Genomic DNA, 112,025 nt, shown 5'->3' with positions numbered 1-112,025 from the left:
TCACGCTCACCTGATAGCCATGCGCCTCGAGTTGCAGGCAGCGCAGCACGTTGGTGATCTGGCTGCCGAATTCGCGCGTATGTAGCGGATGGCGCCAGATCTCCGTGAGCGCCTGGCCGAGCGACTTGCCCTTGTTGCGACGCAGCACCCCCGCCACTTCGGCCTGGCAGCACGGCACGACCACGATGTAGCGCGCGTGCTTCTTGAGTGCGAAGCGCAGGGCGTCGTCGGTGGCGGTGTCGCAGGCATGCAGCGCGGTCACCATATCGACGGTCGGCGGCAGTTGCGGCGAGGCGATCGAATCGGCTACCGACAGGTTCAGGAACGACATCCCGCCGAAGCCCAGCCGTTTGGCCAGCTCCTGCGAGTGCTGCACAAGCTCGTCGCGCGTCTCAATGCCATAGATGTGTGACCTGTCGCGCTGATCCTTGAAGAACAGGTCGTAGAGAATAAAGCCCAGATAGGACTTGCCCGCACCGTGATCGACGAGGGTCACGTCGCGGCCATCCTGCTTGAGGTCCTTGAGCAGCGGCTCGATGAACTGGAACAGGTGATAAACCTGCTTCAGCTTGCGGCGGCTGTCCTGGTTCATCTTGCCGTCGCGCGTCAGGATGTGGAGCTCCTTGAGGAGTTCGACAGACTGGTTCGGACGGACTTCGTAAGTCTTGCTGGACATCGGCGTGATCGGATGAAAGGCGTGGTATGTCGCGAAACGTGCGACAGGCGACAGACGGGTTGCAGTAATTCTGTCATTTTACGAAAAAAGCGAGTCCAGGCTGCCGAACCCATAAGAGCGGCCAGTGTCGTAATAGCGTCCAGGCACGCTGACCCACGTGCGGACAGGAGGGAGGGGTTGAATAGAAGAGACACGAGGATTTTCGTCCCCGATGCCCAAAAAAGGACCAAAACGCAGCGCGACCGGCCGGCAACGAATCGACAGGCGCGCATTGGGAGGTCGCACCGGGAGTGCCGGTTGCGATGAATCAGGCTGGCGCAGTCCTCGCTGCGCGAAGAGCGCTCGACGCTGTACGGCCTTGCATGGGGCATGCAATGAATACGATACCTGACGGAAACGCAGAGCAAAAATTCCAGGAACTGCTTACGAAACTCGTCACGGTTCCCGACTGGACGGAAAAGCAGCAACTGGAGCTGGAAATGGCGCGCGAGATCTCGGTGGAGATGCTGCGGGTCGCGGAAAGCATGCGCGACGGCCCTTCGGATCTCGAGACCTGCCTGATTCTGCTGAAGTACGCGAAGGTGCTCGATTTCGTGATGTCGGCGCTGGCGTCGCGCCGCGATATCAAGCCACAAACGCTGCGCGTGATTTTCAAGCTGGCAGGCCTGAAGGTCGACGAGGCCTATCCGGGGTGAAGCCGATGTAAATCTGACGCACACCCGGCGTGGCAGCCAGGCCGCCGACGTCGATACTCGACACCCACACGGGCCGTTAGCGGCCCGGCTTCTTCTTTTTTGCCAACGCTTTTTCCCGCCGCCGGTTCACGCTGCGCGCACCTTGAGGCGCCACAGCGACGTCAGTTCGGCTGCGCGCGCACGATAGAGCGGATCGGTGGGATCCGACGCTTTCGGGTGCCGCGGCCGAATGTCCTCCCGACCCACGACTTCGAGTCCTGCCTGCACGATCATCTCGATGAGCGATTCGCGCGTGCGCAGCCCGAGATGCTCCGCGAAATCGGACAGAATCAGCCATCCCTCGCCGCCCGGTTCGAGATGGTCCTTGAGGCCGCCGAGAAAGCCGAGCAGCATGCGGTTCTCGGGATCGAACACGGCGTACTCGATGGGCGACGCGGGCCGCGCCGGCACCCACGGCGGATTGCAGACAATGAGCGGCGCGCGCCCCGGCGGGAACAGATCCGCCTCGACGACCTCGACCTGAGCGGCGTAGCCAAGGCGGTCAAGGTTCTCGTTCGCGCAGGCCAGCGCGCGGAAGTCCTGATCGGTCGCGACCACGCGCTTCACGCCGCGCGAGGCGAGCACGGCGGCGAGCACGCCCGTGCCCGTGCCGATGTCGAAGGCCTTTTCGAGCGACGGCAGAGGCGTGCGCGCGACGAGATCGACGTATTCGCCGCGCACCGGCGAGAACACGCCGTAGTACGGATGAATGCGCGCCCCGTTCAGCGCCGCGATCTCGACGCCCTTCTTGCGCCATTCGTGTGCGCCGACCACGCCGAGAATTTCACGCAGCGACACCACGGACGCTTCGCCATCGGCCGCGCCCCACGCCTCTTCGCACGCGAGCCGGACGTCGGGTGCGCGGCGCAGGTTGATGCCGTAGTCGCCTTCGAGTGGAATCAGCACCATGCCGAGCGTGCGGGCGCGCTGCGCCTGCGCCTGGCGATGCAGATGAAACGCTTCGAGCGGTGAGGCTGGCGCCTTGGGCGCACCCTTGCGCGGTTTGCGCTCGGCACGGCGCGCCATGGCCTGCAGCAGTTGACGCGCGTTCTGATAGTCGCCGTGCCACAGCAGCGCGGTGCCTTCGCAGGCAAGGCGGTACGCTGCGTCCGCGGTCGTGCGATCGTCGGCGATGACCACGCGTTTGGGCGCCGGCACGCCAGCCTCGGAGCGCCAGCGCACCGTGCGCGGGCCTTCGGTGTCGGGCCAGGTGAGAGTGGGATGTTCAGTCATAGTCGGATATTCGGTGCGGCGGGCCAGTTCGTCGATTCGTACCGGGCCCGCGGGTGGGCGCCGCGGGGCGCCATCATATAGCAGAGCGATGCGGCGCGTTCCGCCGTTTCGCCATCGCAACGATGATCGCTCAGACGGGCGGACGCGTCGACTCGGCCAGACGGTGTAGGACGAAACGCACGCGCCCGGCAGTAAAATGTGCGCCGACTGCGCCCCGCCAGGCCACGCCCACCCGCTCGAGACCATGCCACAAACCACCCAGCAGACCCGCCGCGCGCGCAAACCGCGCACGCGCCGCGCCGGCACCGGAGGTGGGCTCGACGAAGGCTTTTACGCCGAACTGCTGCATATCGTCGGGTTGCGGGAGAGCGTTTCCGGCGTGAGACGCACCGTCGCGCGACTCGCGCCGCACGATCGTTTGCCCGGCGCGCTGCTCGAACACGCGCTGTCGCGCCTGGCCGCCCGCGAGGGAGAGCGCCAGAGCGAGGCGCCGGAGGCCGACCACTTCGAACTCGCGCTTCGGCTTTGCATCGCATGGATCAGCCGCCTCGTTTTTCTCAAGGTGCTCGAAACGCGTCTGCTGATGCTCCATGGCGGCGATGCGGCCTACGCGTTCCTGAACGCCCAGCAGATCCGCTCGTTCAGCGATCTCGACGCGCTGTGCGACGCCGTACTCGGCGCCGGTGACGACACGCCGCCGGCTCGCTTCGCTCACCTTCCCCGCTTCGACGGTGCGCTTTTCGCGCCGCAAGACCTGGACGGTAGCCTCCTCGGCATGAGCGCGCTCGACGATCGCGCCACGCTGCCGCTTTTCACGGCGACCGTGCTCCCCGACGCGAACGGAGAGCGGCACACGCTTGCGTATCTGCTCGATTTTCTCGCGGCGTTCGACTTCTCCGCCGGTTTAATCGCGCGAGAACCCGGTGCGGCGAACAGGCCTTGCCTCGACGCCGCCTCGCTCGGGCTCGTCTTCGAAAAGCTCAACGGCTACCGCGACGGCGCCTGGTACACGCCGGGCAGCGTCGCGATGCAGCTCGCCCGTCCCGCCATCACCGAAGCGGCGCTCAATCGCCTGAATCGCGCCAGGGGCTGGCACTGCACGAACATCGATCAGCTATCCGAACTGATCGGCGACTCGATCGAAAACCGCGACGAAGCGCGCGCGATTCTGGACTCGCTGCGCATCTGCGATCCCGCCGTGGGCTCGGGGCATCTGCTCGTTTCGGCGCTCAACGAGTTGCTCGCGCTGAAAGTGCGCCTCGGCTTGCTGAACGCGCAGGACCGCGAAGCGCTCGGCGCTTGCCGCATCGACGTCACCGCGGACCGGCTGTGCGTCAGGCACGCAAATGGCGAGCCGCTCACCCGCGAGCGCAATGGCACGACCATCCGCAAGATCGAAGCCGCGCTCTTTCGCGTCAAGCGGGACATCGTCGAGCACTCGCTTTTCGGTGTGGATATCAAGCCGGATTCGGTCGGCATGGCGCGCTTGCGGCTGTGGATCGAACTGCTCGAACACGCGGATTTCACCGCTACGCTGCCGAACCTCGAGACCAACCTCAAAGCAGGCAATGCGACGCTCAGCCGTTTCGACTTCGATACGCCGCTACGCGGCTACGCTGAGCCAGTGGCGAACTATCGCGCCAGCGCGGCTAGACTGCGGGCGACAGCCACAGCAGCCGCGAGGCGCGCCGAAATCGCCCGAGGCGCGCAACTGCGCGACACGTTGCACAACGCCCTCGCGAACCACCAGGCCGACACGCCGGCCGAAGAAGCCGAGGCGTTCGAATGGCGCATCGAATTCGCCGAACTCCTCACCGACCAAGGCGACTTCGAGCGCTTCGACGCCGTCATCGCGAACCCGCCCTATATCGACTCCGAGCGAATGATCAACCAGGGCCAGCGCGCGCTGCGTGAGCGGCTGGCGCGGCGCTGGCCGAGCGCGCGAGGCAACTGGGATCTCTACATCGTGTTCATGGAACTGGGCCTCGCGCTCCTGAAGCCCGGCGGCGCGATGGCATATCTCACGCCCGACAAGTGGCTCTCGAAGCCCTTCGGCAATGCGTTGCGCGCACGGCATCTGGACAAGATCGAACGCATCGTCAGGCTCGGGCGCGACGTGTTCGAGCAGGCGCGCGTGGATTCGATCATCACGCTCTTTCGCGAGTCCGGCACGCCCGCCATCGCGACCGCGCGCATGGACGGCGAGACGCTCACCGAGCTGGCGCAAACCGACAAACGCACGCTCGCGACGCCATGGCCGCTCGACGCCTTGCTCTCGCCGCACGCCGCGTTCGTGCAGCGGTTCGCCCGTGCGCACGCGACACTCGGTTCGCTGCTGCCGTGCGAAAACGCCTGTGCGACATCGGACGCCTACCGGCTCGCGCCTCTCGTCGAGGCGGCCGATGGCCGCTTCCAGCCGGACCGTCACTACCGTGTGGTGAACACCGGCACGCTCGGGCGCTATGTCTCGCGCTGGCGCAGCAAACCGATGACCTATCTCGGACGGCGCTACGCGGCGCCCGTGGTCGAGCGCAAGCGTTTCGCGTCGACGTTCACGAACGGCTACGGCGCGAAAGCCAGGGCGAAAAAGGTGATCGTGAAAGGCCTCACACGGCTCGACGCGACGCTCGATCTCGCTGGCGACACGATCCCCGGCAAGACCACGCTGATCCTGCGCGCGGACGACGAGAATCTGCTGAAGTTCGCGGCGGCGTTGCTCAATTGCCCGCTCTCGCTGTTCCTGATCCGCGCGAAGTACGGCGCGTCGAGCTACAACGGCGGCGTGGCATTCACGACAGCGATGATCGACGCCTTGCCCGTGCCGGACGGCGCTTCGGTGCGCAGCGAAGTGGCCGACTGCGTGACCCGCTTGCTGCGCGCCGGGCAGTCCGGCAGCGACGCCGCCGAAGTGGACGGCATCGCGCGCGAGATCGATCGACGCCTCTACGCGGCATTCGGCCTGTCGCCACAGGAGATCGACCTCGTGGAAGGCCGCGCCGGCTCGCTGGCGCGCGAGGCAAGCTGAGCGCGCAGCGCAGCGACGGCGTCCCGGCGAGTCGGCTAGTCTTGCTCATCCTCGCGCAGGGCAGACATCATGGAACGGCTTCGCCTCTTCAGTGCTTCCGACGAGAGCAGCGTGCTGACGCTATCGATCGCTACGACGTTGCTGATCGCCCTCATCGGCATTCTGTTCGGCTTGATCTCTGGCTCGTTTTCGATTGTGTTCGACGGCGTTTATTCACTCGTCGACGCGAGCATGAGCGCGCTAGCGCTCGCCGTCGTGCGCCTGATCACCTCCTACGCGGTCAACGTCGACCTGCCGCGCAAATGGCGCGAGCGCTTCACCATGGGCTTCTGGCATCTCGAACCCATGGTGCTCGGGCTCAACAGCACGCTGCTCGTGGGCGTGGCCGTCTACGCGCTGATCAACGGCGTCACCAACCTGCTCTCCGGCGGCCACGAGCTGCACTTCGGTCCTGCCCTCGTCTACGCCGTGCTCACCGTCAGTGCCTGCGTGGCGATGGCGGTGTTCGAATCGCGCGCGAACCGCCGGATCCACTCGGATTTCCTCCGCCTCGACATCAAGTCGTGGATCATGTCCGCGGGCATCACGGCGGCGCTTCTCGTCGCCTTCAGCGTCGGCTATGCGATTCAGGGAACGGCGTGGCAACGCTTCACGCCCTATGTCGACCCGGCGGCGCTCGTGGTGGTGTGCGTCGTGATCATCCCGATTCCGCTCGCGGAAATCCGCCAGGCGTTGCTGGACGTCTTGCTCGTGGCGCCCGCGGATCTCAAGCAGCATGTCGATGCCGTCGCGAAACGCTTCGTCGAGCGCTACGCCTTCGAGTATTACCGCGCTTATGTCGCGAAAGTGGGCCGCTCCCGCGAGATCGAGCTGTATTTCGTCGTGCCGCCCGACATGCCGGCAAAGCGCATCGCCGAATGGGATGCGATCCGCGACGAAATCGGCCGGGCCATCGGCGGGGACGAGTCGCACCGCTGGCTCACGATCATGTTCACGAGCGATCCGGAATGGGCGGAGTGAGGAATCTGGGGGAAAGGGGCGCAGAAAGCACAAAGGGTTACGTGAGATTCACGTAACCCTTTGTCTTGACGCATTGCTTCGAATATGGTGCCGGCTGCAGGACTCGAACCCGCCACCTGATGATTACAAATCAACTGCTCTACCAGATGAGCTAAGCCGGCGTAGCCCGCTATTCTACTTCATTTAACGATCTTGAGGTGGCCCTTGCCGCCCTTGTTGCCGCCTTCGTCATCCTTGTCGGCGGCGCGCGTCGCAACCGGCGCAACCGGCGCGAGCGGCGCAGCGGGTTCCTCGGCGGGCTCGTCGCGCACTGCGTGCGCCTCATGCGCTTCGGCTTCCTCGTGGTCCTCGGAGGACAGCACGTCGTCGGCGTCGCCGGGCGGAGACTCGACGGGGAACGCCATGCCCTGGCCGTTCTCGCGCGCGTAGATCGCGAGCACGTTCGACACCGGTACCTCGATCTTGTGCGACTTGCCCGAGAAGCGCGCGTGGAACTCGATCATCTCGTTGCCCATCTGCAGCTGGCTCGTCGCCTCGAAGCTGATGTTCAGCACGATCTCGCCGTCACGCACGAACTGGCGTGGCACCCGCGTGCGGTTGTCGACCCGCACCGCGATATGCGGCGTGAAGCCGTTGTCGGTGCACCACTCGTACAGCGCGCGCAGCAAATACGGCTTGGTGGAAATCTCTTGCATCAACAATCCTTTCACGAGGCGGCATCCACACCCACGCTGTGCACGCCGCCTCTGTTACCTGCAACCGCCAGGATACTGCTTAACGACGCATGACCTTTTCAGACGGCGTCAGCGCTTCGATGTACGCCGGACGGCTGAAAATGCGCTCGGCGTACTTCATGAGCGGCGCGGCATTCTTCGACAGCTCGATGCCGTAGTGGTCGAGGCGCCACAGCAGCGGCGCGATGGCGACGTCGAGCATCGAAAACTCTTCGCCCAGCATGTACTTGTTCTTCAGGAAGATCGGCGCGAGCTGCGTGAGGCGGTCGCGGATCGCGAGGCGCGCCTTCTCGTGGTTCTTCTCGGCGGCCTTGCCCTTCTCGTTTTCGAGCGTGCTTACGTGCACGAACAGTTCCTTCTCGAAATTGAGCAGGAACAGACGCGCGCGGGCGCGCTGGACCGGGTCGGCCGGCATCAGCTGCGGATGCGGGAAGCGCTCGTCGATGTACTCGTTGATGATGTTCGACTCGTACAGAATCAGGTCGCGCTCGACCAGAATCGGCACCTGACCGTACGGATTCATCACGGCGATGTCTTCCGGTTTGTTGAACAGGTCGACGTCGCGGATTTCGAAGTCCATGCCCTTTTCGAACAACACCAGCCGGCAGCGCTGGGAGAACGGGCAGGTAGTGCCGGAGTACAGAACCATCATGATTTACATTTCCTCAATAAACCCAAAAGGCCAGCGGGCGAAAAAACCGTCTGACGGTCCCTGAACCGTCAGACGGCATCTCGTCGCACCGGCCCCACGTCGGTCAGGACGTGCCTATTTGATATCTTTCCAGTACGCAGCGTTCAATCGCCACGCGAAAAAGCTCAAGACGCCGAGGAACAGGAGCACCCACACGCCAAGCTGCCTGCGGGTTTTCTGCTCGGGTTCGGCCATCCAGCCGAGGTACGCCACCAGGTCGGCCACGTCGGCATCATAATCCACCGGCGAGAGCGTTCCGGGCGTGACCTGCTGGAACCCCGCAAAGCGACGGACCTTTTCCCCGGTTTCCTCGTCCGTCGTGTCCTCGAACTTCGCCGTGCGGATGCCCTGCAACTGCCACAGCACGTGCGGCATGCTCACGTTTTCGAACACCAGATTGTTCCAGCCGGTCGGCCGCGTGTCGTCGCGGTAGAAGCTGCGCAGGTACGTGTACAGCCAGTCGCGCCCTTTCGCCCGCGCTTCCACGGAGAGGTCCGGCGGCGCCACGCCGAACCACGCCTTCGCGTCGTCCGGGCGCATCGCGATGGACATCGTGTTGCCGACCTTGTCGGTCGTAAACAACAGATTATCTTCGATTTGCTTCTGCGGAATGCCGAGAACCTGCAACCGGCTGTAGCGCATCAAGTTCGCACTATGGCAATTCAGACAATAGTTTACAAACAATTTGGCGCCGTGTTGCAGCGAAGCAAGATTTTCGCCGTTATCGGGAGCGCGGTCGAGCGGAATGTTTTCCTGCGCTGCGACAGATCCGACCCCAAAGACGCATGAGAGCGCCAGCGCGGCCAAGCCGGCCCGGACGCCGGCAGCTCGTACGCTCACCTTCGCGAGCGTCGAAAAAAGAGTTCTTTTCGTCATATCTTCCTCGCTCGTCAATTAATGGGGCTTGAACCGCACGCGCTCGGGCGGCTGCTTGAAAGTGCCAAGCGGCGTCCAGAACGGCATGCCGAGGAAGAAAGCGAAATAGACGAGCGCGCAGATCTGGGCGATCAGCGTGGCCGCCGGCGATGGCGGCTTCGTGCCGAGGAACGCGAGCGTCAGGAACGCCACCACGAAGATGCCGAGAAACACCTTGTGGAAGAACGGCCGGTAGCGGATCGACTTCACCGGCGAGCGGTCGAGCCACGGCAGGAAGAAGAGCGAGATCACCGCCGTGCCCATCACCACCACGCCCCAGAACTTCGACTCGGTGAAGTACATCGCGAGAATCACGAGCACCGCCAGCAGCGGCAGCCCGGCGCGCCATTTGCCGCGGGCGCGCACGAGCGCGAGCAGCCCGAGCAGCGCGATCACGATCATCAACACGATCTTGAACGGGTCGGTGGTGGCGCGCAGCATCGCGTAGAACGCCGTGAAGTACCAGACCGGCGCGATTTCGGGCGGTGTCTGCAGCGGGTTGGCCGGCACGAAGTTGTTCGACTCGAGGAAGTAGCCGCCCATCTCCGGCGCGAAGAACACGATCGCCGCGAAGATCATCAGGAAGATGCACACGCCCATGAAGTCGTGCACCGAGTAGTACGGATGGAACGGGATGCCGTCGAGCGGCACGCCATTCGCGTCCTTCTTCGCCTTGATCTCGATGCCGTCCGGGTTGTTCGAGCCCACTTCGTGCAGCGCGATGATGTGACAGATCACGAGCCCGACCAGCACCAGCGGAATGGCGATCACGTGGAACGCAAAGAAACGGTTCAGCGTGACGTCCGACACCACGTAGTCGCCGCGAATCCACAGCGAGAGGTCCGGGCCGATGAAGGGAATCGCCGAGAACAGGTTCACGATCACCTGGGCGCCCCAGAACGACATCTGGCCCCAAGGCAGCAGGTAGCCGAAGAACGCCTCCGCCATCAGGCACAGGAAGATCGCGCAGCCGAAGATCCACACGAGTTCGCGCGGCTTGCGGTACGAGCCGTACAGCAGCCCGCGGAACATGTGCAGGTACACGACCACGAAGAACATCGAAGCGCCCGTGGAGTGCATGTAGCGGATGAGCCAGCCCCACGGCACCTCGCGCATGATGTACTCGACCGATGCGAACGCGAGCGTCGCATCGGGCTTGTAGTTCATGGTGAGGAAAATGCCGGTGATGATCTGGTTCACCAGCACGAGCAGCGCGAGCGAGCCGAAGAAGTACCAGAAGTTGAAGTTCTTCGGCGCGTAGTACTCGGAAGCGTGCGCGCGCCAGCTCGCGGTCATCGGGAAGCGCTTGTCGATCCAGCCTTGCAGCCCGGTCGTTTCCACCACGTCCTTTTCGGTTCCCGTCGCCATCACGCTTCTCCTTTTTCGTCCTTGCCGATCACGATCTGCGTCGGCGACGCGAACATGTAGCGGGGAATGTCGAGGTTCTGCGGCGCCGGCTTGTTCCTGAACACGCGGCCGGAGAGATCGTAGGTGGAGCCGTGGCACGGGCACAGGAAGCCGCCCGGCCAGCTGTCGGGCAGGTTCGGCTGCGGGCCTTCCTGGAAGCGCGGCGTCGGCGTGCAGCCCAGATGGGTGCAAACGGCAACCGCCACGAGAATGTTCTGATGCTCGGCGCGCGAACGGAATTCGTTCATGCAGTACTCCGGCATCGGCATCGAGAACGGGTGCTCGGAGTTCGGGTCGGCCAGATCGGGATCGGCCTTCTTCACGTCGGCCATCATGCGATCCGTGCGGTTCAGGATCCACACGGGCTTGCCGCGCCAGGCCACGGTCATCATCGAGCCGGGCTGCAGATTCGTGATATCGGCTTCGACGGGCGCGCCAGCGGCGCGGGCTTTTTCGGATGGTGCAAAGGACCCTACGAAAGGTACGACAGTGGCCACGCCTCCAATGCCACCTGCTACGGACGTCGCAATCAGCCAGGTTCGGCGGCTGCCATCGACGCGGTCATTCTCGTTGTCTCGCATCACATCGCCCCACTTCTGAGTTGGATTTTTCCGTCACGCCAGCTTACCCGCGGTGCTGCCGAACGCTAGTTTGCTCGAATGGAGTTGGCATTTACAAGGGGCGTTCTCGAAAAAGCCTCGGAAGTCCTTGATATCTCGGGGTTTTCCCGCAGAAAAGAGGGCCACTTTCTTTTCAGTTTGTAAATGCCTCATGAATAAATCGATGCTGCGCCACGACAATTTGCGCTGAATACGCAATCAGACGGGATTGTCGATATCGATGAAAAGATGCTCGATATTGAAGGCTTCCGAGAGGTGCGCGCCCACCGCCTGCACACCGAAGCGCTCGGTCGCGTGGTGGCCCGCGGCGAGGAACGCCACGCCGCTTTCCGCGGACGTGTGCGTGATCGGCTCGGAGATCTCGCCGGTGAGGAAGACGTCGGCGCCGGCTTCGATCGCGGCGTCGAAGAGACTTTGCGCCGCGCCCGTGCACCAGGCCACGCGGCGCAGCTGCCAGTCGGGGTCGCCGAGCACGAGCGGCGTGCGGCCGAGCGTCTGTTCGACCTCGGCCGTAAAGTGCGCGAGCGTGATCGGCATGGGCAGCGTCGCCATCCAGCCAAGATCCTGGTCGCCGAAGCGTTGTTCGCCGATCCAGCCGAAGCGGGCGCCCAACTGCGCGTTATTGCCCAGTTCAGGATGGCAGTCGAGCGGCAGATGGTAGGCGAACAGGTTGATATCGTTCGCGAGCAGCGTCTTCAGGCGCCGGTATTTGCGGCCCGTAATTTGCGGTGCTTCGTTCTTCCAGAAGTAACCGTGATGCACGAGCACCGCGTCGGCGCCCCATTCGAGCGCGGCTTCAAGGAAGGCGAGCGAGGCCGTCACGCCCGTGGCGATCTTCTCCACGCGCCGCCGCCCTTCGACCTGCAGGCCATTGGGGCAGTAGTCCTTGAACCGCGCGGATTCCAGAAGATTGTTCAGATACAATTCCAGTTCGATCCGATCCATATAATCCTCTAATCTTCAGATGCTTAGACGCTTTTGGCTGTTCTTCGCCCAGGCGGTGACGGTCCTGCTGGCGTTGATGTTCATCATCGCCACGCTCAAACCGCAGTGGCTGCAGCACCAGGGGCAGTTCGGCAAGCAGCTTGCCGAACCGATCGTCGCACTGCGGGAAGTGGCGCCAGGCATCGGTGGAGGCGCCGCCCAAGGCTCCTATGCGGACGCCGCCCAGAAGGCCATGCCCGCGGTCGTCAACGTGTTCTCGAGCAAGGATGGGTCGCTGCCGCCCGATCCTCGCCAGAACGATCCGCTATTTCGCTACTTCTTCGGCGACCGCAACAAAAACCAGAAGCAGCAGGAGCAGCCTGCGGCCAACCTCGGTTCGGGCGTCATTGTCAGTCCGGACGGTTACATTCTAACGAACCAGCACGTAATCGACGGCGCGGACCAGATCGAAATCGCGCTTTCCGACGGCCGCACCACCAACGCCAAGGTGATCGGCATCGATCCGGAAACCGATCTCGCGGTGCTCAAGATCAATCTGCCGAACCTGCCCACCATCACGCTCGGCCGCATGGACCAGACGCGCGTGGGCGACGTCGTGCTCGCCATCGGCAACCCGTTCGGCGTGGGCCAGACGGTCACGATGGGCATCATCAGCGCGCTGGGCCGCAATCACCTCGGCATCAACACGTTCGAGAATTTCATCCAGACCGATGCGCCGATCAATCCGGGCAACTCCGGCGGCGCGCTCGTCGACGTCAACGGCAACCTGCTCGGCATCAACACGGCCATCTACTCGCGCTCGGGCGGCTCGCTCGGCATCGGCTTCGCGATTCCCGTCTCCACGGCGCGCAGCGTGCTGGAGAGCATCATCACCTCGGGCTCGGTCACGCGCGGCTGGATCGGCGTGGAGCCACAGGACGTGACGCCGGAGATCGCCGACTCGTTCGGGCTGAAGGAGAAGTCGGGCGCAATCGTCGCGGGCGTGCTGCAGGGCGGCCCCGCCGACAAGGCCGGCATCAAGCCCGGCGATGTCCTGACCTCGGTGAACGGTGAGTCCATCACCGACACCACGCGCCTTTTGAACGTCATCGCGCAGATCAAGCCGGGCACCGACGCGAAGATCCACCTCGTGCGCAAGAACAAGGACATGGATCTCGACGTGCTGATCGGCAAGCGCCCGCCGCCGCCAAAGCAGCCGGCCCAGGAAGACGGCGAGGGCGACGACGGCGGTTGATATCTCACCGCAGGCGGGGTGTCGTGCCCTGCCCGCGTCCGGACTCACAACCGGAAAACGAAAAGGCCGCGAACGTGGGTTCGCGGCCTTTTGCTTTCCTGCGGCTGTTCTCCGCCAAGCCAGCGGGGCTAGCTCGCTGCCTGACTCTCGTCCGCGGCCTTCTTCTCGCCCGTGCCGATGAAGATGCGCGCCGCGATGATGCCCGCCTCGTAGAGGAGGATGAGCGGCAGCGCGAGAATGAGCTGCGAGAACACGTCCGGCGGCGTCACCACGGCCGCGACGATGAACGCGCCGACAATCACGTAGGGCCGGATCTGCTTGAGCTTCTTCACGGTGACCACGCCCATGCGCACGAGCAGCACGACGATGATCGGCACCTCGAAGGTCACGCCGAACGCGATGAACATGGTGAGCACGAAGCTCAGGTAATTGTCGATGTCGGTCGTCATCTCCGCGCCGAGCGGCGCGTTGTAGTGCGCCATCACGCGGAAGATGGTCGGGAATACCACGAAATACGCGAACGCCATGCCGCACAGGAAGAGCGTGTAGCTGCTCGCCACGAGCGGCACGACGAGCTTCTTTTCGTGCTGGTAGAGGCCTGGGGCGACGAACGCCCAGATCTGGTAGAGCACGACCGGCAGCGCGATCACGAAGGCCACGAGCATCGTGACCTTCATGGGCACGAAGAACGAGCCGGTCACGTCGGTGACGATCATCTTGCCGTCGCGCGGCAGGTTCTGCATGAGCGGACGCGCGAGCAGCCGGAATATGTCGGGCGCCCAGTAGACGAGCCCGACGAACACGACGATCACGGCGATGCCTGCGCGAATGATGCGGTCGCGCAGCTCGACGAGATGGGAAATGAAGGTCTCTTCGGAGCCTTCTTCCAGTTTTTGCTGGGGGTCGCTCACACCGGCCCTCTATTGGAAATGGTCGTGCGCAAAGGCGGATCCGCCTCAGAAGAACCGCGTGGGCCGGCGCAGGCTCGCCGGCGTGTGCTGCGCCACGCGCGCAGCGCCCGATTGCACCCGCGTGCGGCGCAGCGTGGCGCGTTTGTACCAGACCGGCGCGGCGCCCTGCTTCACGCGCCAGTTCTTGCGCTTCGCGCCGCTTGCGCCCGCGTTGCCGGAGCGCCATCCCGATTGCGTGGCGACGCCGTCCGCATTGGCGGCGGCGCCTTCCAGGCTGGCAGGATCCGCGCCGCCTGCGATGCTCGGCGACACCGAGGTGCCCGCGTTCCATGCATCGTTCAACTCGGTTTCATGCTTGCGCAGATTGTCCTGAACGTTCTTCTCGACGTTCTGCGCCGCCGCTTCGAACTCGGTCTTCATGCGGCGCAACTCGTCGAGTTCGATCTCGCGCGTGACTTCCGCCTTGACGTCGTTGATATAGCGCTGCGCGCGACCGAACAGCGCGCCGGCCGTGCGAGCGACCCGCGGTAGCCGCTCCGGCCCGAGAACGACCAGCGCGACGACGCCGATCAGCGCCATCTTGGTTAAACCGAGATCGAGCATGAATGGAGTTTTCCGTCAGCCTTGGCTGCCTTAATGGAAACGATCGGGAAACATGCGGAAAAACCTGTGGCGGCGGAAAAAACGGCCGCCACGCGTTTTAGCGGTAGTCGTTCGAGCGCTGCGTCTTGTCCTTGGCTTCGACGTCGACTGCACCGCCGTCGGCCGGGAGTTCGCGCTTTTGCGTGTCGGCGCCGGCGCCTTCGTTCTCGCGCATGCCTTCCTTGAAACCCTTCACCGCACCGCCCAGATCGCTACCGATATTGCGCAGCTTCTTGGTGCCGAAGACGAGCGCAACGATCAACAAGACGATCAGCCAGTGCCAGATGCTCAACGAACCCATGATTGACTCTCTCCTTAACCCCGCCGCCGCGCGAGGTGCGCGACGCGATAAATTGTGCCTGTTCGATGTTGCATGGTCGTGGCGTGCGACCCTTTAGCGCGACGCTTTAGTGTGACCCACGCCATGCGTCATTTATACCGACTTTCACCGCCGCCGGCACTCAGCCCATGCGGTGCCACGGACGCGGCCCGGCCAGCAAATGCGCGTGCAGATGGTAGACCTCCTGCCCGCCGCCCGGCCCCGTATTCACCACCGTGCGAAACCCGGTTTCGCCGCCCGTGTACGAGACGCCCAACTCTTTGGCGAGTCGTGCGACCAATACAAACATTCTACCAAGCAGCAGTGCGTCGTTTTCACTGCAATCGGCAAGGGTGGGAATATGCTGGCGCGGAATCACGAGGACGTGGGTTTCGGCTGCAGGCCGGATGTCGCGGAAGGCGACGAACTCGTCGTCCTCGTACACCCGCGTGCTGGGAATATGGCCATCGGCGATCTTGCAGAAGAGACAGGTGCTGCGGTCGTGACTCATGGTGCTCCTGGTGAGCAAAGCCGCACGCGCCCCCGGAAGCCCTCAGAACCAGGCGCGCGGGTTGTGCAGCGGCTTGTTGTCGTACAAGTACAGCCAGCCTTTGATGATACGGTACAACGTCCAGATTGCGACAGCCCACAGTATTGGAATGCCGACCAGCACGAAGATGAGCACGCCGCCGATCAGATGGCCGGCCAGCCCGAGCCAGAACGTGCGGATTTGCCACGTGAAGTGCTGCTCATAAGGCGTGCCGAGCGCTTCGTCGCGTTTGAGGTAGTTCAGGATGATGGCCACCAGCACCGAAATGCCGCCGGTCAGCCAATAGACCGCATAGAGCGCGTACAGCACGTGCGTGAACGTCCGCAGGCTGCGCAAACGGTCCGCGTCGACGCCGTTGCGGTACGAAGGGGGCGGGTAGTCGCCGGACGTGGACATCGTTCATCTCCCTCTGTGGAGCGCTGTGCGCAGCGTAGAGCCTTAGTCGCCGTTCTCTTCGCGCTCGCGGCTCTTGCGCAGCGCCTTTTCCTCGAGACCCGAAAGGCCTTCGCGGCGTTCCAGTTCCGCGAGCACGTCGGCGGGACTCAGATCGAAGTGCGAGAGCGTCACGAGGCAATGGAACCACAGGTCGGCCATTTCGCCGACCAGCGCCTTCGGCGCGCCGCCCTGGCGCACGTCCTTCGCGGCCAGCACGACTTCGGTCGCCTCTTCGCCGACCTTCTTGAGCACCGCGTCGTCGCCCTTGTGAAACAGGCGCGCGACGTAGGAGGCGTCCGGGTCCCCGCCCTTGCGGCTGTCGATCACCGCCGCGAGGCGCAGCAAGGTGTCGTTGGTGTTCAATTGCGTCATTTGTAGATGTGTTCGGGGTCTTTCAGCACCGGGTCGACGGCGACCCAGCGGCCTTCGTCGACGGTGCCTTCGAATTGCTGGAAAAAGCACGAGTGGCGGCCCGTGTGGCACGCGATGCCCGAGACCTGCTCGATCTTGAGCAGCACGACGTCTTCGTCGCAGTCGAGGCGGATGTCGCTCACGTGCTGCACGTGGCCCGACTCCTCGCCCTTGAACCACAGGCGCTGGCGCGAGCGCGAAAAGTACACGGCGCGGCGCAGCTCGACCGTCTTCGCGAGCGCTTCGCGGTTCATCCACGCGAACATCAGCACGTCGCCGGTGGTGGCTTCCTGCGCGATCACGGGCACGAGGCCGTTGGCGTCCCAGTTGACCTTGTCGAGCCAGTTGGCGTTGGCGAGGTCGTTGTCGGCTTTGCCGGTTTGAGTATTGCTCATCGCGTTACATCCTCACCGAAATGCCCTGGTCGGCCATGAAGCGCTTCGCCTCGCCCACGGTGTGTTCGCCATAGTGGAAGATGCTCGCCGCCAGCACGGCGTCGGCACGGCCCTTGACGATGCCGTCCGCGAGATCCTGCAGGCCGCCCACGCCGCCCGAGGCGATCACGGGAATCGGCACCGCGTCGGACACCGCGCACGTGAGGTCGAGGTCGAAGCCGCTCTTCGTGCCGTCGCGGTCCATGCTCGTGAGCAGAATTTCGCCCGCGCCCAGTTCGGCCATCTTGCGCGCCCATGCCACGGCGTCGATGCCGGTGGCCTTGCGCCCGCCGTGCGTGAACACTTCCCAGCGCGCGGGTTCGCCCGGCGCCGACGTCCGCTTCGCGTCGATGGCGACGACGATGCACTGCGAGCCGTATTTGTCGGCGGAATCGCGCACGAGCTGCGGATTGGCGACCGCCGACGAGTTCATGCTGACCTTGTCGGCGCCGGCGTTGAGCAGGCGCCGCACGTCCGCCACGGCGCGCACGCCGCCGCCCACGGTGAGCGGAATGAAGACCTGCGAAGCCACCGCCTCGATGATCGGCAGGATCAGGTCGCGCTGGTCGGAGGTCGCGGTGATGTCGAGGAACGTGAGTTCGTCGGCGCCCTGATCGTCGTAGCGGCGCGCGATTTCGACGGGGTCGCCCGCGTCGCGCAGCTCGACGAAATTGACGCCCTTGACGACGCGCCCGGCGGTCACGTCGAGGCAGGGGATGATGCGTTTGGGTAGAGCCATGATCTTGCCGAAGTTGCCAGTCGGTGTGTGTGCGGCGAGCACCTTTCGCGAGAAGGCTGCCGGCCCCGCTTCGGGCGCGGCGCGCAGCCCATTGTCGCGCGCTTTGCGCCGTGCCTTGCGCCCTGAGGCGAAATTATCCCGCGCGAGCGCCGGTCCCCATGGAGATGGCGGCGCAGCGCCAAAAACAAAAGGCCTCCAGTGACGGAGGCCGGCATGCGACGCTTTACGCGTCGTCCGATTCGCGCAGGCTGTCTGCGCGCGTTTGCGCGGCGGCGAAATCGAGGTCGCCCGAGTAGATCGCGCGGCCGCAGATCACGCCTTCCACGCCTTCGTCCTCGACCTCGCACAGTGCGTCGATATCGCCGAGGTTGGACAGCCCGCCGCTCGCGATGATCGGAATCTTCACCGCGCGCGCGAGGCGCACCGTCGCTTCGATGTTGATGCCCTGAAGCATGCCGTCGCGGCCGATGTCAGTGTAGATGATCGACTCGACGCCGTAGTCCTCGAACTTGCGCGCGAGGTCCACGACTTCGTGACCGGTGAGCTTGCTCCAGCCGTCGGTCGCGACCTTGCCGTCTTTCGCGTCGAGGCCCACGATGATATGGCCCCCGAATGCGGTGCACGCTTCCTGAAGGAAGCCCGGATTCTTGACGGCAGCGGTGCCGATGATCACGTAGGACAGGCCGTCGTCGAGATAACGCTCGATGGTGTCGAGGTCGCGGATGCCGCCGCCGAGCTGCACGGGGATCTCGTCGCCGACTTCGCGGATGATCTCGCGAATCGCGTCTTCGTTCTTCGGCTTGCCGGCGAACGCGCCGTTGAGGTCGACGAGGTGCAGGCGCCGCGCGCCGCGCTCGACCCAGTGTCGGGCCATGGCCGCCGGTTCCTCGGAGAAAATCGTCGCCTGGTCCATATCGCCTTGTTTGAGGCGCACGCAGTGACCGTCTTTGAGATCGATGGCCGGAATCAGCAGCATAGCTTCGGGTGTGTCTGGGAATGGGGTTGAAGTCTGCGGCGCCGGCGGAAAAAAGGCCCGATCCGACGCCGTTTCGCTAGTTTAGTACAACTCTTTCGGCGGCCTTGCTGACGCAAATCTAATGCCGCGGCGCTCGTGCGCGAAGGCGGCTGCGAGCGTCAGCGCCGCAGGAAATCAGGGGTTCCAGTGGACGAAGTTGCGATAGACGCGCAAGCCCGCAGCGGCGCTCTTTTCCGGGTGGAATTGGGTGGCGAAGATGTTATCCCGCGCCACTGCCGAGGTAAAGGCCGCGCCGTACGGCGTTTCGCCCACGGTGTGCGACGCATCCGCCGGAACCACATAGTAGCTGTGCACGAAGTAGAAGAAGCTTTCGTCGGGCACGCCGTCCCACAGGGCGTGCGCGCGCGCCTGGCGCACGCGGTTCCAGCCCATTTGCGGGACCTTGAAGCGCGAGCCGTCGTCCTGCAGCTGGCCTTCCAGGTCGAAGCGCACGACCTTGCCGGGCAGCAGGCCCAAGCCCTTCGTGTCGCCTTCCGCGCTCCAGTCGAACAGCATTTGCTCGCCCACGCACACGCCCATGAGCGGCTTCGTGCGCGAGGCTTCGAGCACGGCGTCCTGCAGGCCCGATTCGGCGAGGCTGCGCATGCAGTCGGGCATCGCGCCCTGCCCCGGCAGCACCACGCGGTCGGCAGCGCGGATCGCCTCGGGACGCTCGACGATGGCCACGTCGGCTTCCGGCGCGGCCTGCCTCAGCGCCTGGGCCACCGAACGCAGGTTGCCCATTCCATAATCCACAATCGCAATTGAAGTTGTCATCTCGAATCCGGCCTGCTCAAAAGGCCTTGCCCTTGGCTATGTGGCGCATGTGCGCCGCGATGTGCCCTGATCTGCTCGAAGCCGTCAATGTACGCCAGTCGGCGCGTGCGAGCCCATAAGCCAAACGGCTAATGTGGCGCGCACGCCGCATGGGGAGGCCGGCCCCGGCGCGGCGCGCTCGAAGTCCTGCTCCGGCACGCGCCGGCACGGTTGCGCGCAACGCGGCCCGCCTTCTGGTCGGTGAAAGGCGTCGCTTAGAGGCTGCCCTTCGTCGACGGAATCTTGCCCGCCTGACGTTCATCCAGTTCGGCGGCCTGGCGCAGCGCGCGGCCGAATGCCTTGAACACGGTTTCCATCTGATGGTGCGCGTTGAGGCCGCGCAGATTGTCGATGTGCAGCGTCACGCCGGCGTGGTTCACGAAGCCGCGGAAAAACTCGATCGACAGGTCGACGTCGAACGTGCCGATGCGCGCACGCGTGAACGGCACGTGGAATTCGAGGCCCGGACGGCCCGAGAAGTCGATCACGACGCGCGAGAGCGCCTCGTCGAGCGGCACATAGGCGTGGCCGTAGCGGCGAATGCCCTTCTTGTCGCCGATGGCCTGCGCCACCGCCTGGCCGAGCGTGATGCCGACGTCTTCCACCGTATGGTGGTCGTCGATATGCGTGTCGCCATGCGCCTCGATCTCGAGATCGATCAGACCGTGTCGTGCGATCTGGTCGAGCATGTGGTCGAGAAACGGCACACCGGTCGCGAGCTTTTGCTCGCCGGTGCCGTCCAGATTGAGTTTCACGCGGATTTGCGTTTCGCTGGTGTTGCGAACGACTTGCGCGACGCGCATGGCAATTTCCTTCAAACAGCCCGTAACAGGAGAGTGGGAGAACGAAGCATCGGCCTAACGGAGCACGAGCTTCAGGGCAGCGAGCAGTTGCGCGTTTTCGTCGGGGGTGCCAACGGTCAGGCGCACGCAGTTCGCAAGCAATGGGTGCATTTTACCCACGTTTTTGATCAGAATCCGGGCAGACAGCAGCGTGTCAAAAACCGCCGCCGCGTCGGGCACGCGCACGAGCAGGAAATTGCCCGCACTTTCGAACACCTCGGCGCCCGGCAGCTTCGCCACTTCGGCGGCCAGCGTCGCACGTTGCGCGCGCAATTCGGCGGCCTGCGCATCGAGCACGTCGACATGGTCGAGCAGCAGATCGGCCGCCGCTTGCGTGAGGACGTTCACGTTGTAGGGCGGGCGCACCTTGTCGAACTCGTTGAGCCACGACGGACGCCCGGCCAGATAGCCGAGGCGGATGCCCGCGAGCCCGAGCTTCGACATCGTGCGCATCACGACCACGTTGTCGAACTCGCCCGCGCGCGGCATCCAGCTTTGCATCGCGAACGGCTGGTAGGCCTCGTCGATCACCACGAGGCTCTTCGCCGCTTCCGCCGCCGCGATCACGCGCTCGATGTCGGCGTCGTCGAACAGCGTGCCCGTGGGATTGTTCGGGTAGGCCAGCCAGATCACGGCGGGCGTGTGCTCGGCGATCGCCGCGAGCGTCGCTTCGAGGTCGAGCGTAAAGTCGGTCTTGAGCGGCACGCCGACGAACTCCAGCTGCGCGAACTTCGCCGACATCGCGTACATGACGAAGCCCGGCACCGGCGCGAGCACCTTCGCGCCCGGCTTCGCGCACGCCATGGTGATCATGCTGATGATCTCGTCCGAGCCGTTGCCGAGCAGCACGTCGCAGTCGGCGGGCACGCGCATCGTGTGCTTGAGCTTCGCAATCAGCGCCTCGGGGCGCGGCGCGGGATAGCGGTTGAGCGCGACCGCCGCGAGGCGTTCGCCCAGTTGCGCTGCAAGGTCGGCGGGCAGGGCAAACGGGTTCTCCATGGCGTCGAGCTTCACGAAACCGGAAGCGTCGGGCACGGGGTAACTCGTCATCGCGAGCACGTCGCGACGGATGATGTCTTGTGGTGTCGTCATGTCGAAAGGCGGCTCGCGAAAAGCGGGGCCGCCGGCACGGGCAGCTCGGCGAGCCGGCTGCCCTGGTTATCGTCGTGGTCTCTGCTGCGTGCGGGTCAAACTGAAGGTCTAACTGCTGCGCCCCACGCACTCGCGGGGCTGGCCGTCGCGCAGCGTCTCCATGCCGCGCGGCGGCGCATTCAACCGGTTTCTGCCGGTTGCGAGGCGTGCCTTACACCTGCTTCATGCGGAATTCGGCGCTGCGCGCGTGGGCCTGCAGGCCTTCGCCGTAGGCCAGCTCGGCCGCGATCTCGCCGAGCGTTTGCGCGCCTTCCGCGCTCACCTCGATGAGGCTCGAGCGCTTGATGAAATCATAGACGCCAAGCGGCGACGAGAAACGTGCGGTACGAGACGTAGGCAGCACGTGATTCGGCCCCGCGCAGTAGTCGCCGAGGCTTTCGCTCGTGTAGCGGCCAAGGAAGATCGCGCCCGCGTGGCGGATTTCGGCACCCCACTTCTGCGGCTCCAGCGCCGAGATCTCGAGGTGCTCCGGGGCGATCTCGTTGGCGATGGCGCAGGCCTCGGCCATGTCGCGCACCTTCACGAGCGCGCCGCGGTTCGTGAGCGACGTGGCGATGACTTCGGCGCGCGGCATGGCGGGCAGCAGTTCGTCGATGGCGTCTTCCACGCGCTTGATGAAGCCCTCGTCCGGGCACAGCAGGATGGATTGCGCGAGCTCGTCGTGCTCGGCCTGCGAGAACAGGTCCATGGCCACCCAGCGCGGATCGGTCGTGCCGTCGCAAATCACGAGGATTTCCGAGGGGCCCGCGATCATGTCGATGCCGACCGTGCCGAACACGCGGCGCTTGGCTGAAGCGACATAGGCGTTGCCCGGACCGCAGATCTTGTCGACGGCCGGGATCGTATCCGTGCCGTACGCGAGCGCCGCCACGGCCTGCGCGCCGCCGATCGTGAACACGCGATCGACGCCGCCGAGCAGCGCCGCCGCCAGCACGAGCGGGTTCTTCACGCCGTCGGGCGTGGGCACGACCATGATGATTTCGCGCACGCCCGCGACCCGCGCGGGAATGGCGTTCATCAGCACCGACGACGGATACGCGGCCTTGCCGCCGGGCACATACAGGCCCACGCGGTCGAGCGGCGTGACCTTCTGGCCGAGCACCGTGCCGTCGGATTCGGTGTACTGCCAGCTATGCGAGCCGCACTCGATGCGCTGCTTCTCGTGGTAGCCGCGCACGCGCGCCGCCGCCGCTTCGAGCGCCGCGCGCTGCTTGGGCTCGAGGCTTTCCAGCGCCGCTTCGAGTTCGCTGAACGGCAGCTCGAGCGCCGCGACGCTCGGGGCGGCCAGGCGGTCGAAGCGGTTCGTGTAGTCGAGCACGGCGGCGTCGCCGCGCGCCTTCACGTCGGCGAGAATCTGCGCGACGGAGCGCTCGATGGCCTCGTCCTCGCTCGCCTCGAAGGCGAGCACCGCGTGCAGCGCCTTTTTGAAGCCTTCGGTGCCGGAATCGAGTTTGCGCATCGTGATAACCATGCTGGTATCCATCCGTTACGTTGTGCGCGCCGCGCCGTTTGGGGCGCACTGCGCGCGAGGCGGCGCGTGATTGCGCCTGCCCTTTGCTCCTGCTCTGTCAGCTCGCCTGCGTGCCGCGCGACGCGCGTTCGAACGCGTCGATGATCGGCCGCAGCGCGGCGCGCTTGAGCTTGAGCGCCGCCTGATTCACGACGAGGCGCGACGAGATCTCCATGATCTCCTCGACCTCGACCAGATTGTTCGCGCGCAGCGTGCCGCCCGTGCTGACGAGGTCGACGATCGCGTCGGCGAGGCCGACGAGCGGCGCGAGTTCCATCGAGCCGTACAGCTTGATGAGGTCGACGTGCACGCCCTTGGCCGCGAAGTGCTGGCGCGCGGCCTCCGTGTACTTGGTCGCCACGCGCAGACGCGCGCCCTGGCGCACCGCGTTCGCGTAGTCGAAGCCGCCCTTCACGGCCACCGAAAGACGGCAGCGCGCGATGTCGAGGTCGATCGGCTGATACAGGCCGCCGCCGCCGTGCTCGTTGAGCACGTCCTTGCCCGCCACGCCGAAGTCGGCCGCGCCGTACTCCACGTAGGTGGGCACGTCGGTCGCGCGCACGATGATCACGCGCAGGTTCGGGTCGGTGGTCGGCAGGATCAGCTTGCGCGAGGTTTCCGGGTCTTCGGTCACATGCACGCCGGCCGCGGCGAGCAGCGGCATCGTCTCTTCGAAGATGCGGCCCTTCGAGAGCGCAAGCGTGAGCGGCGCGCTGGCCGCGGCCGCCGGCGTGGGCCTGGACTCGACCGTGCTCATTGCGCGCTCCCCTTGATCCGCTTCACGTTCGCGCCGATCTTCGTGAGCTTCGCTTCCATGCGGTCGTAGCCGCGGTCGAGGTGATAGATGCGGTCGATCAGCGTTTCGCCGTCGGCGCACAGGCCCGCGATCACGAGGCTCGCCGAGGCGCGCAGGTCGGTTGCCATCACCTTCGCGCCCGAGAGCTTCTCGACACCGGCGACGAGCGCCGTCTTGCCGTCGATCGTGATGTGGGCGCCCAGGCGATTCAGTTCCTGCACGTGCATGAAGCGGTTTTCGAAGATGGTTTCGACCACTTGCGAGGTGCCGTCCGCGATCGTGTTGAGCGCCATGAACTGCGCCTGCATGTCGGTCGGGAACGCCGGGTATTCGGAGGTGCGCACGTTCACGGCGCGCGCGCGCTCGTGCATGCGCACGCGCATCCAGTCGTCGCCCTCTTCGATCGACACGCCCGCTTCGCGCAGCTTGTCGGTGACGGCGTCGAGGATGTGCGGGCGCACGTGGCGCAGCGTGACGTCGCCGCCCGCGGCCGCGACCGCGCACAGGAACGTGCCCGCTTCGATACGGTCCGGAATGACGGTGTGGTGCGCGCCGTGGAGCTTGTCCACGCCTTGAATGACGAGGCGGTCGGTGCCGATGCCTTCGATCTTCGCGCCCATCGCCACGAGCAGGTGCGCGAGGTCGCCCACTTCGGGCTCGCGCGCGGCGTTCTCGATCACCGTTTCGCCATCGGCGAGCACGGCGGCCATCAGCAGGTTTTCCGTGCCGGTGACCGTGATCATGTCGGTGACGATGCGCGCGCCCTTCAGGCGCTTCGCGCGCGCCTCGATGAAGCCGTGCTCGATGTTGATCTCGGCGCCCATCGCCTGCAGGCCCTTGATGTGCTGATCCACGGGGCGCGCGCCGATCGCGCAGCCGCCCGGCAGCGACACCTTCGCCTCGCCGAAGCGCGCGACGAGCGGCCCGAGCACGAGGATCGACGCGCGCATGGTCTTCACGAGCTCGTACGGCGCGACGAGATTGTTGACCTTCGAGGCGTCGAGCTGCACGCGCGCGCCGTGCTGCTCGGTGCGCACGCCCATCTGGCCGAGCAGCTTGAGCGTGGTGCGCACGTCCTGAAGGTCGGGCACGTTGTCCAGATGAACGGGTTCCGCGCTCAGAAGGCCTGCGCAGAGAATGGGCAGCGCCGCATTCTTTGCACCGGAAACAGCCACTTCCCCTGCGAGCTTCTGCCCGCCGACGATGACGAGTTTATCCATGCCTGAGGTTTCCTGATCGGTGCGGCCGGTTTGCAGGGTCGCTTGGTGTTGAGCTGCGCCGCTCGCGGCGGCGTCTTTGTCCTGGGTAATTCGCACTGAGATTCCAGATTATGCGTTCTGCCATTCGGCGGGCGTGAGCGTCTTCATGCTGAGCGCGTGGATTTCCTCGCGCATGCGGTCGCCGAGCGCCGCGTATACGAGTTGATGGCGCTGGATCAGGCGCTTGCCGTCGAATGCTGAGGAGACGATCGTCGCGAAGAAGTGCTGGCCATCGCCTTCGACTTCGAGGTGCTCGCACGCGAGCCCTGCCGAGATGTACTGCTTGATCTGTTCCGGAGTCGGCAACATGAGTATGGCTCCTGCTTAGTGACGCAGCTTGTACCCGCTCGCGAGCAAACGCATGGCGAGCGTGGCCAGCGCCACGAAAAACACGAAAACGATCGACAGGCTCACGAGCGGGTTGATGTCGGACAGGCCGAAGAACCCGAAGCGGAAGCCATCGATCATGTAAAAGAACGGATTGAGCCGCGACACTTCGCGCCACAGGGGCGGCAGCGTATGCGTCGAATAAAACACGCCCGAAAGAAACGTGAGCGGCATGATGAGAAAGTTCTGAAACGCCGCGAGCTGGTCGAACTTCTCCGCCCAGATCCCGGCGATCAGTCCGAGCGTGCCGAGAATCGCCGAGCCGAGCACCGCGAACGCGAGGATGTAGAACGGCGCGGCGAAGCTCATCGGAATGAACCAGATCGTCACGACGAACACGCCCGCGCCAACGGCGAGGCCGCGCACGATCGAGGCGAGCACGTAGGCGCCGAACATCTCCCATGCAGCGAGCGGCGGCAACAGCACGAAGACGAGATTGCCCGTGATCTTCGACTGGATCAACGACGACGAGCTGTTCGCGAAGGCGTTCTGCAGCACGCTCATCATCACGAGGCCCGGAATCAGGAAGCTCGTGTACTCGACGCCCGGATACACCTCGACGTGGCCGCGCAGCGCATGGCCGAAGATCGTGAGATAGAGCAGCGCGGTGATGACGGGCGCGAGCACGGTCTGGAAAGCGACCTTCCAGAAACGCAGCACTTCCTTGTAGAACAGCGTACGGAAACCGCTCATGCGAGACCCTCGACCACTTCAGGACCGTTCATCACCTGCACGAAGACATCCTCCAGATCGGCCTTGCGCACTTCCACTTCTTCGAGCTTGCAGCCGTTCGCACGGCACTTCGCCAGAATGCGTTCCACGTCGTCGTAGCTCGCGAGGCGCAGCAGATGCTGGTGCGCGCTGGCGTTGGAAGGATCGACTTCGAGCGCGCGCAGATCGCTCGGCAACACGCCTTCCGAGAAACGCAAAAAGAGTTGCGTGCCCGCAAAGCGCTGCAGCAGCGCACTCGTGCGCTCGAGCGCGACCATCTCGCCGCGCCGGAGCATGGCGATGCGGTCGCACAACTGCTCAGCTTCTTCGAGATAGTGCGTGGTAAGGACGATGGTGTGCCCTTCGCGGTTCAGGCGCGCGATGAACTTCCAGAGCGTCTGGCGCAGTTCCACGTCCACGCCGGCGGTGGGTTCGTCGAGCACGATCACGGGCGGCCGGTGCACGAGCGCCTGCGCCACGAGCACGCGGCGCTTCATGCCGCCGGACAGCGCGCGCATGTTCACGTCGGCTTTCTCGGTGAGATCGAGATTGGCCATGACTTCGTCGATCCACGCGTCGTTGTTGCGCAGGCCGAAGTAGCCGGACTGGATGCGCAGCGTCTCGCGCACGGTGAAGAACGGATCGAACACCAGTTCCTGCGGCACGACGCCCAGGTTGCGGCGCGCGTTGCGGTAGTCGGCGACGACATCGTGGCCGCGGACGGCGATCGAGCCCTCGTCCGCGCGCGCAAGGCCGGCAAGAATGCTGATGAGCGTCGTCTTGCCCGCGCCGTTCGGGCCGAGCAGCCCGAAGAACTCGCCGTCTTCGACCGTGAAGCTGACGCCCTTGAGCGCCTGAAGCGACTTGTAGCGCTTCTTGACGTTACGGATTTCTATGGCTGGCATGACTAATACGCCGCCCGTTTGCGAACGGCGCGGCTCAAGAGTGCATCAATGCTGCGGGGAAGACCGGAATTGGGGACGGCTTATGAGGCCGGCTTTGCTGTCTCAGTGCACGCTTATTACATACCAAGCGGTACTTTTTGCGCCGAGGCAGCGCCCAAAAAACGGTTGATTATAGGCCAAGTCGGAAAGCGCGGCCGGGCCTTGGAGGGGAACGGCGTCGGCCCGGCAGTGCGGTGTGATACCGCGCGAACGCGAGCGTCCGGCCAGGCGACGCGGGTCAATGTCGCTCGTTGAGAAGCGAATCGACGCCGTAGGCGCGCGCGAGAGAGGCGAGCGCGGGGGGCAAGTTGAGCACGGCGAGGGAAGCGCCGCGCTCACGCGCGGCACGCTGCCACGCGATCAGCACGGCGAGCGCCGAAGAATCGAACTGGGTGAGCGCTGCGCAGTCCACGGCGGTTGCGCCCGCCGAGATCTGCGCGAACCCGGCCGAGAGCGCGGCCTTCGCGCTTTCGTGGGTCAGGTTGGCGCCGGTGGCGAAACGCTCGCTCACGAGGTCGCCTTCCCCGACGCGAGTTGCTGGTTACGCTGCGTGAGGAACTGGATCAGGCCGTCCACGCCGCCTTGCTGGATCTTTTCCTGGAACTGCTGCTGGTACGCCTGGATGAGCCACGCGCCGAGCACGTTGATGTCATACACGCGCCAGCCTTGCGCCGTCTTGTAGAGGCGATAGTCGAGCTCGATCGGCTGGCCGCCGTTCATGACCGTCGAACGGACCACGACGTCGGTGTCGTCCGGGTTCGCGCGGAACGGCTTGTACTGGATCTGCTGGTCGCGCACCTGGGCGAGCGCGCCCGAGTACGTGCGGATGAGCAGCGTCTTGAACTGCTCGATGACCTGTTGCTGCTGCTCCGGCGTGGCTGTGCGCCAGTTGCGGCCCATCGCGAGCTGCGTGGTGCGGCGGAAGTCGGTGTACGGCAGGATCTTTTCGTTCACGAGCTGCGTGATCCTGCTGATGTCGCCGGACTGGATGGACTTGTCACCCTTGATCTGGCTCATGACCTGCTGCGTGACTGTCTGGACCATCGCGTCGGGATTGCTGGTGTCTACCGTCTGAGCGAACGCGCCGCCGGCAAACGAAAGAAACATGGCGAAAAACGGGTACAGAAAGAATTTTTTCATATCGAGCCCTGCTAGTTGGGGGACATCGCCCCGTTGGAACCAACGATATCACGCGAGATCTATCGCGCTGTGTCAAAACCGCCAGCAAAGTGCGACAAGCGTTTCTGCTTGTTACGTCAGACGTATAGGTCAGACGAACGCTCCGGCGAGGCCGTTCCAGCATGCCGGAGCGCAGCGCTCAGTGCAGCCGCAGCATGCTCGGGAAGCCGATGCGCGCAGGCGGAATCATCTGGTCGCCCGGCACCGTGGTTTCCGACGCGCCCACGGGCGCCGCGGCGCCGGCCGGGCCTTCCAGCGTGGCCGGGGCGGTCGTTGCGCCGTTCGGGTTGGCGGGCACCATGCTGGCCGCATTCGGCGTGGCCGCAGGCGCAGTGCCCGAAGCGGGCACTGCCGCACCGGCAGCCGCACCCGAAGCGGGGGCCGCCGCGCCCTCGTCGGTGTCGTCGTACTTCGGCAGCGGCGCGCCATCGCCGTAGTCCGGCAGGTTGCTGTTGTCCGACGACGCGCGGCCATCCGACAACAGGTAGCGGCGACGCTGCAGATAGGCGTTGCGGATGAACGAGTACTTGTCGATCGCCGCGCCTTCGAGCAAGTCGCTCGCGCCCAGCAGGTTGGCGCGCGTGCTCACCACGTTCAGGCCGTAGAGGCCCCACGACAGCGCGGCCGGATCCACATAGGTGAGCGGGTTGATGAAGTAGTTGGGCACGAGGCCGACGCCGTCACGCACCGTGCTCGGACCGAACAGCGGCAGCACGAGGTACGGACCGGGCGGCACGCCATAGTGGCCGAGCGTGAGACCGAAGTCCTGGTTGTGCTTGGGCAGCTTCGCGAGCGTCGCGACGTCGAACAGGCCACCGAGGCCGAAGACCGTGTTGATCACGATCCGCATGATGTCCTCGACACCGTCGGTGATCCTCAGCTGCAGGAAGTTGTTCGCGGCGTTGTACACGTCGCCGATGTTCGCGAAGAAGTTCGTCACGCTGTCGCGCACGGGCTGCGGCGTCACCTTCACGTAGCCCTGCGCCACCGGCTTGAGCGCGTACGTGTCAACCTTGTCGTTGAACGTGTACACCGTGCGGTTGAACCCTTCCCATGGATCTTCCTTCGACGGCGTCTGCACCGTCGAACAACCCCCGAGTGCGAGCGCTGCGACGCCAAGCGTAATGGCGCGCATGCGTATGGTCGTCATTCTTTTTCTCCTTCTTATTGGGCCGCCGAAGCCGCCGGTGCAGGCGCCGGTGCAGGCGCTGGGGCCGGCGCCGGTGCGGGCGCGGCAGCAGGCGCCGCATCCGTGCTCGCGCCGCTGGACGCCTTCGTGGCGCCCGAATCCGCCGCCTTGCTATAGAGGAACTGGCCGATCAGGTTTTCGAGCACGATGGCCGACTGCGTCATCGAAATGGTGTCGCCGGCCTTGAGCATTTCCGAATCGCCGCCCGGCTCGAGGCCGATGTACTGCTCGCCGAGCAGACCCGACGTCAGGATCTTCGCCGACGTGTCCTTCGGAAACTGGTACTGCTGGTCGAGGTCGATCGTCACCAGCGCCTGATAGGTGTTGGAGTCGAAGCCGATCGAGGCCACCCGGCCCACGGTCACGCCCGCGCTCTTCACCGGCGCGCGCGGCTTGAGGCCGCCGATATTGTCGAACTTGAGCTTCACCGGGTAGGTGGCCTGGAACGACAGCGAACTCATGTTGCCGGCCTTCAGCGCGAGAAACAGCAGCGCGATAAAGCCCAGCACCACAAACAGACCGACCCAGAAGTCGAGAGCATTCTTTTTCATCGTCATCCCAATGAGAATCCGTTGCGGCGTCGCTCACATGCGCGCCGCGCCGCCGGGTCGCTGCCCGGCGTCTTTAGCTGAACATCAGCGCGGTGAGCAGGAAGTCGAGGCCGAGCACCGCGAGCGACGCGTACACGACCGTCTTGGTGGTCGCGCGCGACACGCCCTCGGGCGTGGGCTTCGCCTCATAGCCCTGATAGAGCGCGGTGAAGGTCACGGCGAAGCCGAACACGATGCTCTTCACAACGCCGTTGCCCACGTCGGTCCAGACGTCCACGCCGCCCTGCATTTGCGACCAGAACGCGCCGGCGTCCACGCCGATCAGCACCACGCCCACCACGTAGCCGCCCAGAATGCCGACCGCGCTGAAGATGGCCGCGAGGATCGGCATGGCGATCACGCCCGCCCACATGCGCGGCGCGACCACCACGCGCACGGGGTCCACCGCCATCATCTCCATGGCCGTGAGTTGCTCGCCCGCCTTCATGAGGCCGATCTCGGCCGTGAGCGAGGTGCCCGCGCGGCCCGCGAACAAGAGCGCGGTGACGACGGGCCCGAGCTCACGCACGAGCGACAGCGCGACCAGCAGCCCGAGCGCCTGCTCGGAGCCGTAGCGGTTGAGCGTGTAATAGCCCTGCAGCCCGAGCACGAAGCCCACGAACAGGCCCGACACGGCAATGATCAAGAGCGAATAATTGCCGACGAAGTGGATCTGCTTCGTGACAAGACGCGGCCGGCGCAGCAGCGGGAAGAATTCGAGCACGAGGCGCACGAAAAAGCGCGTCGCATGCCCCGCGCGCGCGATCGTGTCGAGCACGGTGCGCCCGATCGAGCTGATGGCGCCGATCATGAGCGGCCTCCGCCAATGCCGAAGTCCGCTTCGAGCGGCAGGTTCGACGGGTAATGGAACCGGAACGGGCCGTCCGGCGCGCCGTCGATGAACTGGCGCACGATCGGGTCGGTCGAGGCACGCAGCTCGGCCGGCGTGCCCTGCGCCTGCACCCGGCCGTTCGCCATGAAGTACACGTAGTCGGCGATCGCGAACGACTCGGGCACGTCGTGCGTGACGAGGATCGAGGTTGCGCCGAGCGCGTCGTTGAGCGTGCGGATGAGGTTCGCGGTGATGCCGAGCGAAATCGGGTCGAGACCCGCGAACGGCTCGTCGTACATCATGAGCTCGGGGTCGAGCGCGATGGCGCGCGCCAGCGCCACGCGACGCGCCATGCCGCCGGAAATTTCCGAAGGCGCGAGGTCGCGCGCGCCACGCAAGCCGACGGCGTTGAGCTTCATGAGCACGAGGTCGCGGATCAGCGCTTCAGGCAGGTCGGTGTGCTCGCGCAGGGCGAAGGCGACGTTCTCGAACACCGACATGTCGGTGAAGAGCGCGCCGAACTGGAAGAGCATGCCCATCTTGCGGCGCAGGGCGTAGAGGCCGTCGCGCGATTGCGCGCCGACGTCCTGGCCGCCGAACAGCACCTGGCCGCGCTGGGCGCGAACGAGGCCGCCGATCAGACGCAGCACTGTCGTTTTTCCGCCACCGGAGCCGCCCATGACCGCCACTACCTGACCGCGCGGGAAGCGCATGTTCAGGCCGGACAGGACGAGCCGGTCGCCGTATCCGAAGTCGACGTCGCGCAGCTCCAGCAGGGTCTCAGAGGTTGAGGGCACGTGGCAGACAGTCCATTTACACGAAGGCGGGATTATAGGGCCATCGTGGAAAACCTGCCGTGGCGCCCCTGGACCCGTTGATGTAAGCCGCAAGCGCCCGCTGCTGCGGGTTGCGGCCCCCTCGGCACCTGGCCGCGCACGCGGCGCAGCCCGATGCCAGGGCGGACCATTATTGCGTAAACGCGTTGCGCAATGCAGCAACCGCGGCAGCCGGGTCGGCCGCCTCGGTCACGGCACGCACTACCGCTGCGCTGCCGGCGCCCGTGGCGAGCACTTCGGGCAGCACGTTGCCGTCGATGCCGCCGATCGCCACCATCGGCACGACGCCGTCCAGCAGCTTCACGTAGCGGGCCAGGCGCGCGAGGCCCTGGGGGGCCGTCGGCATGGCCTTGGTCGTGGTGGCGAAGACGGCGCCGCATGCGAGGTAGCTCGGACGGAAATGCAGCGCCGTGAGCATCTCGAAGTAGCCGTGCGTCGAGAGGCCAAGGCGCACGCCGGCTGCCGCGATCGCGCCGAGGTCGGCTTCGCGCAGGTCTTCCTGGCCGAGGTGCACGCCATAAGCGCCGGCCGCGACGGCCTCCTGCCAGTGATCGTTGATGAAAAGCTGCGCGTCGTGCTTGCGGCCGGCGGCGACGCAGCGCTCGATTTCGCTCGTGAGCGCCGGCGACTTCGGCTGCTTGCTGCGCAGCTGCACCATCGTCACGCCGTAGTCGAGCACGCGCTCGACCCACTCGGCCGTAGGCAGCACCGGATACAGGCCGAGCTTCGCGGGACACGGCGCGAACGGCTGCGCGGGCGCGGCAGGCAGGTCCAGCACGCGCGGAAAACGCTCGATGTCGACGGGCCAGGCGTCGGCCTGCTGCTCGTCGCCGTCGCGCCAGGCGAGCGCGAGCACGAGCGCGTCGTGCGGATCGAAGCCGCAGTCGAGGAAGGCCGCCAGCGCCGGGATCCAGTCTTCCGCCAGCTCGCCCTCGAGCGCGTACCGCTCGCCGCCCAGATGCAGCGTGGCGCGCGCCGCCTTCGGGTGTTCGCCCGCGGCTTCGATCACGCCCGCGCCGTCGGTCATCCAGCGCGCGATGTTGGCCAGATGCGGCGCCGCGTCGGTCACGATGATCAGATCGCCGCCGTTGGGCGCGTCGGGCGGCGTGAGACAGATGCGCCACGGCGCATGCGTGGGCTGCCAGTCGCCCAGGCGCGCGCGGATGCGCTCCGCCGTTTCGGTGAGTTCGTCGGCGGGCGGCCAGAACAGTTCGCGGTCCTGCAGGCGCAGCGTTTCAGTCATCGATTGTCTCCATCCTGGTGCCAGAAAGGCATGCCCACCACGGGCGTGCTCGCGACCGCCGCTTCGCGCTCGGCCATCGGTCCGGCGAGAAACGCGGCGCGCCCCGCCTCGACGCCCTGCGCGAACGCGCGCGCCATCGCCGCGGGATGCGTGGCCTGCGAAACGGCCGTGTTGAGCAGCACGCCGTCGAAACCCCACTCCATCACCTGGCACGCGTGCGAAGGCACGCCCAGGCCCGCATCGACGATCAGCGGCACATCGGGCAAGCGCTCGCGCAGCACGCGCAAGCCGTAGGGGTTGATCACGCCCTTGCCGGTGCCGATCGGCGCGCCCCACGGCATGAGCGCCTCGCAGCCCGCGTCGAGCAGACGCCGGCCAATCACGAGATCCTCGGTGCAATACGGCAGCACCTTGAAGCCATCCTTCACGAGGCGCGACGCGGCCTCGATCAGGCCGACCGGGTCGGGCTGCAGCGTGTAGTCGTCACCGATCAGTTCGAGCTTGATCCAGTCGGTTTCGAAGACTTCGCGCGCCATGTGCGCCGTCGTCACCGCCTCGTTGACGGTGAGGCAGCCGGCCGTGTTCGGCAGGAGCGGCACGCCGTGGCGCTTGAGCAGGTCGAAGAAGCCGGCCTCGGCGGTGCCCTCGTTCATCTGGCGGCGCAGCGCGACGGTGATCATGCCGGGGCGCGCGGCCGCCATCGAGTCGGCGAGCGACTGCAGCGACGGATAGCGCGACGTGCCGAGCAGCACGCGGCTCGCGAAGGTTTCGCCGTAGAGCGTGAGCGCGTCGGCAGTGGAGGTGGTGGTCATGGGTTGGAATCCTTTGCGGTGTCGTGAAAGCGCTCGCGATGCATACGATGCGCGCGACCGCGGGCTTGGGCGAGCGAGGCTCAGCCGCCGGCCACGGGGCTCACGACGTCGAGGCGGTCGCCCGCCTGGAGCGAGCGCGCGCCATGCTGGGTGCGCGCCACGAAATCGCCGTTCAGGGCGACGGCGAACGGCGGACGCGCGCCGAATGCGGCGAGCGCATCGGCGACAGTCGCGCCCTCGGGCAGCGTGATCGGCTTCTGGTTGATATGAATGTCCATGGCAAATACGTTCTCAAACTGCGGATTTTTTCTGGTGAGGCGTCAGGCCGGCTCGTGCGCGCCCTGCGCGTGCAGCATCTCGCCCCAGCGCGACGCGCGGCGCAGCGACTCGAAGGAATCGGCATCGCTCACGCGGGCGTCGAGCAGCGCCTGGGCGACGCGCGCGGCTTCATCGGCGACTTCCGGCGCGATCATGAAGCCGTGCCGATAGAGGCCGTTCACGCGCAGCGTGGTCTTGCCGTCCCAGATGAGCGCCGGGCGGTGGTCGGGCAGCGTCGGGCGGCACTGCGTATTCAACTCGAGGATGCGCGCCTCGCCGAACGCCGGATGCACCGCAAACGCCGCGCTCAGCAGTTCGAGCGCCGAGCGCACGCTCACGGGCGAACGGTCCTCGCCTTCGATCTCGGTCGCGCCGATCACGAAGACATCGTGTTCCTTGGGCGCGATATAGAGCGGATAGCGCGGATGCAGGAGCCGCACCGGGCGCGTGAGCGTGATGCCGGGCGCGTGCACGCGCGCGACTTCGCCGCGAATGCCGCGCAACCCCGGCAGCGAAGGTTTGGCGCCCAGCCCGCGGCAGTCGATCGTCACGCGCGCGGGCGGCGGATTGGCCTCGTCGACCGTGGTGTGCCAGTGGGTAGCCACGCCGCGCGCGGCGAGCCCCGCCGCCAGCGCAGCCAGGGCCTGGCGGTTGTCGAGCTGGCCCTCGCCTTCGAGCAGCCAGCCGCGCGCGAAGCGCCCGGCGAGCGCCGGTTCGGCAGCGTCGAGCTGCGCACCCGCGAGCGCGACGAAGTTGGCATCGGCGAGCGAGCGCGGCGCATTCGCGCGCACGCGGCGCTCGAAGAGCGGGGCTTCGGTGCGATCGGCGCTATGCCAGACCACGAGCGTGCCGTTGCGCTGGAAGAACACGGGCTCCGGCAGCTCGGCCAGGATGCGCGGCCAGGTTTCGAGCGACGCGACGCCAAGCTCGGTGATGAGCAGTTCGGCGACAGCGGCCTCCGCGAGCGGCGCAAGCATGGCCGCCGCGACCCAGGCGGCGGCCTCGCCGCCTTCGGGGCCGCCGCGCTCATAAAGCGCGACGCGATGGCCCTCGCCGGCCAGACGCCACGCGACGAGCCGGCCGCTCAGGCCGCCGCCGAGCACGGCGAAGTCGGGCACGCCGCCCACGTTATGGTTGCGGCCGCGGCTCATGACGATGCTCCGTCACGCAAGGCGAGCGCGATAAGAATCGGGGAACAAAGAGAATAGGCGGTCATCGTATCCTTTCCGTACGGCAGCAGCAGACGTACCCAAGGACGAAACCGGCTGGCAAGGCCGACCGTGGAGGCTATGCGGCGCAGACGGCCCGTACGGAATGCGTACGAACCCATGCGCCCAAAGCGCAGCCCGGCGGGAAACCTAGCGCCCCCACCTTTTCAAAACCCAGGCTGGGCGCCGGCCAAGACTTTCTGGAAACTTCCCGCGCCGGTATTACCCGGATCGGGTGCAAAGGGTTTCTCTCAGCCTCACTGGCGGCATGCCCGGCATACCGGTGAAGCACCCCTGTTTCGTCAACGACGATTAGACCACAAAAGGCGCGCGGCCCGCAAACCTCGACGGAACCGGGGGACGTGGTCTGGCACAATGCCCTGAACCTGCCTCTTTCGCCTCGCAAGCCCGCGCGGTGAGACAATGGGCGCCACGCTACGGCGGCGCCGGCGTGCGCTTTTGTCCACGCCTGGCGCCGGTTTTGGCTCCGCCTGTGACCCGTTAAGACTCACTTAAGCGCCCGACGACAGAATCGCTGCAAAAATCGCTGCAACGCTGCCGCCGTGCGGCGCGCGGCGCATGCCCCCAGCGGGCCGCCACACCTTCAGGACGCACATGACCAACCAACCTGCCCGCGCCACGCCCGATCAGAACGAGCATCAGAAGATCACCGCGTGGAGCCTGATCAAGCCCTACTGGGTCTCCGAGGAACGCTGGATCGCCTGGGGCCTGCTCGTCGCGATCATCGTGATGAACCTGCTCGTCGTGTGGATCAACGTGCGCCTGAACGGCTGGAGCGCGGAGTTCTACAACGCGTTGCAGGCCAAGGACGTCAAGCGCTTCCCGCCGCTGTTGATGACCTTCACCGAACTGGCGTTCGGCTTCATCATCCTCGCGGTGTATGGCCGGTATCTGCGCCAGATGCTCGGCTTTCGCTGGCGTCAGTGGCTCACCACGCGGTTCCTGAACGAGTGGCTCGGCAAGGGCGCGTTCTACCGCATCGAGCGCGACCGCCTCGCCGACAACCCCGACCAGCGGATCAGCGACGACCTCCAGTCGTTCGCCACGACCACCCTGTCGCTCACGCTCGACCTGCTCTCGACGGTCGTCACGCTCATCTCGTTCATCACGATCCTGTGGACGCTCGCGGGCGCGCTCACCGTCACGCTGGGCGGGCAGCCGCTCGCCATTCCGGGCTACATGGTGTGGGCCGCCGCACTCTATGCCGTGTTCGGCTCGCTCGTGATCCAGAAAGTCGGTCACCCGCTCGTGTCGATCAACTATCAACAACAAAAGGTGGAAGCGGACTTCCGCTTCGGCCTGATCCGCCTGCGCGAAAACGCCGAGCAGATCGCCCTCTACGACGGCATGGACACCGAGCGCGGCAACGCGCAAGGCCTCTTCGCACACATCAAGGACAACTGGTGGCGCGTGATGAAGTACACGAAGCGCCTCACCTTCGTGCTGAGCTTCTACGGCCAGATCGCCATCATCTTCCCGCTCGTGGTGGCCGCGCCGCGCTACTTCGCGGGCGCCTTCACGTTCGGCGTGCTGATGCAGATCTCGCAGGCGTTCGGCACCGTGAGCGACTCGTTCTCGTGGTTCATCAACAGTTACTCCACGCTGGTCGAATGGCGCGCTACCGTGAATCGTCTGCGCGAATTCGTGCGTGTGGTGCACTCGCCGCGCCTGAAGGAATCGGTCTCGCCCGCCACCGAGCACGGCGGCATCAACCTGCACTTCATCGACAACAACGAGCTCGCCACCGAGCACCTCAAGCTCTCGCTGCCCAACGGCACGCCGCTCTCGGAAGTGCGCGACATCGCCATCAAGCCGGGCTCGCGCTGGCTCGTGCGCGGCCCCTCGGGCGCCGGCAAGAGCACGCTGATGCGCGCGCTCGCGGGCCTCTGGCCGTTCGGCGAAGGCTCGATCGACGCGCCTGTCGATGCGCGCATGATGTTCATCCCGCAGCAGAGCTATCTGCCCATCGGCACGCTCAAGGCGGCGCTCACCTACCCCTCGCCCGCCGACGACTACAGCGACGAAGACTGCCGCGAAGCGCTGCGCGCCTGCCGCCTAGAAGAGTACGTGGATCGTCTCGGCGAATCGGCGCACTGGACGCGCGTGCTCTCGCCGGGCGAGCAGCAACGCCTTGCGGGCGCGCGCGTGCTGCTGCACAAGCCCGACTATCTGTTCCTCGACGAAGCGACGAGCGCGCTCGACCCCGACAACGAAAGCCGGCTCTACAAGCTGTTCATGGAGCGCCTGCCCAAGGCGGCGATCGTGAGCGTCGCGCACCGCGAGTCGCTCGCGGCGTACCACCACGACACGCTCGAGATCGAGCGCATGCCCGAAGAGCGGGTTGCCGCGTGAGCGCAAGCGCTGCGCGCGTCGTGCTGATCACGGGCGCGGGCTCGGGTATCGGCGCGGCGCTCGTGCAACGCGCGCAGCCGGCGCTGGAACGCTCGGCGCACGCCCGCGTGGTCGCGCTGAGTTCGTTCGTCGCGCACCGCTACCGCGCCGGCGCGCCGTTCGCGGCCACCGCCGCCGCGAAGGCCGCGCTCGAATCCCTGGCGAAAACCGCGGCGGCCGAACTCGCGCCGCACGGCGTGACCGTGAACTGCGTCGCGCCCGGCTATACGCGCAAGGACAAGGGCCCCACGCCGGAAAACGCGCCGGTGTGGGAGCGCGCGGCGCAGGAAACGCCGCTCGGACACGTGGCCGATCCCGCCGATGTCGCCGAACTCATCGCCTTCCTGCTCTCGGACGCCGCACGCCACATCACCGGCCAGGTGATCCACGTCGACGGCGGGCTCACGCTCTAGCGCCGAGCGGTTCCGGCGCGCCATCGTTCGCTCGCTATCGAACTAAACCCGAACTAAATATCGGAATACAACGATAGCGGGCGCCCCCAAATTGCCCCTCGCCTCCGCGCGGTTTCGCACCGTAAAATACCCCTCCAGCACACCGGAGACGGGCGGCGTCGCACCGCGCAGCCCTCCAGCGTCAAGCGCACACGCCACCCAATGCGTGCTGCGTCGGCCGGGTCGCAAGCGCCGCACGGGCCGCTCGCCCGGTTCGTTGCGCGCACAACAAATATGGGGGAAGACACGCGATGGGCTACTTTCACTGGTTCACCGAGTTGAACGCGCGCGAGCGGCGCACGCTCTACGCGGGATTCGGCGGCTACGCCGTCGACGCGTTCGACTTCATGATCTACTCGTTCCTGATCCCGACGCTCATCGCGACCTGGGGCATGAGCAAGAGCGAGGCCGGCATGATCGCGACCAGCTCGCTGATCTCGTCGGCGATCGGCGGCTGGCTCGCCGGCATCCTCGCCGACCGCTACGGCCGCGTGCGCGTGCTGCAGTGGACCATCGCCACCTTCGCGCTCTTCACCTGCCTCTCCGGCTTCACGCATTCGTTCTGGCAACTGCTCGCCACGCGCACGCTGCAGGGCATCGGCTTTGGCGGCGAATGGACGGTCGTCACGATGATGATGGCCGAAACGATCCGCTCGCCGCAGCATCGCGCCAAGGCCGTGGGCACGGTGCAGAGCAGCTGGTCGTTCGGCTGGGGCGCGGCCGCCATCCTGTACGGGGCCTTCTTCGCCCTGCTGCCTGAGGAATACGCGTGGCGCGCGTGCTTCTGGATCGGCATCGTGCCTGCGCTCTGGATTCTCTATGTGCGCCGCAACGTGAGCGACCCCGACGTGTTCGTCGCCACGCGCCGGGCGCGCGAAAGCGGCGCGGTGCAAAGCCACTTCATGCAGATCTTCGCGCCCGCGCATCTGGCCACTACCCTGCTAGGCAGCGCGCTGTGCACCGGCATGCTCGGCGGCTACTACGCGATCACCACCTGGCTGCCCACCTACCTCAAGACGGTGCGCCACCTCTCGGTGTTCAACACGAGCGGCTACCTGATCGTGCTGATCGTCGGCTCGTTCACGGGCTACATCGTCGGCGCGATCCTGTGCGACAAGATCGGCCGGCGCGCCTCGCTCATCCTGTTCGCCATCGGCTCGTTTGCGCTCGGCATGGCCTACACCATGCTGCCCATCACCGACACCGCCATGCTCCTGCTCGGCTTTCCGCTCGGCATCGTCGTGCAGGGCATTTTCGCGGGCGTGGGCGCGTATCTCTCGGAGCTTTACCCGAACGCGATCCGCGGCTCGGGCCAGGGCTTCTGCTACAACCTCGGACGCGGGCTCGGCTCGTTTTTCCCCATTCTCGTAGGCACGTTCGCGCAAACCACCTCGCTGGTGAAGTCGATCGGCGTGGTGGCCGGCGCGGGCTATCTGCTCGTGATCGTCGCGGCGCTGTGCCTGCCGGAGACGAAGGGCAAGGCGCTGACCGAGGAAGTGCCTGCTGCAGGTAGCGAGCGAGCGTCTGCGGAGTCCACTGCACGATGAGCGCGAACATGCTGCAATACCGACCGTCCCTCCCTGTTGTGCGACCGGCATGAAAACGATCGTCCTCGGCGCCGGTGTGATCGGCGTCGCTACTGCGTACTATCTGAGCGAACGAGGCTGCGACGTCACGGTCGTCGAACGGGAACCGGGCGTGGCGCTCGGCACGAGCTTCGGCAACGCCGGCGTCATCGCGCCGGGCTATGTCACGCCGTGGGCCGCGCCCGGCATGCCCGCGAAGCTCATCAAATATCTGCTCAAGCCCACCTCGCCGCTCATCTTCCGGCCCACGCTCGACGCCGCGCAGTGGCGCTGGATCGCGCGCTGGCTGCGTGAATGCGATCTTGCGCGCTTTCGCGTGAACAAGCAGCGCATGCAGCGCATTGCCTATTACAGCCGCGAATGCCTGCACGCGTTTCGCGCCACGCACGCGTTCGAGTACGGGCGCAGCCAGGGCTATCTGCAGCTCTTTCGCAGTGACTACGACCTCGAACTCGCGCAACCGGCGCTCGGCGTGCTGCGCGATGCGGGCATCGTCTATCGCGAGCTCGACGCCGCCGCCTGCGCGCAGGTCGAGCCGGGGCTCGCCTGGTCGCGCGTGAAACCGGTGGCGGGGGTCTATCTGCCCGAAGACGAGGCCGGCGACTGCGCACGCTTCACGCGCGAGCTGCGCTCCGTCTGCGAAGCACGCGGCGTCACGTTTTTGTTCGATACCGAAGTGCTCGCGCTCGAAGCCGCGGGCGGCAAGGTAAGCGGTGTGCGCGTGCGCGCGGTGCCCGGACGGCGCAAGGCGAACAACCGCCGGGACCGGCGCGAGCAGCGCCGCGCGCCGGCCGAGGTGCTTCGCCCGGCCGAGCGCAGCGAGCCCGCCGACGACACGCCCCACACGCTCGCCGCCGACGCCGTGGTGGTCGCACTGGGCGTGGAGAGCGCGGCGCTCGTCGCGCCGCTTGGCGTGCGCGTGCCGTTGTATCCGGTGAAAGGCTATTCGGCCACGCTGCCCGTGGTCGACGAGCAGAAGGCCCCGCGCGCCGCGCTCATGGACGAGTCGCTCAAGACGGCGATCACGCGCTTCGGCCCGTATCTGCGTGTGGCGGGGACGGCCGAGTTGGGCGACCACCGCGCGACGCTGCGCGAGCAGGCGCTGCAAACGCTCATGAAGGTGCTCGACGACTGGTTCCCGCATGCCGCGACGCCTTCGTCGGCGCAATTCTGGGTGGGGCGCCGGCCGATGGTGCCGGACGGCGCGCCGCTGCTCGGCACGTCGGGCGTGGATGGCCTGTGGCTGAACGTCGGACACGGCTCGACGGGCTGGGCGATGTCGATGGGTTCGGGCCGCGTGCTCGCGGATCTCGTCACACAGCGCTCGCCGGAAATCGATCTCGATGGATTGACGCTGGCGCGGTATCGCTACTGAGCGTCGGTCGAAACTCCACTGTGTGGCGCCGACGCCTCAATCGAGCGCGACACTCGCCAGTGCCTCGTAGCGCGCGCCCTGCCTCGCCAGCGTGCTCGAATACAGCACCAGCGACTCGAAGCGCAACGGCGGCAGCGCTTCCCCGCCGCTCGCCGCCGGCGCGCCAACGGCGTCGCGCGCGAAGCGTGCGAGCGTCACATGCGGGCGAAACGCTCGCGCGTCGAGCGGCAATCCCACGTCTCCCATGAGTGAGCGCACGTGCCAGTCGAGCGCCGTGAACGCATCCGACATCGCTAGCACGGCCACCATGAGGCGCGGATGCACGCGGCCCGGCCAGCATTCGATATGCGTGACCTGCGCGGGCGGGAGGAGCGGCGCGTGCTCGGCGAGCCGCCGCGAGAGCACGTGTCCCTGGTCGAACGACATCGCGCCGATGAACGTCACTGTCAGATGGAGTTGCGCATAGGGCACGCGCCGCGCATTGGGCGGCACGTCGAGCGCGGCGAGCGCATCGCGCGACGCCGCAGTGGGCGAAAGCGCGATGAAGCAGCGCCGCCATTGCTGCGTGTCACGATCGGTCTCGCGGGCTTCGGACATGATCGGCGGGCCTCGTTCGGTCGGGCAATCGCGTCATGGTAATCCTCTCGCGCGAGGCGCGCGCCCATGCAAACCCGCAGCACGAACGTAAAAAAGCCGGGTCACCCTCGCGGGTGCCCGGCTTCTGTCGTTGCGTCTCCTGCCGTCTCCCCCGTGCGTCCCGGCGAATTGCGGGACACACCGGATTTATCGCGGCAACTCCGAGCTGCCCATCAAATACGCATCGACGGAGCGTGCGCATTGCCGACCTTCGCGGATCGCCCACACCACGAGCGACTGGCCGCGGCGCATGTCGCCAGCGGTGAAGACCTTGTCGACCGACGTGTAGTACGCCTTCTCGCCTTCGGTCGCGGCACGCACGTTGCCGCGCGCGTCCTTCTCGACGCCGAATGCCTCGAGCACCGGCGACACCGGCTGCGTGAAGCCCATGGCGAGCAGCACGAGATCGGCCTTCATTTCGAATTCCGAGCCCGGCACTTCGACCATCTTGCCGTCCTTCCACTCCACGCGCGCGGCGACCAGCTTCTCGATCTTGCCGTTCTTGCCTTCGAGGCGCTTGGTGGCGACCGACCAGTCGCGCGAGCAGCCTTCGTCGTGCGACGACGACGTGCGCAGCTTGATCGGCCAGTACGGCCACACGAGCGGCTTGTTCTCTTCCTCGGGCGGCTGCGGCAGCAGTTCGAACTGCGTGACGCTCTTCGCGCCGTGACGGTTCGAGGTGCCCACGCAGTCGGAACCCGTATCGCCGCCGCCGATCACGACCACGTGCTTGCCCTTGGCGAGCAGCTGGTTCGGCAGCTTGTCGCCGGCGTTGACCTTGTTCTGCTGCGGCAGGAACTCCATGGCGTAGTAGATGCCTTCGAGTTCGCGGCCCGGCACCGGCAGGTCACGCGGCGTTTCCGAACCGCCTGCGATCACCACGGCGTCGAACTGGTCCTTCAGCTCGTCTGGCGAGATGGTTTCCTTCGCCGTGTTGCCGATGTACGCAGGCAACTCGCCACGGCCGATGAACACGTTGGTGCGGAACGTCACGCCTTCGGCTTCCATCTGGCGCATGCGGCGGTCGATCAGCCACTTCTCCAGCTTGAAGTCGGGAATGCCGTAGCGCAGCAGGCCGCCGATGCGGTCATTCTTCTCGAACACCGTCACGTCGTGACCGGCGCGCGCAAGCTGCTGGGCGGCGGCGAGGCCCGCGGGGCCCGAACCGACCACGGCGACCTTCTTGCCCGTCTTGTGCTTCGCGACTTGCGGCGCGACCCAGCCTTCGGTCCACGCCTTGTCGATGATCGCGTGCTCGATCGACTTGATGCCGACCGGGTCGTCGTTGATGCCGAGCGTGCACGCCGCTTCGCAGGGCGCCGGGCAGATGCGGCCCGTGAACTCGGGGAAATTGTTCGTGGAATGCAGGACGTCGATCGCGCTCTTCCAGTCCTGGCGGAACACGAGGTCGTTGAAGTCCGGAATGATGTTGTTGACCGGGCAGCCGTTATTGCAGAACGGGATGCCGCAGTCCATGCAGCGTGCGCCCTGGATCTTCGCGTCGGCGTCGGAGAGCGCCGCCACGAATTCCTTGTAGTGCTTCACGCGCGTGAGCGGTGCTTCGTACGCCTCATGCTGGCGCTCGAACTCGAGAAAACCGGTTGCCTTACCCATAGGGTTCTCGTCTATCTCTATCTATTCGGTGAGGGGACCGCGCCCGCCGCCGCTTCAGTGAGCGCGGCGGGCGCTTCGTCTTCGTTCAGTCGTCGTCTTGCGGATCAGGCGGCCAGTTCTTCCTGGCTCGCCTTCTTCGCGCCGAGTTCGCTCAGTGCGCGCTTGTATTCCGTCGGGAACACCTTCACGAACTGGCGGCGCGCCGCATCCCAGTTTTCGAGCAGCGCCTTGGCGCGCGGCGAGCCCGTGAACTGGAAGTGACGCTCGACGAGTCCCTTGAGCAACGTTTCGTCGGTCTGGCCTGCGTGCCACAGTGCGCGATCCACGGTGCGCTCCTGTTCGGCCTGTTGCAGGACCGGGTCGAGCGCGACCATCGACTTGTTGCACTTGCCGGCGAAGGTGCCGTCCGGGTCGTACACGTAGGCGATGCCGCCCGACATGCCCGCCGCGAAGTTACGGCCCGTTTCGCCGAGCACCACCACCGTGCCGCCCGTCATGTATTCGCAGCCGTGGTCGCCCGTGCCTTCGACGATCGCCGTCGCGCCCGAGTTACGCACCGCAAAACGCTCGCCCGCCACGCCGCGCAGGAAGGCTTCGCCTTCGAGTGCGCCGTACATCACCGTGTTGCCGCAGATGATGTTTTCTTCGGACTTGCCGCGGAAGTCGTTGGTCGGACGGATGATGATGCGGCCGCCCGAGAGGCCCTTGCCGACATAGTCGTTGCCGTCGCCCACGAGGTCCAGCGTGATGCCGCGTGCGAGGAACGCGCCGAAGCTCTGACCCGCCGTGCCCTTCAACTGGATGTGGATCGTGTCTTCCGGCAGACCGTCGTGGCCGTACTTCTTCGCGACGACGCCCGAGAGCATCGCGCCGACCGTGCGGTTCACGTTGCGCACCGGCTGGATGAACGAGACGTGCTCGCCCGTTTCGATCGCAGCCTTCGCCTTCTCGATCAGCGTGTGATCGAGCGCGCGGTCCAGACCGTGGTCTTGCGTGTCGACGTGCTTCTTCGCGACTTCCGCGCCGACCGACGGCTGGTAGAACACGCGCGAGAAGTCGAGACCCTTCGCCTTCCAGTGCTCCACGCCACGGCGCGTGTCGAGCAGATCCGCGCGGCCGACCAGATCGTCGAACTTGCGGATACCCAGTTGCGCCATGATTTCGCGCACTTCTTCAGCGATGAAGAAGAAGAAGTTCACGACGTGCTCGGGCTGGCCCGAGAACTTCGCGCGCAGCACCGGATCCTGCGTCGCAACGCCGACCGGGCAGGTGTTCAGGTGGCACTTGCGCATCATGATGCAGCCCTGCACGACGAGCGGCGCCGTCGCAAAGCCGAATTCATCCGCGCCGAGCAGCGCGCCGATCACCACGTCGCGGCCCGTCTTCATCTGACCGTCGGCCTGCACGCGGATACGGCCGCGCAGCTGGTTCAGCACCAGGGTCTGCTGCGTTTCCGCCAGACCGAGCTCCCACGGCGTGCCTGCGTGCTTGAGCGACGAGAGCGGCGAGGCGCCCGTGCCGCCGTCGTGACCGGCGATCACGACGTGGTCGGCCTTGGCCTTCGCCACGCCCGCTGCCACCGTGCCCACGCCCACTTCCGACACCAGCTTCACCGAGATCGACGAAACCGGGTTCACGTTCTTCAAGTCGTGAATGAGCTGCGCCAGGTCTTCGATCGAGTAGATGTCGTGGTGCGGCGGCGGCGAAATGAGGCCCACGCCCGGCACCGAATAACGCAGCTTGCCGATGTATTCCGAAACCTTGTGGCCCGGCAGCTGACCGCCTTCGCCCGGCTTCGCGCCCTGCGCCATCTTGATCTGGATCTGGTCCGCCGACGACAGGTACTCCGCCGACACGCCGAAGCGGCCCGACGCGACCTGCTTGATCTTCGAGCGCAGCGAGTCGCCATCCTTGAGCGGGATGTCCTTGACGACTTCCGGCCCGATGATCGACTGCATCGTGTCGCCGTTCTTGATCGGAATGCCGCGCAGTTCGTTGCGGTAGCGCTTCTCGTCTTCGCCGCCTTCACCCGTGTTCGACTTGCCGCCGATGCGGTTCATCGCGACGGCGAGCGTAGCGTGCGCTTCGGTCGAGATCGAGCCGAGCGACATCGCGCCAGTCGCAAAGCGCTTGACGATTTCCTTGGCCGGCTCGACGTCGTCGATCGAGATCGCGCGCGCCGGGTCGAGGCGGAATTCGAACAGACCGCGGAAGGTCATGTGGCGCTTCGTCTGATCGTTGATCAGGTGCGCGTATTCCTTGTACGTCTGGTACGAGTTGCTGCGCGCCGAGTGCTGGAGCTTGGCGATCGCGTCCGGCGTCCACATGTGGTCTTCGCCGCGCACACGGTAGGCGTACTCGCCGCCCGCGTCGAGCATGTTGGCGAGAACCGGGTTGTCGCCGAATGCGTCGCGGTGCAGACGAATCGCTTCTTCGGCCACTTCGAACAGGCCGATGCCGCCCACCTTCGAGGCCGTACCCTTGAAGTACTTGGCGATGAGATCGTCAGCCAGACCGACGGCTTCGAAAATCTGCGCGCCCGTGTACGACATGTACGTGGAGATGCCCATCTTCGACATCACCTTGAGCAGGCCCTTGCCCACTGCCTTGGTGAAGTTGTAGACGGCCTTCTCGCCCGACAGGTCGCCCTTGAGGCCCTGCGCCATTTGCGCGAGCGTTTCCATCGCGAGGTACGGGTGCACGGCTTCCGCGCCGAAACCGGCGAGCAGCGCGAAGTGGTGCGTTTCACGCGCCGAACCCGTTTCCACGACGAGACCCGTGCTCGTGCGCAGACCGTGCTGCACGAGGTGCGAGTGGATCGCCGAGGTGGCGAGCAGCGCCGGGATCGCGACGTTGTCGCGGTCCGCGCGGCGGTCCGACACGATCAGGATGTTGTAGCCCGACTTGACCGCATCGACGGCTTCCGCGCATAGCGACGCGAGGCGCGCTTCGATGCCTTCCTTGCCCCAGGCCACCGGATAGCAGATGTTCAGCTCGTAGCTGCTGAACTTGCCGCCCGTGTACTGCTCGATCGCGCGGATCTTCGCGATGTCCTTGAAGTCGAGCACCGGCTGCGACACTTCGAGACGCATCGGCGGGTTGATGTTGTTGGTGTCGAGCAGGTTCGGCTTCGGGCCGATGAACGACACGAGCGACATCACCATGTTTTCACGGATCGGGTCGATCGGCGGGTTCGTGACCTGCGCGAACAGCTGCTTGAAGTAGTTGTAGAGCGTCTTGTTCTTGTTGGACATGACCGCCAGCGGCGAGTCGTTGCCCATCGAACCGACCGCCTCTTCACCCGACATCGCCATCGGCGCCATCAGGAACTTGAGGTCTTCCTGCGTGTAGCCGAACGCCTGCTGACGGTCGAGCAGCGCGGCGGCTTCGGCACGCGCAGTCGCGACGTCTTCCGCCTTCGGCTCGATCTCGTCGAGCTTGATGCGCACGGCGTCGATCCAGCTCTTGTACGGCTTGGCGTTGGCGAGGTTGTCCTTGAGTTCCTTGTCGTCGATGATGCGGCCGTGTTCCATGTCGATCAGGAACATCTTGCCCGGCTGCAGACGCCACTTCTTGACGATCTTCGACTCGGGGATCGGCAGCGTGCCGGCTTCCGACGCCATGATGACCAGGTCGTCGTCCGTGACGATGTAGCGCGCCGGACGCAGACCGTTACGGTCGAGCGTCGCGCCGATCTGGCGGCCGTCGGTGAACGCGATCGCGGCGGGGCCGTCCCACGGCTCCATCATCGCAGCGTGGTATTCGTAGAACGCCTTGCGGTTCTCGTCCATCAGCGTGTGCTGTTCCCAGGCTTCCGGGATCATCATCATCATCGCGTGGACGAGCGGATAGCCTGCCATCACCAGCAGTTCGAGACAGTTGTCGAACGATGCGGTATCCGACTGGCCCGGATAGATCAGCGGCCAGAGCTTGGGCAGGTCGTCGCCGAGCACGTGCGAGGCGATCGCGCCGGTACGGGCGTTCAGCCAGTTCACGTTGCCCTTCACGGTGTTGATTTCACCGTTGTGGGCGATCATGCGGTACGGGTGAGCCAGTTCCCACGCCGGGAACGTGTTGGTCGAGAAGCGCTGGTGCACGAGCGCCAGTGCCGACACCACGCGCTCGTCCTGCAGGTCGCGGTAGTACACACCGACCTGGCCGGCCAGCAGCAGGCCCTTGTAGACGACCGTGCGCGCCGAGCACGACGGCACGAAGTACTCCTTGCCGTGCTTGAGCTTGAGCGCCTGAATGCGGTGGCTCGCGGTCTTGCGGATGATGTACAGCTTGCGCTCGAGCGCGTCCGTGACCATCACGTCCTTGCCGCGGCCGATGAAGATCTGGCGGATCAGCGGCTCGCTCGCCTTCACCGTGGGCGAAATCGGCATCGCGTGATCGACCGGCACGTCGCGCCAGCCCAGCACGACCTGGCCTTCGGCGCGCACCGTGCGCTCGAGTTCCTGCTCGCAGGCGAGACGCGAGGCGTGCTCCTTCGGCAGGAAGATCATGCCGACGCCGTACTCGCCGAACGGCGGCAGCGTCACGCCCTGCTTGGCCATCTCTTCGCGGTAGAACGCGTCCGGAATCTGGATCAGGATGCCCGCGCCGTCGCCCATCAGCGGATCGGCGCCCACGGCGCCCCGGTGGTCGAGGTTCTCGAGAATCTTCAGGCCTTGCTGAATGATTTCGTGGCTCTTCTTGCCCTTGATATGGGCGACGAAGCCGACGCCACAGGCGTCGTGTTCGTTTTGCGGGTCATAGAGACCTTGCGCGGCGGGCACCGCGGCGCGCTGCTGGTGATCGTTCATGGGGACACCGTCAGAGTGGGGGCCGTTGCCAGCCGTTGAATCCGTTTTCTTGATTTACGCCGCTTACGTGACCGCTGTACGGCGTTGCGCGGGTACTACGTGCTTCCCGCGTTATGCGCCCAGGAGAGCCGAAAGGCGAATATACGCGACGAATCAAGGGGATGCAAATAAAACGTGATGTTAGAACCCCAATTATCGAGTTGGTGCATTCGCACATTTTTTTATTGGGGTCATATTAAATTCGAGCAAAAGAAAACGGCATCCGGAGATGCCGTTTTATCTCGTAAACAGTTGATCCAAAAAGCAATCAGTGAGTGCCAGTGCCCGGCTTGCGCTGGTCGCGTTCCGAACTCGAACCGGAGGAGCCGCCGTCACCGGAACCCTGCGAACCACCGGAATGGCCGTTCGAGCCACCCGGATTTACACCCGATGTTGTAGCCGAACCACTACCCGCGTGGCCGCCTCCATGCGTCGAAGTCGAGCCGGCCGGATTGGCGCCGGGATGCGAAGTCGAATGGGGGCCAGATTGAGCGGCGCCATGGCCCGCCGACTGACCGCCCGCCCCGCCCGATCCGGCCGCAGGCGTCGAAGCCGGGCTCGCGGTGGCCGCGGCGCCAATGGCGCCCGGCGTTGCCGCTGGCGTGCCCGGCGCTTCGCGCACCTTGCGCGGGCGCCCGCGCGGCAGCGGCGAGACGCGCCGGTTCGCCGTGCGCGACGCCCAATCGCGGTACGTGTCGCTGCCGAGCACCCAGCCCTTGAGCGTGGCCTGCATGAGCTGCGTCGTTTCGCGTTCGTCGAGCACCTGCTCGCAGAGTTCGCGATACGCGCGCTGACGCTCGAACGGCGTGTTGCCGAGCGCCCAGTACAGCGGATGGTCGGTGATGAGACTGTCGACGGTCAGGCCGATGTGATGCCGGTAGCTCGACCATCGATAGTCTTCGGGCGCCGTCACGAGGTGGCTGCGCACCGGTGCGAGCTCGACGACGCGGCTCGCCAGCAGGAAGAAGCGCTCGCCCTCGATGACCGTCGCGCGGTAGCGCCCCTCCCAGAGCGTGCCGCGACGCGCATAGCGCCGGTTGAAATGCGCCACGTAGCGCCGGCCGACCGCCTGCATTGCCTTGGGCAGGCTGGATTCGTCGGAAGGCGTGACGAGCAGTTGCACCGCGCCGGGCATCAAAACCCACGCATGCACCGCCAGATGATGATCGCGCGCCGCGGCCTTCAGGCAGTCGATGAACAGTTCGTAGTCCTGGTCATCGACGAACGCGGGCTGCTGATCGAGTCCGCGCAGGATCACATGCTGTGGCTGATCGGGAACATAAAGACGTGCAAGCCGTGCCATGCTCGATTTTCCTGGTTCCGTTGGTGAATACCCGCAGACCCGCCAGGCCCCACCAGCGCTAGTTCTCGCTGGCATGCGGCTTCGGCGGAAAGCTCGCGGCGCTTAGTAAAAAAGCTCTAACGGTCGCGTCTGGTTTGTTGCAAACGTTGTGTTCATAATGAGCGGGCCTTTCATGGAGGAGCAATTAATATGAAATTAAAACAGGCGCTGGCAGGGGTCGCCGCGCTCGCCAGTTTCACGGCAGCACACGCACAATCCGCAAACACGTTCTACGTCACCACCGGCTGGTTCCGCTTCATGCCGCAGGACACCAGCGATCCGCTCAAGATCGACAGCGTCGGCGGCACGCCCGTCAACATGGCCATTCCGAATACGGGCGCCAGCGTCGGCTCGGCCGACACCGTGGGTTTCTCCCTCGGCTACTACATCACCGACCACTTCGCGACCGAAGCCGAACTGGGCATTCCGCCGAAGTTCGATATTTCCGGCGGCGGCAGCTTCAGCAGCTTCGGCAAGGTCGGCTCGGCGAAACTGTGGAGCCCCGCGCTGTTGTTCAAGTACTACTTCAACAGCCCGGAAGCAAAATTCCGTCCTTACCTCGGCATCGGCGTGACCTACGCCTGGTTCACCGACGCGAAGATCACCAACGGCTCCTTCGAAAACGGCGTGCTTGGGGGTCCGACCAGTGTTTCGACGGATCGTTCCTGGGCCCCCGTGTTTAACCTGGGCTTCAACTACAACTTCACGAAGCACTGGTTCGCCGGTTTCTCGCTCTCGTACATTCCGATCAACGTGACGGCTACGTACAACACGACGCTGAACAACCAGTTCGGCACCCAGCGAGTCGCGGAATCGAAGATTCACCTGAACCCGCTCGTGACGTACCTGAAGGTCGGCTACAACTTCTAACGCGCTGCGGCGCCACGCACCACCTCGCGCCGGCCCTTCGCCTCGCCCTTGCGGCGTCTGGCGGAGGGCGGCGTTTCCCGCCTGGCCGTGCCCTTCCCGTCTTCGCGTCTCCATCGATTTTTCCCCGCCTTCGCATGGGCTTATCCTGATTCTATGCCTCTGCGAAAAAGCGTGCTGTCCCCGTAATCACCTGTTTTGTCACCAGAGATCGGAGCCCCGCCTGGCGGGCATTTGCGCCCGGCTCGCTGCGCTCGTTCAAGGCTTGGGCACTGGAATTGCGCAATACTGGCACTCCGGTCCTCGCCCTCCCGCGCCCTTTTTCGTGCGCCCCGCGGCGAGCCTTTTACCTGTGACTTTTCAACGACGGAGCCATACATGAGCGCCTTTCCGAACACGCGAGAAGCCCTCGGAGATTCCTGGACGCGCACGAGCCGACATGCCCGGCGCATCGCGCGCCGCGGCCGCAGCGCCGCCGCCGATATCACCGACGAGTTGCGTGATCTGCTCGCCGAGCTGGAAAACACGCTGGGCGAAGGAACCCAGGCCGATGCGGCTGCGCTGCGCGCCGACATCCGCAAGCGTCTCGACGCCGCCCGCGAGCGGCTCGAAGTCGCGCGTGCCGCCGCGCGCGACCATACTGACGCGGCTATCGCCGGCGCTGACGACTACGTGCACCGCAATCCCTGGCAGGCCGTCGCGATTGCCGGCGGCGTGGCGCTGGTAGTGGGCGCGCTGCTCTCGCGCCGCTGAAGGAGGAGCCGGGCACCGGCCGCCCGGCCTGGGGCCTCAGGCGTCGAGCGCGTGCGGCCCGATCAGGTCGATACGGTCGGTGCAGACCGTATCGACGCCCCAGCTCACGAGCTGGCGAGCGCGGTCGAGGTCGTTCACCGTATAGGCGAGGATGAAAAGCCCCGCCGACTTGATGCGCCCGACGAGCGCCTCGTCCAGATGGCGATGGCTCGCATGGAGCGACACACACTCGAGCGCCGCGGTCTGCTCGCGCCAGTCGGCGGGCACCCGCTCGAACAGCAGGCCGCGCGGCAATTGCGGCGCGCTCTCGCGCGCCGCCTCGAGCGCCGCGTAGGAAAACGACGAGAGCAAAGGCGGCACGCCCGCCTGCGCTTCTTGCTCCCACAGGCGCGCCGTTTCGGCGCCGACCATCCGGCCTGTCTCCACGTCGCGGCCCGCGCAGGGCTTGATCTCGAGGTTCGCCGCAAGCCCCAGTTCACGACAGCACTTTGCGACCTGAGCGAGCGTGGGCATCGGCTCACCCGCAAAACGCGCGTCCCGCCAGCTGCCCGCGTCCAGCGTGGCAAGTTCCGCGTAGCGCATGCATGCCGCGGCGCCGTGCCCGTTCGATGTGCGGTTCACCGTGTCGTCGTGGAGCAGGAACGCGACGTTGTCGACGGACAGCTTGGCGTCGAACTCCACCAGCGTATGGCCGAGGCTCGCGCCCGTGCGCAGACCCGCCAGCGTGTTCTCGGGCGCGAGCGTGCCGCCCCCTCGGTGCGCGGCAACGCGCGGATACGGCCAGGTCTTGATCAAATGGGCTCCCGGAATCAGCAGGGGCGGTGAGAGGGGGCGAGCCGCGCCCTCAAACGTCGTCGGCGACGACGAAGAGACGGCGGTACTCCTTCAGGGCATAGCGGTCGGTCATGCCTGCGATGTAATGCGCGATCAGCCGCGGCTGCACGGCGGCGTCCTGCGTCTGGTACGGCGGCGGCAGCAGGCGCGAGTCTTCGCTGAACGCCTCGAACAGCCCCTTCACCACGCGCCGCGCCTTGTTGGCCATGCGCATCACGCGATAGTGGCGGTACAGGTTGCGGTAGAGAAAGCGCTTGAGCGCAGCCGCCTGCGCGGCCACGCGCTCGCTGTGCGCGACGAGCGCGGGCGCCGCGCGCACGTCGTCGAGCGACCGCGGCGCGCACTCGGCGAGATTGCGCCGCGTCTGCCCGATCAGGTCGACGATCAGCGTGTTGATGATGCGCCGCACCGTCTCGTGAACCAGCCGGCGGCCCTCGATCTGCGGATATTCGGCGCGCGCGGCGTCGTAGTGCGTTTGCCAGAGTTCGACCTCGGCAAGCTGCTCGATGGTGAGCAGCCCCGAGCGCAAGCCGTCGTCGACGTCGTGGTTGTTGTAGGCGATTTCGTCGGCGATGTTGGCGATCTGCGCTTCGATCGACGGCTGCCGGCCGAGCAGAAAACGCTCGCCCAGATCGCCCAGATGCCGCGCATGCTCGCGCGAGCAGTGCTTGAGAATGCCTTCGCGCGTTTCGAAGCACAGGTTCAGGCCGTCGAACGCGCCGTAGTGCTCTTCGAGCTCGTCCACGACCGCGAGGCTCTGGAGATTGTGCTCGAAGCCGCCGTGCTCGCGCATGCACTCGTTGAGCGCGTCCTGGCCCGCATGGCCGAACGGCGTATGGCCGAGGTCGTGGGCGAGCGAGATCGCCTCAACCAGATCCTCGTTCACGCGCAGATTGCGGGCGACCGAGCGGGCGATCTGCGCGACTTCGAGGCTGTGCGTGAGCCGTGTGCGAAAGAGATCGCCCTCGTGATTCACGAACACCTGGGTCTTGTACTCGAGGCGGCGAAACGCCGTGGAATGGACAATGCGGTCGCGGTCGCGCTGGAACTCGCTGCGCGCGGCGGGCGGCGGCTCGGGATAGCGCCGCCCGCGCGAGCGCGAGGCGTGCGCCGCGTAAGGCGCGAGACCCGCCTCGAATGACGCGACCAGCGCGGCGCTGGCGTCGCCGCCATGCGCGTCGCTACGTTCCTGAACGCTATGGGGATCACTACGGGGATCACTACGGTTATCGCTGCGGGTGTCGCTCACCGTTCCTCCGCAAGGGGTTGTCGCCGGCGCCGCCTCAGTTCTGCGTCGCGGCGGCGAGCGTGGCCTGCACGGCTTCGTCGGGCGCGCGGCCGATGTGCGTCTCGCCAAAGCGCTTGAGCAGGATGAACTTGATCGCTCCGCCCTCGGCCTTCTTGTCGACCTGCATAAGCTCGACGTAGCGGTCGGCGCCGAGCGCGGGCGCACGCACCGGCAGCTTCGCGGCCTCGACCACACGCACGAGGCGCGTGCGCGAGGCTTCGTCCAGCATGCCCACGCGTACCGAGAGGTCCGCAGCCATCACCATGCCGCAGCCCACCGCCTCGCCGTGCAGCCACTCGCCGTAGCCGAGCCCGGCCTCGATCGCGTGGCCGAACGTATGGCCGAAGTTGAGGATGGCGCGCAGGCCGCCCTCGCGCTCGTCGGCGGCGACGACCGATGCCTTGATCTCGCACGAGCGCTTGACCGCGTGCGCGAGCGCTTCGGGCTCGCAACGGTTGAGCGACTCGACGTTGGCTTCGATCCAGTCGAAGAATTCGGCGTCGGCAATCGCGCCGGTCTTGATGACCTCGGCAATGCCGGCCGCCAGTTCGCGCTCCGGCAGCGTGGCCAGCGCGCCGATGTCGGCGATCACGGCCTGCGGCTGGTAGAACGCGCCGATCATGTTCTTGCCGAGCGGATGATTGATGCCCGTCTTGCCGCCCACCGACGAATCGACCTGCGAAAGCAGCGTGGTCGGCACCTGGATGAACGGCACGCCGCGCATGTAGCAGGCGGCCGCGAAGCCCGTCATGTCACCCGTCACGCCGCCGCCCAGCGCGATGAGCGTGGTCTTGCGGTCGGCGCGCGAGGTGAGCAGCGCGTCGAAGATCTCGTTGAGCGTTTCCCAGTTCTTGTGCGCCTCGCCGTCGGGCAGCACCACCGTGTTGACGTCCTTGCCGAGCGGCGCAAGCGCGGCGCGCAGCGTCTCGCCGTAGAGCGGATCGACGACGGTGTTCGTCACGATCGTGACCGACTTGCCGGCGATATGGGGCGCGAAGAGCGCCGTCTGACCGATCAGGCCGGAGCCGATATGGATGGGGTAGGCGCGGTCGCCCAATTCGACGTTGACGGTAATCATGCTCTGAATCTTTTGGGTTTCCGATGCACTGCCTGCTGCACGACTCACTGCGCGACTCACCGGGCGACCTGCGCCCTACTCGCGCGCCGTGGCCCGCACGACGCCGGCCATGTCGAGCTGCATCAGCACCATGTTGACGAGTCCGTTGACGGAAGGCCGGCCGGTTTCGATCACGAAGTCCGCGACTTCGCGATACAGCGGGTCGCGCACTTCGTACAGCGCTTCGAGCCGCGCCTTCGGGTCTTCGGTTTGCAGCAGCGGGCGATTCTTGTCGCGCCGCGTGCGCAGCCACAGGTCGTGCGGATGCGCGCGCAGATACACGACGAAGCCGCGCGCCTTGAGCGCTGCGCGATTTTCGGGCCGCAGCACTGCGCCGCCGCCGGTCGCGAGGACGATGCCTTCGCGCCCCGTGAGCTCTTCGATCATCTGGGCCTCGCGGTCGCGGAAGCCCGCTTCGCCTTCGAGTTCGAAAATCACCGGGATGCGCGCGCCCGTGCGCGCCTCGATCTCGTGATCGGAGTCGAAGAACGGACGCTCCAGCCGGCGCGCGACCGCCCGGCCCACGGTCGTCTTGCCGGCGCCCATGAGCCCTACGAAAAATACATTGGCGTTTGCGTCCCGCACTTGCAGCGTTTCCTACGAAAGGTTGGTGCCGCAGCTTACTGGCAAAGCGGCGGCATTGTCGAGCCTGCGGCCCCGTTGATCAGACCCCGTAAACATGGGGCTGCCCGCTGGCAGCCAGTTTGCCCGATCAATGAGGGTCAATTCGGCTCCACGACGCGCGGCGTGATGAACACCACGAGCTCGCTGCGCTTATCCCGGTGCGCGCGATGCGAAAAAAGCGCGCCCAGAACCGGTATTTTGCCCAGGAGTGGCACGCGCGTCACATCATCGCGGTCATCGGTCGCGTCGATGCCGCCAATCGAGACCGTCCCGCCGTCCTCGATTTCCACGCGCGTCTGCACGTGCTTGGTGTTGATCGCAGGCCCGGCGGCCGTTTGCTCGCCGACACTGTCCTTCGCCACGTCGAGGTCGAGTATCACGCGGCCATCGGGTGTGATCTGCGGCTCGACTTCGAGTTTCAGGCTGGCGCGCCGGAATTGCACGCCCGAAACGCCCTGCCCGACCTTGGCCTGATAAGGCAGCTCGGTACCCTGCTCGACGACGGCCTTCGTGCGGTCGGCGGTGACCACGCGCGGGCTCGACACCACCCGTCCGCGCCCTTCGGCCTCGAGCGCGCTCAACTGGATGTCGAGCAGACGCGTGGCGCGCGCGGCCAGCAGCGTGAGCCCAAGGCCCGCGGGCTCGAAGCCGGCAATCGGGCCCGCCGCGAGGTCGTACACCGTGCCGTCGGCTTTGGTGGTCAGGCCGCGGGGGGCCGTTGCGTCCACGCTCACCGGCGTCACGCCAAGACGCACGCCCAGCTCGCGCGACAGCCCCTCTTCCCCCTCGACGATACGCGCCTCGATCAGCACCTGACGCGCGGGCGCATCAAGCCGCCACACGAGTTCGCCGATCTGGTCGAGTCGCGCCGGCAGGTCGGTGACGAAGAGGACATTCGTGCGCGCGTCCGCCACCGCCGTGCCGCGCTTCGAGAGTGCGCGCTGTGCGCCCGTGCCGGTCAGGAAGCGGCGCAGATCCTCGGCGCGCGCGTAATGCAACTCGAACGAGCGGCTCGCGAGCGGCTCCAGCTCCGCGGCCCGGGCGTGCGCCTCGTAACGCTGCCGCTCGCGCGCTGCCACCTCCGCGGCGGGCGCGACCCAGATCACGTCGCCGATGCGCGACATCGCAAGGCCGTTTGCTTCCAGCAGCAGGTCGAACGCGGTACGCCACGGCACGCGCTCGAGGCGCAACGTCACCTGGCCGCGCGCCCGTTCGCTTGCGACGATATTGAGCTTCGTGAACTGGGCGAACGCATGCAGAACGGCCGTGAGTTCAGCGCGCTGGAAGTTGAGCGTGATCGGTCGGTCCGCCGGCAAGCCATCGTTGGCTGCCGCGGCGTCGCCGAGGCGCGTCGGCGCGCGCATGGGCACCGGCGGCCCTTCGAGCGGCCCGGCCGCAGGTGTGGCGCTGACCGGTTCGCGCGAAGGCTGGGCGGCGCGTTGGGACACGCCAGCGTCGCCGTCCGCGTCTGCCCGCGAAACGTCTTCGGGCGCGACTTCGGTCGTAGAAGCATCGCTGCCTCCCATGAACGGATTGGCGATCCACTGATTCGCTGCGGGCTCCCCCGCCCCGTCGGGCAACGGCGGCACTTCGTAGCGCGCGAGCGCCGCCGGCGGACGTGCCCACCCAGGTCGAGGCGGCGGCACCGCGGCCCATGCCGCGCACGCGGCAACGCTCACCATCAACGCGGCGAGGACAACAACGCTCCGCTCGAGCGCGCTCATTTCGCCGCCTCCGCCCAGCCGAGCGCGCGCGTCGTCCCACCCGCCGCGACGACGACCCGCGCCGGCCCGATTGCCAGCACGCGCGCATTGCCGACCGCCTCGCCCGCCTGCGCGGACACGACGCCCTCGGGCGTTTCCAGGAGCGCGAGGATACGCAGCCGATCCTGCAGGATGCCGGCAAGGCGCCACCCGTCTTCCGCCCTCCCGGCCGCAGCCGCGTGCGCAAAGGGATCGCGCTCCACCGCTGCGGTAGCCACCGCCAGCGGCACGGCGGGAAGCGCATCGTATACGCGCAACGTTGCCGAGACCGACAGACCGGTTCCCGTGCGCCGGATGGCAAGCTCGAATGGCACCGTGAGCGCCGCCTCGCGCGCCAACTCTACGAGCAGTCGGCGCAGTTGCGCGAAGCTGCCTTGCGCGACCAGCCTGATCGACCGGAACGCCTCGGCTTGCACGCCGCCCGCGACGCCTGGCTCCAGCATATGCAGCACGAGGCCCGATTGCGCGGCGAGTTGCGAGATGCGGCGAATGTCGTCGGCGGAATTGCCCGCACGCGGCGCACGCGAAGGCATTCGCGCCGCAGCTTCGCGCAGCGCGGGCAGACGCGCCAGGACTTGCTGGGCATCGCCGTAGCGCTTTTGAGCGGCTTCCAGCGCGGCGCGCGCTGCATGGACGCCAAGCGGATCCCCGACGATGCAGGCGCCGCTTGCAGTGGCGAGAGCCAGCACGGCAATCGTCAACGCGACAGCCAGGCGGCGGTGCAGGCTCCACGCGTGCAGCGGCGGCCATCCGCGCACGACGTTGCCCGCGCCTGACCGAGCCGGGACGAGCGCCCGCTCCTGCCCAGCGTGCGCAGCCATCGTGCTCATGTCGCCTCCTTCGCTGCGGCGTCGCTCGACGCTCGCGGTGCGCCGGCTCGCGGCACGGTGCTCGCGCCTTGCCAGACGAGATGAGCCGCGACGCGAATCGGTTCGCCGTCGGACGCACGCTCGCGTGCAGCGCCGGCCGGCGCGCCGCGCTTGAGTTCGCGCACGCTCACGGCCTCGACATCGGGCAGCGAGCGCAGCCGTCCGAGCCACGCCGCAGCCGCCGATTCGTCCGCTGCGCTCGCCTGCAGATCGGTTTCATCGGCGAACTGCGCGAGCTGCTGCAAGCCGACGCCCGGCAGAGCGTCGCTTGCCAACGCGTCCGCGAGGGCGAAAAAGCGCGCCGTAGCCCGCGCGTGCTGCCGGGCGAGTCGCTCGCCGACACGCCGCGCTTCGCTCTCCCGCGTGAGGCGCTGCGCCTCGGCGAGCGGTGCACGCCACTGCGCCAGCGGCCGCTCCAGCGCCGCGCGACGAGCCTCGAGCGCGCTGCATTCGACGCGCTGCCAGAGCACGACACCCAGCGCACACGCGCACCCGCCAAGCGCCGCGGCGCCCCATTCGAGCAGGCGCCAGCAACGCCGCCTGCGAATGGCGCGCTGCCGCCACGGCAGCAGATTGAATCCGCCGACGGCCCGACGCGGTAACTCGCGCACGGCGCGCGCGAGCGTCATTCCGCCACCCCGCGCAACGCGAGTCCGAACGCCACCGCGCACGCCGGATCATGCAACAGCGTCGCCGCGAGCGGCCACTCGATGTCGGCCAGCGGTGCGCATTCGAAGGGCAGCACTGGCGCGCCCAGCGCGTCGCCGATGTCGGCCATCGTGAAGTTCGCGCCGCGCAGCATGGCAAGCTCGCCCGAGACCTGCACGCAGCCGGCCTGCTCGCCGTCGACGAGGTCGCGCAGCGCCTCCACGAGATCGGCATGTTCGAGCGCGGGAAAGCGCATGTGCCGGATGACCGAGTCGTCGACGAGCAACCAGCCATGCACGCCTTCCGGGCCGACCCAGATCGCCACCCAGGGCTCGTGCGGCGGCAACTCGTACACCGCCGCGTGCCGCATGGCGCGCAACGCGGCGTGCGCTTCGCCGTCCACGGCGCACAACGTGATGCCCGCCATGGCCGCACACTCGATGCGCGCTTCGAGATGCTGCCGCGCCGTCGCCGCGATCGTCACCTGCGCTTCGTGGCTGCGCGGCGTGGCCGGCAGCACGCTCCAGTCGACCGCCAGCTCGCCGCGCTCCACGCCCGCCACGCGTTCCGCCTCCGCCAGCACGAGCGGCTCGAGCGCCGCGTGAATACCCGACTCGTCCATCGCACCCGCCGGCGCAAGACGCGCGAGCGGCACGGTCGCGACGAGCGTCGCGCTCGTGGGCAGCGCCATGGCGCAACGCAGCGACGCCGCGGCGCTGGCGCGCGGCAACTCGCCAAACACGCCGCGAAGCGCCGCGACGATGGCCGCCCGGTCGACGATCTCCGCGCCGGCGAGCGCCTCGCGCGCGAGCGGCGCGCCCGCCAGCCATTCGAGGCGGACCGGCCCCGCCCCGACAATACGCTGGCTCAACACCACCAGCGTGACCCCGCGCGCGCTTAAATCCACACCCGCGGCAAAGCGGCGAGCGCCCAACAACAGCGGATTCCCGAAACCCATCGCATCCCTCCCGTTTGTCCGTGCGCCGCAAACCGTTCGCAGCGCGTCGATGGAGAAATTGTGCGAAGCGGGGCGGCGCACGAATACTCGGCCGAACGGCCAACGATCGCCGCCAGCGCTATTCACGCGCGAGGGGCGCGTCTACAGTGCGAATATCAGCAATAAGCGTCAGCAGACGCGTCGACAGAAACAGCGGCTTGCGTGCTCGCATGCGCCGTCCATGTAAGCATCTCGAAAGCCCGTGAGCGAGCGGCGGCTATAATCGCGGGACCGTTTTTCTGGTGTTCGTATGCAAGATCAGCTTCCTTCGTCCGTACCGCCTTCCACGCCGCCCGAGCCGCCCCGGCGGCGCAAGCGCCCGTGGTGGGCCACGCTGCTGATCGCCTTTTTCGGCCTCATCTTCGCCGGCGTGGTGTGCGTCGCGCTGGTGCTCGGCTACGCGCTCGTTGTGGCGACGCCCAACCTGCCGTCGCTCGAGGCGCTCACCGACTATCGCCCGAAGGTGCCGCTGCGCATCTACACGCGCGACCACGTGCTGATCGGCGAATTCGGCGAGGAGCGGCGCGACATCGTCCATTTCAGGGACGTGCCCGACAACCTCAAGAAGGCCATTCTGGCCATCGAAGACGCGCGCTTCTACGATCACGGCGGCGTCGATCTCGCCGGCATCGCGCGCGCGGGCTTCGTCGCGCTCACCAATGGCCACGCCACCCAGGGCGCCAGCACGATCACCATGCAGGTGGCGCGCAACTTCTTCCTTTCGAGCGAAAAGACCTACACGCGCAAGATTTACGAGATGCTGCTCGCCTACAAGATCGAGTCGAAGCTCTCGAAGGATCAGATTCTCGAGGTGTACATGAATCAGATCTATCTGGGCCAGCGCGCGTATGGCTTCGCGAGCGCCGCGCGCGTGTACTTCGGCAAGGATCTGAAGGACCTCACGCTCGCCGAGTGCGCGATGCTGGCCGGCCTGCCCAAGGCGCCGTCGGCCTACAACCCGGTCGTCAACCCGAAGCGGGCGAAGGTGCGCCAGGAGTACATTCTCCAGCGCATGCTCGAGCTGCACTACATCACCCAGCAGCAGTACGACGAGGCCGCGGCGCAGCCGCTCGTCGTCAAGGGCGCGGGCAAGGAATTCAGCGTCCACGCCGAGTACGTCGCGGAAATGGTGCGCCAGATGATGTACGCGCAGTACCACGAGGAGGCGTACACGCGCGGACTGAACGTCGTCACCACCATCGACTCCGCCGACCAGGACGTCGCCTATCGCGCGCTGCGCAAGGGGCTGATGGACTACGAGCGGCGCCACGGCTATCGCGGGCCCGATGCATTCATCGACCTGCCCACGGACAGCGACGAGCGCGAGCAGGCCATCGACGACGCGCTCGTGGAGCACCCCGACAACGGTGAACTCGTGGCGGCGGTCGTGACGGCGGCGAGCCCGAAGGAAGTGCGGGTCACGTTCATGGACGGCAACACCACGAGCATCACCGGCGACGGGCTGCGCTTCGCGCAGTTCGCGCTCTCCGCACGCGCGCAGCCGTCGCAGAAGATCCGGCCCGGCGCCATCATCCGCCTCGCGCGCAACAACGCGGGCGAGTGGTCGATCACGCAGCTGCCGCAAATCGAAGGCGCGTTCATCTCGATCGTGCCGCAGGACGGCGCGATCCGCGCGCTCGTCGGCGGCTTCGACTTCAACAAGAACAAGTTCAACCACGTCACCCAGGCGTGGCGCCAGCCGGGTTCGAGCTTCAAGCCGTTCATCTACTCGGCGTCGCTCGACAAGGGGCTCGGGCCGGCGACTGTCATCAACGACGCGCCGCTCTTCTTCAGCGCCGCCGAAACGGGCGGCCAGCCGTGGGAGCCGAAGAACTATGGCGGCGGCTTCGACGGCCCGATGAGCATGCGCACGGCGCTCATGAAGTCGAAGAACCTCGTGTCGATCCGCATCCTCAACCACATCGGCACGAAGTACGCGCAGCAGTACATCACGCACTTCGGCTTCGACGCCGACCGGCATCCCGCCTACCTGCCGATGGCGCTCGGCGCCGGTCTCGTCACGCCCCTGCAGATGGCCGCCGGCTACTCGGTATTCGCCAACGGCGGGTATCGCGTGAATCCGTATCTGATCGCCGAAGTCACCGACCAGCGCGGCATGGTGGTCGCCCAGGCGCAGCCGCTCGTGGCCGAGCAGAACGCGCCGCGCGCGATCGACCCGCGCAACGCGTACATCATGAACAGCCTCTTGCAGAGCGTCGCGCAGCGCGGCACGGGCGCGAAGTCGAACGCCCTCAAGCGCACCGACCTGGGCGGCAAGACCGGCACGACCAACGACTCGCGCGACGCGTGGTTCGCGGGCTATCAGCACACGCTGGCCGCGATCGCGTGGATCGGCTACGACAATCCGCGCAGCCTCGGCGACAAGGAAACGGGCGGCGGTCTCGCGCTGCCGGTCTGGATCGACTACATGCAGAAGGCGCTAAGCGGCGTGCCCGAGTACAGAATGGCGATGCCGGACGGCATCGTCACGCTCGGCGACGAGCTCTACTACGCCGACGCCACGCCGGGCCACGGCTTCGTCTCGACCGTGGGCATCAGTCAGGCGGCACTCGAGGCGTCGGCGAGCGGCGCATCGGGCGCGGACGATGCGGGCGCCGCGCCCGCCCCGGAGCACGTGAATGCGAAGGAGAAGGAAGACATCATGAATCTGTTCCGCGGCCACTGAGGCTCGCGGCAACGGTGGCAATGAAAAACGGGCGCCAGTCTTTCGCGCCCGTTTCTTTTACGAACTCACGCTTGCGCGCTTATGGCTCGAACCGTACCGGCTCGCCCGCCTGCTCCGTTGCATACGCCGTGAGCGCCGAGAAGAATTCGGTGCCCGTGCGCGTGTCGCGCCATTCGCCATCGATGAAGCGATAGTGGAAACCGCCTGCCTTCGCCGCGATCCAGATTTCGCGCATCGGCGGCTGCAAATTCACGATGATCTTCGTGCGATTCTCGAATTCGAGCGTCAGAACGTTGCCGCTGCGCTCCAGTTCGATGTCGGCTTCCGCCTCGTCCACAGCGCGCTCCACGGCCGCCAGCACGGCCTCCGCGCGGCTCAGGTAGTCATTGTCTGGCATGCTAAACTCCACCGGTTATTCATTCAGGGACAATTATGCGTGTCATTTCCCGGACGCGCGCAGCGGCCCCCAGCGCATGGACGCCCCGCGCGATTCTAGCGGCTTTTGCGATCGGCGCCGTCGCGCTCGCAGGCTGCGGCCAGCGCGGTGCGCTCTACATGCCCACCGTGCCGCCGCTTCCGCCCAAGCCCAATTTCGAAACCACGCAGCCGGAAACCGGCGCGACGCCTGCAGGCGCGCCCGCAAGTGCGCCCGAATCGGCATCGGCACCGGTTGGCACGATTCCGGACACCTCCGGCACGCCGCTGTCGTTGTCCCCGGACACCGAACTCGGCACCCCGCCCGCGACCACCGGCAGCCCACAACCGGCTTCCGACGCCACGCCAACCCAGTAAAACACTCGCATGACCCAGTCCGCTTTTCACCGCGATAACGGCACGCTCTTCGTAGAGGGCGTCCCGGCCGCAGATCTCGCCGCACAGTACGGCACGCCGCTGTATGTGTATTCGCGCGCGGCACTCACCGCCGCATGGCACGCCTACGCCGACGCCTGCGCCGGCCGCCGCGCCAAGGTGCACGTCGCGGTCAAGGCGAACAGCAACCTCGCCGTGCTCAACGTGTTCGCGCGCGAAGGCGCGGGCTTCGACATCGTTTCGGCGGGCGAGCTCGCCCGCGTGCTCGCGGCAGGCGGTAAGGCAGAGGACGTGGTGTTCTCGGGCGTCGGCAAGACCGCTGGCGAAATGCGCGAGGCGCTCGAAGCGGGCGTGAAGTGCTTCAACGTCGAGTCGATTCCCGAACTCGACCGCCTCAACGACGTGGCGGGCCAGCTCGGCAAGAAGGCGCCGGTTTCGCTGCGCGTGAACCCGGACGTCGATCCGAAAACTCACCCGTACATTTCCACCGGCCTGAAGGCGAACAAGTTCGGCGTGGCGTTCGAGGAAGCGCGCGCGACCTATCGCACCGCCACGGCCATGGCACACCTGGACGTGGTCGGCATCGACTGCCACATCGGCTCGCAGATCACGGAAATCGCGCCGTATCTCGACGCCATCGACAAGCTGCTCGAGCTCGTCGACCAGATCGAAGCCGACGGCGTGAGCATCCGCCACATCGACGTGGGCGGCGGCCTCGGCATCACCTACGACGACGAAACGCCGCCCGATATCGGCGAGTTCGTGCGCACGGTGCTCGATCGCATCGAGGCGTATGGCGCGAAAACGGGCAAGACGCGCGAGGTGTACTTCGAGCCGGGCCGCTCGCTCGTGGGCAATGCGGGCATCCTGCTCACTACGGTCGAGTTCCTCAAGCCGGGCTCGGAAAAGAACTTCGCGATCGTCGACGCCGCGATGAACGACCTCGCCCGTCCCGCCATGTACGACGCGTATCACGCGATGGAACCGGTCGTTGCGCGCCAGTCGGCGCCGCAGACCTACGACGTGGTCGGCCCCGTGTGCGAGAGCGGCGACTGGCTGGGCCGCGCCCGCTCGCTCGCGATCGAACCGGGCGACGTGCTCGCGATCCGCTCCGCGGGCGCCTACGGCTTCGTGATGAGCTCGAACTACAACACGCGGGCGCGCGCGGCCGAGGTGATGGTCGACGGCAAACGCGTGCATCTCGCGCGCGAGCGCGAAAGCGTGGCGCAGTTGTTCGCGAGCGAGCGCGTGCTGCCGGACTGAGTCTTTCGTTCGCACGCCCATGAAAAAAGCGACGCTACGGCGTCGCTTTTTGTTTGCCTGCCTGCGCGCGATGCACCTACGCGGCGCCCGCCCCCGCGCGCGCGGCACGCCAGCGCGCCAGCAGCCACACGGCCACGCGCCAGCCGAGCAGCGCCAGCATGATCGCGCCGTAGAGCTTGGGCAGCACGAGGTCGTGCTTGCCCGCCTTCATCCACCAGAAGTGCAGGATCGCCAGCACGCCGATCGCGTAGATGAGCCGATGCAGCGTCTGCCAGCGGCGTCCGAGCCGGCGCGCCATCGCGCGCGTGGACGTCACGGCGAGCGGAATCAGCAGCACGAACGCCGCGAAACCCACCGTGATGAACGGCCGCTTGCCCACGTCCTTGAGCATCGCGGCAACGTCGAACCACTTGTCGAACCAGATGTAGGTCGTGAAGTGCAGCGTCGCATAGAAAAACGCGAAGAGGCCCAGCATGCGCCGAAAGCGGACCAGCGTATTCCAGCCCGTAAGTCGTCGCAGCGGCGTGACCGCGAGCGTGATGCAGAGGAACACCAGCGTCCACAGGCCCGTGGAGCGCGTGATGAACTCGATCGGATTCGCACCGAGTCCGTCCGTGAAGCCGAACAGCAAAAGGCGCGCGAGCGGATACAGCGCCGCGACGAACACCGCCGCCTTCGCCCACGGCAGCCAGCGGGGGCCCGTCACGCTCCCCGCCTTTCGCGCAGGACGCGGCTGGGCCGCCCCCACGCGCGCGGCGGCCTGTGGTGTCGTCGTCGATTCCATCTCTCGCTCCATCTAGCTCGTTGCTCAGAAGTTCTTGCGCAGATCCATGCCCTGATACATCGACGCGACGAGGTCGCCGTAGCCGTTGTACATGAGCGTCTTGCGCTTGGGCTGGAAGAAGCCGTCCTCGCCGATGCGCCGCTCCGTGGCCTGGCTCCAGCGCGGGTGATCGACGTTCGGATTCACGTTCGAATAAAAGCCGTATTCGTTCGGCGCGTACTTGTTCCAGCTCGTGGGCGGCTGGTTCTCGACGAAGCGGATCTTCACCAGCGACTTCGCGCTCTTGAAGCCGTACTTCCACGGCACCATCACCCGCACGGGCGCGCCGTTCTGGTTCGGCAGCACCTGGCCGTAGAGGCCGACCGTGAGCAACGTGAGCGGATTCATCGCTTCATCCATGCGCAGGCCTTCGGAATACGGCCAGTCGAGAATCGGCTCGGCGAGGCCCGGCATTTGCGAGTGGTCGGCGAGCGTGATGAACTGCACGTAGCGTGCGTTGCCCGTGGGCTGCGCGCGGCGGATCAGTTCGGAAAGCGAAACACCGATCCACGGCACGACGATCGACCAGCCCTCCACGCAACGATGCCGGTACACGCGCTCTTCGAGCGGCGCGAGCTTGAGGATCTCGTCGATGTCGTAGACCTTCGGGTTCTTCACCTCGCCCTCGACGCTCAGCTTCCACGGGCGCGGCCGCAGCGTGTGCGCGTTTTGAGCCGGATCGCCCTTGTCCATGCCGAACTCGTAGAAGTTGTTATAGGTCGTGATGTCCTTGTAGGGCGTGACCTTGTCGAGCGCGACGAACTTCGTGTTCGTTTGCGCGGCGAGCTTCTGCGCCTTCGGGTCGCCGGGGGCGTATTCCGCAAGCGCCTGCGTTGCACCGAACGGCCCCGCAATGCCGCCGAGCGCGAGCGCGCCCGCGGCCCGCAGAATGCGCCGGCGCTGTTCGTACACCCTTTGCGGCGTGATTTCGCTCGCGGGGATGTCGTCGCCGTTGAGCAAGATCCTGCTGCTCCGCTTGATCCACATATCGCTGCTCCTGCTTCTTGCGTGGCGTGCGCCGCCAGCACATTGATCGTATCTCGACCCGTCCTGGCGTGCTGTGCACGACGTGGATCGACTGGATGACCTCAAGCGGGCAAACGCGCAATTCGCAGAAAACTTCCCGGCGGGCGAAAAAAAAACCGTCGGAGCGCGAGGCATCCGACGGTTAATTCGTCTCGTGGGCCGATTCGGTTACAGCTTGCCGTAGCTGTGCAGGCCCGAAAGGAACATGTTCACGCCGAGGAACGCGAAGGTCGTGACGAGCAGCCCGGTGAGCGCCCACCAGGCCGCCACGCCGCCTCGCAGGCCCTTCATGAGGCGCATGTGCAGCCAGGCGGCGTAGTTGAGCCACACGATCAGCGCCCAGGTTTCCTTCGGGTCCCAGCTCCAGTAGCCGCCCCAGGCCTGCGCGGCCCACAGCGCGCCGAGAATGGTCGCGATGGTGAAGAACGCAAAACCCACGGCGATCGACTTGTACATGACGTCGTCGAGCACCTCGAGCGCGGGCAGGCGGTCCGCCAGCACGCCGCGCTCCTTCATGATGTACGCCACGCCCACCATGGCCGAAAGCGCGAAGCTGCCGTAGCCGATGAAGTTCGCGGGCACGTGGATCTTCATCCACCAGCTCTGCAATGCGGGCACGAGCGGCTGGATCTGCTGCGCGTCGCGCGAAATCGAGTACCACATCAGGAAGCCCACGGCCGCGCTGATCACGAGCAGCACGAACGCGCCGAGCGCACGCGTGTCGTAGTGTCTTTCGTAATACAGATAGAAGAGCGCGGTGATGAGGCTGAACAGCACGAACACTTCGTAGAGGTTCGAGATGGGAATGTGGCCGACGTCCGCGCCGATGAGATAGGACTCGTACCAGCGCACCATCAGGCCGACGAAGCCCATGAGCACCGCCGCCCATGTGAGCTTCGAGCCGATCGAGCCGCCCGAGGGCGAGCGCGAGAGCAGGCCGATCCAGTAGAACAGCGTGGCGAGCACGAACAGCGCGCTCATCCACAGAATGGCCGACTGGCTGGAGAGGAAATACTTGAGGAAGAACGCCTGATCCGCGCGCGCGAGGTCGCCCTGGTAGATCTGGATCGCGAACAGCGCGAGCACCGCGATACCGGCCATGAGCAGCCGCGCCGGCTTCCAGCGCCAGCCCAGCACGACGAGCGCCGGCGTCGTGCCGCAGAGCACCAGCTTGTCGTAGTAGTTCATGTGCGCGTGGTAGCGCGAGAGCGCGAAGCCCGCGCCCGCCACGAGCGCCAGCGCGAACAGCCAGTCCACCGCCGTCAGGCGGCGCAGGAAAGGGCGTTCGTCGAACAGGACGTCGGCGAGCGGATCACGGGCAGTCGTGGCGCCGTGCGCCACAGCGGCATTGGCCACCTGCGCACGTTCGGCGCGGCGAGCCTTCGCGGAGGAGGAAACCTGAGACAAGTCCATGGGCTTACCGGTGTTGATCGTGAGTGGCTGTAATCGCGTGCGTGAATCAGGGCGCACGGTCCGTGCCGCTGCCGTTCGTGTCGCCCGCCTCGTTCGCGGTGCCGGTTTGCGGCGCCGCGCCTAGCGCACGGCCGACCGCGTCGCGGGTACGGGCGAACTCCTTCTCGAAGTCGAGGGTACGGCGGGCGGTCGACATCGCCATGATGACGTCGACGCCGTGGTCCTGACCGTCCTTCCGGTCCTTCAGCCAGAACCACAGACGCCGCTCACGCACGTAGAACATCGAGAAGATGCCGAGCACGAGCAACAGGCTGCCAAGATACACGACTTTCTTGCCCGGCGCGCGCGTCAACTGAAATACCGAAGCTTGCACCTGCTTGAATGAATCGAGCTGTAGATAGACAGGCGATCCATACAGGAAACTGTCGGAAATCGCGTTGATCGAGTCCTGCACGAAGCGCGCGGCGTCGGCATCGGGCTTCAGGTCGGACTCGCCGGCCTGCTCGCGCGCGAGCTGCCAGAGGTCCCATGTCGCACCCTCGAGCATGCGCAGCAGGAGGCTCGCCGCCTTTTCCTGCTGCTCCTTCGGCACCGACTTGTCGATGAACGCCGCCACGGCCTGGAAACCGCCAGCGGCGCCTGCAGCGCCCGCAGCACCGGCCTGCGGGGCATCCAAGCCTGCGAACAGGGTCAAGACGCGCTCGGCGCTGTCCTCGAGATGTTGTTGCAGCTCCCGGTTCGAATCGGGGACCGAGCGCGCGGCGAAACGCTTCGCGGCCTGCACGCGCAATGCGGGGTCCTCGAAGGCCGCGCGCAGCATCATCCACTCCTTCGGCGTGCCGCCGCTGTCGGCGGGAATACGCAGGTAGCGGAACGGATCGTCGGGATTCTCGCGCATGCCCGCGAGGAACATGCGATCGCCGCCGCCCACGTCCACGGGCAGCATGTAGTTGTTGTACTCGCGCGCCTGGCCGTTCTTGTCGCGCACCTTGTACTGCACCGAGGGGCCGACGTTATGCAGGTCGAGCGGCTTCGAGCTCTTCGCACCGGAGCCGAGGCGCTCGTCGAACGCCTCCTTGAGCGACTGGTGCGCCACGCCGCGCGCGTCGTTCGCGCCGCTGCCATTCGAGATGTTCTCGACGTTGATCGCGCGGAAGTCCGCGAATTCGATGGTCTGACCGTCCACGCCCGGCACCGTCTGGCCGGCGGGCACCGCGAGCGGCGCCGAATTGCCGATCGTGCCGCCGAACGGGAAACTCTTCGCGCCTGCGCCCGACATGGGCCACGCCGTCATCGACATCTGCGAGCCGCCGTCCTGGAAGCTCGACTGATAGATCGACACGCCGTCGTACTCGAACGGCTCGTTCACCTCGATGCGCGCCGGAACGCGCTGGCCGGTCTTGTGGTCGATCACGACGATGTCGCTCGCGAACAGCTTGGGCATGCCCGTCGAGTAGTAATCGACGATGAACTTGTTGAGTTGTATCGAGAACGGCAGGTCCTGGATCAGCGAGCCATCGGGCTGGTTGAGGATGGCCGTGGAGACGAACTGGCCCTCGGGCACCCAGGCGTAGCCGCGGAAGGTCGGGTTCGATTGCGAGAGCCGGTGCTCGGGCGCAATGTCGTTGATGACTGCGTTGCTGCGGATCGGCGTCTTGTCGAACAGCCACATCTGGAATTTGATCGGCAGATTGCTGTCGAGCAGGCCGCCGAGGCAAATGATCACGATCGCGAGGTGCGCGAAGATGTAGCCGATCTTGGTGAGCGCACCGCGCTTGGCCGCAATGAGCGTGGCGCCATCGCTCTCGCGCGTGACGAACCGGTAGCCCATGCGCCCCGCCAGCTTGCCGAGCGTGGCGGCCGTTTGCTCGCGCGAGCCGCCCTCCACCGCGAACTCGCCCTTGTGATGGAACGCGCGCAGGCTGCCTTCGCGGACCTTGTCCTTCCAGCTCTTCATGTCCGCGAGCATCTTCGGCGCGTTGCGGATCACGCACAGCGAAACCGACACCACGAGAAAGCCGAGGATCGTCATGAACCACCACGCGCTGTAGACCGTGTAGAGGCTCAGCGAGCGGAAGATGTCGGCCCAGAAGGGGCCGAACTGGTTGACGTAGTTCGGGTACGGGTCGTCCTGCGTGAGCACCGTGCCGATGATGCTCGCAATGGCGAGCACGACGAGCAGCGCAATTGCGAAGCGCATCGAGCTGATCAGCTCGACGGCGCTCCTCACCGCCTTCTGGCGAACATTCAACTGCAAACCCTGCGTGGTGACGCTCATTCAAACTCCGCTTTTTCGCTCTTGCTGCTTTCTTGCCGAACAGGCGCTACAGCAAAAAAGGGTGCAGGCGCGCCGCCAGCGTGACGACGCCCTCACCCTTTTCTTGTTTTCCGGCCGGCCGCGCCGTGGAACTGCTGATCAAACGCGCGGCAAACCTGCTGCGCTCAATGCAGGCCGGCCGCGTAATCGGCAACGGCCTTGATCTCGTCGTCTGAGAGGCGGTGCGCGATGGTGCGCATCGGATCGTTATTGTTACGCGTGCCCTGCTGGAAAGCATTGAGCTGTGCAACGATATATTCCGACCACTGGCCCGAGAGGCGCGGATACTGGATCGGAATCCCCTGACCCGTGGGTCCGTGGCACGCCGCACAGGCCGGCACGCCCTTGTCGGCGATGCCGCCGCGCCAGATCGACCGGCCGAACGGCACGGTCTTCGCGTCGCGCGCGTAGCCGGGTTTGGATGTCTGGGAGGAGAACCAGGCTGCGACGTTGATCATATCCTGGTCTGACAGCGCGGCAGCGAAGCCGGCCATGATGGGGTTTGCGCGCGCCGCGGGCTTGCCGCCGGGCTGCGCTTTGAAGTCCTTGAGTTGCTTGACGAGATAGTCGGCGTGCTGGCCGGCGAGCTTGGGATACGCGCCACCGGTGCTGTTGCCGTCGGCCGCGTGACAGGCCGCGCACACCTGCGCGGCAATGGCTTGCCCCCGGGCGACGTCGGGCTTGGCCGGCGTTCCCTGATCCGCCGCGCTTGCCTGCCCCGCCATCATGAATAAACCTGCTGTAAGACCTGACGCTATCGCACTCTCGAACACCTTCAAGCACTTGCCCAGTCGATTCATTCGCGCACCTTGTTTCGTCTTGTGGGAATCAGGTTCTGCAATGTACGACAGCGACCGATCTACCTCGAAAGGCCCGCGCCGGCCTCGCTGGTATTCAGTAAACCATCGCATTGTACAATAGCGCGCAAGGCGCCACGGCGCCAGTCGGGCCTGCCCCCGATATCCCAGAATCCATCCCGGGCGCGTCCGGGCCCGGCGGGCCACCCGCCGCGTTGTCTCACATTGTGGTCCTTTTCCGATGGCCTTCCTGCTGCACCAAGCCCGCTTCTTCACGACGGTGAACCATCTGCGCGACCTGCCCGCTACGGCGCGGCCCGAGGTAGCGTTCGCCGGCCGTTCGAACGCCGGCAAGTCCACCGCCATCAATCTGCTGTGCAACCAGAAGCGGCTCGCCTTCGCCTCGAAGACGCCAGGCCGCACCCAGCACATCAACTACTTCTCGGTCGGCCCCGCCGACGAACCGGCGGGTTATCTCGTCGACCTGCCCGGCTACGGTTACGCCGAAGTGCCGGCCGCCGCGAAGGCGCACTGGGAGCAGTTGCTTTCGCTCTATCTGCAAACGCGCGCGCAACTCTCCGGCCTCATCCTGATGATGGACGCGCGCCGCCCGCTCACCGACCTCGACCGCCGCATGATCGAGTGGTTCGCGCCGACGGGCAAACCGATTCACGCACTCCTTACGAAGTGCGACAAATTGACGCGTCAGGAAAGCGTGCTCGCGCTGCGCACGACCAACAAGGCGTTCGACGAGTACAGCAAGCAAGGCTACGAAGGGAAGCTGAGCGCCCAGCTCTTTTCGGCGCTCAAGCGCGTGGGGCTCGACGAGGCGCACGCCGTGATCGAGAGCTGGATCGTGCCGCAGGCATCGGTCGGCGAAACCGACGCGCAAGCGGAGTAACGCACCTCGGGCCAGTCGCTTCAGGCCGGCCCTCGATCATGCAAAAGCCCACACTGTCGGGCTTTTCACGCGCATTCATCAGATCTTTTCGCAAGGCCGGCGCGGCATCTGCCGCGTTATGTGCGCTAGCGCACGCAGACCACGCCAACGCCGGGCATAAGCGCCCTTTCCGGTCTGCGCCGCGGGTCTTGCTACGCCCCTTCCGGCGCACATAAAAAAACCCGCCGTGGTTTCCGGCGGGTTAAACAGCCTTATCGAAAAACGACAGGCACCCGCTCAGGGAGGAGAAGCGGGGAGCTCGGCGCCAGGCGCCTCGCTCGATCGGTATGATATACCATTGTCCCGAAAAGTTTCCTGCGCCCCGGGACCCATCCCGTTTCAAGATATCCGCCGACATGAGCTTCTATCCGCATCATCGTCCGCGCCGCATGCGACGTGACGATTTCTCGCGCCGTCTGATGCGCGAAAACCTCCTCACCACGAACGACCTGATCTACCCCGTATTCGTCATTGCGGGCAACAACGTGCGCGAAGCCGTGCCGTCGATGCCTGGCGTCGAACGCGTGTCGATCGATCTGCTGATGGGCGTCGCCGAACAGTGCGTCGAACTCGGCATTCCGGTGCTGTCGCTCTTCCCCGTCGTCGATCCGGCGCTCAAGACGCCCGATGGCATCGAGGCGACGAACCCCGACGGCGTGATTCCGCGCGCCGTGCGCGAACTGAAGAAGCGCTTCCCCGACCTCGGCGTGCTGTGCGACGTCGCGCTCGACCCGTACACGAGCCACGGCCAGGACGGCGTGCTCGACGAGAACGGCTACGTCATCAACGACGAGACCATCGAGATCCTCGTCGCGCAGGCCCGTGCACAGGCGGAAGCCGGCGTCGATATCGTCGCGCCTTCGGACATGATGGACGGGCGCATCGGTGCGATCCGCGAGATGCTCGAAAGCGAGAACCACATCCACACGCGCATCATGGCGTACTCGGCCAAATACGCTTCGGCGTTCTATGGTCCGTTCCGCGACGCCGTGGGCTCGGCGTCGAATCTGGGCAAGGGCAACAAGATGACTTACCAGATGGACCCGTCGAACTCCGACGAGGCGCTGCGCGAAGTGCGCCTCGACATCGAGGAAGGCGCCGACATGGTGATGGTGAAGCCCGGCATGCCGTACCTCGACATCGTGCGCCGCGTGAAGGATGAATTCCGCTTCCCGACCTACGTGTACCAGGTGAGCGGCGAGTACGCCATGCTCAAGGCCGCCGCGCAGAACGGCTGGCTCGATCACGACAAGGTGATGATGGAATCGCTGCTCGCGTTCAAGCGCGCGGGAGCCGACGGCATCCTCACGTATTTCGCGCTCGACGCCGCGCGTTTGCTGCGCGCGCAGAAGTAAGCGCTGAGCGCATCGCATGAAAAAAGGCACGTCCACGGACGTGCCTTTTTGCTTTTGGGCCGATGCGCGTTCTCACACACGCGCAATGCCGCCGATCCGGCCAATCAGGTCGATGGCGCTGCCGGCGTCTGCGGCGCCGGCGCCGTCACGCGATCGAGGCGCGCGAGGAAGCGGTCGGCATTCTCGTAGCCGACCACGCGCAGCACTTCGCGCCCTTGCGTATCGAAGAAGATGATGCCCGGCGGTCCGAAGAGGCCGAAGCGCTTGAGCAGTGCCTGGTCGTCCGAATTGTTGGCGGTCACATCGGCGCGCAGCAGCCCCAGCTCCGCGAGGCGCGCCTGCACGCGCGGGTCGCTGAACGTGAACTTCTCCATTTCCTTGCAGCTCACGCACCAGTCGGCGTAGAAGTCGAGCATCGACGGCTTGCCCGCAGTCTTGAGCGCCGCGTCGAGCTGCGCGGGCGAGCGCACGGGTGCGAAGACCAATGCGTTCGCTTCGCCGGCGCCGGCGGTCTGCGCCGCGCCGGCGCCGGCAACATCGCTCGCGCCGCCCACGCGCGCGGCCAGCACCGCAAGCGGGCGCAGCGGATCGGTCGAACCCGCCGCCAGACCGACGATCAGCGTCGCGGCCCAGATCGCGAACGCGGCGCCGAGACCACGCCCGAGGCGCCGCCAGACGTTGGCCGCACCCGCGTTCGGCGTGAACAGCCCGAGCGCGGCGGCCGCGAGCAGCAGCCAGAGGGCGGCAAGCAGCATCTGCGCGGTGGCGCCGAGGACCGGCCAGACGATCCACAGCGCGGCCGCGAGCAGCACGACGCCGAAGAACACCTTCACGCCATCCATCCACGTACCCGCACGCGGCAGCAGCGAGCCCGCGCCGAGGCCGAGGATCATCAGCGGAACGCCAAGGCCCAGGCCCATGGCAAAGAGCGCCGCGCCGCCGAGCACGGCGTTGCCCGTGTGCGCGATGAACGCCAGCACCGCGAAGAGCGGCGCGGTCATGCAGGCGCCCACCACGAGCGCGGAAAGCGCGCCCATCACGGCGACGGCGGCGAATTTGCCGCCGGAACGGCCCTCGGTGGCGCGCGAGGCGCCGTCCTGCCAGCGCTGCGGCAGGGCGATGTCGTAGCCGGCGATCAGCATGACGGCGAACGCGGTGAGGAGCACCGCGAACACGCCCAGCACCCACGGGTTCTGCAGCCATGCGCCAAGGCTCTGGCCGACCAGCGCAGCGGCAATGCCCAGCACCGTGTAGACGAGCGCCATGCCGAGCACGTAGACGAACGACAGCGCGAAGCCGCGCGAGCGCGTGACGCGGGCGCCCTCGCCGACGATGATCGCCGAGAGGATCGGGATCATCGGGTACGAGCAGGGCAAGAGGCTCAGCACCATGCCGGCCACGAAGTACAGGCCGACCACGGCGAAAAAGCCGCCGCCTTGCAGCAGCGATTGGGCGTAGTCGGCGCTCGTCGCGCGCTCGTACCAGGGCTCCCCGGTGTCGCCTGCTGCGGGCGCTGCGCTCGTCTGTGGCTGGGGCGCGGGCGTCGGGCTTGCTGCTCCCGGCACGGGGCTCTGGGCGGGCGTAGCGGCCTGCAAAGCCGCGCCGCTCACGTGGAACACGTGTTCCGCGGGCGGATAACAGATACCCGCGTCGGCGCAGCCCTGCGATGTCACCGCGAGATCGAACGGACCGCTCGCCTTTTGCACCGGCACGCGGATCGTCAGCTCGCCCCGATAGGTTTCGACATTCTTCTGGAAGGTCGGATCGAACTTCACATGGCCGGGCGGGATCTGCGCCTCGCCGAGCTGCGCCGTGCCGTTGCGCGCGGCGAACGCGAAGCGCTCGCGGTACATGTAGTAGCCGTCGGCGATCTTGAAGTGCACGTCGACCATGCCCGGCGCTTCGCTCGCGCTGAACGTGAAGGCCTGGTCGGGCGGCAGGAAGTCGTCGTCGGCCGCACGCGCGAGCGACGCACCGAACAGCATCGGCAGCAGAGCGCAGACGAGCAGGAGAAAGCCGGGCAGCGAAGCGTACGGCGCGGCGCGCGAGCGCCGATCGAAGCGGTTAGACATGAAGGGTGCGCTGAGTCTCGGCATTGACCCATTGCCCGTAGGCATTCGACGCCGTGGCTTGCCACGAGAGAATCTCGGGCGTCTCGTAGGGATGCTGGGTCTGGATGAACTGTTCGAGCTCGGCCGCGCGGGCGAGGCTCGTCTTGAAGAGCAGCTGGATCTCGTTGCCCGACTCGATGTTGCCCTGCCAGTGATACTGCGAGTGGACGGCGCCCAGGCGCGTCACGCATGCGGCGAGGCGCTGCGCGAGCGCCCCGGCGGCGAGCGTTTCGGCGGTGCCCTCGTCGGGCACCGTAGTCAGCATCAGGGTCACATTGAGGGTCACGACGAACTCCGGCGTGGTGCCCGCGTGCGACGGCAAGCGGGCTTCGGGGCAGAACGTAATCGTACCATCGGCGCCGATCGGCTTCTCTCGTGCACCGTGAGGCAAAAGGGGACTGCAACCGGTAAACACGGTTCGACGCGATTTCATCCGCGCCCGAAAACAAAAAAGCCAGGCTAGGCCTGGCTTTTTCGCATGCCGCTCAATCCGGGGATCGAGCGACGGAAAGCTTATTCCGCTTCCTGGACGTTCTCTTCCGCGACTTCCGGACGGTCGAGCAGTTCGACCAGTGCCATCGGTGCGTTGTCGCCAACACGGAAACCGAACTTCAGGATACGCAGGTAGCCGCCCGGACGGTTCGCGAAACGCGGACCGAGCACGTCGAACAGCTTCGTGACCGAGTCACGATCGCGCAGGCGGTTGAACGCCAGACGACGGTTTGCGAGCGACGGCTTCTTGCCCAGCGTGATGAGGGGCTCGACAACCTTACGGAGTTCCTTCGCCTTCGGCAGCGTCGTCTTGATGACTTCGTGCTCGATGAGCGAGTTGGACATGTTACGGAGCATTGCCAGACGGTGGCTGCTCGTGCGGTTCAGTTTCCGCAAACCATGACGGTGACGCATTTCAATTTCCTTGAAACAAAGTTTTGGTCCAGCTCTTCTATCGCCTCGCAACTATCGAGGCACGGGCCGGTACGTGAAAAAGGCAAGACGCGGATTTTAAAGGAAAATCCGCGTCCGTGCCAGACTTCTTACTTATCGAGACCAGCCGGCGGCCAGTTTTCGAGCTTCATGCCGAGCGTGAGACCGCGCGAAGCGAGCACTTCCTTGATCTCGTTGAGCGACTTGCGACCCAGGTTCGGGGTCTTGAGCAGCTCGTTCTCGGTGCGCTGGATCAGATCGCCGATGTAGTAGATGTTCTCGGCCTTCAGGCAGTTCGCCGAGCGAACCGTGAGTTCGAGATCGTCCACCGGACGCAGCAGGATCGGGTCGATCTGCGGTGCGCGCGAAGGCGCTTCCGCGGCCGTTTCCGTGCCTTCCAGAGCCGCGAACACCGACAGCTGATCCACGAGGATGCGGGCCGACTGGCGGATCGCTTCCTCAGGCGAGATCACGCCATTGGTTTCGATGTTCATCACGAGCTTGTCGAGGTCGGTACGCTGTTCGACACGCGCGCTTTCCACGGCGTAGCTCACGCGGCGAACCGGCGAGAACGACGCGTCCAGCACGATGCGGCCGATGATCTTGGCCGACTCGTCGCCGTAACGGCGCACGTTGCCCGGCACGTAGCCACGGCCCTTTTCGATCTTGATCTGCACGTCGAGCTTGCCGCCCTTCGTCAGATGCGCAACCACGTGATCCGGGTTGATCACTTCGCAGTCGTGCGAGAGTTCGATGTCGCCAGCGGTGACAACGCCTTCGCCTTCCTTGCGCAGCGTAACCGTCACTTCGTCACGGTTATGCAGCTTGAAAACGACACCCTTCAGGTTCAGCAGCAGGTTGACCACATCCTCTTGCACACCATCGAGCGTCGAGTATTCGTGCACGACGCCTGCGATCGTCACTTCGGTCGGCGCGTAGCCCACCATCGACGACAGCAGCACGCGCCGGAGCGCGTTACCCAAGGTGTGGCCATAACCGCGTTCGAACGGCTCCATGACCACTTTCGCGTGGTTGTCGCCGAGCGATTCCACAGCGATGATCTTGGGTTTCAACAAACTGGTTTGCATAGGTTTTCCTTTTCAATACCCTCGGCTCGTTACACCGATAAGGCTGAGATGGCAACAACCTGAAAAAAACGGCCGAGGCCGCCTCCTGCGCGAAGCACAGAGGTTACCCCGGCCGTCAATCCGATTACCGCGAATACAATTCGACGATCAGGCTTTCGTTGATGTCGCCAGCGATGTCGCTGCGCTCAGGCATGCCCTTGAACGTGCCTTCGAACTTCTTCGCGTCGACCGACACCCAGCTTGCCATGCCGCCTTGCTCTGCGAGCGAGAGGGCTTCGACGATACGCGCCTGCTTCTTCGCCTTTTCGCGAATCGCGACGACGTCGCCAGCCTTCACTTGCATCGACGGGATGTTCGAAACGACGCCGTTCACCGTGAGAGCCTTGTGGCCCACGAGCTGACGCGCTTCAGCGCGGGTCGAAGCGAAGCCCATGCGGTACACGACGTTGTCGAGACGCGATTCGAGCAGTTGCAGCAGGTTTTCGCCGGTGTTGCCCTTGATGCGGTCAGCTTCCGCGAAGTAGCGGCGGAACTGGCGCTCGAGCACGCCGTAGATACGCTTCACTTTTTGCTTCTCGCGAAGCTGCGTGCCGTAGTCGGACGTACGGGCGCCCGAGGTGCGGCCGTGCTGACCCGGCTTGCTGTCGAGCTTGCACTTGTCGGCGAGCGAGCGGCGCGCGCTCTTCAGGAAGAGGTCGGTGCCTTCACGGCGGGACAGCTTGGCCTTCGGGCCGATATAACGTGCCACGTTGCTTTCCTTCGATAATTGATCACGCGAGGGCTAAACGGGAAAACCCGGCCTTCGCGCTAGTCCGGCTCTTTGAACCGAACGGTGGGCTTAGTCAATTCAATAACGCCGAGAGCCTGGGTCGCCGTTTCCGGCGGCTCAGGCGTTCGGCTAAAACGACGCCTTAGATACGGCGGCGCTTCGGCGGACGGCAGCCGTTGTGCGGGACCGGCGTAACGTCGGAGATCGCGGTGATCTTGATGCCAAGACCATGCAGCGCGCGCACCGCCGATTCGCGACCCGGGCCGGGGCCCTTGATACGCACTTCGAGGTTCTTGACGCCGTATTCCATTGCAACACGGCCAGCCGATTCAGCTGCGACCTGAGCTGCGAAGGGCGTCGACTTACGCGAACCCTTGAAGCCCTGACCGCCCGACGTTGCCCAAGCAAGCGCGTTGCCTTGACGGTCGGTGATCGTGATGATCGTGTTGTTGAACGACGCGTGAACGTGAACCACGCCCTCGGCGACGTTCTTCTTAACCTTCTTGCGAACGCGTTGCGCCGCGGAGTTGTTCGAAGCCTTAGCCATTACGTTTTCCTGTAACTTTCAGTTCCGCTTACTTCTTCAGCGACTGTGCTGCGCGGCGCGGACCCTTACGCGTACGTGCGTTGGTACGCGTACGCTGGCCACGCAGGGGCAGGCCCTTGCGATGGCGCACGCCGCGGTAGCAGCCGAGGTCCATCAGGCGCTTGATGTTCATCGTCACTTCACGGCGGAGATCGCCTTCGACGACAAACTTGCCCACTTCCTCACGCAGCTTTTCCAGATCCGCGTCGTTCAGGTCCTTGACCTTCTTGTTGAACGGCACACCGGCGGCCACGCAGATGTTGCGCGAACGCGTGCGGCCAACACCAAAAATTGCCGTCAGGCCGATTTCGGTGTGCTGGTGGTTCGGGATGTTAACCCCTGCAATACGAGCCATTGTTTTTCCTCAAACAAAAAGCGCAAGCGCGCTAATCAGCCTTGGCGCTGCTTGTGGCGCGGGTCCGAGCTGCAGATCACGCGAACGACGCCGTTGCGCTTGATGATTTTGCAGTTGCGGCAAATGCGCTTTACCGATGCCATCACTTTCATGATATTACCCTTTTTCCTAAATCACTTCGCCCGGAACACGATCCGCGCACGCGACAGATCGTAAGGCGTCAACTCAACCGTCACCTTGTCGCCCGGGAGAATGCGGATGTAGTGCATCCGCATTTTTCCGGAAATATGTCCCAGAACGACATGGCCGTTTTCCAGCTTCACCCGGAAGGTCGCGTTGGGGAGGTTTTCGATAACCTCGCCTTGCATCTGGATTACATCGTCTTTGGCCATAGGTCCTTTTAACGCATCGGGACGCCGCCGCCCTTGAAGTTGGCCTTCTTGAGCAGCGATTCATATTGTTGCGACATCACGTACGACTGCACCTGCGCCATGAAGTCCATTGTGACGACGACAATGATCAGCAGCGACGTTCCACCAAAATAAAACGGCACATTCCAGCGCAGCACCAGAAACTCCGGCAGCAGGCAAACGAACACGATATAGATCGCACCGGCCAGCGTCAGACGCGTGAGGATGCGGTCGATATAGCGTGCCGTCTGATCGCCCGGACGGATGCCAGGTACGAACGCGCCACTCTTTTTCAGGTTGTCGGCCGTTTCCCTGCTGTTGAACACCAGTGCGGTGTAGAAGAAGCAGAAGAACACGATCGCCAACGCGTACAGCAACACGTACACGGGCTGGCCAGGCTTGAGGGCTTCGGCCACGTTGTGCAGCGTGTCCGCAAACCAGCCGGTTCGCGAACCCGAACTGAACCAGTTCAGGATGGTTGCCGGGAACAGGATGATCGACGACGCGAAGATCGGCGGAATCACACCCGACATGTTCAGCTTGAGCGGCAGGTGGGACGACTGCCCGCCGTAAATCTTGTTACCGACCTGGCGCTTCGCATAGTTCACGAGGATCTTGCGCTGGCCGCGTTCGATGAACACCACCAGGTACGTCACGGCTGCGATCAGAACGACCACGATGATCGCCGAGATGATGCTCATCGAGCCGGTGCGAACCAGTTCGAAAAGCCCACCGAGCGCATTCGGGAAGCCTGCCGCGATCCCGCCGAAGATGATGATCGAGATACCGTTGCCAAGCCCGCGTTCCGTGATCTGCTCACCAAGCCACATCAGGAACATCGTGCCCGTTACGAGCGTCACGACCGTCGTCAAGCGGAACACCATGCCCGGATCGATCACGAGGCCAGGCTGGTTTTCCAGCGCGACCGCGATGCCGAACGCCTGAAACGTCGCCAGCACCACCGTGAAGATCCGCGTGTACTGCGTGATCTTGCGTTGTCCAGCCTGCCCTTCCTTCTTCAGCGCTTCCAGCTGCGGCGAGACGATCGCCATCAGCTGCAGGATGATCGACGCCGAAATATACGGCATCACACCCAGCGCGAAGATCGTGAACCGAGACAGTGCGCCACCCGAGAACATGTTGAACATGCCAAGGATGCCGCCCGACTGGCTCTGAAAGAGCTTCGCCAGTTGGTCCGGATCGATACCCGGAACCGGAATATGCGCGCCGATACGATAAACGACCAGCGCCAGCAGCAGGAACACTGCACGCCGACGCAGGTCGCCGAACTTCGGAGCGCTGCGACCGGTTTTTGCGAGACTCGGGCTGTTAGCCAAGTAGCTTCTCCGATGCAGATGCTAGTGACGGCGGGCAAGCCCGCACGCACCACTCACAATCACTCGGCAAAAGAACCGCCTGCCGCTTCAATCGCAGCACGCGCATTCTTCGTCGCACCCAGACCCTTCACGACGACCTTGCGCTTGATCTCGCCGGTGGCGATGATCTTCGCGCTGCGGGTCAGTTCGCCCACGAGGCCTGCCTGCTTGAGAGCCAGCAGATCGATTTCGTCGACCGGCAGCTTCTCGATGTCGGCGAGGCGCACTTCACCGACGAATTCCTTCGTCAGCGAGGTGAAGCCACGCTTCGGCAGACGACGCTGCAGAGGCATCTGACCGCCTTCGAAGCCGACCTTGTGGAAGCCGCCCGAACGCGATTTCTGACCCTTGTGACCACGGCCAGCGGTCTTGCCGAGGCCGGAGCCGATGCCGCGGCCGACGCGACGCTTTGCGTGCTTCGCGCCTTCTGCCGGCTTCAGGTTATTCAATTCCATTTTCAACTCCTGGAGTCTTTGGTCGACCGCTTAGCCGATGACCTTAACGAGGTACGAGACCTTGTTGATCATGCCGCGCACAGCCGGCGTGTCCTGCAGCTCGGAGACCGAGTTCAGGCGGCGCAGGCCGAGACCGCGCACAGTGGCACGGTGCGTTTCGCGGGTCCCAATCAGGCTCTTGACGAGCTGAACCTTGACAGTTTTTTCAGACATGGTGCCCACCCTTAGCCCAGAATGTCTTCGACGGACTTGCCGCGCTTCGCCGCGATGTCAGCCGGGGTCGACTGCTTGCGCAGACCGTCCAGCGTGGCACGAACGAGGTTGTACGGGTTCGTCGAACCGTGGCTCTTGGCCACGACGTTCTGCACGCCCATCACGTCGAACACTGCGCGCATCGGGCCGCCGGCGATCACGCCCGTACCTGCCTTCGCCGGAGCGAGGAGGACGACCGATGCGCCGTGCTTGCCGTGCACTTCGTGTTGCAGGGTGCCGTTCTTCAGGGGCACCTTGAACATGTTGCGGCGAGCTTGTTCCATCGCCTTCTGGACAGCAACGGGCACTTCCTTCGACTTGCCCTTGCCCATACCGACGCGGCCATCACCGTCGCCAACCACGGTCAGTGCGGCGAAGCCGAGAATACGGCCACCCTTCACGACCTTGGTCACGCGATTGACCGAAATCATTTTTTCGCGGAGGCCGTCGTCGCGTTCGTCAGCCTGAACTTTCGCTTGCATCTTTGCCATGACGAATTCCTTCCTTAGAACTTGAGCCCGGCTTCGCGCGCAGCATCAGCCAGCGCCTTGACGCGGCCGTGATAGCGGAAACCCGAGCGGTCAAAGGCGACGGATTCGATGCCGGCGGCCTTAGCCTTTTCTGCGATACGCTTGCCGATCAGCGAGGCCGCGGCGACATTGCCGCCCTTGCCCGACTGGTCAGCCAGTTGCGCACGCACTTCAGCTTCGAGCGTCGACGCGCTGGCCAGCACCTTGGTGCCGCAGGGCGAGAACACTTGTGCATAGATGTGCGTGTTCGTGCGATGCACGGCCAGACGCGCGACCTGCAGCTCAGCGATCTTGAGACGCGTCTGACGAGCGCGGCGCAGGCGAGATTGAGTCTTATCCATGATTGCGCACCCTTACTTCTTCTTCGTTTCTTTGAGGATCACAACCTCGTTGGCGTAGCGCACACCCTTGCCCTTATAGGGCTCCGGCGGGCGGTAGCCGCGGACTTCCGCAGCGACCTGGCCAACTTGTTGCTTGTCGATCCCCTTGATCACGATTTCCGTTTGCGACGGGGTTTCGGCCTTCACGCCTTCCGGCATCTGGTGCACCACGGGGTGCGAGAAACCCAGCGACAGGTTCAGCTTGTCGCCTTGCGCTTGAGCACGATAACCAACGCCAACCAGCGTCAGCTTGCGCTCGAAACCCTTCGTCACGCCTTGCACCATGTTCGCGACAATCGCGCGCATCGTGCCCGACATCGCATTGGCTTCGCGGCTTTCGTCGGTCGGCTCGAACTTCAGCGTGCCGTTGTCGTTCACCACCTTCACGAGGCGGTTCGCAGCTTGCGAAATCGTACCCAGCGGGCCCTTGACGGTAATCTTCTCGTCGCTGAGCGTCGCTTCTGCGCCTTGCAGCGCGATCGGGCTCTTACCTACTCGAGACATGTTTCTTCTCCTTAGGCCTTAAGCGACGTAGCAGATAACTTCGCCGCCGACGCCAGTAGCGCGCGCCTTGCGGTCCGTCATCACACCCTTCGGCGTCGACACGATCGCAACGCCCAGGCCGTTCATGACCTGCGGAATGTCGTTGCGGCCGCGGTACACGCGCAGACCCGGCTTCGAGACGCGTTCGATGCGCTCGATAACGGGACGGCCAGCGTAGTACTTCAACGCGATGTTCAATTCCGACTTCGCACCTTCGGTTTTCACCGCGAAGTCGTCGATATAGCCTTCGTCCTTCAGAACCTGCGCAATCGCAATCTTCACTTTCGACGAGGGCATAGCAACCGAAACCTTCTCGACCATCTGCGCATTGCGGATGCGAGTCAGCATATCGGCGATAGGATCACTCATGCTCATTTATGTTTCTCCTATTACCAGCTCGCCTTGGTGATGCCAGGGATCTCACCACGGAACGCGATTTCACGAATCTTGTTACGTGCGAGACCGAATTTGCGGAACGTGCCACGCGGACGACCCGTGAGCGCGCAGCGGTTACGCTTGCGAGTCGGGTTCGAGTTGCGGGGCAGTTGTTGCAGTTCCAGGCGAGCCGAATAGCGCTCTTCTTCCGACTTGCTTTGGTCGTCGATGATCGCCTTCAGCGCTGCGCGCTTCGGCGCGAATTTCGCTGCCAGACGAGCGCGCTTCTTTTCACGTTCGATCAGTGCCAGTTTAGCCACGGTAACCTCAGTTTCTGAACGGGAACTTGAAGCCGGCGAGCAGTGCCTTTGCTTCTTCGTCGGTCTTCGCGGTCGTCGTGATGCTGATGTTCAGCCCACGCAGCGCGTCGATCTTGTCGTAGTCGATTTCGGGGAAAATGATCTGCTCTTTCACACCGATGTTGTAGTTACCACGGCCGTCGAATGCCTTGCCCGACACGCCACGGAAGTCGCGCACGCGGGGCAGCGCAACCGTCACGAAACGGTCCAGGAATTCGTACATGGCATTGCCACGCAGCGTAACCATCGTGCCGATCGGGTAGCCTTCGCGAATCTTGAAGCCGGCGATTGCCTTGCGCGACTTCGTGATGACGGGCTTCTGGCCGGCGATCTTCGTGAGGTCGCCAACGGCGTGCTCGAGGACCTTCTTGTCAGCGACGGCTTCACCAACACCCATGTTCAGGGTGATCTTGGTGAGGCGCGGCACTTCCATGACCGACTTGTAACCGAACTTCTCGATCAGGCCAGGAACGACCTTCTCTTTATAAAATTCTTGCAAACGTGCCATTTTTTACTCCGCAGCGTCAGGCGCTCAGAACAGCACCGGTCGTCTTCAGGAAACGAACCTTCTTGTCCCCTTCGACCTTGATGCCCACGCGCGACGGCTTACCGTTCGCGTCGACCAGTGCGACGTTCGAGATAGCCAGCGGCATTGCCTTGGCTTCCACGCCACCCGTCGTACCCTTCATGGGGTTCGGCTTCACATGCTTCTTCGCGATGTTGATGCCTTCGACAGTGACGCGCTCTTCGCCGATGGCCAGCACGACGCCGCGCTTGCCCTTATCTTTGCCGGTAACGACGATAACTTCGTCACCCTTGCGAATCTTGTTCATCGCGGCTCCTTACAGCACTTCCGGCGCCAGCGAAACGATCTTCATGAATCGTTCGCTACGCAGCTCACGCGTAACCGGCCCGAAGATACGGGTGCCGATCGGCTCAAGCTTGGTATTCAAAAGCACGGCGGCGTTGCCATCGAACTTGATCAGCGAGCCGTCTTGACGGCGCACGCCCTTCGCAGTGCGAACCACAACAGCGTTGTAGATTTCGCCCTTCTTTACGCGCCCGCGCGGCGTTGCTTCCTTGACGCTCACCTTGATGATGTCGCCAATGCTGGCATAACGACGCTTCGAGCCGCCGAGCACCTTGATGCACAGGACTTCACGTGCACCCGTGTTGTCGGCTACTTCAAGCCGAGTTTCGGTCTGGATCATGGTTTATCTTTCCCAACTTAATCCGGTCGCGCCACCATGGCACATCCGGTCAGTCTTGGTCCCGTCAGCCGCGCCGCCACTAGAACGACCGCTCAGCTGCTTGGGTAAGAACAGCAGCGACGGCAAACGAAACCGGCCATCGCATTCCGGTGAATCTTGCTAACCCGGACTGGCGTCCGAATCTGCTTCCCCACCTATTTCCGCCTGCCGCTTTGCCAACAGCAAACCCATAAAGAGGGAAGACCAAGACTATAACTCGATAATCTTGGTCTAGCAAGCGAAATCTTCAGCGATTTCAATTACTTCTACACCCCGGGAAGTTGCTCCCCGGGGTGTTGCGCCACTTTTAGATGACGCGTGCTGCTTCGATCAGCTTCGACACGGTCCAGGCCTTCGTCTTCGAGAGAGGACGGGTTTCCTGGATTTCAACGAGGTCACCCTCGTTGTACGTGTTCGCTTCGTCGTGAGCGTGGTACTTCTTCGACTGCACAACGTACTTGCCGTAGATCGGGTGCTTGACGCGGCGCTCGACCAGGACGGTGACCGTCTTGTCCATCTTGTTGCTGACGACCTTGCCGACCAGCGTCCGCTTAAGCGAGGTTTTCACGCTTTCGTTCATTTCTGGTTCGCCTTCTGAGTCAGGACGGTCCGCACACGTGCGATGTCGCGACGAACCTTCTTCAGCTGGCTCGTGTTCGTGAGCTGCTGGGTCGCGAGTTGCATGCGCAGGCCGAATTGCGCCTTCAAGAGGTCCGACAGCTCTTTGTCGAGCGCGGCCTTGTCTTTCTGAAGAAGTTCAGATGCCTTCATCAATCACTCCTTAGGCGCCGAGCTGGCGAACCATGAAGACCGTCTTCAGCGGCAGCTTGGCTGCAGCCAGACGGAAGGCTTCACGGGCCAGTTCTTCGGACACACCATCCATTTCATACAGCATCTTGCCCGGCTGAATCTCGGCGACGTAGTACTCAGGGTTACCCTTACCGTTACCCATACGCACTTCCGCCGGCTTTTGCGAGATCGGCTTGTCCGGGAAGATACGGATCCAGATGCGGCCGCCACGCTTGATGTGACGCGTCATTGCACGACGCGCAGCTTCAATCTGACGCGCGGTCAGGCGACCACGACCGATAGCCTTCAGACCGTATTCACCGAACGAAACGGCGTTGCCGCGCGTTGCGATACCGGTGTTACGACCCTTCTGCTCTTTGCGATACTTCCTGCGTTTCGGTTGCAGCATCGTTATTCTCCACTCTTGCCGTCACCGCCGGCGCCACGGCGCGGTGCGCCACGACGGGCACCCGGTGCGCCTTCGCCATCACGGCGCGGACGACGATCGCCCGGACGCGCATTGCGGCGCGGACGCTTTTCTTCGGCGACTTCTTCCACCACCGGTGCGTCGTTGCGGCCGAGCGTGTCGCCCTTGTAGACCCAAACCTTCACGCCGATGATGCCGTACGTCGTCTTCGCTTCCGAGGTTGCGTAGTCGATGTCGGCACGCAGCGTGTGAAGCGGCACTCGACCTTCGCGGTACCACTCGGTACGTGCGATTTCGATACCGTTCAGACGGCCGGCGCTCATGATCTTGATGCCCTGGGCACCCAGACGCATTGCGTTCTGCATCGCGCGCTTCATTGCGCGACGGAACATGATGCGGCGCTCGAGCTGCTGCGTGATCGAATCGGCGATCAGTTGAGCATCGGTTTCCGGCTTGCGGATTTCCTCGATGTTCACGTGAACCGGAACGCCCATGCGCTTCTGGAGTTCGGCCTTGAGGAGTTCGATGTCCTCGCCCTTCTTGCCGATCACCACACCCGGGCGCGAGCTGTAAATCGTGATGCGAGCGTTCTTAGCCGGACGCTCGATCACAACACGGCCCACCGAAGCGTTCTTCAGCTTCTTCTTCAGGTATTCACGAACACCGATGTCTTCCTTCAACATCGCCGCGAAATTGTTGTTGTTCGCGTACCAACGCGAAGCCCAATTGCGGCTGACGGCCAAACGGAAGCCAGTCGGATGAATTTTCTGTCCCATCGTATGGCTCCTTAATTCCCGACCGTCACAGTGATGTGACAGGATTGCTTCTCGATGCGGTTGCCGCGGCCCTTGGCGCGCGCGGTGAAACGCTTCAGCGAAGCTGCCTTGTCGACGTAGATGCTCTTGATCTTGAGCTCGTCGATATCAGCACCTTCGTTGTGTTCCGCGTTTGCGATCGCCGAGAGCACAACCTTTTTCACGATGCCAGCCGCTTTCTTCGGCGAGAACGTCAGAACGTTCAGTGCCTTGTCGACCGGCAGACCGCGGATCTGGTCAGCCACAAGGCGCGTCTTCTGCGCCGAGATGCGGGCACCGCGATGAATTGCCTTCACTTCCATCTTGATTGCCCCTTATTTCTTGGCCTTCTTGTCGGCCGCGTGACCCTTGAACGTACGGGTCAGTGCGAACTCGCCAAGCTTGTGGCCGACCATGTTTTCCGTGACATACACGGGAACGTGTTGACGGCCGTTGTGCACGGCGATCGTCAGGCCGATGAAATCCGGCAGGATCGTCGAGCGACGCGACCAGGTCTTGATCGGTTTCTTGTCACGCGATGCTGCAGCCGCCTCAACCTTCTTCAGCAAATGGGCGTCGCAGAACGGACCTTTCTTAATAGAACGTGCCATTGCCTACTCCTTAACGCTTGTGACGGCGCTGGACGATCATGCTCGTCGTGCGCTTGTTGCTGCGGGTGCGATAGCCCTTCGTCGGCGTGCCCCACGGGCTCACCGGGTCGCGACCAGCCGCAGTCTTGCCTTCGCCACCACCGTGCGGGTGGTCGACCGGGTTCATTGCAACGCCACGGACCGTCGGGCGGATACCGCGCCAGCGGTTCGCGCCAGCCTTACCGATTTGACGGAGGCTGTGCTCTTCGTTGCCGACTTCACCGATCGTTGCGCGGCATTCGACGTGCACGCGGCGGATTTCGCCCGAACGCAGACGAACCTGCGCGTAGACGCCTTCACGTGCCAGCAGCATTGCCGACGTGCCAGCCGAACGCGCCATTTGCGCGCCCTTGCCCGGCAGCATTTCGATGCAGTGGATCGTCGTACCGACCGGAATGTTGCGGATCGGCAGCGTGTTGCCTGCACGGATCGGCGCTTCCGAACCCGACATCAGCTGCGTGCCAACCGTCACGCCCTTCGGCGCGATGATGTAGCGGCGCTCGCCGTCTGCGTAAAGAACCAGCGCAATGTTCGCGCTACGGTTCGGGTCATACTCGAGACGCTCCACCTTCGCGGGGATGCCATCCTTCGTACGACGGAAATCGATCACACGGTAGTGCTGCTTGTGACCGCCACCCTGGTGACGCGTCGTGATGCGACCGTTGTTGTTACGGCCAGCCGTCGAGGACTTCTTTTCGAGCAGCGCCGCGAACGGTGCGCCCTTATGGAGGTCCTTGTTGACGATCTTGACCATCGCGCGGCGACCCGGCGAGGTCGGCTTAACTTTCACGATTGCCATGATTACTTGGCCTCCGCTTCAAAGTTGATTTCCTGGCCGGGCTTCAGGCAGACATACGCCTTCTTCACGTCCTTGCGCTTGCCGTTGAAGCGGCCAAAGCGCTTGGCTTTGCCCTTCTGGACCAGCACGTTGACGGACTCGACTTCCACCTTGAACAGCAGCTCGACAGCAGCTTTGACTTCCTGCTTGTTCGCGTCCGGCGCGACTTCGAAGACGACTTGTTCGTTCTTCTCCGCAACCAGCGTCGCCTTTTCGGAGATCACCGGTGCGAGCAGGACCTGCATCAAACGATGATCGTTCTTGCGAATCTCGCTCATGACAGCAACTCCTCGATCTGGGCGACCGCTGCCTTCGTGATCAGGATCTTCTTGAAGTAGATCAGCGAGAGCGGGTCGGCAAAACGCGGCTCAACGACTGCCACGTGGGGCAGGTTGCGCGACGCGAGATACAGGTTCTCGTCGACCGTGTCGGTGATGACCAGCACGGATTCGAGACCCATGGCCTTGAACTTTTCGGCCAGCAGCTTCGTCTTCGGCGCTTCGAGCGAGAGCTCTTCGACGACCGAGATGCGGCCTTCGCGGGCCAGCTGCGAGAAGATCGAGCAGAGGCCTGCGCGATGCATCTTCTTGTTGACCTTGTGCGAGAAGTTTTCTTCCGGCGAATTCGGGAAGATGCGACCACCGCCGCGCCACAGCGGGCTCGACGACATACCGGCACGAGCGCGGCCCGTACCCTTCTGACGCCACGGCTTCTTGGTGGTGTGCTTGACCTGTTCGCGGTCCTTCTGCGCGCGGTTACCGCTGCGCGCGTTCGCCTGGTAGGCGACAACGATCTGGTGGATCAGCGCTTCGTTGTAGTCACGGCCGAACACGACGTCCGACGCGTTAACCGCTGCGCCTTCCTGACCATTAGCGTTCAGGAGCTTCAGTTCCATTATTGCGCTCCTTTCTTGGCGCGCGCCTTGACGGCGGGCGTCACGAAAACCTTGCCGCCCTTTGCACCCGGCACGGCACCCTTGACCAGCAGCAGCTTGCGCTCTGCGTCGATACGGGCGATTTCGAGGTTTTGCACCGTCACGGTTTCGTCACCCATGTGACCGGTCATGCGCTTGCCCGGGAACACGCGACCCGGATCCTGCGCCATACCGATCGAGCCCGGCACATTGTGCGAGCGCGAGTTACCGTGCGAAGCACGACCCGAAGCGAAGTTGTAACGCTTGATGGTACCGGCGTAGCCCTTACCGATCGAGGTGCCTTGCACGTCGATCTTCTGGCCTTCTTCGAAGAGTTCCACACCGATCACGGCGCCAGCGGACAGTTCGGCGGCCTTAGCGGCGTCGATCTGGAATTCCTTGAGGATTTCACCGGCTTGAACGCCAGCTTTGGCGAGATGACCTGCGAGCGGCTTCGTCACGCGCGATGCACGGCGCGTACCGAAAGTAACCTGCACGGCCGTGTAGCCGTCGGTTTCTACAGTCTTGATCTGCGTCACGCGGTTGTCGGACACGTCCAGCACGGTCACGGGAATCGAATCCCCTTCGGCCGTGAAGATACGGGTCATGCCAACCTTGCGACCTACGAGTCCAAGGCTCATCGTTTTCTCCATTCCCGACTGCGATTGGTCGGGGCTAATTTACAAAGTACCGGCATGTTTTCGAGGTAAAGGCTCGAAAGGGACACACCGATTTTTTGCGCAAACGCGCGAAAAGACGTCAAGTATAACGACCTTTCTCGTTTTCCGCAAGCAATCAAAGACTTAGCGCCACCCGAAGTTTCTGGCGGCGCTGGAGGCTCTTACTGCAGCTTGATTTCGACGTCCACGCCAGCCGGGAGGTCCAGCTTCATCAGCGCGTCAACGGTCTTGTCCGTCGGGTCGACGATGTCCATCAGGCGCAGGTGCGTGCGGATTTCGAGCTGATCGCGCGACGTCTTGTTGACGTGCGGCGAACGCAGGATGTCGAAACGCTGGATACGCGTCGGCAGCGGCACCGGACCGCGCACGATGGCGCCCGTGCGCTTCGCCGTATCGACGATTTCAGCAGCCGACTGGTCGATCAGACGGTAGTCGAAAGCCTTCAGACGGATACGGATTTTTTGGTTCTGCATGATGATTCCTTGAAAAGAGCGAGGCGGACTTGCGCCGCCAGACGAGATAAAGAGCGCAGGACCACCCTGCGGCAAGGCGCCGCGAGGTGGTCCCTGGGTACATCAACTTCTACAGCGAGCCGAGTATTCTACTCGATTTACTCGATGATCTTTGCAACCACGCCGGCGCCGACGGTACGGCCACCTTCGCGGATTGCGAAGCGCAGACCTTCTTCCATCGCGATCGGAGCGATCAGCTTCACCGTGATCGACACGTTGTCGCCCGGCATGACCATTTCCTTGTCCTTCGGCAGCTCGATCGAGCCCGTCACGTCCGTCGTACGGAAGTAGAACTGCGGACGGTAGTTGTTGAAGAACGGCGTGTGACGGCCGCCTTCGTCCTTGCTCAGCACGTACACTTCAGCCGTGAAGTGCGTGTGCGGCGTGATCGAACCCGGCTTGGCCAGCACCTGGCCACGCTCCACGTCTTCACGCTTCGTGCCGCGCAGCAGGATACCCACGTTGTCGCCTGCCTGACCCTGGTCGAGCAGCTTGCGGAACATTTCCACGCCCGTGCAGGTCGTCTTCACCGTCGGCTTGATACCGACGATTTCGATTTCCTCGCCGACCTTGACGATGCCGCGCTCGACGCGACCCGTCACCACCGTGCCGCGACCCGAGATCGAGAACACGTCTTCCACCGGCATCAGGAAGGCGCCGTCAACTGCGCGCTCCGGCGTCGGGATGTACGTGTCCAGTGCGTCGGCCAGGTTCATGATCGCCACTTCACCCAGTTCGCCCTTGTCGCCTTCCAGCGCCAGCTTGGCCGAACCCTTGATGATCGGCGTGTCGTCGCCCGGGAAGTCGTACTTCGACAGGAGCTCGCGCACTTCCATTTCGACCAGCTCGAGCAGCTCGGCGTCGTCGACCATGTCGCACTTGTTCAGGAACACGATGATGTAAGGCACGCCGACCTGACGGGCGAGCAGGATGTGCTCACGCGTTTGCGGCATCGGGCCGTCAGCGGCCGAGCACACCAGGATCGCGCCGTCCATCTGCGCCGCGCCCGTGATCATGTTCTTCACGTAGTCAGCGTGGCCCGGGCAGTCGACGTGTGCGTAGTGGCGGTTAGCCGTTTCGTACTCGACGTGCGCGGTGTTGATGGTAATACCACGTGCCTTTTCTTCCGGCGCCGCGTCGATCTGGTCGTACGCCTTCGCTTCGCCGCCGAACTTCGCGGTCAGAACCGTCGTGATCGCTGCCGTCAGCGTGGTCTTGCCGTGGTCAACGTGACCGATCGTGCCCACGTTCACGTGCGGCTTGGTCCGTTCGAATTTACCTTTTGCCATGTTTCTCTTCTTTCAAAAAAGTGATGAATCGGTGACTGTGCTACGCGGGCCCAGCCCATGCCGGGCCCGCTGCGTGCTCAAATGAGCGCCGATGCTTACTTCGCCTTCGCGCTGATGATCGCGTCGGCCACGTTACGCGGTGCTTCTGCGTAGTGCTTGAATTCCATCGTGTACGTTGCACGACCTTGCGTCAGCGAGCGCAGCGACGTCGAGTAGCCGAACATTTCCGACAGCGGCACTTCAGCGCGAACGATCTTGCCGCCGCCAACCATGTCTTCCATGCCCTGGACGATACCGCGACGGCCCGACAGGTCGCCCATCACGTTGCCCATGTAGTCTTCCGGCGTTTCGACTTCGACAGCCATCATCGGTTCGAGGATGACCGGCTGCGCCTTGCGCATTGCTTCCTTGAACGCCATCGAACCAGCCATGCGGAACGCATTTTCGTTCGAGTCAACGTCGTGGTACGAACCGAACGTCAGGTGAACCTTCACGTCGACGACCGGGAAGCCCGCCAGCACGCCAGCCTTCAGCGTTTCCTGGATACCCTTGTCCACCGCCGGGATGAATTCGCGCGGAATCACACCGCCCTTGATCTCGTCCAGGAACTCGTAGCCCTTGCCCTGCTCGTTCGGCTCAAGCGTGATGACAGCGTGACCGAACTGGCCGCGACCGCCCGACTGCTTGACGAACTTGCCTTCGACATCCTTCGCCGTGGCGCGGATCGTTTCGCGGTACGCAACCTGCGGCTTGCCGACGGTCGCTTCCACGTTGAATTCGCGCTTCATGCGGTCGACCAGAATTTCGAGGTGGAGCTCGCCCATACCCGAAATGATGGTCTGGCCCGATTCCTCGTCCGTCTGGACGCGGAACGACGGGTCTTCCTGTGCCAGGCGGTTCAGGGCGAGGCCCATCTTTTCCTGGTCAGCCTTGGTCTTCGGCTCGACGGCCTGCGAAATCACCGGCTCCGGGAACACCATGCGTTCCAGGATGATCGGGTTTTGCGGGTCGCACAGCGTGTCGCCCGTGGTTGCTTCCTTCAGGCCAACGGCTGCGGCGATGTCGCCTGCACGAACTTCCTTGATTTCTTCGCGGTTGTTCGCGTGCATCTGCAGAATACGGCCGAGGCGTTCCTTCTTGCCCTTGGTCGAGTTCAGCACGGTGTCACCCGAGTTGACGACGCCCGAGTACGCGCGGAAGAAGATCAGCTGGCCGACGAACGGGTCGGTCATGATCTTGAACGCGAGTGCCGAGAACTTCTCGTCGTCGGATGCGCGGCGCTCTGCCTTCTCGCCGTTTTCGAGTTCGCCCGTGACCGGGGGAATGTCCACCGGCGACGGCAGGAAGTCGATCACGGCGTCGAGCATACGCTGCACGCCCTTGTTCTTGAACGCGGTGCCGCACAGCATCGGCTGGATTTCGCAAGCGATGGTCCGGTCGCGGATCGCCTTGACGATTTCCGCTTCGGACAGCTCTTCGCCGCCGAGGTACTTTTCCATCAGCTCTTCGCTGGCTTCAGCAGCCGACTCGATCATCTTTTCGCGCCACTCGTTGCACGTGTCAACGAGTTCAGCCGGGATGTCGACGTAGTCGAACTTCGTGCCTTGCGAGGCCTCGTCCCAAATGATCGCTTTCATCTTCAGGAGGTCGACGACGCCCTTGAAGTTTTCTTCCGCGCCGATCGGCACCACGACCGGAACCGGGTTCGCCTTCAGGCGGTTCTTCAGCTGGTCGTAGACCTTGAAGAAGTTCGCGCCGGTACGGTCCATCTTGTTGACGAACGCGAGACGGGGAACCTTGTACTTGTTCGCCTGACGCCACACCGTTTCCGACTGCGGCTGCACGCCGCCCACGGCGCAGTAGACCATGCACGCGCCGTCGAGCACGCGCATCGAGCGCTCGACTTCAATCGTGAAGTCGACGTGGCCCGGGGTGTCGATGATGTTGATGCGGTGCTCGGGGTAGTTGCCGCCCATGCCCTTCCAGAACGCGGTCGTAGCAGCGGACGTGATCGTGATACCACGCTCCTGTTCCTGCTCCATCCAGTCCATGGTCGCGGCGCCGTCGTGAACTTCACCAATCTTGTGGTTCACGCCGGTGTAAAACAGAATGCGCTCGGTCGTCGTCGTCTTGCCGGCGTCGATGTGAGCGCTAATACCGATGTTGCGGTAGCGCTCGATAGGAGTCTTGCGTGCCACTTTGATCCTCTATCGGGAGGTGCGCGCCGGATCGATCCCGACCGGGTTGATCCCAACGCGCCTGAACACAAACGGGCGAGGCGCTCGATAAGCGCACCCGCCCGGAATTTTTTCCGTTTTTTGAGCAAGCCCCGGTAAGGGCTTTCTCTTAGAAGCGGAAGTGCGAGAACGCCTTGTTCGCTTCTGCCATCCGGTGAACTTCGTCGCGCTTCTTCATCGCGCCGCCACGGCCTTCGGCCGCTTCGGAGAGCTCACCTGCCAGACGCAGGGCCATCGACTTCTCGCTGCGCTTCTTCGCGGCTTCACGCAGCCAACGCATCGCCAATGCCATACGACGCGAGGGGCGCACTTCGACCGGAACCTGATAGTTCGCACCACCAACGCGGCGGCTCTTCACTTCCACCACCGGCTTCACGTTGTTGAGCGCGACAGTGAACACTTCCAGCGGGTCCTTGCCACCCTTGGTCTGGATCTGTTCGAAAGCGCCGTACACGATACGCTCGGCAACCGACTTCTTGCCGGAGAGCATCAGCACGTTCATGAACTTGGCTACATCAACGTTGCCGAACTTCGGATCCGGCAACACTTCCCGCTTGGGGACTTCGCGACGACGCGGCATGTTTCTTCCTTTAACTTTTCAGTTGAAGCGTGGATTGAACCCTACGCTCCGCGGCCACCAACTAACCCGATTCATCCATTACGACTTACCAGCCTGGTCGGGTGACCACTTACTCGACAGCACCGGCCAATCCGGCACCTGTCGCTTTTATCGCCGGCACTCGAAAGCGCAGACGACGCTTGACTCTTACTTCGCAGCCTTCGCGCGCTTCGCGCCGTACTTCGAACGAGCCTGCTTACGATCCTTGACGCCCTGGGTATCCAGCGAGCCACGAACCATGTGGTAACGCACACCCGGCAAGTCCTTCACACGGCCGCCGCGGATCAGCACGACCGAGTGTTCCTGCAGGTTGTGGCCTTCACCACCGATGTACGAAATGACTTCGAAGCCGTTCGTCAGGCGCACCTTGGCGACCTTACGGAGTGCCGAGTTCGGCTTCTTCGGCGTCGTCGTGTACACACGGGTGCACACGCCGCGACGCTGCGGGCAGTCCTGCAGGGCCGGCGACTTGCTCTTCGTAGCTTCCGAAGCGCGGCCTTTGCGAACCAGTTGATTGATGGTTGGCATTGTTTATTCCTGAAATTGAACAAAATCGACGCATTTATTTCCGGGCAAAGCGGAAAACCATACGTATCGAACTCCGGAACTGGTTATTTGACGTTAGTTTTCGTCAAATCAATTGACGAGCACAGACATCCCAAAGACCGGAACCCAGCATGATATTCCGAAAAGACCAAGCGAGTCAATGGCTTGCGACATTTCGGACGACAGAGGAAGTGACAGCGCCGTGACAATCCGGCGGCGTCCGGAATACCCGGTGGGGAACAGCGCGCCTTATTCGTCGCCGACGACCTCGACGAGCTCCTCGCCAAAGCGCTCGAGCTTGCGCGCCCCGATACCCGGGATGTCGCGCAGTTCGTCCACCGACTCCGGGCCGTTGCGCGCGATTTCCGCCAGCGTAGCGTCGTGGAAGATGACGTAGGCCGGCACGCCCTCGCTCTTCGCAGTCTCGGTGCGCCACAGGCGCAGGCGCTCCCAGCGCGAGCGCTGACGCGGGCTCATACCAAGGGTCGGATCGGCGCGCTCGCTCGTGCGGCTCGACGACGTACGCGTACGCGTGGGCTTCACGTAGCGGCGCATCGTGACATTCTGCTCGCCCTTGAGGACCGCCTTGCTCGCCTCGGTGAGCACGAGCGAGCCGTAGCCGTCATGGTCGACGGTGAGATACCCGAACGCCACCAGTTGCCGGAAGATTGCGCGCCATTCCGGCTCCGAAAGCGCGGAGCCGATGCCGAAGGTCGAGATTTTTTCGTGCCCGCGCTGCAGGATCTTTTCGTTGCGGTTGCCGCGCAGGATATCGATCAGATGGCCGGCGCCGAAATTGAAGCCGCTCGCGCGCTGCGCGCGGAACACGCACGAGAGCGCCATTTGCGCCTCACGCGTGGCGTCCCACGTGGCGGGCGGCTCGAGGCAGGTATCGCAGTTGCCGCACGGCTTGCTCTCTTCGCCAAAGTACGCGAGCAGGCGCACGCGCCGGCACGTGGCCGCTTCGCACAGGCCGAGCAGCGCGTCGAGCTTGCCCGTCTGCACGCGCTTGTGCTGCTCGTCGGCCTCGGACTCGTCGATCATCTTGCGCTGCTGTACGACGTCGCCAAGGCCGTAGGCCATCCACGCATTGGCCGCCAGCCCGTCGCGGCCTGCGCGACCGGTTTCCTGGTAGTAGCCTTCCACGCTCTTGGGCAAATCCAGATGCGCGACGAACCGCACGTCTGGCTTGTCGATGCCCATGCCGAACGCGATGGTGGCGCACATCACCACGCCCTCCTCGCGCTGGAACATCTCCTGGTGCTTCTGGCGCACCTCGAATTCCATGCCGGCATGGTACGGCAGCGCGCGCAACCCCTGCCCCTTCAACCACTCGGCCGTTTCTTCGACCTTGCGGCGCGAGAGGCAGTAGACGACGCCCGCATCCGAGGTGCCGTCGGCGCGCGTGTGCTCCGCGCGGATGAAGTCGAGCAACTGAGAACGCGCGTTGTCCTTCTCGACGATGCGGTAGCGGATGTTCGGCCGGTCGAAGCTCGAGACGAACACACGGGCGTCGTCGAGCGCGAGACGGTGCGCGATCTCGTCGCGTGTGATGGCGTCGGCGGTTGCCGTGAGCGCGATGCGCGGCACGTTCGGAAAGCGCTCGTGCAGCACCGAGAGCTGGATATATTCGGGCCGGAAGTCGTGGCCCCATTGCGAGACGCAGTGTGCTTCGTCGATGGCGAAGAGGCCGATGCGAGTGCGCTCGAGCAGGTCGAGAAAGCGCGACGTCATGAGGCGCTCGGGCGCGACGTAAAGCAGGTCGAGATCGCCTTCGCGCAGCGCCCGCTCGGTCGCCGCCGCTTCGGCGCCGCTCAGCGTCGAGTTGAGATAGGCGGCGCGCACGCCCACTTCCGTGAGCGCGGCCACCTGGTCCTGCATAAGCGCGATGAGCGGCGACACGACGATGCCGGCACCAAGCCCGGCTTCGTGCCGCACGAGCGCGGGAATCTGGTAGCAGAGCGATTTTCCGCCGCCGGTCGGCATGAGCACCAGCGAATCGCCGCCCCCTGCAACGTGCTCGACGATTTCGGCTTGCTGCCCTCTAAACGCGGGATAGCCGAAGACTTCGTTGAGGATTTCGAGGGAACGGGACATGAAAGCGGTGAGCGTGCGGAGCTGAGGCGGTGGGCAGGATTTTACCAACCCGGACGCGCCTTAACCGCCGCTACCGTGAAGATTGGCCATTCGGCCAGGAGAAACCGCGGAAGTCGCGCGCGCAGATCGCGAACGCGAACCACCAGGGTGAAGCGGGTTCGTCAGGCAGCGAGGCGTCGGCGCACGATCCGAAACGCGCCGACGATCGTTACGACGGCCACGATGGCCGCTGCGATCGTGAATGCGCTGGCCCCGAAGAGCACGACGTTGGCGCCGACGAACATCAGCGAGCCGATCGTCAGCAGCGCAGCGCCGCCCTTGACCCTGCCCGCCAGCAGCATGATGAAACCGATGATCAGGAAGGCCCACATCACGAGGAAGGTCGCGAAGAAGTTCGCCGCGGACTGATTGCTGACGTGATGCAGCAGCTGCGAAAAGCTGGCGACACATGCCACCAGATTCAGGATGAGACCGACCCCGACCACCCACATGATTACCGCCTCCAGATTCAGATAAACGCCGCCAGTGTCGTACGAAAAGACCCACACAGGCGGACTTGGCGCGCTACGTTAGCACGCCTCACCGATGTGCGCAGCGAGCGGGCCGGCACTGCGGCACGAGGCCGCAGGCGTAAGCGAGAAACGCGCGCGCCAATAAAAAAGCCGCCCGGTGAAAACCAGGCGGCTTTTGCGAGGGCATGTGAGCCCGCAGCGAAAGGCGGCTTGCGCCGCCCCGCGCTTACTCGTCCGTCGTATGCGGCTGTTGCGGCTGCGGCTCGGCGGCCGGGGTTTCCGGCGTACCGAACTCGAACGCTTCTTCCGCTGCGATCTGGTCGAAACGCTCGCGATCCGACGATTCCTTCGCACGGCGCGCCTTGTGGAAGGCGAGACCCGTACCAGCCGGAATCAGACGACCGACGATCACGTTTTCCTTCAGGCCACGCAGATCGTCGCGCTTGCCCATGATCGCCGCTTCGGTCAGCACGCGGGTCGTTTCCTGGAACGATGCCGCCGAGATGAACGAATCGGTCGAGAGCGATGCCTTCGTAATACCCAGCAGCACGTTCTCGTACGTTGCCGGGCGCTTGTCCTCGGCGTTCATCTTGTCGTTTTCGTCCAGCATGTCCGAACGCTCGACCTGCTCGCCCGGGATGAAGCGCGTATCACCGTTGTCGGTGATCTGCACACGACGCAGCATCTGACGCACGATCACTTCGATGTGCTTGTCGTTGATCTTCACGCCCTGCAGACGGTACACGTCCTGCACTTCGTCCACGATGTAACGCGACAGCGCCTCGATCCCCTGCAGACGCAGGATGTCGTGCGGATCGGCCGGGCCGTCCACGATCATTTCGCCCTTGTTGACGACCTGACCGTCGTGGACCAGCACCTGCTTTTCCTTCGCGATCAGGAACTCGTGCTGATTGCCTTCGAGGTCCGTGATAACGAGACGCTGCTTGCCCTTCGTGTCCTTACCGAACGACGTCGTACCCGTGACTTCCGCCAGAATACCTGCGTCCTTCGGCGAACGTGCTTCGAACAGTTCCGCCACACGCGGCAGACCACCGGTAATGTCACGCGTCTTCTGGGCTTCGGTCGGGATACGTGCGAGCACTTCACCGACCTGCACCTGCTGACCGTCCTTCACGGTGATCAGTGCGCCGACCTGGAAGCCGATCTGCACCGAATGCTCCGTGCCCGGGATCTTCACTTCGTCGCCGTTCGCGTCGAGCAGCTTGACCTGCGGACGCACGCTCTTCGCCGCCTGCGAACCGCGGCGCTTCACGTCGATCACGACGAGGGTCGACAGACCCGTGACGTCGTCGATCTGCTTGGCCACGGTCACGCCTTCCTCGACGTTCTCGAACTTCACCGTACCGCCGTACTCGGTGATGATCGGACGCGTGAGCGGATCCCACGTTGCGAGCTGCGTACCGGCCTTGATCGCTGCGCCATCGAGCTGCAGCAGCGTCGCGCCGTACGGCACCTTGTGACGCTCGCGCTCGCGGCCGTGATCGTCGGCGATGATGGCTTCGCCCGAACGCGAGATGACGACCTGCTCGCCCTTCGCATTCGTAACGTAACGCATCGTCGCCGTGAAGCGCACGGTACCGTTCGACTTGGCTTCCACCGACGAGGCCACTGCCGCACGCGACGCCGCACCACCGATGTGGAACGTACGCATCGTGAGCTGCGTGCCCGGTTCGCCGATCGACTGTGCTGCGATCACGCCGACGGCTTCGCCGACGTTCACGCGCGAACCACGGCCCAGGTCGCGGCCATAGCACGATGCGCACAGACCGTAACGCGTTTCGCAGGTCAGCGGCGTGCGCACGCGCACTTCGTCGATGCCGAGGCTTTCGATCGTTTCGACCGCGTCTTCGTCGAGCAGGTCGCCCGAAGCGTAGATCGTTTCCTGCGTTTCCGGATTGACGACGTCCGCCACCGCCACACGGCCGAGAATACGGTCGCGCAGCGCTTCGACGACTTCACCGCCTTCCACGAGGGCCTTCATCGCCACGCCGTTCGACGTGCCGCAATCTTCCTCGACGACCACGAGATCCTGCGTGACGTCGACGAGACGACGCGTCAGGTAACCCGAGTTCGCGGTCTTCAGTGCCGTATCAGCCAGACCCTTACGTGCACCGTGGGTCGAGATGAAGTACTGCAACACGTTCAGACCTTCGCGGAAGTTCGCGGTAATCGGCGTTTCGATAATCGAGCCGTCCGGCTTCGCCATCAGGCCGCGCATACCCGCCAGCTGGCGAATCTGGGTTGCGGAACCCCGCGCGCCCGAGTCGGCCATCATGTAGATCGAGTTGAACGATTCCTGACGCGTTTCCTTGCCGTCGCGGTCGATCACCGGTTCCGTCGCGAGCTGCTCCATCATCGCCTTGCCGACCGCTTCCGACGTGTTCGACCAGATGTCGACCACGTTGTTGTAGCGTTCCTGCGCGGTGACGAGACCCGACATGTACTGACGGTCGTACTCCTTCACCTTCTTCGCGGCTTCGCCGACGATGGTTTCCTTCTGCGGCGGCACGAGCATGTCGTCCACGCAGATCGAAATACCGGCGCGCGTTGCGAGGCGGAAGCCCGACTGCATCAGCTGGTCAGCGAAGATCACCGTTTCGCGCAGACCGCACTTGCGGAACGCGGTGTTGATCAGACGCGAAATTTCCTTCTTCTTCAGCGGCTTGTTCAGCACCGAGAACGGCAGACCCGGCGGCAGGATTTCCGACAGGATCGAACGGCCGACCGTGGTCGCGTACAGCGAGATCTTCGGCACGAATGCCGGTGCGCCTTCCGACTTGTCCTCGTTGTGGACCATTTCGGTAATACGCACGTTCACGCGCGAGGCCAGCTCGACTTCCTTGTTCTCGTACGCGCGCAGCACTTCCGACACGCCCGTGAACGTCATGCCTTCGCCCTTGCCGTTGATCGCTTCACGCGTGGCGTAGTACAGACCCAGCACGATATCCTGCGACGGCACGATCGACGGATCGCCGTTGGCCGGGAACAGGACGTTGTTCGACGCGAGCATGAGCGTACGCGCTTCCATCTGCGCTTCGAGCGACAGCGGAACGTGAACGGCCATCTGGTCACCGTCGAAGTCGGCGTTGAACGCCGCGCAAACGAGCGGGTGCAGCTGGATTGCCTTACCTTCGATCAGCACCGGCTCGAAAGCCTGGATGCCAAGACGGTGCAGCGTCGGCGCACGGTTGAGCATGACCGGGTGCTCGCGGATCACCTCTTCGAGGATGTCCCACACCACCGGCGTCTGGTTCTCGACTTCCTTCTTCGCAGCCTTGATGGTCGTGGCAACGCCCATCGTTTCCAGCTTGTTGAAGATGAACGGCTTGAACAGTTCGAGCGCCATCAGCTTCGGCAGACCGCACTGGTGCAGCTTGAGCGTCGGACCCACCACGATGACCGAACGGCCCGAGTAGTCCACGCGCTTGCCCAGCAGGTTCTGACGGAAGCGGCCGCCCTTACCCTTGATCATGTCGGCGAGCGACTTCAGCGGACGCTTGTTCGCGCCCGTCATCGCCTTGCCGCGACGACCGTTGTCGAGCAGCGAGTCCACGGCTTCCTGGAGCATCCGCTTTTCGTTGCGGACGATGATCTCCGGCGCCTTGAGCTCGAGCAGACGCTTCAGACGGTTGTTACGGTTGATGACGCGGCGATACAGATCGTTCAGGTCCGAAGTCGCGAAACGGCCACCGTCCAGCGGCACCAGCGGACGCAGTTCGGGCGGCAGCACCGGCAGCACTTCGAGCACCATCCATTCGGGCTTGATGCCCGAACGCTGGAAAGCCTCGAGCACCTTCAGGCGCTTCGCGTACTTCTTGATCTTCGCTTCCGAGCCGGTGTTCTTCAGCTCGGTGCGCAGCGTCTCGACCTGTTCGTCGATGTTGATCGCGCGCAGCAGTTCGCGCACGCCTTCCGCGCCCATTTCGGCACGGAATTCGTCACCGTACTCTTCGACCTTGTTGTAGTAATCCTCTTCGGTCATGATCTGCCGCGCCTTCAGCGGCGTCATGCCCGGTTCGATCACCACGTATGCTTCGAAGTACAGCACGCGCTCGATGTCGCGCAGCGTCATGTCGAGCACCATGCCCAGACGCGACGGCAGCGACTTCAGGAACCAGATGTGCGCGACCGGCGAGGCCAGCTCGATGTGGCCCATGCGTTCGCGACGCACCTTCGCCAGCGTGACTTCAACGCCGCACTTCTCGCAGATCACGCCACGGTGCTTCAGGCGCTTGTACTTGCCGCACAGGCACTCGTAGTCCTTGATCGGCCCGAAGATCTTCGCGCAGAACAGACCATCCCGTTCCGGCTTGAAGGTACGGTAGTTGATGGTCTCCGGCTTCTTCACTTCGCCGAACGACCACGAGCGGATCTTGTCCGGCGAGGCCAGACCGATCTTGATCGCGTCAAAAACTTCTTCTTGTTGGACTTGCTTGAATAGATCGAGCAGAGCTTTCATTGCCTTCTCTCCGTAGTCCGATTAGTTGCGGTCGAGGTCGATGTCGATGCCGAGCGAGCGGATTTCCTTCACCAGCACATTGAAGGATTCCGGCATGCCCGCGTCGATCACGTGGTCGCCCTTGACGAGGTTCTCGTACACCTTCGTCCGGCCCGTCACGTCATCGGACTTCACCGTCAACATTTCCTGCAGCACATACGAAGCGCCATACGCTTCGAGCGCCCACACTTCCATTTCACCGAAGCGCTGACCACCGAATTGCGCCTTACCACCCAGCGGCTGCTGCGTGACGAGCGAGTACGGACCCGTCGAACGCGCGTGCATCTTGTCGTCGACAAGGTGGTGCAGCTTCAGGTAGTGCATGTAGCCCACGGTCACCGTACGCTCGAACATCTCGCCCGTGCGGCCGTCGTACAGACGCACCTGGTTCTTCGAGGGCGTCATGCCGAGGTTCTGGGCGACGTCGTCCGGGAATGCCAGATCGAGCATCTTGCCCATTTCCTCTTCGGTCGCACCGTCGAACACCGGCGTTGCGAACGGCACGCCTTCGCGCAGGTTCTTCGCGAGTTCGAGGATCTCGTCGTCGCTGAAGCTGTCGAGGTCTTCCTTGTGGCCCGATTCGTTGTAGATCTTCGTGAGGAACTCACGCAGCTCTGCAACCTTCGTCTGACGCGCAAGCATCTCGCCAATACGCCAGCCCAGACCCTTCGCGGCCCAACCGAGGTGCACTTCGAGAACCTGACCCACGTTCATCCGTGACGGCACGCCGAGCGGGTTCAGCACGACGTCTGCCGGACGGCCATCGGCCATGTACGGCATGTCTTCGATCGGAACGATCTTCGACACCACACCCTTGTTACCGTGACGGCCTGCCATCTTGTCGCCAGGCTGCAGACGGCGCTTCACCGCGAGGTACACCTTGACCATCTTCAGCACGCCCGGCGGCAGTTCGTCGCCTTGCGTGAGCTTCTTGCGCTTTTCTTCGAAGGCCAGATCGAACTGGTGACGCTTCTCTTCGATCGAGTTCTTGATCGCTTCGAGCTGCGCCGCTGCTTCTTCGTCCGCGAGGCGGATGTCGAACCAGTGGTAGTGATCCAGATCTTCGAGGTACGCGCGCTCGATCTTCGTGCCCTTCGCGAGCTTCTTCGGACCGCCGTTGGCGACCTTGCCTTCGAGCATGCGGGCGAGACGCTGGAACGCGTCGCCTTCCACGATGCGCAGCTGGTCGTTCAGGTCGAGGCGATAGCGCTTCAGTTCATCGTCGATGATCTGTTGAGCACGCTTGTCGCGCTGGATGCCTTCACGCGTGAACACCTGCACGTCGATGACCGTGCCGCTCATGCCCGAGGGCACGCGCAGCGACGTATCCTTCACGTCCGAAGCCTTCTCGCCGAAGATCGCGCGCAGCAGCTTTTCTTCCGGCGTGAGCTGGGTTTCGCCCTTCGGCGTGACCTTGCCCACGAGCACGTCGCCCGCTTCGACTTCCGCGCCGATGTACACGATGCCCGACTCGTCGAGACGGCCAAGCTGCACTTCCGCGAGGTTCGAAATGTCGCGCGTGATTTCTTCCGGTCCGAGCTTCGTGTCGCGTGCAACGACATTCAGTTCTTCGATGTGGATCGACGTGTAACGGTCGTCCGCAACCACCTTCTCCGAGATCAGGATCGAGTCTTCGAAGTTGTAGCCGTTCCACGGCATGAACGCGATCAGCATGTTCTGGCCGAGCGCGAGCTCGCCCAGATCGGTCGATGCGCCGTCAGCCAGCACGTCGCCGCGCGCAACCTTGTCGCCCATCTTCACGATCGGACGCTGGTTGATGTTCGTGTTCTGGTTCGAACGCGTGTACTTGATGAGGTTGTAGATGTCCACACCCACTTCACCAGCAACCGCTTCGTCGTCGTTCACACGAATCACGATACGGCCGGCATCGACGTAGTCGACCACGCCGCCACGCAGCGCCTGAACCGTCGTACCCGAGTCGACCGCAACGGTGCGCTCGATACCCGTACCGACGACCGGCTTTTCCGGACGCAGGCAAGGCACGGCCTGACGCTGCATGTTCGAGCCCATCAGTGCACGGTTCGCGTCGTCGTGCTCGAGGAACGGAATCAGCGAGGCTGCAACCGAGACGATCTGCGACGGCGCCACGTCCATGTACTGGATGCGGTCCGGCGTGACCATCAGCGTTTCGCCCGCTTCACGCGACGAAACCAGTTCGTCGGTCAGCGTGCCGTCTTCAGCCACCGCCGCGTTCGCCTGAGCGATCACGTAACGGCCTTCTTCGATCGCCGACAGGTAGTCGATCTGGTCGGTCACCTTGCCGTCTGCCACCTTGCGATACGGCGTTTCGAGGAAGCCGTATTCGTTCAGGTGCGCGTACAGTGCGAGCGAGTTGATCAGACCGATGTTCGGACCTTCCGGCGTCTCAATCGGACACACGCGGCCGTAGTGGGTCGGGTGCACGTCGCGGACTTCGAAGCCTGCGCGCTCGCGCGTCAGACCGCCCGGGCCCAGTGCGGAAACACGACGCTTGTGCGTGATTTCCGAGAGCGGGTTGGTCTGGTCCATGAACTGCGACAGCTGCGACGAACCGAAGAACTCGCGAATCGCCGACGAAATCGGCTTCGAGTTGATCAGATCGTGCGGCATCAGGTTTTCGCTTTCGGCCTGGCCGAGGCGTTCCTTCACGGCACGTTCGACGCGCACGAGACCCGCGCGGAACTGGTTTTCCGCGAGTTCGCCCACGCAACGCACGCGACGGTTGCCGAGGTGGTCGATGTCGTCCACTTCGCCCTTGCCGTTACGCAGCTCGACGAGGATCTTGATGGTCGCGAGGATGTCGTCGTCCTGCAGCGTCATCGGGCCGACGATTTCGTCACGGCCCACGCGGCGGTTGAACTTCATACGACCCACCTTCGAGAGGTCGTACGCTTCTTCGCTGTAGAACAGGCGGTTGAACAGCGCCTCGACCGCTTCTTCGGTCGGCGGCTCGCCCGGACGCATCATGCGGTAGATCGCGATGCGCGCGGCCATCTTGTCGGCGGTTTCGTCGATACGCAGCGTCGACGAGATGTACGGACCCTGGTCCAGATCGTTCGTGTAGAGCGTCTGGATGTCCTTGATCTTCGCTTCGCGCAGCTTCTCGAGCACGCTTTCGGTGATCTCGTCGTTCGCGTTCGCGATCACTTCGCCCGTGTCGCCGTCGACGACGTTCTTCGCGAGAACGCGACCGAGCAGATAATCTTCGGGGACCGAAATGTACGTCGTCTTCGCGCTTTCGAGGTCGCGAATGTGCTTCGCGTTGATGCGCTTGTCCTTCTGGACAATGACCTTGCCTTCGCGATCGCTGATGTCGAAGCGCGCGACTTCACCGCGCAGACGCTCCGGTACGAACTCCATCTGCGCGCCTTCCGGCATCAGCGTGAAGTTGTCGAACACGAAGAAGTTCGCGAGGATCTGTTCCGGCGTGAGGCCGATGGCCTTCAGCAGGATCGTGACCGGCATCTTGCGGCGACGGTCGACGCGGAAGTACAGCACGTCCTTCGGGTCGAACTCGAAGTCGAGCCACGAACCGCGGTAAGGAATGATACGGGCCGAGAAGAGCAGCTTGCCCGAGCTGTGCGTCTTGCCCTTGTCGTGTTCGAAGAACACGCCAGGCGAGCGATGCAGCTGCGAGACGATGACACGCTCGGTGCCGTTGATGACGAACGAACCGGTCGGCGTCATGAGCGGAATTTCGCCCATGTACACCTCCTGTTCCTTCACTTCCTTCACGACCGGCTTGCTCGGCGATTCCTTGTCGAGCAGGACGAGACGGACCTTGGCGCGCAGCGCCGAGCAGTACGTCAAACCGCGTTGCTGGCATTCCTTGATGTTGAATGCCGGCGACGACAGCATGTAGCTGACGAACTCTAGACGAGCAAAGCCGTTATGGGAAACAATAGGAAAAACGGACGAAAACGCTGCCTGCAGACCTTCCGGTTTGCGTTGTGCGGTCGCCGTTTCTGCTTGCAGGAATGTGCTGAATGATTCAAGCTGGGTAGCCAGCAGGAAAGGAACCTGGTGAACGATGGGGCGTTTCGCGAAACTCTTGCGAATACGCTTCTTCTCGGTGAAGGAATAGTGCATACGATCTCCGAATCACGGCGGGTAGGACGACCCGAGTGTTCACCGACTGAGACCCGATGGCTTCGCGAGCCCTGGAAGCTTGGTGGTTGGCCTCTACCAACCGCTGGCTGACGGCAACGGATTTCGGCTTGTCATAACGTGCCCGCTGCCCGACCAAACTTGCCTTCTGCAGTCGCTTCAGAAGACAAAGAGAAGCGTCGTGCGCACAGATCATGCCCTTGAGGCACTCACCCGGCGAAAGACGTTTTTCTTTGGCTTCTGGATCCCGCATCCCGCCTCCGACTTCTAAAAAATCGAACACAAAAACGCAGAATCCACAAAGCACAAAAAGGCCGGCGGTGTAAAAACCGCCAGCCTTCGCACAGCGCGCTGAAACTTACTTGATTTCAGCCTTCGCGCCGGCTTCTTCCAGCTTCTTCTTGGCTTCTTCAGCAGCAGCCTTGGGCACCGCTTCCTTCACGGGCTTCGGTGCGCCGTCGACCAGGTCCTTCGCTTCCTTCAGGCCGAGACCCGTCAGTTCACGAACGGCCTTAATGACCGAAACCTTGTTTGCGCCGGCTTCGAGCAGGTTGACCGTGAATTCGGTCTGCTCTTCAGCAGCAGCAGCAGCGCCGCCGCCTGCCGGGCCAGCGACTGCCACAGCAGCTGCCGACACGCCAAACTTCTCTTCGAACGCCTTGACCAGTTCGTTCAGTTCAAGAACCGACATCGAGCCAACGGCTTCGAGGATGTCTTCTTTTGCGATTGCCATTTGAAATTACTCCAGATTTGAATTCGGAAACAGCTAGCGATCTTTCTCGCTCGCTCTTGCTCGTTCGTCTGCCTGAAATCAGGCAGCTTCTGCTTGCTTCTTCTCCGCCAGCGCGGCCAGAGCACGCGCGAAGCCGGAAACAGGAGCTTGCATAACGAACAGCAGCTTCGAGAGCAGTTCTTCGCGGCTCGGGATGTTGGCCAGCGCTTGCACGCCTGCCACGTCCATCACCTTGCCTTCGTAGGAACCAGCCTTGATGACCAACTTGTCATTGCCCTTCGCGAAGTCATTGACGACCTTCGCAGCAGCAATTGCATCTTCCGAGATGCCGTAGATCAGGGGGCCAGTCATCTGCTCTGCCAGCGGAGCAAACGGGGTACCTTCGACAGCGCGACGCGCCAGCGTGTTCTTCAACACGCGGAGGTACACCTGCTGCTCACGCGCTTTCGCGCGCAGCTTGGTCAGATCGCCAACCGCGATTCCACGATACTCGGCCAGCACCATGGTCTGAGCCTTCGCGACTTGCGCGGAGACTTCAGCCACGACGGCCTGCTTACCTTCTTTGTTCAGTGGCACGGTTAACCTCCAGATTCGACACACTTTGCTTTCGCTACATGTGCCGCGTTCAACAACGGCGACCGACCAGTCCGGAGTAAATCAGTTTGCATCGTCAGGCGTTACCGCCTGCATCCGCTCACATCAGCACTTCAAAACCTTTTCGGGTTCGCCATCTGCGTTGGCTTTGCATTAAGGAAGCACCCAACTGCTGCACTTCCGCCAACGGTCTTTGACAACCGGTTGCACCGCGCTTACCGCCGCTGCACAACCGCCCAAAGCCCTTTAAATCCGCGCTGCAGCCCTTTCGAGCTTCAACGCGGCAAAACTATTACGCTGCGAGCGACGTCTGGTCGACGCGAACGCCAACGCCCATCGTGCTCGAGACAGCGATCTTGCGCAGGTACACGCCCTTGCTCGTTGCCGGCTTCGCCTTGGTCAGCGCGTCGAGGAGCGCGTCCAGGTTGCTGCGCAGCGCGGTCGGCTCGAACGATGCACGGCCGATGGTGGCGTGGATGATACCGGCCTTGTCGACACGGAATTGCACCTGACCCGCCTTCGCGTTCTTGACCGCGGTCGCCACGTCCGGCGTCACGGTGCCGACCTTCGGGTTCGGCATGAGGCCGCGCGGGCCGAGGATCTGACCGAGCGTACCGACGACGCGCATCGTGTCCGGCGAAGCGATCACGATGTCGAAGTTCAGGTTGCCGCCCTTGATCTGCTCGGCGAGGTCTTCCATACCGACGATCTCTGCGCCTGCTGCCTTGGCTTGTTCAGCCTTTTCACCTTGCGCGAACACTGCAACGCGGACCGACTTGCCGGTACCTGCGGGCAGAACGACCGAGCCGCGAACGACCTGGTCCGACTTCTTCGCATCGATGCCGAGCTGCACTGCGACGTCGATCGACTCGTCGAACTTCGCCGTGGCGCATTCCTTCACGAGCGACAGTGCGTCGCCGATCGGGTACTGTTTTTGGCGGTCGATCTTGGCAGCCAGTGCCTTTTGACGCTTGGAAACCTTAGCCATTTACACACCCTCCACGATGATGCCCATCGAGCGGGCGCTACCAGCGATCGTGCGAACCGCTGCATCCATATCGGCTGCCGTAAGGTCCGGCATCTTGGTCTTGGCGATTTCCTCGGCTTGCGCGCGGGTGATCGTAGCGACCTTGTCCGTATGCGGCTTGGCCGAACCCTTGTCGACCTTCGCTGCCTTCTTGATCAGAATCGTGGCCGGCGGCGTCTTCAGGATGAACGTGAAGCTCTTGTCCGCGAATGCCGTGATCACGACCGGCGTCGGCAGACCCGGTTCCATCGCTTGAGTCTGCGCGTTGAACGCCTTGCAGAACTCCATGATGTTCAGGCCGCGCTGACCCAGTGCCGGACCGACCGGCGGCGACGGGTTGGCTTTACCTGCAGGAATCTGCAGCTTGATAAAGCCGATGATTTTCTTTGCCATGTTGAAACCTCTTTGGAACGCGTGAGCGTTCTGGTGAGTGGTAGCGCGCGTTCGCCACAATCTTCGCTGTGCCAACTGCTTTGGCGGCATCTACAGCCGATTAGACTACTGGCGCTCCTCTACGGCCATAACGCGGACCGTAAGCGCGGAAAAACGGATCGCACCCGAGGCGCGATCCGTAGTATTCGATTTACAGCTTTTCGACCTGGCCGAATTCGAGTTCGACCGGTGTGGCGCGACCGAAAATGGTGACGGAGACCCGGACGCGCGACTTTTCGTAGTTGACTTCTTCGACGCTGCCGTTGAAGTCCGTGAACGGACCTTCCTTCACGCGGACCATCTCGCCGACTTCGAACAGGGTCTTGGGGCGCGGCTTCTCAACGCCTTCCTGCATCTGCGACATGATCTTTTCGACTTCGCGCGGCGAAATCGGGCTCGGGCGATTACGCGCCCCGCCGACGAAACCGGTCACCTTTGCCGTGTTCTTCACGAGGTGCCACGTTTCGTCCGTCATTTCCATCTCGACCAGGACGTAGCCCGGAAAGAAACGACGCTCGGTCACCGATTTGTGACCACCCTTCACCTCGACCACTTCTTCAGTCGGCACGAGGATCTGGCCAAACTTGTCCTGCATGCCAGCACGTTCGATGCGCTCCTGAAGCGCACGTTGCACGCTCTTCTCCATGCCGGAGTAGGCGTGCACCACATACCAACGTTTTCCGCTCGGGGATGCCGGTGTATCGCTCATATCATTTCCAACCCAGAATCGCCGAGAAAATCACCCACTCGATGGATTTGTCGCAAACCCACAGAATGATGGCCATGGCCAGCACAAAACCGAAGACCACCAGGGTCGTTTGCGTGGCCTCTTTGCGAGTCGGCCAGACGACCTTGCGAACTTCCTTGTACGAGTCTTTGGCAAACGCGATGAAGCTCTTGCCGGGCGCCGAGAGAAGACCGACCACCACCCCCGCGATCACGCCCACTGCGAGCGCTGCACCGCGGACATACCACTCCTGGCTACCGAGCCAGTAGAACCCTACGAACCCGGCCACAACCAACAATACGCCCGCCGCAAGCATCAGCTTGTCGCTGGAAGTATTAACAGTTTCGACGGAAGGATTCGCCATAACACCTTAAAGAACAACGCGCCTGAGCGCGAGAAGTTGGCAGGGGCAGAGGGAATCGAACCCCCAACCTTCGGTTTTGGAGACCGACGCTCTGCCAGTTGAGCTATACCCCTAAACCATTTTGGGGTTGGCGGCATCGCCAACCCCGAAACCACTTAGTCGATCAACGAGACTGGCAAAAAACTTACTCGATGATCTTTGCAACCACGCCGGCGCCGACGGTACGGCCACCTTCGCGGATTGCGAAGCGCAGACCTTCTTCCATCGCGATCGGAGCGATCAGCTTCACCGTGATCGACACGTTGTCGCCCGGCATGACCATTTCCTTGTCCTTCGGCAGCTCGATCGAGCCCGTCACGTCCGTCGTACGGAAGTAGAACTGCGGACGGTAGTTGTTGAAGAACGGCGTGTGACGGCCGCCTTCGTCCTTGCTCAGCACGTACACTTCAGCCGTGAAGTGCGTGTGCGGCGTGATCGAACCCGGCTTGGCCAGCACCTGGCCACGCTCCACGTCTTCACGCTTCGTGCCGCGCAGCAGGATACCCACGTTGTCGCCTGCCTGACCCTGGTCGAGCAGCTTGCGGAACATTTCCACGCCCGTGCAGGTCGTCTTCACCGTCGGCTTGATACCGACGATTTCGATTTCCTCGCCGACCTTGACGATGCCGCGCTCGACGCGACCCGTCACCACCGTGCCGCGACCCGAGATCGAGAACACGTCTTCCACCGGCATCAGGAAGGCGCCGTCAACTGCGCGCTCCGGCGTCGGGATGTACGTGTCCAGTGCGTCGGCCAGGTTCATGATCGCCACTTCACCCAGTTCGCCCTTGTCGCCTTCCAGCGCCAGCTTGGCCGAACCCTTGATGATCGGCGTGTCGTCGCCCGGGAAGTCGTACTTCGACAAGAGCTCGCGCACTTCCATTTCGACCAGCTCGAGCAGCTCGGCGTCGTCGACCATGTCGCACTTGTTCAGGAACACGATGATGTAAGGCACGCCGACCTGACGGGCGAGCAGGATGTGCTCACGCGTTTGCGGCATCGGGCCGTCAGCGGCCGAGCACACCAGGATCGCGCCGTCCATCTGCGCCGCGCCCGTGATCATGTTCTTCACGTAGTCAGCGTGGCCCGGGCAGTCGACGTGTGCGTAGTGGCGGTTAGCCGTTTCGTACTCGACGTGCGCGGTGTTGATGGTAATACCACGTGCCTTTTCTTCCGGCGCCGCGTCGATCTGGTCGTACGCCTTCGCTTCGCCGCCGAACTTCGCGGTCAGAACCGTCGTGATCGCTGCCGTCAGCGTGGTCTTGCCGTGGTCAACGTGACCGATCGTGCCCACGTTCACGTGCGGCTTGGTCCGCTCAAACTTACCCTTGGCCATTTTCGACTCCTAAGAGGATTTTTCCGTACGTTGCGCGGGGCGCGCAAACAATCACTGGCTTGCTGCTGCCTGCTCGATGCGGGGCTTTAGACGCCCGCTAGATCCGGCTGGTGCCCATGGGCAGGATCGAACTGCCGACCTCTCCCTTACCAAGGGAGTGCTCTACCACTGAGCCACATGGGCGAAAACTGCTCTGAACCGCTTTAATGCTTCGCTGGAGCGGGTGAAGGGAATCGAACCCTCGTCGTAAGCTTGGAAGGCTTCTGCTCTACCATTGAGCTACACCCGCGAGGTTCGCCGGCCATTTCGATCGCGCAGCTGCTAGCGCAATCTTTACCGGCCCGTCACTGCTACAGCTGAATTCTGGTGGAGGAGGTTGGATTCGAACCAACGTAGGCGTAAGCCAACAGATTTACAGTCTGCCCCCTTTAGCCACTCGGGCACCCCTCCGCAGAGAACTGATGATTATGGGGGAACATCCGAATCGTGTCAAGCACTTTGTTCGGCGTCGATCCCACAACGCTCTCACTTATAGGGAGAGCGGAAAAGCAAAAACCCCGGCTTTTTAGGGCCGGGGTCTCGCTTGTAGAGGAGCCTGACGATTACCTACTTTCACACGGGCAATCCGCACTATCATCGGCGTGGAGCTGTTTCACGGTCCTGTTCGGGATGGGAAGGGGTGGGACCAGCTCGCTATGGTCATCAGGCATGACGGG

113 protein-coding genes, 5 tRNA genes, 1 rRNA gene, 2 pseudogenes and 1 riboswitch (1 of these 122 running past the window's edge) are annotated in these 112,025 nt (G+C 64.3%); of the genes and pseudogenes, 15 read left to right on the top strand and 106 right to left on the bottom strand.

Features of this window, described 5'->3' with window-relative positions; all coding sequences use genetic code 11:
* Positions 1–676 carry the 5' portion of an SAM-dependent methyltransferase gene (locus AB4Y40_RS33375; protein WP_368691474.1) on the bottom strand. It extends 188 nt beyond the left edge of the window, so only the first 676 of its 864 coding nucleotides appear in the window; the start codon lies at positions 674–676; its stop codon lies off the left edge, out of view.
* A gap of 374 nt (positions 677–1,050) precedes the next feature.
* On the opposite strand from AB4Y40_RS33375, the gene AB4Y40_RS33370 reads away from it, so the two are divergent.
* Positions 1,051–1,371, top strand: a complete 321-nt coding sequence (locus AB4Y40_RS33370) for a DNA-binding protein (protein WP_368691473.1) — start codon at positions 1,051–1,053, stop codon at positions 1,369–1,371.
* 126 nt (positions 1,372–1,497) lie between these two features.
* Here the strand turns inward: AB4Y40_RS33370 and AB4Y40_RS33365 are convergent, their stop codons facing one another.
* Complete coding sequence (locus tag AB4Y40_RS33365; protein ID WP_368691472.1) at positions 1,498–2,643, bottom strand: methyltransferase; 1,146 nt, start codon at positions 2,641–2,643, stop codon at positions 1,498–1,500.
* 244 nt (positions 2,644–2,887) lie between these two features.
* Between AB4Y40_RS33365 and AB4Y40_RS33360 the strand changes: the two genes are divergently transcribed.
* Positions 2,888–5,668, top strand: coding sequence for an N-6 DNA methylase (locus tag AB4Y40_RS33360; protein WP_368691471.1), 2,781 nt, complete (start codon positions 2,888–2,890; stop codon positions 5,666–5,668).
* 69 nt (positions 5,669–5,737) lie between these two features.
* Positions 5,738–6,688 (top strand): cation diffusion facilitator family transporter, encoded by a 951-nt coding sequence (locus AB4Y40_RS33355; RefSeq protein WP_368691470.1) that lies wholly within the window; start codon positions 5,738–5,740, stop codon positions 6,686–6,688.
* A gap of 85 nt (positions 6,689–6,773) precedes the next feature.
* Here AB4Y40_RS33355 and AB4Y40_RS33350 read toward each other — a convergent pair.
* The 7 genes from AB4Y40_RS33350 to AB4Y40_RS33320 all read right to left on the bottom strand — a co-directional run bounded on the left by AB4Y40_RS33350 (position 6,774) and on the right by AB4Y40_RS33320 (position 12,000).
* Positions 6,774–6,849 (bottom strand) — tRNA-Thr (locus AB4Y40_RS33350).
* An 18-nt stretch (positions 6,850–6,867) separates the two neighbouring features.
* Entirely contained in the window at positions 6,868–7,383 is a 516-nt protein-coding gene (locus tag AB4Y40_RS33345) for a ClpXP protease specificity-enhancing factor (protein WP_368691469.1), read from the bottom strand.
* 79 nt (positions 7,384–7,462) lie between these two features.
* On the bottom strand, positions 7,463–8,074 hold the full coding sequence (locus AB4Y40_RS33340; protein ID WP_027797364.1) for a glutathione S-transferase N-terminal domain-containing protein: 612 nt from the start codon (positions 8,072–8,074) through the stop codon (positions 7,463–7,465).
* 114 nt (positions 8,075–8,188) lie between these two features.
* Positions 8,189–8,989, bottom strand: coding sequence for a cytochrome c1 (locus AB4Y40_RS33335; RefSeq protein ID WP_368691468.1), 801 nt, complete (start codon positions 8,987–8,989; stop codon positions 8,189–8,191).
* An 18-nt stretch (positions 8,990–9,007) separates the two neighbouring features.
* Positions 9,008–10,396, bottom strand: a complete 1,389-nt coding sequence (locus tag AB4Y40_RS33330; RefSeq protein WP_368691467.1) for a cytochrome bc complex cytochrome b subunit — start codon at positions 10,394–10,396, stop codon at positions 9,008–9,010.
* Entirely contained in the window at positions 10,396–11,016 is a 621-nt protein-coding gene (petA, locus tag AB4Y40_RS33325) for a ubiquinol-cytochrome c reductase iron-sulfur subunit (protein WP_368691466.1), read from the bottom strand. The genes AB4Y40_RS33330 and petA overlap by 1 nt, the downstream gene beginning before the upstream one ends.
* 237 nt (positions 11,017–11,253) lie before the next feature.
* The gene (locus tag AB4Y40_RS33320) at positions 11,254–12,000 is read right to left on the bottom strand and encodes a Nif3-like dinuclear metal center hexameric protein (RefSeq protein ID WP_368691465.1); all 747 of its coding nucleotides are present in this window, start codon (positions 11,998–12,000) and stop codon (positions 11,254–11,256) included.
* Positions 12,001–12,019: 19 nt separating this feature from the next.
* Between AB4Y40_RS33320 and AB4Y40_RS33315 the strand changes: the two genes are divergently transcribed.
* Complete coding sequence (locus tag AB4Y40_RS33315) at positions 12,020–13,234, top strand: Do family serine endopeptidase (protein ID WP_368691464.1); 1,215 nt, start codon at positions 12,020–12,022, stop codon at positions 13,232–13,234.
* A 128-nt stretch (positions 13,235–13,362) separates the two neighbouring features.
* On the opposite strand, the gene tatC is transcribed toward AB4Y40_RS33315, so the two are convergent.
* The 28 genes from tatC to AB4Y40_RS33175 all read right to left on the bottom strand — a co-directional run bounded on the left by tatC (position 13,363) and on the right by AB4Y40_RS33175 (position 35,257).
* A complete protein-coding gene (gene tatC, locus AB4Y40_RS33310) occupies positions 13,363–14,145 on the bottom strand; it encodes a twin-arginine translocase subunit TatC (protein ID WP_368691463.1) in 783 nt (260 codons plus the stop codon).
* A gap of 45 nt (positions 14,146–14,190) precedes the next feature.
* Positions 14,191–14,748: a Sec-independent protein translocase protein TatB gene (gene tatB, locus AB4Y40_RS33305; protein WP_368691462.1), complete on the bottom strand. Its 558-nt coding sequence runs from the start codon at positions 14,746–14,748 to the stop codon at positions 14,191–14,193.
* A 97-nt stretch (positions 14,749–14,845) separates the two neighbouring features.
* Complete coding sequence (gene tatA, locus AB4Y40_RS33300) at positions 14,846–15,088, bottom strand: Sec-independent protein translocase subunit TatA (RefSeq protein ID WP_342924276.1); 243 nt, start codon at positions 15,086–15,088, stop codon at positions 14,846–14,848.
* A 160-nt stretch (positions 15,089–15,248) separates the two neighbouring features.
* A complete protein-coding gene (locus tag AB4Y40_RS33295) occupies positions 15,249–15,617 on the bottom strand; it encodes a histidine triad nucleotide-binding protein (RefSeq protein ID WP_368691461.1) in 369 nt (122 codons plus the stop codon).
* A 42-nt stretch (positions 15,618–15,659) separates the two neighbouring features.
* Positions 15,660–16,052 (bottom strand): membrane protein, encoded by a 393-nt coding sequence (locus tag AB4Y40_RS33290; protein ID WP_028206579.1) that lies wholly within the window; start codon positions 16,050–16,052, stop codon positions 15,660–15,662.
* A 42-nt stretch (positions 16,053–16,094) separates the two neighbouring features.
* A complete protein-coding gene (locus tag AB4Y40_RS33285; protein ID WP_110388464.1) occupies positions 16,095–16,463 on the bottom strand; it encodes a phosphoribosyl-ATP diphosphatase in 369 nt (122 codons plus the stop codon).
* Complete coding sequence (gene hisI / locus AB4Y40_RS33280) at positions 16,460–16,897, bottom strand: phosphoribosyl-AMP cyclohydrolase (RefSeq protein ID WP_368691460.1); 438 nt, start codon at positions 16,895–16,897, stop codon at positions 16,460–16,462. The genes AB4Y40_RS33285 and hisI overlap by 4 nt, the downstream gene beginning before the upstream one ends.
* A 4-nt stretch (positions 16,898–16,901) precedes the next feature.
* Positions 16,902–17,675: an imidazole glycerol phosphate synthase subunit HisF gene (gene hisF, locus AB4Y40_RS33275; protein WP_368691459.1), complete on the bottom strand. Its 774-nt coding sequence runs from the start codon at positions 17,673–17,675 to the stop codon at positions 16,902–16,904.
* A 223-nt stretch (positions 17,676–17,898) separates the two neighbouring features.
* On the bottom strand, positions 17,899–18,651 hold the full coding sequence (hisA, locus tag AB4Y40_RS33270) for a 1-(5-phosphoribosyl)-5-[(5-phosphoribosylamino)methylideneamino]imidazole-4-carboxamide isomerase (RefSeq protein WP_069268257.1): 753 nt from the start codon (positions 18,649–18,651) through the stop codon (positions 17,899–17,901).
* Between the two features lie 174 nt (positions 18,652–18,825).
* Positions 18,826–19,467, bottom strand: a complete 642-nt coding sequence (gene hisH / locus AB4Y40_RS33265) for an imidazole glycerol phosphate synthase subunit HisH (RefSeq protein WP_368691458.1) — start codon at positions 19,465–19,467, stop codon at positions 18,826–18,828.
* 254 nt (positions 19,468–19,721) lie between these two features.
* Positions 19,722–20,309 (bottom strand): imidazoleglycerol-phosphate dehydratase HisB, encoded by a 588-nt coding sequence (gene hisB / locus AB4Y40_RS33260; protein ID WP_133186218.1) that lies wholly within the window; start codon positions 20,307–20,309, stop codon positions 19,722–19,724.
* 54 nt (positions 20,310–20,363) lie between these two features.
* Positions 20,364–21,440, bottom strand: a complete 1,077-nt coding sequence (gene hisC, locus AB4Y40_RS33255) for a histidinol-phosphate transaminase (RefSeq protein WP_368691457.1) — start codon at positions 21,438–21,440, stop codon at positions 20,364–20,366.
* Positions 21,441–21,651: 211 nt separating this feature from the next.
* Positions 21,652–22,971, bottom strand: coding sequence for a histidinol dehydrogenase (gene hisD, locus AB4Y40_RS33250; protein WP_368691456.1), 1,320 nt, complete (start codon positions 22,969–22,971; stop codon positions 21,652–21,654).
* A gap of 97 nt (positions 22,972–23,068) precedes the next feature.
* Positions 23,069–23,767 (bottom strand): ATP phosphoribosyltransferase, encoded by a 699-nt coding sequence (gene hisG, locus AB4Y40_RS33245; protein ID WP_069268253.1) that lies wholly within the window; start codon positions 23,765–23,767, stop codon positions 23,069–23,071.
* Entirely contained in the window at positions 23,764–25,026 is a 1,263-nt protein-coding gene (gene murA / locus AB4Y40_RS33240; protein WP_368691455.1) for a UDP-N-acetylglucosamine 1-carboxyvinyltransferase, read from the bottom strand. The genes hisG and murA overlap by 4 nt, the downstream gene beginning before the upstream one ends.
* 108 nt (positions 25,027–25,134) lie before the next feature.
* On the bottom strand, positions 25,135–25,374 hold the full coding sequence (locus AB4Y40_RS33235) for a BolA family protein (protein ID WP_028206568.1): 240 nt from the start codon (positions 25,372–25,374) through the stop codon (positions 25,135–25,137).
* 15 nt (positions 25,375–25,389) lie between these two features.
* Positions 25,390–26,145 carry an ABC transporter permease gene (locus tag AB4Y40_RS33230; RefSeq protein ID WP_042269663.1) on the bottom strand — a complete coding sequence of 252 codons (756 nt, stop codon included), beginning with the start codon at positions 26,143–26,145 and terminating at the stop codon, positions 25,390–25,392.
* On the bottom strand, positions 26,142–27,068 hold the full coding sequence (locus tag AB4Y40_RS33225; RefSeq protein WP_342924268.1) for an ABC transporter ATP-binding protein: 927 nt from the start codon (positions 27,066–27,068) through the stop codon (positions 26,142–26,144). Before AB4Y40_RS33225 ends, AB4Y40_RS33230 begins: the two co-directional genes overlap by 4 nt.
* 277 nt (positions 27,069–27,345) lie before the next feature.
* Entirely contained in the window at positions 27,346–27,618 is a 273-nt protein-coding gene (locus AB4Y40_RS33220; RefSeq protein ID WP_110388471.1) for a lipid asymmetry maintenance protein MlaB, read from the bottom strand.
* Positions 27,615–28,247, bottom strand: coding sequence for a phospholipid-binding protein MlaC (locus AB4Y40_RS33215; RefSeq protein ID WP_368691454.1), 633 nt, complete (start codon positions 28,245–28,247; stop codon positions 27,615–27,617). The genes AB4Y40_RS33220 and AB4Y40_RS33215 overlap by 4 nt, the downstream gene beginning before the upstream one ends.
* Before the next feature lie 178 nt (positions 28,248–28,425).
* Positions 28,426–29,436 (bottom strand): VacJ family lipoprotein, encoded by a 1,011-nt coding sequence (locus AB4Y40_RS33210; protein WP_368691453.1) that lies wholly within the window; start codon positions 29,434–29,436, stop codon positions 28,426–28,428.
* 14 nt (positions 29,437–29,450) lie between these two features.
* Complete coding sequence (mlaD, locus tag AB4Y40_RS33205) at positions 29,451–30,032, bottom strand: outer membrane lipid asymmetry maintenance protein MlaD (RefSeq protein ID WP_368691452.1); 582 nt, start codon at positions 30,030–30,032, stop codon at positions 29,451–29,453.
* Between the two features lie 67 nt (positions 30,033–30,099).
* Complete coding sequence (mlaE, locus tag AB4Y40_RS33200; protein ID WP_368691451.1) at positions 30,100–30,876, bottom strand: lipid asymmetry maintenance ABC transporter permease subunit MlaE; 777 nt, start codon at positions 30,874–30,876, stop codon at positions 30,100–30,102.
* On the bottom strand, positions 30,873–31,694 hold the full coding sequence (locus AB4Y40_RS33195) for an ABC transporter ATP-binding protein (protein WP_368691450.1): 822 nt from the start codon (positions 31,692–31,694) through the stop codon (positions 30,873–30,875). Before AB4Y40_RS33195 ends, mlaE begins: the two co-directional genes overlap by 4 nt.
* Positions 31,695–31,863: 169 nt before the next feature.
* On the bottom strand, positions 31,864–32,976 hold the full coding sequence (gene thiE / locus AB4Y40_RS33190) for a thiamine phosphate synthase (protein WP_368691449.1): 1,113 nt from the start codon (positions 32,974–32,976) through the stop codon (positions 31,864–31,866).
* Positions 32,973–33,788 carry a thiazole synthase gene (locus tag AB4Y40_RS33185; RefSeq protein WP_368691448.1) on the bottom strand — a complete coding sequence of 272 codons (816 nt, stop codon included), beginning with the start codon at positions 33,786–33,788 and terminating at the stop codon, positions 32,973–32,975. Before AB4Y40_RS33185 ends, thiE begins: the two co-directional genes overlap by 4 nt.
* Positions 33,789–33,868: 80 nt before the next feature.
* On the bottom strand, positions 33,869–34,066 hold the full coding sequence (gene thiS, locus AB4Y40_RS33180) for a sulfur carrier protein ThiS (protein WP_028206558.1): 198 nt from the start codon (positions 34,064–34,066) through the stop codon (positions 33,869–33,871).
* A 42-nt stretch (positions 34,067–34,108) separates the two neighbouring features.
* Positions 34,109–35,257, bottom strand: a complete 1,149-nt coding sequence (locus AB4Y40_RS33175; RefSeq protein WP_368691447.1) for an FAD-dependent oxidoreductase — start codon at positions 35,255–35,257, stop codon at positions 34,109–34,111.
* 248 nt (positions 35,258–35,505) lie between these two features.
* Positions 35,506–35,620: riboswitch (TPP riboswitch) on the bottom strand.
* A 309-nt stretch (positions 35,621–35,929) separates the two neighbouring features.
* Here AB4Y40_RS33175 and AB4Y40_RS33170 point away from each other — a divergent pair.
* The 4 genes and pseudogenes from AB4Y40_RS33170 (at position 35,930) to AB4Y40_RS33155 (ending at position 41,139) form a co-directional block, all read left to right on the top strand.
* A complete protein-coding gene (locus AB4Y40_RS33170; RefSeq protein ID WP_368691446.1) occupies positions 35,930–37,687 on the top strand; it encodes an ABC transporter ATP-binding protein/permease in 1,758 nt (585 codons plus the stop codon).
* 53 nt (positions 37,688–37,740) lie between these two features.
* A pseudogene (locus tag AB4Y40_RS33165) lies at positions 37,741–38,139 on the top strand (SDR family NAD(P)-dependent oxidoreductase); the annotation flags it as partial.
* 290 nt (positions 38,140–38,429) lie between these two features.
* Positions 38,430–39,725, top strand: a complete 1,296-nt coding sequence (locus AB4Y40_RS33160; protein WP_368691445.1) for an MFS transporter — start codon at positions 38,430–38,432, stop codon at positions 39,723–39,725.
* 49 nt (positions 39,726–39,774) lie between these two features.
* Positions 39,775–41,139, top strand: a complete 1,365-nt coding sequence (locus tag AB4Y40_RS33155; protein ID WP_368691444.1) for a D-amino acid dehydrogenase — start codon at positions 39,775–39,777, stop codon at positions 41,137–41,139.
* A 36-nt stretch (positions 41,140–41,175) separates the two neighbouring features.
* Here the strand turns inward: AB4Y40_RS33155 and thpR are convergent, their stop codons facing one another.
* From thpR to AB4Y40_RS33135, 4 genes and pseudogenes are all read right to left on the bottom strand, one after another.
* Positions 41,176–41,736, bottom strand: a complete 561-nt coding sequence (gene thpR / locus AB4Y40_RS33150; protein WP_368691443.1) for an RNA 2',3'-cyclic phosphodiesterase — start codon at positions 41,734–41,736, stop codon at positions 41,176–41,178.
* A gap of 186 nt (positions 41,737–41,922) precedes the next feature.
* Positions 41,923–43,389 carry a glutamate synthase subunit beta gene (locus tag AB4Y40_RS33145; protein ID WP_368691442.1) on the bottom strand — a complete coding sequence of 489 codons (1,467 nt, stop codon included), beginning with the start codon at positions 43,387–43,389 and terminating at the stop codon, positions 41,923–41,925.
* A 104-nt stretch (positions 43,390–43,493) separates the two neighbouring features.
* Entirely contained in the window at positions 43,494–48,194 is a 4,701-nt protein-coding gene (locus tag AB4Y40_RS33140; RefSeq protein WP_368691441.1) for a glutamate synthase-related protein, read from the bottom strand.
* A 652-nt stretch (positions 48,195–48,846) separates the two neighbouring features.
* A pseudogene (locus AB4Y40_RS33135) lies at positions 48,847–49,536 on the bottom strand (transposase); the annotation flags it as partial.
* A 189-nt stretch (positions 49,537–49,725) separates the two neighbouring features.
* On the opposite strand from AB4Y40_RS33135, the gene AB4Y40_RS33130 reads away from it, so the two are divergent.
* Together AB4Y40_RS33130 and AB4Y40_RS33125 are read left to right on the top strand one after the other, a co-directional pair.
* Positions 49,726–50,445, top strand: a complete 720-nt coding sequence (locus AB4Y40_RS33130) for an OmpW family protein (RefSeq protein ID WP_133186264.1) — start codon at positions 49,726–49,728, stop codon at positions 50,443–50,445.
* A gap of 375 nt (positions 50,446–50,820) precedes the next feature.
* Positions 50,821–51,195 carry a YqjD family protein gene (locus AB4Y40_RS33125; RefSeq protein WP_133186266.1) on the top strand — a complete coding sequence of 125 codons (375 nt, stop codon included), beginning with the start codon at positions 50,821–50,823 and terminating at the stop codon, positions 51,193–51,195.
* A gap of 36 nt (positions 51,196–51,231) precedes the next feature.
* Here the strand turns inward: AB4Y40_RS33125 and ugpQ are convergent, their stop codons facing one another.
* From ugpQ to pilM, 8 genes are all read right to left on the bottom strand, one after another.
* The gene (gene ugpQ / locus AB4Y40_RS33120; RefSeq protein WP_368691501.1) at positions 51,232–51,987 is read right to left on the bottom strand and encodes a glycerophosphodiester phosphodiesterase; all 756 of its coding nucleotides are present in this window, start codon (positions 51,985–51,987) and stop codon (positions 51,232–51,234) included.
* Positions 51,988–52,039: 52 nt separating this feature from the next.
* Positions 52,040–53,179 (bottom strand): deoxyguanosinetriphosphate triphosphohydrolase, encoded by a 1,140-nt coding sequence (locus AB4Y40_RS33115; protein WP_368691500.1) that lies wholly within the window; start codon positions 53,177–53,179, stop codon positions 52,040–52,042.
* 133 nt (positions 53,180–53,312) lie between these two features.
* Positions 53,313–54,395, bottom strand: coding sequence for a 3-dehydroquinate synthase (aroB, locus tag AB4Y40_RS33110; RefSeq protein WP_324157976.1), 1,083 nt, complete (start codon positions 54,393–54,395; stop codon positions 53,313–53,315).
* A 75-nt stretch (positions 54,396–54,470) separates the two neighbouring features.
* Entirely contained in the window at positions 54,471–55,025 is a 555-nt protein-coding gene (gene aroK, locus AB4Y40_RS33105) for a shikimate kinase AroK (RefSeq protein WP_069268233.1), read from the bottom strand.
* Positions 55,026–55,156: 131 nt separating this feature from the next.
* Complete coding sequence (pilQ, locus tag AB4Y40_RS33100; protein WP_368691440.1) at positions 55,157–56,782, bottom strand: type IV pilus secretin PilQ; 1,626 nt, start codon at positions 56,780–56,782, stop codon at positions 55,157–55,159.
* Positions 56,779–57,651 (bottom strand): hypothetical protein, encoded by an 873-nt coding sequence (locus AB4Y40_RS33095; protein ID WP_368691439.1) that lies wholly within the window; start codon positions 57,649–57,651, stop codon positions 56,779–56,781. Before AB4Y40_RS33095 ends, pilQ begins: the two co-directional genes overlap by 4 nt.
* Positions 57,648–58,319, bottom strand: coding sequence for a fimbrial assembly protein (locus AB4Y40_RS33090; RefSeq protein ID WP_368691438.1), 672 nt, complete (start codon positions 58,317–58,319; stop codon positions 57,648–57,650). Before AB4Y40_RS33090 ends, AB4Y40_RS33095 begins: the two co-directional genes overlap by 4 nt.
* Entirely contained in the window at positions 58,316–59,296 is a 981-nt protein-coding gene (gene pilM / locus AB4Y40_RS33085) for a type IV pilus biogenesis protein PilM (RefSeq protein WP_368691437.1), read from the bottom strand. Before pilM ends, AB4Y40_RS33090 begins: the two co-directional genes overlap by 4 nt.
* 289 nt (positions 59,297–59,585) lie before the next feature.
* Between pilM and AB4Y40_RS33080 the strand changes: the two genes are divergently transcribed.
* Complete coding sequence (locus AB4Y40_RS33080; RefSeq protein ID WP_368691436.1) at positions 59,586–62,021, top strand: penicillin-binding protein 1A; 2,436 nt, start codon at positions 59,586–59,588, stop codon at positions 62,019–62,021.
* A gap of 79 nt (positions 62,022–62,100) precedes the next feature.
* On the opposite strand, the gene cyaY is transcribed toward AB4Y40_RS33080, so the two are convergent.
* On the bottom strand, positions 62,101–62,418 hold the full coding sequence (gene cyaY, locus AB4Y40_RS33075) for an iron donor protein CyaY (RefSeq protein WP_028206540.1): 318 nt from the start codon (positions 62,416–62,418) through the stop codon (positions 62,101–62,103).
* 35 nt (positions 62,419–62,453) lie between these two features.
* Between cyaY and AB4Y40_RS33070 the strand changes: the two genes are divergently transcribed.
* Both AB4Y40_RS33070 and lysA read left to right on the top strand, forming a co-directional pair.
* On the top strand, positions 62,454–62,813 hold the full coding sequence (locus tag AB4Y40_RS33070; RefSeq protein ID WP_368691435.1) for a lipoprotein: 360 nt from the start codon (positions 62,454–62,456) through the stop codon (positions 62,811–62,813).
* Between the two features lie 9 nt (positions 62,814–62,822).
* Positions 62,823–64,094, top strand: a complete 1,272-nt coding sequence (lysA, locus tag AB4Y40_RS33065) for a diaminopimelate decarboxylase (RefSeq protein ID WP_368691434.1) — start codon at positions 62,823–62,825, stop codon at positions 64,092–64,094.
* Between the two features lie 76 nt (positions 64,095–64,170).
* On the opposite strand, the gene msrQ is transcribed toward lysA, so the two are convergent.
* The 5 genes from msrQ to AB4Y40_RS33040 form a co-directional block, all read right to left on the bottom strand.
* Positions 64,171–64,890 (bottom strand): protein-methionine-sulfoxide reductase heme-binding subunit MsrQ, encoded by a 720-nt coding sequence (msrQ, locus tag AB4Y40_RS33060; RefSeq protein ID WP_368691433.1) that lies wholly within the window; start codon positions 64,888–64,890, stop codon positions 64,171–64,173.
* A 12-nt stretch (positions 64,891–64,902) separates the two neighbouring features.
* The gene (gene msrP / locus AB4Y40_RS33055; protein WP_368691432.1) at positions 64,903–65,904 is read right to left on the bottom strand and encodes a protein-methionine-sulfoxide reductase catalytic subunit MsrP; all 1,002 of its coding nucleotides are present in this window, start codon (positions 65,902–65,904) and stop codon (positions 64,903–64,905) included.
* Positions 65,905–66,111: 207 nt separating this feature from the next.
* On the bottom strand, positions 66,112–67,356 hold the full coding sequence (gene ccsB, locus AB4Y40_RS33050) for a c-type cytochrome biogenesis protein CcsB (protein ID WP_368691431.1): 1,245 nt from the start codon (positions 67,354–67,356) through the stop codon (positions 66,112–66,114).
* Positions 67,357–67,402: 46 nt separating this feature from the next.
* A complete protein-coding gene (locus AB4Y40_RS33045) occupies positions 67,403–69,634 on the bottom strand; it encodes a cytochrome c biogenesis protein ResB (protein ID WP_368691430.1) in 2,232 nt (743 codons plus the stop codon).
* A 164-nt stretch (positions 69,635–69,798) separates the two neighbouring features.
* Complete coding sequence (locus tag AB4Y40_RS33040; protein ID WP_368691429.1) at positions 69,799–70,473, bottom strand: cytochrome c; 675 nt, start codon at positions 70,471–70,473, stop codon at positions 69,799–69,801.
* A 238-nt stretch (positions 70,474–70,711) separates the two neighbouring features.
* On the opposite strand from AB4Y40_RS33040, the gene yihA reads away from it, so the two are divergent.
* Together yihA and hemB are read left to right on the top strand one after the other, a co-directional pair.
* Positions 70,712–71,371, top strand: a complete 660-nt coding sequence (yihA, locus tag AB4Y40_RS33035) for a ribosome biogenesis GTP-binding protein YihA/YsxC (RefSeq protein WP_368691428.1) — start codon at positions 70,712–70,714, stop codon at positions 71,369–71,371.
* A gap of 395 nt (positions 71,372–71,766) precedes the next feature.
* Positions 71,767–72,765 (top strand): porphobilinogen synthase, encoded by a 999-nt coding sequence (gene hemB, locus AB4Y40_RS33030; RefSeq protein ID WP_028206531.1) that lies wholly within the window; start codon positions 71,767–71,769, stop codon positions 72,763–72,765.
* 104 nt (positions 72,766–72,869) lie between these two features.
* Here hemB and dsbD read toward each other — a convergent pair whose 3' ends face one another.
* The 51 genes from dsbD to rrf form a co-directional block, all read right to left on the bottom strand.
* Positions 72,870–74,837 carry a protein-disulfide reductase DsbD gene (dsbD, locus tag AB4Y40_RS33025; RefSeq protein WP_368691427.1) on the bottom strand — a complete coding sequence of 656 codons (1,968 nt, stop codon included), beginning with the start codon at positions 74,835–74,837 and terminating at the stop codon, positions 72,870–72,872.
* A complete protein-coding gene (gene cutA, locus AB4Y40_RS33020; RefSeq protein WP_211254093.1) occupies positions 74,830–75,141 on the bottom strand; it encodes a divalent-cation tolerance protein CutA in 312 nt (103 codons plus the stop codon). The genes dsbD and cutA overlap by 8 nt, the downstream gene beginning before the upstream one ends.
* 248 nt (positions 75,142–75,389) lie before the next feature.
* Positions 75,390–75,782 carry a 50S ribosomal protein L17 gene (gene rplQ, locus AB4Y40_RS33015; protein WP_027797304.1) on the bottom strand — a complete coding sequence of 131 codons (393 nt, stop codon included), beginning with the start codon at positions 75,780–75,782 and terminating at the stop codon, positions 75,390–75,392.
* 128 nt (positions 75,783–75,910) lie between these two features.
* Positions 75,911–76,888, bottom strand: a complete 978-nt coding sequence (gene rpoA / locus AB4Y40_RS33010) for a DNA-directed RNA polymerase subunit alpha (RefSeq protein ID WP_254337073.1) — start codon at positions 76,886–76,888, stop codon at positions 75,911–75,913.
* Between the two features lie 124 nt (positions 76,889–77,012).
* On the bottom strand, positions 77,013–77,636 hold the full coding sequence (gene rpsD / locus AB4Y40_RS33005; RefSeq protein ID WP_368691426.1) for a 30S ribosomal protein S4: 624 nt from the start codon (positions 77,634–77,636) through the stop codon (positions 77,013–77,015).
* 163 nt (positions 77,637–77,799) lie between these two features.
* The gene (gene rpsK / locus AB4Y40_RS33000; protein ID WP_006052224.1) at positions 77,800–78,204 is read right to left on the bottom strand and encodes a 30S ribosomal protein S11; all 405 of its coding nucleotides are present in this window, start codon (positions 78,202–78,204) and stop codon (positions 77,800–77,802) included.
* A gap of 28 nt (positions 78,205–78,232) precedes the next feature.
* The gene (rpsM, locus tag AB4Y40_RS32995; RefSeq protein ID WP_028213337.1) at positions 78,233–78,598 is read right to left on the bottom strand and encodes a 30S ribosomal protein S13; all 366 of its coding nucleotides are present in this window, start codon (positions 78,596–78,598) and stop codon (positions 78,233–78,235) included.
* A 35-nt stretch (positions 78,599–78,633) separates the two neighbouring features.
* Positions 78,634–78,750 carry a 50S ribosomal protein L36 gene (gene rpmJ / locus AB4Y40_RS32990; protein WP_027819338.1) on the bottom strand — a complete coding sequence of 39 codons (117 nt, stop codon included), beginning with the start codon at positions 78,748–78,750 and terminating at the stop codon, positions 78,634–78,636.
* Positions 78,751–78,771: 21 nt separating this feature from the next.
* Positions 78,772–78,990 (bottom strand): translation initiation factor IF-1, encoded by a 219-nt coding sequence (infA, locus tag AB4Y40_RS32985; RefSeq protein ID WP_004521905.1) that lies wholly within the window; start codon positions 78,988–78,990, stop codon positions 78,772–78,774.
* A gap of 8 nt (positions 78,991–78,998) precedes the next feature.
* Positions 78,999–80,345, bottom strand: coding sequence for a preprotein translocase subunit SecY (gene secY, locus AB4Y40_RS32980; RefSeq protein ID WP_028206524.1), 1,347 nt, complete (start codon positions 80,343–80,345; stop codon positions 78,999–79,001).
* A 59-nt stretch (positions 80,346–80,404) separates the two neighbouring features.
* Positions 80,405–80,839 (bottom strand): 50S ribosomal protein L15, encoded by a 435-nt coding sequence (gene rplO / locus AB4Y40_RS32975; protein WP_028206523.1) that lies wholly within the window; start codon positions 80,837–80,839, stop codon positions 80,405–80,407.
* A gap of 30 nt (positions 80,840–80,869) precedes the next feature.
* Positions 80,870–81,052 (bottom strand): 50S ribosomal protein L30, encoded by a 183-nt coding sequence (gene rpmD, locus AB4Y40_RS32970; protein WP_010106952.1) that lies wholly within the window; start codon positions 81,050–81,052, stop codon positions 80,870–80,872.
* Positions 81,053–81,063: 11 nt separating this feature from the next.
* Positions 81,064–81,582 (bottom strand): 30S ribosomal protein S5, encoded by a 519-nt coding sequence (rpsE, locus tag AB4Y40_RS32965; RefSeq protein ID WP_028206522.1) that lies wholly within the window; start codon positions 81,580–81,582, stop codon positions 81,064–81,066.
* Positions 81,583–81,596: 14 nt separating this feature from the next.
* A complete protein-coding gene (gene rplR / locus AB4Y40_RS32960; RefSeq protein WP_027819343.1) occupies positions 81,597–81,962 on the bottom strand; it encodes a 50S ribosomal protein L18 in 366 nt (121 codons plus the stop codon).
* 12 nt (positions 81,963–81,974) lie between these two features.
* The gene (gene rplF / locus AB4Y40_RS32955; protein WP_133186304.1) at positions 81,975–82,505 is read right to left on the bottom strand and encodes a 50S ribosomal protein L6; all 531 of its coding nucleotides are present in this window, start codon (positions 82,503–82,505) and stop codon (positions 81,975–81,977) included.
* Between the two features lie 18 nt (positions 82,506–82,523).
* Positions 82,524–82,919, bottom strand: a complete 396-nt coding sequence (gene rpsH / locus AB4Y40_RS32950) for a 30S ribosomal protein S8 (protein ID WP_027819345.1) — start codon at positions 82,917–82,919, stop codon at positions 82,524–82,526.
* Between the two features lie 14 nt (positions 82,920–82,933).
* The gene (gene rpsN / locus AB4Y40_RS32945; protein ID WP_069268214.1) at positions 82,934–83,239 is read right to left on the bottom strand and encodes a 30S ribosomal protein S14; all 306 of its coding nucleotides are present in this window, start codon (positions 83,237–83,239) and stop codon (positions 82,934–82,936) included.
* 7 nt (positions 83,240–83,246) lie between these two features.
* Positions 83,247–83,786 carry a 50S ribosomal protein L5 gene (gene rplE / locus AB4Y40_RS32940; protein WP_069268213.1) on the bottom strand — a complete coding sequence of 180 codons (540 nt, stop codon included), beginning with the start codon at positions 83,784–83,786 and terminating at the stop codon, positions 83,247–83,249.
* Positions 83,787–83,802: 16 nt separating this feature from the next.
* A complete protein-coding gene (rplX, locus tag AB4Y40_RS32935) occupies positions 83,803–84,111 on the bottom strand; it encodes a 50S ribosomal protein L24 (protein WP_069268212.1) in 309 nt (102 codons plus the stop codon).
* A gap of 9 nt (positions 84,112–84,120) precedes the next feature.
* Positions 84,121–84,489, bottom strand: a complete 369-nt coding sequence (gene rplN / locus AB4Y40_RS32930; RefSeq protein ID WP_028206517.1) for a 50S ribosomal protein L14 — start codon at positions 84,487–84,489, stop codon at positions 84,121–84,123.
* A 346-nt stretch (positions 84,490–84,835) separates the two neighbouring features.
* Positions 84,836–85,108, bottom strand: a complete 273-nt coding sequence (rpsQ, locus tag AB4Y40_RS32925) for a 30S ribosomal protein S17 (protein ID WP_028206516.1) — start codon at positions 85,106–85,108, stop codon at positions 84,836–84,838.
* Positions 85,105–85,299, bottom strand: coding sequence for a 50S ribosomal protein L29 (rpmC, locus tag AB4Y40_RS32920; RefSeq protein WP_028206515.1), 195 nt, complete (start codon positions 85,297–85,299; stop codon positions 85,105–85,107). The genes rpsQ and rpmC overlap by 4 nt, the downstream gene beginning before the upstream one ends.
* A 10-nt stretch (positions 85,300–85,309) precedes the next feature.
* Positions 85,310–85,726, bottom strand: coding sequence for a 50S ribosomal protein L16 (gene rplP, locus AB4Y40_RS32915; RefSeq protein ID WP_042269753.1), 417 nt, complete (start codon positions 85,724–85,726; stop codon positions 85,310–85,312).
* 2 nt (positions 85,727–85,728) lie between these two features.
* On the bottom strand, positions 85,729–86,520 hold the full coding sequence (gene rpsC / locus AB4Y40_RS32910) for a 30S ribosomal protein S3 (protein WP_027797287.1): 792 nt from the start codon (positions 86,518–86,520) through the stop codon (positions 85,729–85,731).
* Between the two features lie 11 nt (positions 86,521–86,531).
* Complete coding sequence (gene rplV / locus AB4Y40_RS32905) at positions 86,532–86,861, bottom strand: 50S ribosomal protein L22 (RefSeq protein WP_004199272.1); 330 nt, start codon at positions 86,859–86,861, stop codon at positions 86,532–86,534.
* A 12-nt stretch (positions 86,862–86,873) separates the two neighbouring features.
* Positions 86,874–87,149: a 30S ribosomal protein S19 gene (gene rpsS, locus AB4Y40_RS32900; protein ID WP_006998484.1), complete on the bottom strand. Its 276-nt coding sequence runs from the start codon at positions 87,147–87,149 to the stop codon at positions 86,874–86,876.
* 10 nt (positions 87,150–87,159) lie between these two features.
* Positions 87,160–87,987: a 50S ribosomal protein L2 gene (gene rplB, locus AB4Y40_RS32895; protein ID WP_069268211.1), complete on the bottom strand. Its 828-nt coding sequence runs from the start codon at positions 87,985–87,987 to the stop codon at positions 87,160–87,162.
* Positions 87,988–87,989: 2 nt separating this feature from the next.
* On the bottom strand, positions 87,990–88,304 hold the full coding sequence (gene rplW, locus AB4Y40_RS32890) for a 50S ribosomal protein L23 (RefSeq protein WP_028206513.1): 315 nt from the start codon (positions 88,302–88,304) through the stop codon (positions 87,990–87,992).
* The gene (rplD, locus tag AB4Y40_RS32885) at positions 88,301–88,921 is read right to left on the bottom strand and encodes a 50S ribosomal protein L4 (protein WP_028213350.1); all 621 of its coding nucleotides are present in this window, start codon (positions 88,919–88,921) and stop codon (positions 88,301–88,303) included. Before rplD ends, rplW begins: the two co-directional genes overlap by 4 nt.
* Positions 88,921–89,580: a 50S ribosomal protein L3 gene (rplC, locus tag AB4Y40_RS32880; protein ID WP_028206511.1), complete on the bottom strand. Its 660-nt coding sequence runs from the start codon at positions 89,578–89,580 to the stop codon at positions 88,921–88,923. Before rplC ends, rplD begins: the two co-directional genes overlap by 1 nt.
* A gap of 200 nt (positions 89,581–89,780) precedes the next feature.
* Complete coding sequence (rpsJ, locus tag AB4Y40_RS32875) at positions 89,781–90,092, bottom strand: 30S ribosomal protein S10 (RefSeq protein ID WP_017777154.1); 312 nt, start codon at positions 90,090–90,092, stop codon at positions 89,781–89,783.
* A 137-nt stretch (positions 90,093–90,229) separates the two neighbouring features.
* Entirely contained in the window at positions 90,230–91,420 is a 1,191-nt protein-coding gene (gene tuf, locus AB4Y40_RS32870) for an elongation factor Tu (RefSeq protein WP_028371383.1), read from the bottom strand.
* Positions 91,421–91,515: 95 nt separating this feature from the next.
* Complete coding sequence (fusA, locus tag AB4Y40_RS32865; RefSeq protein WP_368691425.1) at positions 91,516–93,618, bottom strand: elongation factor G; 2,103 nt, start codon at positions 93,616–93,618, stop codon at positions 91,516–91,518.
* Between the two features lie 148 nt (positions 93,619–93,766).
* Entirely contained in the window at positions 93,767–94,237 is a 471-nt protein-coding gene (rpsG, locus tag AB4Y40_RS32860; protein ID WP_006053291.1) for a 30S ribosomal protein S7, read from the bottom strand.
* Positions 94,238–94,423: 186 nt separating this feature from the next.
* Entirely contained in the window at positions 94,424–94,804 is a 381-nt protein-coding gene (gene rpsL, locus AB4Y40_RS32855) for a 30S ribosomal protein S12 (RefSeq protein WP_027797953.1), read from the bottom strand.
* A 267-nt stretch (positions 94,805–95,071) separates the two neighbouring features.
* Positions 95,072–96,919, bottom strand: a complete 1,848-nt coding sequence (gene recQ / locus AB4Y40_RS32850) for a DNA helicase RecQ (protein ID WP_368691424.1) — start codon at positions 96,917–96,919, stop codon at positions 95,072–95,074.
* A gap of 161 nt (positions 96,920–97,080) precedes the next feature.
* Positions 97,081–97,410: a hypothetical protein gene (locus tag AB4Y40_RS32845; protein WP_368691423.1), complete on the bottom strand. Its 330-nt coding sequence runs from the start codon at positions 97,408–97,410 to the stop codon at positions 97,081–97,083.
* Between the two features lie 247 nt (positions 97,411–97,657).
* Complete coding sequence (gene rpoC / locus AB4Y40_RS32840) at positions 97,658–101,911, bottom strand: DNA-directed RNA polymerase subunit beta' (RefSeq protein WP_368691422.1); 4,254 nt, start codon at positions 101,909–101,911, stop codon at positions 97,658–97,660.
* 21 nt (positions 101,912–101,932) lie between these two features.
* Positions 101,933–106,039, bottom strand: a complete 4,107-nt coding sequence (rpoB, locus tag AB4Y40_RS32835) for a DNA-directed RNA polymerase subunit beta (RefSeq protein WP_069269333.1) — start codon at positions 106,037–106,039, stop codon at positions 101,933–101,935.
* Between the two features lie 376 nt (positions 106,040–106,415).
* A complete protein-coding gene (gene rplL, locus AB4Y40_RS32830) occupies positions 106,416–106,790 on the bottom strand; it encodes a 50S ribosomal protein L7/L12 (protein WP_027821097.1) in 375 nt (124 codons plus the stop codon).
* A gap of 78 nt (positions 106,791–106,868) precedes the next feature.
* On the bottom strand, positions 106,869–107,366 hold the full coding sequence (rplJ, locus tag AB4Y40_RS32825; RefSeq protein WP_069269335.1) for a 50S ribosomal protein L10: 498 nt from the start codon (positions 107,364–107,366) through the stop codon (positions 106,869–106,871).
* Positions 107,367–107,676: 310 nt separating this feature from the next.
* The gene (gene rplA / locus AB4Y40_RS32820) at positions 107,677–108,372 is read right to left on the bottom strand and encodes a 50S ribosomal protein L1 (RefSeq protein ID WP_042272956.1); all 696 of its coding nucleotides are present in this window, start codon (positions 108,370–108,372) and stop codon (positions 107,677–107,679) included.
* Positions 108,373–108,804: a 50S ribosomal protein L11 gene (gene rplK, locus AB4Y40_RS32815; protein WP_028208938.1), complete on the bottom strand. Its 432-nt coding sequence runs from the start codon at positions 108,802–108,804 to the stop codon at positions 108,373–108,375.
* A 190-nt stretch (positions 108,805–108,994) separates the two neighbouring features.
* Positions 108,995–109,552: a transcription termination/antitermination protein NusG gene (gene nusG / locus AB4Y40_RS32810; RefSeq protein ID WP_028208939.1), complete on the bottom strand. Its 558-nt coding sequence runs from the start codon at positions 109,550–109,552 to the stop codon at positions 108,995–108,997.
* Between the two features lies 1 nt (position 109,553).
* The gene (gene secE / locus AB4Y40_RS32805) at positions 109,554–109,934 is read right to left on the bottom strand and encodes a preprotein translocase subunit SecE (RefSeq protein ID WP_028208940.1); all 381 of its coding nucleotides are present in this window, start codon (positions 109,932–109,934) and stop codon (positions 109,554–109,556) included.
* A gap of 37 nt (positions 109,935–109,971) precedes the next feature.
* Positions 109,972–110,047: transfer RNA gene (locus AB4Y40_RS32800), tRNA-Trp, on the bottom strand.
* A gap of 71 nt (positions 110,048–110,118) precedes the next feature.
* Positions 110,119–111,309: an elongation factor Tu gene (gene tuf, locus AB4Y40_RS32795; RefSeq protein WP_028371383.1), complete on the bottom strand. Its 1,191-nt coding sequence runs from the start codon at positions 111,307–111,309 to the stop codon at positions 110,119–110,121.
* 108 nt (positions 111,310–111,417) lie between these two features.
* Positions 111,418–111,492 (bottom strand) — tRNA-Thr (locus AB4Y40_RS32790).
* Positions 111,493–111,524: 32 nt separating this feature from the next.
* Positions 111,525–111,598: transfer RNA gene (locus tag AB4Y40_RS32785), tRNA-Gly, on the bottom strand.
* A 75-nt stretch (positions 111,599–111,673) separates the two neighbouring features.
* Positions 111,674–111,759 (bottom strand) — tRNA-Tyr (locus AB4Y40_RS32780).
* Between the two features lie 143 nt (positions 111,760–111,902).
* Positions 111,903–112,016 (bottom strand): 5S ribosomal RNA (gene rrf, locus AB4Y40_RS32775).
* Positions 112,017–112,025: the final 9 nt, after the last annotated feature.

It is taken from the genome of Paraburkholderia sp. EG287B, from assembly GCF_040965595.1.
Classification (GTDB): domain Bacteria; phylum Pseudomonadota; class Gammaproteobacteria; order Burkholderiales; family Burkholderiaceae; genus Paraburkholderia.
The sequence above is the reverse complement of the archived record's forward strand: the minus strand, read 5'-3'. Positions and strand labels throughout refer to the sequence as shown.

Bases quoted from the DNA above. Each gene is read 5' to 3' on its own strand.
- rplO (WP_028206523.1), bottom strand. From the start codon at position 80,839: ATGGAATTGAATAACCTGAAGCCGGCAGAAGGCGCGAAGCACGCAAAG.
- rpsH (WP_027819345.1), bottom strand. From the start codon at position 82,919: ATGAGCATGAGTGATCCTATCGCCGATATGCTGACTCGCATCCGCAAT.
- AB4Y40_RS33320 (WP_368691465.1), bottom strand. From the start codon at position 12,000: ATGGATCGGATCGAACTGGAATTGTATCTGAACAATCTTCTGGAATCC.
- dsbD (WP_368691427.1), bottom strand. From the start codon at position 74,837: ATGTCTAACCGCTTCGATCGGCGCTCGCGCGCCGCGCCGTACGCTTCG.
- rpsK (WP_006052224.1), bottom strand. From the start codon at position 78,204: ATGGCTAAGGCTTCGAACAACTCCGCGGCGCAACGCGTTCGCAAGAAG.
- AB4Y40_RS33185 (WP_368691448.1), bottom strand. From the start codon at position 33,788: ATGACCACCACCTCCACTGCCGACGCGCTCACGCTCTACGGCGAAACC.
- thpR (WP_368691443.1), bottom strand. From the start codon at position 41,736: ATGTCCGAAGCCCGCGAGACCGATCGTGACACGCAGCAATGGCGGCGC.
- tuf (WP_028371383.1), bottom strand. From the start codon at position 111,309: ATGGCCAAGGGTAAGTTTGAGCGGACCAAGCCGCACGTGAACGTGGGC.
- AB4Y40_RS33175 (WP_368691447.1), bottom strand. From the start codon at position 35,257: ATGAGCCGCGGCCGCAACCATAACGTGGGCGGCGTGCCCGACTTCGCC.
- yihA (WP_368691428.1), top strand. From the start codon at position 70,712: ATGGCCTTCCTGCTGCACCAAGCCCGCTTCTTCACGACGGTGAACCAT.
- rpoB (WP_069269333.1), bottom strand. From the start codon at position 106,039: ATGCACTATTCCTTCACCGAGAAGAAGCGTATTCGCAAGAGTTTCGCG.
- hisF (WP_368691459.1), bottom strand. From the start codon at position 17,675: ATGGCTCTACCCAAACGCATCATCCCCTGCCTCGACGTGACCGCCGGG.
- mlaD (WP_368691452.1), bottom strand. From the start codon at position 30,032: ATGACGATGAAAAAGAATGCTCTCGACTTCTGGGTCGGTCTGTTTGTG.
- tatA (WP_342924276.1), bottom strand. From the start codon at position 15,088: ATGGGTTCGTTGAGCATCTGGCACTGGCTGATCGTCTTGTTGATCGTT.
- AB4Y40_RS33170 (WP_368691446.1), top strand. From the start codon at position 35,930: ATGACCAACCAACCTGCCCGCGCCACGCCCGATCAGAACGAGCATCAG.
- msrQ (WP_368691433.1), bottom strand. From the start codon at position 64,890: ATGGAGCGAGAGATGGAATCGACGACGACACCACAGGCCGCCGCGCGC.
- AB4Y40_RS33125 (WP_133186266.1), top strand. From the start codon at position 50,821: ATGAGCGCCTTTCCGAACACGCGAGAAGCCCTCGGAGATTCCTGGACG.
- rpmC (WP_028206515.1), bottom strand. From the start codon at position 85,299: ATGAAGGCATCTGAACTTCTTCAGAAAGACAAGGCCGCGCTCGACAAA.
- AB4Y40_RS33330 (WP_368691467.1), bottom strand. From the start codon at position 10,396: ATGGCGACGGGAACCGAAAAGGACGTGGTGGAAACGACCGGGCTGCAA.
- recQ (WP_368691424.1), bottom strand. From the start codon at position 96,919: ATGTCCCGTTCCCTCGAAATCCTCAACGAAGTCTTCGGCTATCCCGCG.
- thiS (WP_028206558.1), bottom strand. From the start codon at position 34,066: ATGGACATTCATATCAACCAGAAGCCGATCACGCTGCCCGAGGGCGCG.
- AB4Y40_RS33345 (WP_368691469.1), bottom strand. From the start codon at position 7,383: ATGCAAGAGATTTCCACCAAGCCGTATTTGCTGCGCGCGCTGTACGAG.
- mlaE (WP_368691451.1), bottom strand. From the start codon at position 30,876: ATGATCGGCGCCATCAGCTCGATCGGGCGCACCGTGCTCGACACGATC.
- rplP (WP_042269753.1), bottom strand. From the start codon at position 85,726: ATGCTGCAACCGAAACGCAGGAAGTATCGCAAAGAGCAGAAGGGTCGT.
- infA (WP_004521905.1), bottom strand. From the start codon at position 78,990: ATGGCCAAAGACGATGTAATCCAGATGCAAGGCGAGGTTATCGAAAAC.
- tatB (WP_368691462.1), bottom strand. From the start codon at position 14,748: ATGCTCGATCTCGGTTTAACCAAGATGGCGCTGATCGGCGTCGTCGCG.
- rplQ (WP_027797304.1), bottom strand. From the start codon at position 75,782: ATGCGTCACCGTCATGGTTTGCGGAAACTGAACCGCACGAGCAGCCAC.
- nusG (WP_028208939.1), bottom strand. From the start codon at position 109,552: ATGAGCGATACACCGGCATCCCCGAGCGGAAAACGTTGGTATGTGGTG.
- aroB (WP_324157976.1), bottom strand. From the start codon at position 54,395: ATGATTACCGTCAACGTCGAATTGGGCGACCGCGCCTACCCCATCCAT.
- hisH (WP_368691458.1), bottom strand. From the start codon at position 19,467: ATGACAACTTCAATTGCGATTGTGGATTATGGAATGGGCAACCTGCGT.
- rplF (WP_133186304.1), bottom strand. From the start codon at position 82,505: ATGTCTCGAGTAGGTAAGAGCCCGATCGCGCTGCAAGGCGCAGAAGCG.
- AB4Y40_RS33215 (WP_368691454.1), bottom strand. From the start codon at position 28,247: ATGAAAAAATTCTTTCTGTACCCGTTTTTCGCCATGTTTCTTTCGTTT.
- AB4Y40_RS33340 (WP_027797364.1), bottom strand. From the start codon at position 8,074: ATGATGGTTCTGTACTCCGGCACTACCTGCCCGTTCTCCCAGCGCTGC.
- hisD (WP_368691456.1), bottom strand. From the start codon at position 22,971: ATGGTTATCACGATGCGCAAACTCGATTCCGGCACCGAAGGCTTCAAA.
- ccsB (WP_368691431.1), bottom strand. From the start codon at position 67,356: ATGGACTTGTCTCAGGTTTCCTCCTCCGCGAAGGCTCGCCGCGCCGAA.
- rpoC (WP_368691422.1), bottom strand. From the start codon at position 101,911: ATGAAAGCTCTGCTCGATCTATTCAAGCAAGTCCAACAAGAAGAAGTT.
- rplX (WP_069268212.1), bottom strand. From the start codon at position 84,111: ATGAACAAGATTCGCAAGGGTGACGAAGTTATCGTCGTTACCGGCAAA.
- rpsL (WP_027797953.1), bottom strand. From the start codon at position 94,804: ATGCCAACCATCAATCAACTGGTTCGCAAAGGCCGCGCTTCGGAAGCT.
- hisI (WP_368691460.1), bottom strand. From the start codon at position 16,897: ATGAGCAATACTCAAACCGGCAAAGCCGACAACGACCTCGCCAACGCC.
- rplL (WP_027821097.1), bottom strand. From the start codon at position 106,790: ATGGCAATCGCAAAAGAAGACATCCTCGAAGCCGTTGGCTCGATGTCG.
- pilM (WP_368691437.1), bottom strand. From the start codon at position 59,296: ATGGGTTTCGGGAATCCGCTGTTGTTGGGCGCTCGCCGCTTTGCCGCG.
- secE (WP_028208940.1), bottom strand. From the start codon at position 109,934: ATGGCGAATCCTTCCGTCGAAACTGTTAATACTTCCAGCGACAAGCTG.
- hisA (WP_069268257.1), bottom strand. From the start codon at position 18,651: ATGCTGCTGATTCCGGCCATCGATCTCAAAGACGGTCACTGCGTGCGC.
- rplC (WP_028206511.1), bottom strand. From the start codon at position 89,580: ATGAGCCTTGGACTCGTAGGTCGCAAGGTTGGCATGACCCGTATCTTC.
- msrP (WP_368691432.1), bottom strand. From the start codon at position 65,904: ATGTGGATCAAGCGGAGCAGCAGGATCTTGCTCAACGGCGACGACATC.
- rpsQ (WP_028206516.1), bottom strand. From the start codon at position 85,108: ATGAACGAAAGCGTGAAAACCTCGCTTAAGCGGACGCTGGTCGGCAAG.
- rpsG (WP_006053291.1), bottom strand. From the start codon at position 94,237: ATGCCGCGTCGTCGCGAAGTCCCCAAGCGGGAAGTGTTGCCGGATCCG.
- hisG (WP_069268253.1), bottom strand. From the start codon at position 23,767: ATGAGCACGGTCGAGTCCAGGCCCACGCCGGCGGCCGCGGCCAGCGCG.
- petA (WP_368691466.1), bottom strand. From the start codon at position 11,016: ATGCGAGACAACGAGAATGACCGCGTCGATGGCAGCCGCCGAACCTGG.
- rplD (WP_028213350.1), bottom strand. From the start codon at position 88,921: ATGGAACTGAAGCTCCTGAACGCTAATGGTCAGGAAGGCGCAGCGGTT.
- pilQ (WP_368691440.1), bottom strand. From the start codon at position 56,782: ATGAGCGCGCTCGAGCGGAGCGTTGTTGTCCTCGCCGCGTTGATGGTG.
- AB4Y40_RS33040 (WP_368691429.1), bottom strand. From the start codon at position 70,473: ATGAATCGACTGGGCAAGTGCTTGAAGGTGTTCGAGAGTGCGATAGCG.
- AB4Y40_RS33290 (WP_028206579.1), bottom strand. From the start codon at position 16,052: ATGTCCACGTCCGGCGACTACCCGCCCCCTTCGTACCGCAACGGCGTC.
- AB4Y40_RS33370 (WP_368691473.1), top strand. From the start codon at position 1,051: ATGAATACGATACCTGACGGAAACGCAGAGCAAAAATTCCAGGAACTG.
- rpsJ (WP_017777154.1), bottom strand. From the start codon at position 90,092: ATGCAGAACCAAAAAATCCGTATCCGTCTGAAGGCTTTCGACTACCGT.
- rplW (WP_028206513.1), bottom strand. From the start codon at position 88,304: ATGAGCGAGATTCGCAAGAACGATCATCGTTTGATGCAGGTCCTGCTC.
- tuf (WP_028371383.1), bottom strand. From the start codon at position 91,420: ATGGCAAAAGGTAAATTCGAACGGACCAAGCCGCACGTGAACGTGGGC.
- AB4Y40_RS33160 (WP_368691445.1), top strand. From the start codon at position 38,430: ATGGGCTACTTTCACTGGTTCACCGAGTTGAACGCGCGCGAGCGGCGC.
- rpmJ (WP_027819338.1), bottom strand. From the start codon at position 78,750: ATGAAAGTGATGGCATCGGTAAAGCGCATTTGCCGCAACTGCAAAATC.
- lysA (WP_368691434.1), top strand. From the start codon at position 62,823: ATGACCCAGTCCGCTTTTCACCGCGATAACGGCACGCTCTTCGTAGAG.
- AB4Y40_RS33130 (WP_133186264.1), top strand. From the start codon at position 49,726: ATGAAATTAAAACAGGCGCTGGCAGGGGTCGCCGCGCTCGCCAGTTTC.
- AB4Y40_RS33155 (WP_368691444.1), top strand. From the start codon at position 39,775: ATGAAAACGATCGTCCTCGGCGCCGGTGTGATCGGCGTCGCTACTGCG.
- rplB (WP_069268211.1), bottom strand. From the start codon at position 87,987: ATGGCAATCGTGAAAGTTAAGCCGACCTCGCCGGGTCGCCGCGCGATG.
- thiE (WP_368691449.1), bottom strand. From the start codon at position 32,976: ATGACTGAAACGCTGCGCCTGCAGGACCGCGAACTGTTCTGGCCGCCC.
- AB4Y40_RS33095 (WP_368691439.1), bottom strand. From the start codon at position 57,651: ATGAGCACGATGGCTGCGCACGCTGGGCAGGAGCGGGCGCTCGTCCCG.
- AB4Y40_RS33335 (WP_368691468.1), bottom strand. From the start codon at position 8,989: ATGACGAAAAGAACTCTTTTTTCGACGCTCGCGAAGGTGAGCGTACGA.
- rplA (WP_042272956.1), bottom strand. From the start codon at position 108,372: ATGGCTAAGGTTTCCAAGCGTCAAAAGGCACTGGCTGCCAAGATCGAC.
- rplV (WP_004199272.1), bottom strand. From the start codon at position 86,861: ATGGAAGTGAAGGCAATTCATCGCGGTGCCCGCATCTCGGCGCAGAAG.
- AB4Y40_RS33235 (WP_028206568.1), bottom strand. From the start codon at position 25,374: ATGTTGCCGACTCCGGAACAGATCAAGCAGTACATCTCGGCAGGGCTC.
- cyaY (WP_028206540.1), bottom strand. From the start codon at position 62,418: ATGCCAGACAATGACTACCTGAGCCGCGCGGAGGCCGTGCTGGCGGCC.
- AB4Y40_RS33080 (WP_368691436.1), top strand. From the start codon at position 59,586: ATGCAAGATCAGCTTCCTTCGTCCGTACCGCCTTCCACGCCGCCCGAG.
- AB4Y40_RS33315 (WP_368691464.1), top strand. From the start codon at position 12,020: ATGCTTAGACGCTTTTGGCTGTTCTTCGCCCAGGCGGTGACGGTCCTG.
- cutA (WP_211254093.1), bottom strand. From the start codon at position 75,141: ATGCTGACTACGGTGCCCGACGAGGGCACCGCCGAAACGCTCGCCGCC.
- AB4Y40_RS33210 (WP_368691453.1), bottom strand. From the start codon at position 29,436: ATGACGACCATACGCATGCGCGCCATTACGCTTGGCGTCGCAGCGCTC.
- AB4Y40_RS33365 (WP_368691472.1), bottom strand. From the start codon at position 2,643: ATGACTGAACATCCCACTCTCACCTGGCCCGACACCGAAGGCCCGCGC.
- AB4Y40_RS33145 (WP_368691442.1), bottom strand. From the start codon at position 43,389: ATGGGTAAGGCAACCGGTTTTCTCGAGTTCGAGCGCCAGCATGAGGCG.
- AB4Y40_RS33225 (WP_342924268.1), bottom strand. From the start codon at position 27,068: ATGCCAGCCATAGAAATCCGTAACGTCAAGAAGCGCTACAAGTCGCTT.
- rplN (WP_028206517.1), bottom strand. From the start codon at position 84,489: ATGATCCAGACCGAAACTCGGCTTGAAGTAGCCGACAACACGGGTGCA.
- AB4Y40_RS33090 (WP_368691438.1), bottom strand. From the start codon at position 58,319: ATGACGCTCGCGCGCGCCGTGCGCGAGTTACCGCGTCGGGCCGTCGGC.
- AB4Y40_RS33285 (WP_110388464.1), bottom strand. From the start codon at position 16,463: ATGACGCAATTGAACACCAACGACACCTTGCTGCGCCTCGCGGCGGTG.
- hisB (WP_133186218.1), bottom strand. From the start codon at position 20,309: ATGCGCGTCGCGCAAGTCGTTCGCAACACCAGCGAAACGCAAATCCGC.
- AB4Y40_RS33070 (WP_368691435.1), top strand. From the start codon at position 62,454: ATGCGTGTCATTTCCCGGACGCGCGCAGCGGCCCCCAGCGCATGGACG.
- rpmD (WP_010106952.1), bottom strand. From the start codon at position 81,052: ATGTCTGAAAAAACTGTCAAGGTTCAGCTCGTCAAGAGCCTGATTGGG.
- rpsC (WP_027797287.1), bottom strand. From the start codon at position 86,520: ATGGGACAGAAAATTCATCCGACTGGCTTCCGTTTGGCCGTCAGCCGC.
- AB4Y40_RS33045 (WP_368691430.1), bottom strand. From the start codon at position 69,634: ATGAGCGTCACCACGCAGGGTTTGCAGTTGAATGTTCGCCAGAAGGCG.
- rpsM (WP_028213337.1), bottom strand. From the start codon at position 78,598: ATGGCTCGTATTGCAGGGGTTAACATCCCGAACCACCAGCACACCGAA.
- AB4Y40_RS32845 (WP_368691423.1), bottom strand. From the start codon at position 97,410: ATGTGGGTGGTCGGGGTCGGTCTCATCCTGAATCTGGTGGCATGTGTC.
- rplE (WP_069268213.1), bottom strand. From the start codon at position 83,786: ATGGCACGTTTGCAAGAATTTTATAAAGAGAAGGTCGTTCCTGGCCTG.
- AB4Y40_RS33355 (WP_368691470.1), top strand. From the start codon at position 5,738: ATGGAACGGCTTCGCCTCTTCAGTGCTTCCGACGAGAGCAGCGTGCTG.
- AB4Y40_RS33360 (WP_368691471.1), top strand. From the start codon at position 2,888: ATGCCACAAACCACCCAGCAGACCCGCCGCGCGCGCAAACCGCGCACG.
- rplR (WP_027819343.1), bottom strand. From the start codon at position 81,962: ATGGATAAGACTCAATCTCGCCTGCGCCGCGCTCGTCAGACGCGTCTC.
- rplK (WP_028208938.1), bottom strand. From the start codon at position 108,804: ATGGCAAAGAAAATCATCGGCTTTATCAAGCTGCAGATTCCTGCAGGT.
- rpoA (WP_254337073.1), bottom strand. From the start codon at position 76,888: ATGCAAACCAGTTTGTTGAAACCCAAGATCATCGCTGTGGAATCGCTC.
- AB4Y40_RS33295 (WP_368691461.1), bottom strand. From the start codon at position 15,617: ATGAGTCACGACCGCAGCACCTGTCTCTTCTGCAAGATCGCCGATGGC.
- rpsE (WP_028206522.1), bottom strand. From the start codon at position 81,582: ATGGCAAAGATGCAAGCGAAAGTTCAGGCTGACGAACGCGACGACGGC.
- rpsS (WP_006998484.1), bottom strand. From the start codon at position 87,149: ATGGCACGTTCTATTAAGAAAGGTCCGTTCTGCGACGCCCATTTGCTG.
- hisC (WP_368691457.1), bottom strand. From the start codon at position 21,440: ATGACGACACCACAAGACATCATCCGTCGCGACGTGCTCGCGATGACG.
- hemB (WP_028206531.1), top strand. From the start codon at position 71,767: ATGAGCTTCTATCCGCATCATCGTCCGCGCCGCATGCGACGTGACGAT.
- murA (WP_368691455.1), bottom strand. From the start codon at position 25,026: ATGGATAAACTCGTCATCGTCGGCGGGCAGAAGCTCGCAGGGGAAGTG.
- AB4Y40_RS33140 (WP_368691441.1), bottom strand. From the start codon at position 48,194: ATGAACGATCACCAGCAGCGCGCCGCGGTGCCCGCCGCGCAAGGTCTC.
- AB4Y40_RS33230 (WP_042269663.1), bottom strand. From the start codon at position 26,145: ATGAGCGGTTTCCGTACGCTGTTCTACAAGGAAGTGCTGCGTTTCTGG.